This is a genomic window from Chitinophaga oryzae, from assembly GCF_012516375.2.
Lineage (GTDB): Bacteria > Bacteroidota > Bacteroidia > Chitinophagales > Chitinophagaceae > Chitinophaga > Chitinophaga oryzae.
Genome location: NZ_CP051204.2, coordinates 4,555,066 through 4,670,408, shown reverse-complemented (window position 1 = coordinate 4,670,408; position 115,343 = coordinate 4,555,066). Strand labels below are relative to the sequence as shown.

The window sequence follows — 115,343 nt, the reverse complement described above, 5'->3', positions numbered from 1 at the left end:
ACGCCGCCGCCTTACGGCCTGTATGCGTTGCCCAATAATGTGCTGGTGCTGCGCATCCTCGAGGCCGCCAAAGAGTCGGCCCGTACGGGAAAGAAAGTGCTATTTACGGTGCAGCGGTGAGTCAATATGTTCCCGTTCGGGATAACCGCTCTCCGGAAAGATGTTTCTGTCCCGGAGGTAAATAACGCTACGGACGCCCGCTCCGTTTCTTTGTAAAGATCCTTTTATTCAGGGACCGCATTCCCTTCCTGCGCAGGAGAGGGGTGCGGCCTCTGCCCTCAACCCTCAACTCTCTGCACTCGACCCTCAACCCTCAACCCTCAACTCTCTGCACTCGACCCTCAATCCTCGACCCTCAACCCTCAACCCTCGCCCCTCAGTCTTCAGCCCTCAACCCACAGCCCTTAGCAGGTCAATCCTCAACCCTTAGTCCTCAACCCTTAGTCCTCAACCCTCCACCCTCAACCCTCAACCCTCAACCCTCAACCCTCAACCCTCAACCCCGGCTCCCTCTGCAACGCGAGTCCCTTCTCCGGGAAATCGTCGGACGAAATCTCAATACACCTCCACCAGGGCTAAAATAAATTCCCCGTAAAAAGACAAAATATCAAATAAAAATATTAAATTATGTATGTTATGAAATCGATTGCATAATCCATACCGAAATCTGAATCCAAAAACCCTCAAACATGTATCACTTATGAAACTTCCTGAAAGCAAACCTTTGCATGATTTATGGAAACCTGCCCTCCTCACTATTGCCGGTTTATTTTGTTGCTCCGCCAGCCATGCGCAGGTAACATTGTCCGCCAACGGCCCTGGCAACACCTACGAGCTGATAGAGAGTGTGCTGGGCAGCGGCACTGCCAGCGAAGTGCCGGACTGTGCACATCCTTCGTTTGGCCGCCACATTACTGAAGAATTTGACGCGACCCTGAACAAGAATGTTTTTGTTTTTTTCCTGCACACCACGCCGGACAACGACCGTTGCGGTTCCAACACTGACCGGCAACGGAATGAGATCAAGACCTTCGGGCCTTCGCCGGCCAACGTAAAAGCCACGTACGGAGAGACGGTCACTTATCGGTGGAAATTCAAGATAGACGCCGGTTTTGTGCCGACTACCAGCTTCTGTCACCTGCATCAGATCAAAGCCGGCGATGGCGACGACGGCGCGCCGCTGATCACCCTGACACCGCGTGCCGGCTCCCCGCAGAAGCTGCAGGTCATCTACACGCCGGGCAGTGGTGAAACCGGCGGCGGAGAGAAAGCCAGCGCGCCACTGTCTTCCTTTAAAGGTACCTGGGTAGAGGTAGAGGAAAAAATCACCTATACTACGACCGGCTCCTATAAGGTCATTATTAAAAAGGTCAGCGATGGCACCACGCTGTTGAACTACAGCAATAACAACATTAATATGTGGCGTGACGGTACCACCTTCTGTCGTCCTAAATGGGGAATTTACCGCAAACTGGCCACCGGTATCCGGGATGAAGAGGTGCGGTTTGCAGACTTCTGTATCGCCGAAGGCAGCGCTACCTGCGGCAGCCCGCTGCTGGCGACTTCGGACACTCCGCCGGCGGCGACAGTCACCACTGCGCCCGAAAAAATTTCCTTCCAGGTATTTCCCAATCCTTTTCCACAGATCGCGTATATCGACCTGGACGTAAAAGAAGCGGGCAATACCACCGTAGAGGTGTTTGACACCCAACAGAAAAGGGTAGGGCTGTTGCTCAACAGCCCGCTGCAGCCGGGCAATCACCGCACGGCACTCGACACCAAAAACCTGCCTGCAGGCGCTTATGTCATCAAACTGACCCATAACGGGAAGGTATATACTAAGGTGGTAACCAAACAATAAGTCGGCGGAAGAATTACGGAAAGGGTTTCCTGATTCGTAATTCTTCCTTATTTTGTGCCAATGACAAAGTTGTTTTTTCCTTTTCTGTTAGGCTTGTTGATATCAGCCAGTAGCCTGCATGCGCAGGAGAAGGTCCGTTACGAGGATGATGTGCGGACCATCAAAAAGTATGACAAGATGTTTGCGCCCCCGGCAGATCCCATTTTATTTGTCGGCAGTTCTTCCATCCGTAAATGGGACGACCTGGAGCGCACATTCGCCAGCTACGTGGTGATGAACAGAGGCGTAGGCGGTGCGGTGCTCAACGACATTATCTATTTTGCACAGGACCTTATCTTCGACTATCATCCCCGCCAGGTGGTGATCTACGTGGGAGAAAACGACCTGCCGGAAGGAGCCACGGCCGATAGTGTATTCAGCCGCTTTCAGCGACTGTACAGCGTTGTCCGCTCGCGATTGCCCGAGGTGCCGATTGAATACATTTCCCTGAAACCCAGTCCGTCCCGCGTGCAATACATGAAAACGGCCGCAGAAGCCAACGCGCTCATCAAAGCCTTCCTGGCGAAGGAAAAGAACGCCCACTTCATCAACGTGTATCCGCTGATGCTCGATAAGAACGGGCAGCCCCGGCCGGAACTTTTTGTGGCAGACATGCTGCACATGAACCCGAAAGGCTATGCCATCTGGCGCAAAGCGATACAACCCTACCTGCTTAAAAGGTCCTCCAGATAACATTTTATTTTTTGGAACGCAGCCGGTAAAGCGGCTGCGTTCCTCTCATTGAACGTTTTCCCTATATGCGAACCATTGTTACCTACTTCCAACTGGCCGGCGAGTTTACCAACCCCTACAAGTTCGTCACCGGCGCCATTCTCTCTGGTCTGACTGCCTTTGCTGTTGCGCTCATCCTGGTATTGTTGCTGCGCAAATACATGCTGGTGCCCCGTTCCCACAAACTGCTGAAGTTCCTGGCTTATGCCTATTTTGTAGCGCTGCCATTGATCGCCGGATTCTTCGGGCTGAAATGGGGATTTTTCCATAGTCTGCGTAAAGATATCCGGGAGCATACCGATGTATATGCGGCCCACGTGCCGCCGCTTTTTAGCGAACAGGTGCCGGGCGCCGTGGACTCCCTGTTTGGCGGCCATGCCGGCGTTTCTTCTCTCAGCACGCACCAGCTCATTGATACCGCGGCGGTGGTGATTTATAACGTTTACGGCAGTACGCTGGAACAACAGCTGTCTGCAACACAGGGCGTTAAAGGCAAGCTGGCTTCGATGCTACTGCATATTTCCAAAAACAAAAACATCGCCGCCATGATGCATAAGGCGGTCTATAACTTATTGCATGATAAGTTGGGATTGTCGGACGGTGCGAGCAATGAGGTCGTACATGCCTCGTTACGGAAATTGCTGAACGGTAATCTTTTTGTCAATATTGCGGTTGTCCAGGTGGACCAGTTTCTGAAGGGGCTGCAGCGGGGCATTCTGTATACGTTCCTGCTGATACTGGCTGTTCCGCTGATCGAGGTAGGATATGCCCATTATCGTTACCGTCACCGCCGGCAGCCTGCAGTATAACTACTATGCAGAGTATTTACTTTTCTGTAATATTACAGTTATGAACTTAATCGGAAATATTATCTGGCTGATTTTTGGCGGATTGGCCGCTGCCCTGGGCTACTTTGTGTCGGGGTTTCTTTTTTGCATCACCATCATTGGTATCCCATTCGGGATACAGTGCATGAAAATCGGGCTGTTCACACTGATGCCTTTCGGGCGGGAGGTGCGTGACGGCGTGGGTTCTACAGGATGCCTGTCCACCTTGTTCAATATTATTTGGGTGTTTACCGGCGGGCTGTGGGTAGCTATCTGCCACTTCTTTTTCGGTGTATTGCTGACGATCACCGTTATCGGTGCGCCCTGGGGCCGGCAGCATTTTAAACTGATGAGCCTTACATTTGCGCCGTTTGGCAAGGAGATCTATTGATCAGGCTGATTCTTCGAAGATAATGGTGTTCTGGAACGGGTCTATTACTGTCATCAGCAGGACTTCAGGGTTCCAGTCGGCCCGTTCCAGTCCCGGGTTCATATACTTATAGTCCTTCTTGCCCAGCTTTGCATGGAAGGCTTTCAATCCTTTAAACTCCGTGATGCTGATCCGCGAACCGGGCGTACCGTCGCCATGGTGCTCGGAAAGGTCTATCTGGGTATCGCCTTTGGCAATACGCATGTACACCGGGGCGCCCTCAGGCTTATGCTCCCAGAGGATTTCAAATTCCAGCCAATCAACGTAGAACTGTATGGCCCGGGCATAATCAAACATGCGGAAAATAGGAATGATGCGTGACATAAGTATCTGATTGATACTTAAATATAACAAAATAATGTGGAGACCGGTGCTTTTACTTCCCGCATGATGGTTTTTCAGGTCGTCTGTGCCCGCAAGGTAAAAATCTGCAGATAATGCTGGATCAGCATGCCGATTTTTTTACGGAGCCAGTCGATCGTGACGGTGGACTTGTTTTCTGAAACGAACGCTGCAGCAGCCTCATCCAGCTTTTGATGAAAGTGGATCTGGTACTTTTGCTGCCATTGCCGGAAAAGGTTTTCCTGCTGATGTCTGTCGATGTTTTTGGTGCACAGCGAAAATTCTCCGTAGGTGCTTAACAGGATGTCGTAGGCAATTTCGTCAAAGAAGGTGATGAGCCTGTGATCTTCTCTAAGCATAACAGGATATTAAAAGGGTTATTCAGAATATGGCCTTACTGTCTGTTGTGTTATGTGCCGGCTCGAGGTATACTCAAAAGTGCGTTTCTAAAGATAAGAAATAAAAAGCGGATAGCGAATTTTTTCCGGGGGAAAAAGGAAAATTAACTGTACCTTGGACGAAATTTGAGGTTTATCGCTTCTGTAAGCTACCATTACTCTCGCCGGTCATTCTGTTTTACACCTGCATTCTTCTCAGATATTTTTCACTTTAAAATTTTAACTCCAATGAATCTATATGTGTCCAACCTGGGATTTAATTTCCAGACTGAGGAGCTGGCAATACTGTTTATGGAATACGGTGCAGTATCATCCGCAAAAGTCGTTGCGGACAAATTTACCAACAGAAGCAAAGGGTTTGGCTTTGTTGAAATGCCTGATCAGCACGAGGCTGAAAAGGCGATGAACGACCTTAACGGAAAAGAGATCGACGGTCGCGTGATCAGCGTCACAGAGGCACGGCCTCCGAAGGAAAGACCGAGATATTCCAATCGCTATTAATAGGATGTTTATAGTGGATGCAGACGATGTCTGTCTTGGTTCTCCGGGGCAGGCGTCTGTTTGTTTACGTTCCTTTCCCCATTACCTCCAACACCCCCTTCTTCAGTATCCTCACACTCTCCGCTGCTTCTTCCTGCGTAAAATGCCCGAATCCCAGCCGCATGGCGGTAAGGTCCCGGTGCTGGTACAACAGCGTTTTGGGAATAAAGAGATTATTCCGGGAGCAGGCTTTTCCCAGCTGCATCAGGTTGATAGGCCGTTTCCAGCGCGTCCATACGGCGAGACCGCCGGCCGGCTTCCGCAGCTCCATAAAATCCTGTAGCTCGTCCTGCAGCACGTCTACAATATGGTCCCGCCGTTCGCGGTATACTTTAAGCGATTTTTTGAGGTAACGATGGATTTCCCCCGACCCGATCATTTCCCCCAATACCTGCTCCATGAGCACATCGCCCTGCCGGTCGATGATGCCGAGGTGTTTGCGCATTTCTGTCATCAGGTTTTCCGGGGCGATGATAAAACCGGTACGAAAGCCGGGCGCGAGGGATTTCCCGAACGCGCCGGTATATACGACCATGCCGTTGGTATCGGCGCTGGCCAGGGGCAGCACGGGGCTGTTGTCATAGTGGAAGTCGTAGTCGTAATCATCTTCGAGGATGACGAAGCCGAATTCCGAGGCCAGGTGCAGCAGGGCGATACGGCGTTCCGCACTGAGGGTGACGGTGGTAGGGTAGTGGTGGTGCGGGGTAATGTACAACATACGGATACGCTGCCGCTCGCAGATGCGGCGTACGGCATCCACGTCGATACCGTCTTCGTCGATCGGGACGGAGAGTATCCGCGCGCCCGATTTCTGAAAGATCATGTTGACGGAAAAATAGCTCAGGGAGCCCACCAGTACGGTGTCACCGGGTGACAGCAGAATTTCGGAGGTAATATAAACGCTCATCTCGGTGCTGCGGGTGATGAGGATATTGTCTTTGGAGATATGCAGGCCGCGGGACTGGTTCAGGTAATTGGACAGGTGTTTTTTGAAGAACTCGCTGCCATCCTGGTTATAATACCCCAGCTTACGGTGATTGCTTTTGCGTTTGAGATGGCCGCTATAAAGGCTGGACAGGTGGCTGACCTGCGTCAGGCGGATGTCGGGGGTGCCGTCGTTGAACACATATTCACAGGTGGAATGTTCAAACGGGTTGTCGAGCAGGCTGGATTTCCGGAAATCGAAGCCGGTCTCTTTGGGGTACCGCGCCAGCGGCGTATCCGGCGTGGACCGGATTTTCTGCGGCCGGCCTTTCGTTTGCCCGATGATAAAAGTGCCTTTATTGGGCCGCGTTTCTATCCAGCCCTGGGTGTCCAGTTCTTCATATACCGCTACGATGGTGTTGCGGTTTACTTCCAGCAGTTCGCTGAACTGGCGGGTGCCGGGCAGTTTGGTGCCTGTCACCAGGTACCCCCGCTGAATGGCATTGATCAGCTGGTGGGCAATCTGCAGGTAGATGGCGGTGGCGGACTGCCGGTCAATCTGTACAAAACTCTTATAGGGGACCGGACTGCTCATGTCGGGTAAAATGTTTTAATTAAATAGTCCGGCAAGTTATCTTATTTCTACCTGAATCTATATAAATATTATTTTATTTAATATTTATGTTGTTGATATGTATGTTTTTGAATGATGAAAATGCCGTCTGATATACCCGATCATCCCCATAAACAATCATCCGGACCAGCTATTATATCAAAACTGGCCCAGTTGAGTCATCCGGTAAGCGGTTACTTTTGACCGGAAACGTATGATATATGCAAGATTTACTGCAACATATCGTTGGACACAACGACCTGCACGCCAAATGGCTGAACACGCTCTCTTTTATGGAGAATGCCGGCGCCCGTAAAATTTCAGCCTGTGAGCATCCCACGCTCGTGGATTTTATCCAGCTGAAACATGCAGCGGAAGAACACCGCCACGCTTATTACCTGAAAAAACAGATCGCCAAGGTAAGTCCGGACACTTGTAAAACATACCAGCTGCACGAGCTGCTGGCCCCGCATCAGACCAGGCATTACCTGCATCAGCTGGACATGCAGACCTGCCGCTACATCAAAAACACTTTTGGCCTGCAGGGCAGTCAGCTGAAGTATGCCGCGTATCTCTTCGTGACATATGCCATAGAAGTACGCGCCGATGAACTGTACCCGGTATATCAGGCTGCATTGGACAAAGCCGCCAGTAAAGTGATGGTACGCTCTATTATCATGGAAGAGGAAGGACACCTGGAAGAGATGATCAAACAGCTGCAGGACTTTGCGCCCGACTGGGAAACACATGCCCGGCATGTGCAGGAGCTGGAGCGGCAACTGTTTGGCAACTGGCTGGCAGCCATCGGGCAGCAACTCGCACAATACGCATAAAGACACTCACCATAACACCGTTAAATTTAATCAGGAAGCATGACATCAACAGCTATCAGAAACGACTGGACGCTGGAGGAAATCCAGGCCATTTACGACCAGCCCCTGCTGGACCTGGTTTATCAGGCAGCCACCATTCACCGCGAGTTTCATTCCGCCCGGGAGATACAGGTGTGCACCCTCTTGTCCATCAAAACAGGCGGATGCCCGGAAGACTGTTCCTATTGCGGACAGGCAGCCCGGTATCATACCGATATCAAGGTACAGGCTTTATTACCCACCGAAACCGTGATCGCCCATGCACAGAAAGCCAAAGACAACGGGTCCACCCGTTTCTGTATGGCCGCCGCCTGGCGCGAGGTAAGGGATAACCGAGACTTCGACCGTGTGATAGACATGGTAAAAGGCGTCAATGAACTGGGCATGGAAGTGTGCTGCACGCTCGGCATGCTCACGGAAGAACAGGCGGTCCGCCTGCAGGAAGCCGGTCTGCACGCCTATAACCACAACCTCGACACTTCCGAACAATACTATAAAGAAATCATTTCCACCCGCAATTTTGATAACCGTATCAATACGATCAACAATGTCCGCAAAGCCGGTATCACCGTGTGCTCCGGCGGTATTATCGGTTTGGGGGAAACGCACCGCGACCGTATCTCCATGCTGCTTACGCTGGCCACGATGCCCAAACATCCGGAGTCGGTGCCCATCAACGCGCTGGCCCGTGTGAAAGGCACGCCGCTGGAAGATAATCCCAAAGTGGACGCGTGGGACATGGTGCGCATGATCGCCACGGCACGTATCGTGATGCCTGCGTCTACCGTACGTCTTACCGCAGGCCGTATCGAGATGACGGAATCCGAACAGGCCTGGTGTTTCATGGCCGGCGCCAATTCCATCTTCACCGGCGAACGGCAAACACTGCTGGTAACTCCAAATCCCGGTGTGTCAGAGGATATGCAGATGCTGCAAAACCTCGGACTGCAGCCAATGCCCAATAAAAAAGAAATGTCCGCCTGTTAAACGGACAACGGATAAGCATTGCAGGAAGCCTGTGCATGAGCACAGGCTTCCTGCTTTATGCCTGTTCCCATAATTCGTATAGGCGTTTAGGATACCAGGCCTTTTTTGGAGGGCCACGAAATCCCAATGCGTTTATTTGATGCAGCGGGATTTTCTGGCTAGCTAATTATTGAAAAAATATGGGCATATAACTAAGATGTATAAACGTTATTTATTTAGTTTGAAAAAATGTTATATGATAAGGCAGTAGATAAGGTGGTGAGGTGTAGCTGATTTTTTTATATCCGTTGAAACCCTTTGTGGTAAAGGGGTACAGGGGAGAGTTTTTAAGGTTGATTCCGGTTTTGGCACAGGCTTTGCAAATAGCCTGCCTGTTCTAACAATGGTACCTTGGTTGTTAACGACTTTATGTTTGTTATACATGGAACAGATTATATAATTTAACCCAATTCTAAATTTTATGAGGATGTTTACGAAATTTGGGAAGTCTCTCATGATGACTTCATCTGTACTTGCATTGACTGGCGCTGCTGCAATGGCACAGGACCAGGACAGTACCCTGAAAACAAATCGTGTAGTTCCCTTCAATGGCGTAAAAGATTATCGTACATGGTCAGTTGGTGCATGGGGTGGCGGATCCGCTGCGTTTGGCCCATTTGGCGGTCCCTACTACTTCAATAACTTCGACTTTAAGAATGTTGGCATTGTATACGGTGCGTACGTGAAAAAGCAGATTTTTCACAACTTTGGCCTGCAGGCGGACTTCATGCGCGGACAGGTAAAAGGCGCCACCAAAGCATCGCAGACACTGACTGATATTAATGGTGCGCCGTTAGCAGGTGGTATCAAATCTTTCCAGACGGATATTGACTGGTCTGCCTCACTGAGTGGTGTGTTCAGCCTGGGTTCCATCAACTGGATCAACAAACAGAGCTTTGTTATTCCTTACGTGTCTGTAGGTGCGGGTGCGATAGGTTTTAAACCTACCGTTACCGCTGCGGACGGAACAGAAAAGGAAGTGCTGACTACCAGCGGTAAGTCCAGCCACCGCGAAATGTTCATCCCTGTTGGCGTGGGCGCTAAGTTTGTAGTAGCTCCCGGCGTGAACATCGATCTGGCGTACACGGCTAACTTTGTGAACAGCAAAGTATTCGATGGTGTGAACAGCGGTAACAAAGACAAATTCTCTACTGCCAAACTGGGTCTTGAATTTGCCATCGGTAAGAAAAGAAAACCACAGCTGGCGGTTGTAAATCCTGCTGCTCAACTGGCAGAAGATCTGTGGAGCAAAAACGCTGCACTGAAAACTTCTCTCGCAGAAAGCGATGCCCGCAACGAAGCTGCTATCGGTCAGCTGAAAGAGGAAATTGCCGGTATGAAAACCGACACCGACGGTGACGGCGTTCCTGATTACCTGGACAAATGCCCGAACACTCCTGCCGGTACTAAAGTAGACGGCGCTGGTTGCCCGCTGCCGGCTCCTGTGCAGGTGATAAAAGAAAAAGTTATCGTAACAGAAGCAGACAGGAAAGTGGTAAAAGACGCGATCGACAACCTGGAATTTGACCTGGGTAAAGCGACTATCCGTCCTAACTCTTTTGCCAGTCTCGATAAAGTAGCCAGCCTGCTGGTAGAGAAAAACTTCAGCCTGAAACTGGCCGGTCATACGGACAACACCGGTTCTGCCGCCACCAACATGCGTCTCTCCAAAGAACGTGCGGAAGCGATCAAAGCTTACCTGGTGTCCAAAGGCGCTAATCCTTCCCGGATTGAAGCTACCGGTTACGGTTCTACGCAGCCGATTGCTTCTAACAAAACCGCTGCCGGCCGTCAACAGAACAGAAGGGTAGAATTCACTTTATACTAATCTTCTTTAACATCCATTTTTAACTTGCCTTCAAATAAAAAAAGCTGTTCCATTTCCGGAACAGCTTTTTTTGTACCTTGGCCGAAATGAGATTCCCTCTATGAGTATTGCAAGAGATAAACAGGCTTACGCAGTGTTAACCTGTCTGCTGTTCCTGAATGTGGCGTTGGACCTGGGTGCAGGCTTTAGCATCCGTGGTTATTGGCCCGACCGGATATTGTTTTACCTCTGGCTTATCGGTACCGTGTATATTATTGTCCGTTACTATAAGGAGAAGTTTGTAAAAATATATACATGGGTGTTAGTCGCGTTGACCGTGCTATCTACCATTCCGATGATGATCCCTTTTCTCACCATTGTGGGGGCAGGGTTCGCGCGGGACACCCAGTTCCGTAAAGTGCTGCCCGGTAATTACCGGGTCCAGATGGGCGGTAAAAGCCCGATCGGTAATCGTATTTTTGAGGTGATCAAGGGCCTGGGCCCGGTGGAAAGGCTGGAAGGAACAGCGAATATGAACCGGTTGGAAAAAGATCTGGGGACCGCTAAACTGGAAGACATTCAATCTGTAAAAGTGCTGCAAATGTGGCGGGACAGCAGCCGGATCGAGTTACAGTTCCCGGACACCACAGTGCAGTTTCTCTTTGACAAAAAATAAAAAGGACAGGTATTTTGCAACACCTGCCCCTGAGGTATCAGGATAATGGACGAAGGCCGGCGGCAGTATCAGCGTGGATTTGACGGGCTTTGGAAATTCTTCTGCCCCGGAAAAACAGGTAGAGGTTCAGGAACAACATGATACCGAGATAAATGAAAAAGCCGCCCAGCTTGGTACTCAGTACTTCCATCAGTTCACGCGGCGTGTCGAGGTCCTGCCCGATTACCATGATCCGGAAAGCAAACCCGATATTCAGCAGGTAAAACCCCGTTTCAAAAAGTTTGTTGGTAGCCAATGCCAGTTCCTGCTTTCCGTGAAAAATGTCAATCATAAATACCTTGCTGTTTTTGAACAGTATCCAGGCTACGAGCCAGGTGACCACGATGACTACCGGCAGGTAAATCATGTAGGCGGAAAAGTTGAATGCGGGATGCATATGTTATGGTTTTATGGGATGAAGTAATTGTTTTTTTCTGCCGATGTAGTAAATCGCACTCATATTAAAACAGTGCAGCAACCCCAGGGTGAGGATAATTAACCCCGTACTCTCCGTTATTTGCGTCACCAGTTCCGTGACGGTATGAATCGTTTGCCAGAAGGAAATCATCACTGTGGCGTAACCGATGTTCACCAGGTAATAGCCCGTGAGCAGGATATTGTTGATGGCTTCGCACAACGCCGCATCCTGGGGTATCAGGCCGTGGATGAAGACCCTGCCGTTCCGGTAAAAACGAAGTCCTACATGTACCGTGATCAGATAAGTGATAACAAAGTAGATCAGATAGGCAAGGATGTTCATGGCTTGCAGGTTTGCTTTTCTGGTGTCAAAACTATTTAAACTTTCGGTATTTTCAAAAAATATTGAAAGTTTTTTTGAAGAAAAAACGGGGGTTTTACCGGATAAATGAGGGTTTTTACCGATGGTCGTATGTATTTCAACCGGAAAAAGCTTTATAATAGCCGGATCGGATGTACCTTTGTGACCCTGATAAAATAGGTGAACCCATGAGAAAACCATAACACAACGTATTTTTGTTCCCCGTTTTTCGAAAGACATTCCATTATTCGCAATTCACTACTATGCATACCACTTCCAAAAAAGCTGCGATTAGCTTTATTTTTATCACTTTGCTGATTGATGTGATGGGTTGGGGGCTGATCATTCCGGTGATGGCTGATCTGATTGCCCAACTGAAGCACATTCCGGTCAACGAAGCCAGTACCTACGGCGCCCTGTTATTATCTGTTTTTGCCATCACACAGTTTTTATTTGCCCCGGTAATCGGTAACCTGAGCGACCGCTATGGCCGCCGCCCGGTGTTGCTGCTGTCCCTGCTGGGCTTCGGTATCGACTACATCATCCTGGCACTGGCGCCTCACTACGGATGGTTGTTCATCGGCCGCGTGATAGCCGGTATTACCGGCGCCAGTTTTACCACCGCCACCGCGTACATCGCAGACGTGAGCACCGACGAAACGTCCAAAGCCAAAAACTTCGGGCTTATCGGCGCCGCTTTTGGTCTCGGGTTCGTGTTAGGACCGGCGCTGGGCGCGCTGCTGGCCACCTGGGGCATCCGCGCACCGTTTTACGCTGCTGCCGCGCTCTGTTTGCTCAACTGCCTCTATGGTTATTTCCTGCTGCCGGAATCGCTGGCCAAAGAAAACCGCCGGCCGTTTGAGTGGAAACGGGCCAACCCGTTTGGCTCCCTGAAGTTCCTGACCCATCACCCCGAAATCGGCGGACTGGCATTCAGCTTCTTCCTGATTTACCTTGGCAGCCAGGCGGTACAGGGTAACTGGAACTTCTTCACCATCTACCGTTTCAACTGGAGCGAGAAAATGGTAGGTATCTCCCTGGCCGTGGTAGGCGTGCTGGTAGGTGCCGTGCAGGCAGGGCTCACCCGCGTCATTAATCCGAAAATCGGCAATGAAAAGAGTATCTACCTGGGACTGTCATTATACGCCTTCGGCCTGTTGCTGTTTGCCTTTGCCACGCAGGGCTGGATGATGTTCGCCTTCCTGATACCTTACTGCCTTGGCGGTATCTGCGGACCTTCCCTTCAGTCAGTGATCTCGGGCCATGTGCCGCCCAACCAGCAGGGAGAACTACAGGGGGCGCTGACCAGCCTTATGAGCCTGACCACCGTGGTAGGCCCGCTGATCATGAACAGCACCTTTGCTTATTTCACCTCTGCCCGGGCGCCATTCTACTTCCCCGGCATGCACTTCCTGATCGGAGCAGTATGTATGATGCTCAGCGTCATCATCACGTACAAGGTGCTGACCCGCGAAAAAAGGGAGAACCCCGAACTGGCCAATGTGATCAAAGGTTCCGCTCCCATGGGTGAAACACCCATGCACTGATGGTAACATGATGCTATTCATACGAAGGGCCGCTTCCCGTACGGAAGCGGCCTTTTATTTTGAGAAAAGCAGGAGAGGGGCCAAAAGCTTAAAAGTTATTGTACTTTCGCAGTTCGAAATTTATATATATAATGAAACCGTTGTTACAGAATCACCCGCGTGACCTGAATTTTCCTGTCCGGCCCCAATGGCGCCAGTATGAAAAATACCGCAGGCAACAGCCTGTATTGTATGCCATCGCTACGCTGCTGGTCACTTTCGCCCTCCTTGATTTCTTTTTCCTGATTATGTTGGTACAAAAGCTGGTGAAAGACCCCGCGCCACTCACCGGCGCCCAGTGGACCGCCATTATCGGTTTTATAGCACTGGTCAGCCTTTTTTTCGTCGTGGCGCGGTACATCGGCACGCTGCCCCTGCGGGAACAACAACGTTATTACCAGGTGAACGGAATTACCTGGTTGAGTGAAGAGAAACGACAGGCTTTGCGGCTGGAGCTGGTAGACATCTATAAAGGCGGCTACTGGAGCGAAACGCTGGAATACTACCCCCTGGCGGCTTTACAAGGACCCGGTAAATACCATACCTTCACACCCGCCGACGCCAATCTCTATAAAAAAGACCTTGATCAGAGCTGGGGCATCCTCACTACGGACAACTACCGGAAGGTAGCTCAGCAACTGCTGACAAAAGGTTACCACGCAGAGCCCTTTGCCATGACCGTATCGCTGCGGAATGAAAGCCGCGAAGTCAGCACCCGCCTGGCGGCGCTGACCGGCCTGCCGGAATCCTACATATTTTCCTGTGTCGAACACAGACCTGGCGGCCGTCCGCCTAAGCTGATATGGGGGTATGAATGCTGGCGGCTGATTGTGATCTCCCGGGATGCCTATATGGCGGGACACATCACAGCGGAAGAGGCCTGGAAAAACATACTGCAGGCGGCAGACTACGTATATGAACTGTTTGACGACTTTACAGACTTCTGTAACAACTATCGCTTAGGAAACGCCTTTTGGAGCAATTCTTTTGAAGTGACCAACGAGCGGACGGTAGCCTATGAAAAATACCTGGCGCAATGCGACTGGCCGATGAAACACCTGCCATGGCCTGCTGCTAAAGGAATACAGCTGCCGGAAGCCATGGCCACCGGTTTTGCCACAGAACTGGCCATCGCCAAAAGCCTGCAACAGCAACCCGGCGGGCTCAACTGACGACGAGGGCATGGATTCCATTCCATGTCCTTCGTCTGCCCGTAAACAGCCGGTGAAACAAATACCAGCCACCGTTCGTGGGAATCAGGTATCTGCAATTTTAGCCGCCAGGAATTCCTGTTCCTGTTGCGCGGCAGTCAACAGGCGCGCTTGTTCGAAGCAAGTCACGGCTTTTTCTTTCTCGCCCATCCGTTTGTAGATCTCGCCCAATACGGCATGATAGAGGTAGTAGCGGTTCAGCTGGCGGTGCCCCTCCAGGGCTTCCAGCGATTGCAGCGCTGCCTGCGCGCCGGCATATTCCAACATGGCGACGCTGCGGTTGAGCAATATCACAGGGTCTTTGGTGAGCTGCAGCAGCGCATCGTAATAAGACAGGATCATTTTCCAGTTGGTGGCCGCATAGTCAGGCGCCATACAGTGCTCACAGGCTATGGCAGCCTCCAGGTGGAAAGGGGAGAAAGTGGTGCCTACAGCGGCCTTGTTGAGCCATTCGTTGCCGGCAGTGATCAGCTCTTTGTTCCACTGTTGCCGGTCCTGCTGCGACAGCGGGATAATGGTACCATCGGGGTGAAGCCTGCTGCTGCTGCGGGCGGCATGGAAACAGAACAGCGCCATGAGGGCAGCGGTGCGCGGCTGCCGCGTATGCGCATGATCGAGCAGGCACTGGCACAGGTACATGGCTTGCGTAATAATATCTTCCCGTATGAGTTGTTCGTGCTGCGTGGCGCTGTATCCTTCGTTGAACAACAGATAAAGACTGTTGAGCACCGCGTCCAGTCTGCCGGAGAGCTGCGCCGGCGGTGGAATATACGGTCTTATCCGGCTGGCCCGGAAGAACTCTTTGGTGCGGTACAGCCTTTTGGAAATGGTGTCTTCCGATGTCAGGAAAGCGCGCGCCACTTCCCGGGTACTGAAACCGCAGAGTGACTTCAGTATAAAAGTGACCTGGTTTTCCGGGGAGATATCAGGGTGACAACAAGCGAACATCATCCCCAGGAAATCATCTTTAATATGCGCTTCCTGCCAGTGCTGGTCCAGTGCATCGCTGGCGGATGGCGGCAGTTGTTCCGGATCGGAGAAGTCGGCGTTCGACTGGTGTTTTTTCCGGCGGATAATATCGATAGCTTTGTTCCTGGCCACCCGGAACAGCCAGGCTTCGGGGTTGTCGGGGATGCCGTTGAACTTCCATGTTTCCAGTCCGCTGAGCAGCGCGTCCTGCATCACATCTTCCGCGAGGGCGTAGTTTTCCGTACCGAATATTTTTACCAGTACAGCCACCATCTTTCCGGACGCCTGTCTGAAAAGATGGTTTACTGCCTGGTCGATGTTTTGGGAGGCGGTCATGGTTAATGTAACTGTCTGATGCCACGTATTTCCAGCGTACAGCCGAAAGGCAGGCCCGGACAGCCTTTGGCCAGTTCTGCTGCGGCAGCGGCGCTATCGGCCCGCAACACGAGGTAGCCTGCTACCAGTTCTTTGCCTTCTGCCAGCGGCCTGTCGGTAACCGTGGCGTTGCTGAGTACTGTCAGTCCCTGCGGTTCCAGGTTCTGACCGGCCACATAGTTGCCGGAGGCCATCAGTTCGCCCAGCCAGCGTTGCCAGTGTTGCAGATGTTCCTGCATTTCCTGCGCGGAGCCGAGGCCAGGGTCTTTTCCGCCCCGGATGATCACTAAAAATTCCTGCATCGTCCTTATATTTTTGCGGGTGCTTTCAATTGTACCACCAGTGTGGCGGGATTAAGTCGAATTTGCTACTATGACGCAGCCGGTTACCCGGATTTGGACACCTGGAAGAAAATATTTTTCAGACTTCCTGTAAGGTATTGATTTCCCTGCTTTTTGTCTCCAGGTCCAATTCCACATGGATGGTAGTGCCGGCGCCGGGCTGGCTGTCGAGCTCCAGTCTACCGTTGAGGTAGCGGGCGCGGTTTTCCATGCTGGTGAGGCCGATTCCGATACGTTGCGGACGCCGGGGATCAAAGCCTTTACCATCGTCTTCCACTGTGATAAAAAACGTGTGCCCGTTCTGGCTGCATTGCACGACAATGTTTTTGGCGTCAGCATACCGCAGGGCGTTGGAGAGAGCTTCCTGTACAATGCGGTAAATGGCCAGTTGGGCAGAAACAGGCATGTCTTTCCGGATATCGAAAGCTTCGAAATGAATGACGGTCTGTGGCGTCTGCAGCGAGTCGCACAGTTCCTGCAGGGCTGTCTCCACGCCAAAGCGGGCGAGGGTTTCCGGCATCATATTGTGGGCAATGCGGCGCACTTCGGACACAGCATTGTCTACCTGGTGAATGATTTTATCCAGCTCTTCGTCGGACCGCGACACACCGCTCAGTTTTATCCGGATGCCCGACAACAGGCCACCCAGGCCGTCATGCAGTTCCCGGGCCACCCGGCGGCGTTCGCGTTCGGCGCCTTCCAGCATGGCTTCTGTGGCCACCAACTGCTGCTGTTGCTGCATTTCTTTTACTTGCTGGCGGTGGTTGACTTCTTCCTGGGCAGACAGTTTTTTCTGGTTGCGGTAAAACAGCCAGGAGAAAGCGGCCAATATCAGCAGGATGAGCGCCACGGTGCTGAGCAGCCAGTTGAACAGCGCCTGGTTGCGGGCCCTGGCTGCGGCTTCCTTTTTTTCCGATTCCAGTACGGCTATTTTCTTTTCGTGCTCTGCATTACGGTATTGAATTTCCAGTTCTTCCACCTGTCTGCGCACCACCTGGTTGTTGACGCTGTCATTCTGCTCTTTGTGCGCCATCATCATCTCATAGGCGCCTTTATAGTCACCGAGGCTGGCCATGATCTCGGCCATTTCTTTTTTGAGCGTCAGCTGGTTTTTCTCGTGGCCGATGAAAGTTTGATCGGTGGAAAGCGTGACCAGTATTGCTTTGGCTTCCCGGTAGCGTTTCATGTCTTTCAGCAGGGAATATTTCTGGTACAGCAGGGCGCTGTAGCGATGGCCCTGGTTGAGATGTTGCGCCGCTTTCATGCCGGCGTCAATAGCCTGCAGCGCTGCGTCGAACTGTTTCATGCCGCCGTAATACTGTGCATAGGTGGTATAGTAGAGCGAGGTATAGGAACGCTCTTCTTTGGATTCGGGCATCGCCGACACGATGTCCAGGTTTTGTTTTGCCTTCGGCAGGTCCTTTTTATAGATATAGCAGGTAGCCATCCGGAGGTAGTTCCAGATGATGAAATCGTCTTTCTGTCCTTCTTCCTTATATCTGTCGATGGCTTTTTGCTGGTATTGAATGGCTTTGTCGTATTCACGTTCGTTCATAAAAGCCACCCCCACGGCGGAATAATACTGGGACAACAGCCCGTTTTCCTTTGACTTCTCTCCGTAGGGGATACAACGCTCCAGTATAATACGGAGAAATTCTTTGTCGTGTCCCTGACGTTGTTCGATAAAGGCGTAGTTGTACCAGAGGCGTGCCCGCTGGCCGTAAGCTTCAGGTGTCTCCTGTTTTTCAAAGATGCGTTCTGCCGCCATCAGCCGTTGCTGTCCTTTTTCGAAATCATCGACAAACACGCTGGCATTGGCGCGCACGGAAATCAGCAGGCCTTCGTAGTAAGGCTTGCCTTTGGCCAGGGGCTCAACTTTGTCTATGATGGCCATTGCTTTAACGGTATCGGTATACACCCAGTAGCTGGATATCAGCACCGCAGCGCGTATTTTTTCGCTGTCGGTACGCGCCCGGGCAAAAACGGATTCGAGGCTGTCGAGGTACCGCTTGTCGGTCGGGCTTTGCGCTTTCAGCACGGTGGTGAAAAAAACACAGCAAAGAAAAAGAAGGGTGGTTCGCATGGAATGGTTCATTCAGGGTATAAAAATAGGCAAAAAGCGATTTGTATGGCCGGTTGGTCGGGCAGGCAGGCCCATAAACCGGCAGATTTACTATCTTGTACAGCAAATGAACAACCCGAAAAGAATATGACGATCAGCAAAATTTGCGCAGCACTGGCCCTGGTACTGCAACTGGCGATGGCCGGCCAGGCCGGGGCACAAACGGCCACTCCGCCGGTATCGGACATGACCACCGGTCTGTTGACATGGGTCAAACACCTAAACAATGATGTTGACAAATATTACAAACCGGAAAAAGGCGAAGACCTGAGCCGGCACCTGGGCGACCTGAAAGAGGACCTGCAGGTATATATGAAAACACGGAAGAAGTTGTCTGACAGCCTGTTTCGCCATAATATCGCACCGGGTAAGAAAGACCCGGACCGCCTGGAAGACCTCAAGACCAAAATGAGCGCGGTGATGAATCATATGCGGGACGTGAGCGACCTGGTAAGCAATGATCTCCGCAAGGAAGGAGACAAGCTGAACGAGGAGATGTATGAAGCGCTGTACGGGCAGCAGCCCCGTTATCTTTCCTTCCTGGAGGCATTTCTCGACGGTGTGGAGGTCACCAAAAAAGACCTGGCTGTCGATGGCAGCGTTCACTACCAGCGGCTGGAAGAATGTATTGCGCAGATAGCTTCCCTGAAAGACAAGATCGATAGAAAAACGAAAAAGTAAGACCAGGATGCAAGCCTGGCAAGCCTGCCGACAGATACAACGTTTTGTTAATGTTTGCCGGGCGGTTTGCTTATGTATTGATCCTGTGTTAGATTGAGGCGGAAATGAGCACTTATAACCCGTTTAGATGGCTGATATTATTCCTGTTAATGCTCTTGTTGCAGTTGGCGGCAAGGGCGCAGGTACGTGTGAGCGGAACGATATACGACCGTTCCGGCCGTTTCGGGATGCCGGGGTAAGTGTAATGAGCACTTCGGGCGCGGGCACTGTGACGGATTCGATGGGGCGTTATGTGATCCGGCTTACGCTGGCAGACTCCCTGAGTTTTTCTTACCAGGGAAAGGCCACGATGAAGTTCCCTGTTAACGAGATCCATCCCAACCGCCCGTTTGATATGAAACTGCATGTGGATGTCACTACATTGCCCACGGTGGTGGTTTCCTCGAACCGGTTAAAAGACTATTCTGCCGACTCCGCGGCATTCCGTGACGAATACCGGAAAGTTTTTGATTATGCGCCCTCGTTACTCGGAGGCACCAGTGGTCCGGGTGGCGTGGGCATCAACCTGGATATGATCTTTAATGCGAAAAAAATAAAGCGCATGGAGGCTTTCCGGGAACTGCTCGAGCGGGATGAGCAGGAAAAATATGTGGACCATCGTTTTAATAAAGCGCTGGTGAAGAAGATTACCGGTCTTGAATCACCAGCGCTGGAAGCGTTCATGAAACAGTATCGCCCCACCTATGCCATGTTCAGTTATTTCCGCAATGACTACGAATATTACCTCTATATCCGGGACAACGGCCGTCACTTCGCCAGGGTGTGGGCCCTGGAACACCCTGCGGCGAAAGATCCTGCCGGTTTACAGATCATACCGGGGCATTAGTTACACCGCCTGCCTGATATCATCGATATCCATAGATCCCCTGAAATTATTGGGAACGCCGATAATGATGTCCTTTATTTCAAAATAGGGCGCCGCGAGTGTTTTGGACTCCCGGAGATAACCTATCAGGTAGCCGTATTGCTCCAGGTTAGCGGTTTCAATGATCATAAAATCAGAAACATGCGCATGGGTAAAGTCGCAGTCAAATAGCCGGATGCTGCACTGGCCGGCAAATTTGTCCAGAACGGCCCGGACTTCCGTTTGCACAAACTTGTCGCGCTGCAGCCGTGGGAGCGTCAGCCATTGCGGGGTAGCTTTCACCAAAAGAATAATCGTGTAGTTCATAGTATTGATATTGAAACACAAAACTATCCCCGGGGCTTTATAAATCCCTTGACATAGGTAAAGAAATCAGGTAACGGTGATTTTCCGGCGGATGCGGCTGAGGTGGGAAGGGGAGATGCCCAGCCAGGAGGCGATATGATATTGTGGTATCTGCTGTTCCACCTCGGGGAATGCTTTCCGGAAATTATGATACCGGCGGGCGGCGTCGAGGGATGCCAGTTCTATTTCCCGTTGTTCTTTCTGGACGAAAATTGCTTCTGCCCATTTGCGTGCAAAACGTTCGAGGTCAGGGCATGTTTCATAAAGCAGGGTAAACTGCCGGTAGTCGGCCACCCATATGCGGGCGTCTGTCAGCGCCTGCTGGGACACCAGTGCCGGTCTGCCGCAGATGAGCGATGCATAGTCACCGATGAAGGAGGGGGCGGAAAACAATACTTTGTTGAATTCTTCGCCATTGTCTTTTCTGTAGAAACCGCGTACAATCCCGCTTTCCAGGAAAGCCAGGTTTCTGGCGATTTCACCTTCACGGATGAAGAAGTGGTTTTTACGTAGTGTGGCGGGCGAGAACAAAGCAGTTGCCTGCCGCATGGTAGTGGCTTTCAGCGGGTGATGCTGAGCAAAGAAAGTGCGGAGCGATTGCATGAGGTAAATGTCTTGTTGTTGAAGACGAATGAGTAAAAAGTTTATTGTTTAAAATAATTACCTATCTTTGCGCTGCTGCTGACATCTCTGAAAGGGGCAGATGTTAACCAACGCCCCACGAACTAATCTTTTTTACCCAAATTAAAGAACATGCGATCTATTGCATTCTATTGTGATGCACATAGTGTTGAGCGCAACGCTATGGATCAGTTGCAGCAGTACTCCCAAAAACCGTTTGTAGACGGCATCAGCGCGTTTACGGATATTCACTATTGCGCCGAGAAGGCCCTGCCGGTAGGCGTGGCATTTAAAACCAGCGATTATTTCTACCCGTTGATCACCGGTAAGGATATCGGGTGCGGCGTGATGTATCTTAAAACCGATAAACAGCACTGGCTGCGGCCATTCGATAAAGATGCCCACTACCGGGCGTTTGCACAGGCCCACACCCAGATGACCGACGACGGTCTGGGTGGCGGTAACCATTTCCTCTCCATAGAGGAAGATAACGACGCCGTATATATTATATGCCATACCGGTACGCGGGACAGGGGCATTGCGCTGTATCAGCACTGTATACAGCTGACCCGCGATTTCTCGCAGGCATACGGCCGGGAGGTGGACTATGTGCATCGTGATTTTGTACAGCCGGATTTTTTCCGGTACTACCAGGACATCCTGCAATTCGGATACGAAAGGCGTAAAAATTTCTGTGTGAAGACTATGATCTTTTTACAGAACGCCAATTATCTGAAATGTAACAAGGGCGCTATCGACAAGGGCTACCTGCAGCGCAACTACAAAGACCTGGGCGACGAAGGCGTGTTGTATGGAACACCGTATCAACTGGAAGATTCCATTCACAATCACCTGCGGTTCTCCGACAAGGAGATCATGCACCGCAAAGGCAGCACAGAGCTGCAGCAGGGCAGGACCGTGGTGATCCCGCTGTCTATGTCCCGGGGCAGCCTGCTGGCCAAAGCCGGTTACCTGCCGGGTGCGGCCGAGGCGCTGTATTCCTGCTCCCATGGCGCAGGCAGACGGTTATCGCGTTTTGAAGCGATGAAATACTGGAAAACCGTTTTGAAGGAGAAACAACGCAGGGCTTATAAGGAGCAGTTCAGTGAGCTGCTCGACCGGTCAGGCAATTTTCCCTCCGGGTATATCCAGGAGTTTGATTTCGCTTACAAGGACGCGTCGGATGTTTTCCGCTACCAGCCTTACCTGCAAAAGGTGACACAAACAACACCGGTGGTGACGGTTAAATACACCGAGATTTAATAAGGGGGGTATCAAGATAATTTACCTGCGGGTACGTTTATTCATTGACGTAGTCCGAAGGTGTAGTTATTCTTGATGCCCCTTTATTTTTACCACAATTTCGTCAAAACACATCCATCAAAATAAAAATATACCGATTGGTATATAAATAGTAATTTTGTCTTCCAGATTAATTTAAAGTATATGGAAAATCAATATGACGTTGTGGTGATCGGCTCCGGCCCCGGTGGTTATGTAGCCGCTATCCGCGCCTCCCAGCTGGGCTACCGGGTGGCTATCGTAGAGAAATACAGCACCCTCGGCGGCACCTGCACCAATGTAGGCTGTATCCCCGCCAAATCATTGCTGGACAGCTCCGAGCACTACCATCAGGCGGAAGTGCAGTTTAAAGCGCATGGTATCAATACCGGCGGCATCAGTCTCGACTTCGGCCAGTTTATCCGCCGCAAGGGAGAGGTGGTAGCACAGAATACGGCGGGGCTGGTATACCTGATGAAAAAAAACAAGATACAGGTATACCACGGTGTAGGCAGCTTTACAGACGCCACGCACCTGAAAGTAACTGCTGCCGATAAGACGGAAGCTGTATTAACCAGCCGTTACTTTATCATCGCTACCGGTTCCAAACCTTCTACCATCCCGGGGGTAGCCATTGATAAAAAGAGAATCATCACTTCCACGGAAAGCCTGTCCCTGCCGGAGAAGCCAGCCTCCATGGTGATCATCGGCGGTGGCGTGATCGGTGTGGAACTGGCGTCCGTTTATGCACGTATAGGCACCAGCGTTACCATCATAGAATATACCGACAACCTGATACCCACCATGGACCGCGAGCTGGGCAAAGCGCTGCAGAAATCGCTTCGCCAGCTGAAGATCAACCTGCTGCTGGGCAGCAAGGTGCAATCGGCAGTCAATAACGGCGATACTGCTACGGTGAAATTCCTGGACCAGCAGGGCGCACCACAGGAGATCAAGGCCGACTATTGCCTTGTGGCGGTAGGCAGAAGGGCCTATACCGACGGGCTCAATTTACAGGCCGCCGGTATTCAGACCGCGAAAAACGGGAAGATCACCGTCAACGAAAAACTGCAGACCAATGTGCCCAACATCTACGCCATCGGCGATGTGATCGACGGGCCTATGCTGGCCCACAAAGCAGAAGAGGAGGGCGTTTTCGCCGCGGAAACGATACACGGCCTGCACCCGCATCTCAACTATGCCCTGGTGCCCGGCGTCGTATATACGTGGCCGGAAGTGGCGGCGGTCGGTGCTACGGAAGAACAACTGAAAGCGCAGAACGTGGAATACAAAGCCGGCAAATTCCCTTACATGGCCAGCGCCCGTGCCCGTGCTTCCATGGACACGGACGGTTTTGTGAAAGTGCTGGTATCGCCGAAATACGGAGAGATACTGGGCGTACATATCATCGGTCCCCGCGCGGCAGATGTGATAGCGCAATCCGTGCTGGCTATTGAACAGGAGATGACGGCGGAGGAAATGATCCGTTCCTGCTACGCACATCCCACTTATGCAGAAGCACTGAAAGATGCTTACCTCATCGCTACCGGTCAGGGTGCAATCAATATCTAATTTACTTAACTTGCCATTGCAAAAAATTCTGTACTGCAATGGCAATTGATGGTGTTAAGATTATTGACAGCGACACGGCCCACGATGTTTACGGAGGCTTCATGGACATGTACGACGGCGGGGAAGACCTCTCCGTCATCGAGACAACGTTTCCGCTGGAGAATGAAGAATACAGCGGAGATGCGCTGGACTACGAGCTGTATGTGACCGCCTGCGGGCTTGCCCTTTGGGAAACGGGCCTGATGGATGGAAACAAACTGGCATTCATCAGGTCTGTTATTGATAAAGGCGCTTTCATCAAAGCATGGGACCCTGATGGCCCCGATGGAAAAGCGCGGCAAAAAGAACTGGACCGCTACTGGAAAAAGATCAGTCAGCCTAACGCGAAAGTCAGGGCAAGAAAAAAATACCGGAAAGTCACCCGCTTCTATTTCCAGCCCTATGATCTGCTGGCTTTTCAACTGGACAACGGCTGCTATCTGGTGGCGCTTTGCGCAGAGATCTTCCAGCAGCGAGGTGTTTGCGAATATATGCTGGTGCCCACCACCTATTACAGTGAAACCATGCCCACCGTCGCCGATCTGCATTCCTGCCATCTTTTAGGCCGCACCATTGAATCTTTTTACGATACCGCTACGACCAAAAAAATGCAACCCAATATTGAACGGATATGGCAGCATCTCGGCGGCAACCCTAAATGTTTTTTCGGACTGAGTAAATACGGCCTGCTGCACCGTGACGTAGCTATCTGCCGGAGCCGGTTGGTTAAAATAGGCACCTTGCCGGTGGTGGAGGGACTGAATGACACGGCTATCCGCAGTACGCTGAACGGTTTTGATTCGCTCCGAAAACGTTTCTGCGATGCTGTCATCAGCCAGAGAGAAGGGACCAGCCAGATGCACCAAAGCTGGCCTGTGAACGTTGTTTGTAATATAGAATAGTATGGAACCACTGAAAGAGATGTTCAACCGCGAGTTCTACCGGCACTTTGCCGATGTTTTTGCGGCCGCACATAAGCAATTTGACCGGAACGGTTTTTATAAAGACGTAACCGACCGGCTGGAAACCCGTGAGCTGAACGCCCGGTTACGCCATACCGCGTTGATGCTGGGTAAACATCTTCCCGGGGACTATAAAAAGGCGGTGGCGGTTTTGCAGAAGGCAGCCCCGTCGCTGAAGACCGGCTATACCGCCCTGGTATTGCCGGATTTTGTGGCCCTGTATGGCAAGGATCATTTCGAACTTTCCATGGAGGCGCTGCAATACTTTACCACATTGGGCTCTGCGGAATTTGCCATCCGGGAATTCCTGAAAACGGATTTTGACCGCACGCTGACCGTCATGAAACAATGGGCCCGGCACGATGATCATCATGTGAGAAGGCTGGCCTCCGAAGGAAGCCGTCCCCGGCTGCCCTGGTCCTTTAAACTCGACGCCGTCATTAAAAATCCTTTCCTGACGCGGGATATCCTGGAGTCGCTCAAAACGGATGAAACACTGTATGTGCGGAAATCGGTCGCCAATCACCTGAATGATATTTCCAAAGACAACAGCGCCTATATGCTGCAGCTGGTAAAAGGGTGGGACGCGCAGCATCCGCACACCGGCTGGATCATCAAACATGCCAGCCGTACGCTCATCAAAAAAGGAGACAAAGACTCGCTCAGCGTATTCAATTTTGAAAAGCAGGTGAAGATTAAGCTGGCACAGTTTAAACTGAGTGCCGCTGCTATTCGTCTGGGCGATGCGCTGACCTTTACTTTTCAGCTGAAGAGCGAAAAGACGTCTCCCCAGAAGCTGGTAATAGACTACGTGGTCCACTATCCGAAGTCTTCCGGCGAGCTGTCGCAGAAAGTGTTCAAGCTGAAAGAGGTGGTGCTGCAGCCAGGGGAGTTGTTGTCATTTTCCAAAAAACAGGTATTTAAAGACATGACCACCCGGAAGCACTATGCAGGTAAGCATTTGATCAGCATCCAGGTGAACGGGAAGATATATGGAGAGCAGGCTTTTCAGTTAAACAAAACCCCCTGAAGTCAACAATCTGGCGAAAAAGTTGTTTCTTAGTAAAATGTAACCCAACATTTGAACCACTATGAAGTTAACTTTCAAAACCCTCGCCCTCACGATTATTGCCTCATTAGCAGCGATCGCTATCATTTACCCCGGACGTGCGTGCACCCGTGTAGTTTACAAAGGCCTGGACGGCTTGTATCTCACCGCCCGTTCCATGGACTGGAAGGAAGATACCCAGACAGACCTTTGGATATTCCCCCGTGGCATGGCCCGCAGCGGCGAAACCGGCGCCCAGACCGTTAAATGGAAATCCAAATACGGCAGCGTGGTAGCTGCTGCGTACAACATCTGCAGTACAGACGGCATGAATGAAAAAGGACTTGTGGCCAACCTGCTCTGGCTGGCAGAGTCCCAGTATCCGCAGTGGGACCGTCAGAAACCGGGCCTGAGCATCGCCGCCTGGGTACAGTATGTGCTCGATAATTTTGCCACTGTGAAAGAAGCTGTAGACGAGCTGAAACAGGAACGTTTCACCATCGTGTCCGACAATGTGCCTGGACAAGCGCGGCTGGCCACCCTGCATCTCTCCATTTCAGATCCCAGCGGCGATAATGCCATCTTTGAATATATTGAAGGTAAACTGGTAATCCATCACGATACGGCTTACCAGGTGATGACCAACTCACCGGTATATGAGAAGCAGTTAGCGCTGAATGAATACTGGAAAGAAATCGGCGGCACAACGATGCTGCCTGGCACCAACAGAGCGGCAGACCGTTTTGTGCGGGCATCTTTTTATACCACCGCTATTCCCAAAACAAAAGACTCCCGGCTGGCCGCCGCCAGTGTATTCAGCGTGATCCGCAACTGCTCCGTGCCTTATGGTATCAGCACGCCCGACCAGCCGAATATTTCTTCCACCCGCTGGAGGACAGTGTCTGACCAGAAGAACCTGGTGTACTACTTTGAGTCTGCCCTTACGCCCAATACTTTTTGGGTGGACCTGAAGGATGTGAACTTTTCACCCAAGGGAGGCGTAAAGAAATTGTCGCTGACCAAGGGAGAGATATATGCCGGCGATGTCTCCGGCTCCTTTAAAAGGACTAACCCGTTTAAATTCCTGGGCCCGCAATAGCAGGCCCTTTTTTTTACCCTGTTTTTTAATAAAATGTTATCAGGGACGTATATACGCAATTAAACCAGCCATTTTTACTAAATTGCCCGCTGATCAACCGTGTGGGGATGCCTGATATTTTACAGTTACAGTTGGGGAATGCAGCCGCTTTTGAATCCGTATACCGCGAATATCATACGCGCGTGTATGCGTTTATGTGGCGTTATACCCGGGAAGCGGATGTTTGTGAGGAACTGGTACAGGAAGTATTTGTGAAGCTGTGGACCAGCCGTAAGACCCTTAATCCCGCACTGGCGCTTACCACCCAGTTATTTCAGATAGCCAAGACCGTATTTATCGATTATCACCGCCGCACGAGCAGGCGTATCCGTTATATTAATATGACGGAGCACCTGGCGGAAGATGCCGCCATTGCGCCGGGCGTCAGGGACATCGCGTTGCTGCGGCAGGTTTCCACCGTTATAGACACGCTGCCGCCCGTACGCCGGGAGGTGTTCCTGCTGGGCAAGGTACAGGGACTGACCTATCCGGAAATAGCCAAAGAACTGTCGATATCCCCCAAGACAGTCGAAGGGCATATGTCCAAAGCCCTGAAATTCCTCCGTCATCGCCTGGGGGGCCTGCTGCACCTTGCTTTGCTGTGGTTTTGCCAACTCTGAAGACTTTTTCTGAAAAAAATTTTACGCAGAGCAGGGGTGTTTTGCCACTTCGTACGTATAACCTTATCAAATGCCCATTTCAACCGAACAGATCGCACGATACCTGGAAGGCCGTTGTGCACCGGCCGAACAGCGGGAGATCGCTGATTATCTGCATCGCCATCCTGAGGAACTGGAACAGTTCCTGGACCAACAGGGGTGGGGCGCAGAGATGACGCTGCCCGAAGAACAATCGGAGCGAATGCTGACAGCTATCCGTCGCCAGACCGTGCATACCCGCCGCCGACTGTTGTGGCCCGCCATCGGTACCGCTGCCGCTGCGGCCATCGCGGGATGGGTGTGGTGGAGCATGCCCGCTGCCGAGCGCCCGGTGCGCAAAACCATGCCGGTCGCAGCACATGCGCCCGCTGTCACAGTGCCTGTCATTACGGTGCTGCGGGTACATCAGGCCGCGGACAGCGTGGTACGGCTGCCGGACGGCACACAGGCCACCCTGCGGCCATCGGCGGAAGTACGTTATGATGCCGGTTATGGACGGCAGCATCGCGAACTGCAGCTGAGCGGCGAAGCCATTTTTGACGTGGCGGCAAGGGCGGCCCTGCCCTTTACGGTGCATAGCGGAGCGGTGAGCACCACCGCACTGGGCACCGTGTTTATGGTGAGCGCTCCGGAACATGCCCACCACGTAAAAGTGCGGTTGATGAGCGGAAAAATAGTGGTGAAAACGAAAGCCGGCAAAGGTACCTACCTGGCGCCGGGGCAGGAGCTGGCCTGGAATGAAGACAATAACAAACTGTCTGTATATGCGTGGAAGCAACCGGTAAAGCCGGTGACAACCGCTCCGGAAGCGGCGCCCGAAGCAACGGTGCTGATGCACGACGGGCAGATAGAGTTTGTCAAATGTGCGGTGGAAGAGGTGTTTAACGTATTACACCGGGAATATGGTATACAGATTACCGCAGACCCGGCAGACCTGAAAGGCTGTTTCTTCAGTGGAACGCTGACAGGACAACAGGAAGCCGATGATATTATTCACACGATAGCGACATTAAACCAACTAACATTGACAAAAGATAACACAGGTTATCACATCCGTAAATAGTCCGTCTTTTTAAAGTCACCTACAGATAACAGGTTATTCACGTAAGGCTGGATAGCGGGGCACTGCTATGCCATAAAATAAACGTTATGATGATCAGATTTACAAAACAGTCTCTCAAAAGAGGCAGCTGGCTTTTTATTTCCCTATGGCTGCTGGCACTAACGGCGCATGCACAGAGCGGTGGAGGCACCATCACCGGCGTCGTTAAAAACGAAAAAGGCGAAACGCTGCCCGGCGTGACCGTGGGCGTTATCAACGCCGACTCCTCTTTCCGCAAAGGGCAAGTCACCGATGCACAGGGCGTATTCCTCATTACCGGCATTCCTGCCGGCGGACCTTATGCCATTTCGTTTACTTCTATCGGTTATATTAAACAGCAGTCGCGCAACCACAAGCTGGCCGAGGGAGAGAAAGTATCACTGCTGATTAAACTGAAAGAATCCGCCACAGAGCTGAACCAGCTGGTGGTCATCGGTTACGGCACCCAGAAAAAAAGCGATGTGTCCACGTCTATCACCACCGTGAATACCGATTTCATCGGAAAGCAATCCATCCTCCGCGCAGAGCAGGCCTTACAGGGCAGCGCTCCCGGCGTACTGGTACTCACGCCTTCCGGTCAGCCCGGTGAAAAACCAATGATCCGTATCCGTGGCACAGGTACCAACAAAAACCCGGACCCGCTCTACATCGTAGACGGTTTCCCGGTAAACGACATCGAATACCTCAACCCTAATGATATTGAGCGCATGGACGTGCTGAAAGATGCTGCTTCTGCAGCCATCTACGGCGCCCGTGGCGCTAACGGCGTGGTGCTGATCACCACCAAAAGCGGTAAAAAAGGTCCTGCCCGCGTAGCGTATGACGGCTACTACGGCATCCAGAACGCCTGGCGCAAAGTGCCGGTGCTGAACGGGACCGAGTACGCCGAAATGATGAACGAAGGCGCCCGCAATGCCAACCAGGCAGCGCCTTTCGCCAACCCTGCACAATACGGGAAAGGTACCAACTGGCAGGATGCCACCTTCACCAAAAACGCGCCTATCACCAATCACAATGTGTCTGTGAGCGGCGGCAGCGAAAACTCCACCTACTTCACTTCGTTCTCCTATTTCGGGCAACAGGGCATCGTGGGCGGCGAGCGCTCCCAGTTTGAACGTTATACCATCCGCCTCAACGGCGACCAGAAAATAAAGGACTTTCTGCGTGTAGGCGTGAGCTTAAGTTATATGAACACCACCAGCCGCGGCATCAATGCCAACGCTGACTACGGCGGCGTGCTGAACAATGCCATCAACCTCGATCCGCTGACGCCCGTGTATGAAACAGATCCGGCCAAACTGAACAACCCGGTGCATTACCCTGTCAACGCCATCCGCAACGGCGATCAGATTTATGGTATCTCCACCATCATCACCGACGGACCTACCAACCCGCTGGCCGCCATGCAACTGGCCAACGGTAAAAACAAAAACGATAAGATCCTGGGTAACGCTTACGGCGAAGTCGACCTGATGAAAGGACTGAAGTTCCGTTCTTCACTGGGTATTGAAGTCAATAACTACAGCAGCAGCAGCTTTACCCCGCAGTATTATCTCAACAGCGCCTCCAAAACAGACGTAAGCCTGGTGGGCAAAGGATTCTCCCGCCGCTATACCTGGCAGGTGGAGAACGTGTTGTCTTACAACCGGAAATTCGGCAAACATAACGTGCAGGCGCTGTTAGGGCATACCGCCCTGAAATCCCGCTTCGAAAATATGAACGGCTCCCGGCCGGACCTGATCACCAGCGACCCGGATATGGCCTACATCGATCTGGCCACCAATGAAACACTGAATAAAGTGAGCGGCGGCGCCGATGTAAGAGCGCTGTTGTCTTACTTTGGCCGCGCGGCATATGACTACGACGGCAAGTACCTGTTGTCCGCCACGCTGCGCCGCGATGGCTCTTCCCGTTTCGGCCGCAACAACCCGTTTGCCACGTTCCCTTCCGTGTCCGGCGGATGGGTGCTGTCCAAAGAGAAATTCTATACCTCCAATACCGTTACCTTCCTGAAGCTGCGTGCTTCCTGGGGCCAGAACGGTAACGAAAATATCGGGGACAACTCCTTCCCCTGGGCTGCCGGCATGGTACTCGGTAACGGCTATACGTTTATCAAACCCACCGGCGAAGAGTATTACCTCAACGGGGTGGCCTCCGGCGCCGTGCCTAATCCCAATCTTAAATGGGAAACCTCCGAACAGACCAACTTCGGCGTAGACATGGAACTGTGGAAGGGCAGGCTGGCTGTTACGGCGGACTACTATATCAAAAACACCATCGGTCTGTTGTTCAACCCGCCGATCACCGCTATCGTGGGCAATCCTTCCCCTTATGTGAATGGCGGCTCCGTGTCCAACAAAGGCGTGGAACTGGGCATTACCTATAAACAACAGGTGAATAAAGACCTGAGTTTCAATGTGACCGTGAACGGCGCCTATAATAAAAATAACGTGACCGCCATCAACAATGCCGCCAAGGCAGTAGCCGGTACCGGGTTTATCGGCGCAGGCGCCGTTACCCGTATGCAGGTGGGATATCCTATCGGCTACCTGTGGGGGTACCGTACCGATGGTATCTTCCAGAATAAAAAAGAAGTGGACGACTACGTAGGCCCCGATGGCAGGAAGATACAGTCCAAAGCAGTGCCGGGCGACCTGAAGTTCATGGACCTCAACGGCGACGGCAAACTGGACAACAATGACAAAACTATCATCGGCGATCCTAACCCGGATGTCACCGCAGGCCTGAACCTTAACCTGACGTATAAACGTTTCGACTTCAGCATGTTTGCCGTAGGGATGTTCGGGCATCAGCTGCTGAACGGTTTGTACCGTTACGACATCAAGATGGCCAATATGCCGCGTGAGTACCTCAACAGATGGACAGAAGAGGGTTCCGGCGCCAAATACCCCCGCTTTACTTTTGCAGATAACAACGGCAACCACAATAACGTGTCCGACGTGTATATAGAGAACGCCAGCTTTGTGCGTATCAAGAATATCCAGGTAGGGTATACGCTGGCAGAAGAGCTGGTAAAGAAAGCGAAACTGAATAACCTGCGTGTGTACGTTGCCGTAGACAATCCGTTTACCTTTACCCGTTATACTGGTTTTGATCCTGAGATCGGCGCACGCGACGCGCTCAACCTGGGTGTGGACCGTGGCGTATACCCGCAGGCGAGAACTTTCCGTGCCGGCGTTAATGTTAACTTATAATTCCTCTTACAAGTATGAAAACAAGATTCCGTTATATAAAACACGTATGTGTGTCGCTGTTGCTGGTAGGTAGTGGTTGTTCCAAATCTTTCCTGGAGCTGGACCCGCCATCACAAATTGTCGAGAGCAATTTTTTCCGCAATGAAAAAGAAGCCGGCCAGGCGCTGGCCGGCGTGTACCATGTGCTGCAATGGAACCAGTGGATGGGATTCCATCCTACACACTGCTGGAGTGAGGCGGCATCCGATGATGCTTACTCCGGCGGCGGTAGCCAGAGCGATGGCGTAGGCATCAAAGGGCTGGACCAGTTCCGGACGGTTACCATCGGCGACCAGACTTACCGCGGCCTCTGGTCTATCTATTACGCCGGTATTGCCCGTGCTAACGTGTACCTCGAAAAAATAGGCAAAGTGACGGCTTCAGATGAGTTCAGGCGGACCACCATCGCGGAAGCCAAATTCCTGCGTGCTTACTTCTACTTTGAACTGGTGCGCTGGTATGAAAACGTGCCGCTGGTGACCGTACCGCTGGTAGACGCTGCGCAGTATAATCAGCCACAAGCCAAACCGGAGGCGGTTTTTAACCAGATCGCCAAAGACCTGGAAGAAGCGATGGCCGATCTTCCGAAAACAACGCAGCGCCAGGTAGGCGGCCATGCTACCTACTGGGGCGCCAAAGCCCTGATGGCCCGGGTGTATCTTTTCTACAAAGGCGTGTACAACCTGGATTTACAGGCAGGATCCAAAACGATCAACAAAACGGTGGCCCGTGACTACCTGGAAGATATCATCAGCAATGGCGGCTTCAAACTGGCAGAGGATTTTGCCGGTATCTGGCGCAAGGCCGGTGAATTTGGGCCTGAGTCTGTGTTCGAAGTTTCGCACAGTGGCCTGATCCCTGTCAGCAACGTGAACGATCAGCGTTTGGGGCAGGGTAACCTCAGCGTGCATATGTTTGCACCCAGGGGTATCAACGATCCGGTATATACCGCCGGCTGGAGCTACAGTACCATCACGCAGTCACTGTATGATGAATTTGAACCCAACGATCCGCGCCGCGACCAGACCATCCTGTATGGCCGTGATTTCAGCGCCATTGCGAAGAGCTGGCAGTACACCGGTTATTTCAATAAAAAATACGCCACCCATATTGAATACAAAGCGGGCGCCAACAGCGACGCCAACTGGGGCAACAACTACCGCTCCATCCGTTATGCCGATGTGTTGCTGATGGCAGCTGAACTGTGGCTGGGTGATAACCAGGGCAAAGCGGACGCCTATCTGAAACAGGTGCGTGACCGTGTGAAGATGCCGGAGGTGAAGGCCACGGTCGAGAGTATCCGTCATGAGCGCCGGGTGGAGTTTGCCGGAGAAGGTATCCGTTACTGGGACCTGCTGCGCTACGGTCTCGACTATGCGAAAAAAGCCATTGACGCCTCCGGCACAAGGGGAGCGGACTATGACGGAGACCAGAGCCGTTTCAATATGGACTGGGATGTTACCAAGCGGGGCAGGCTGCCTATCCCGCAGCAGGAAGTGGATATTGCCAACGGAGTGTTAAAACAGAATCCCGGGTATTAGTTGCCGGGTGTTGTATTGGATAAAGCTACCAGCGTTTGCTGGTAGCTTTTTTTTATCTTTATGGAAATACCATTTCCATGGATGACAAGACTGCCTTGGTCGTGGAACTGTTTGGCAAAAATGCCCGGCTCTACGAAGAAAAGTTTATGGACACGCAGCAGTACCACGATACGCTGGATGTGTTTTGCGCGAACATCCCGCGGCAACAGGCGAGCATCCTGGAGCTGGCCTGCGGTCCCGGTAATATTACGCAGTACCTGTTGCACCGGCGGCCGGATTTCCGGATACTGGGTACCGACCTGGCGCCCGCTATGCTGGAGCTGGCCCGTAAGAACAATCCCGGCGTCACGTTTCAGCTGCTGGACTGTGCCGACATCGCTTCGCTGCCGGAGCGGTATGATGGCATCATGGCGGGTTTCCTGCTGCCGTACCTCTCCCGGGACGCGCTTGCCAGGCTCGTCCGCGATGCCGCGGGCATATTGCGGCGGGGAGGCGTGTTGTACCTCAGTACCATGGAAGATGACTATACGAAATCAGGCTGGCGCAAGTCCAGTACCGGTGACGACTACTATCAGTATTTTCATGAGGGCGCCTGGTTGCGTCAGACCCTGGAATCACACGGCTTCCGTGTGATTCATGAGCAGCGGAAAGCTTCTGCCAACGGAGACGGTACCCCGGTGACGGATTTATTTATGGTAGCCGGCTTGTTGTGATGGAAGGATGTCTGGTATCAGTTGTAGTGTCAAAGGCGTATTCAGGTGAATCAGACGGCTGCGATCTTTCTGTCAGCCGGGCGGAAGTACCAGGATACTAAGGTGAGCACCAGCAGCAACAGAGAAGGGAAGGTGTCTTTCATGGCGTCGCCGGAGATGAGGTGTGAGCAGAACGCTCCCGACATCATAAAGAAAAAGCCGGCATAAGCCCATTCCTTCACCAGGGGGAATCTTGGTACCAGGATGGCGATCACCCCTAATATTTTCCAGACGCCCAGTATTTTCAGCGCATAGGCGGGGTACCCCAGGCGGGTCATGAAATCAGTTTCGGCTTTCATTTGCAACAGTTGTACAAGGGCGGTGGAGATCATACCCAGGGAGAGCCAGAGGGTGGCGATCCAGTAGATGATTTTGTTTCTCTTTGACATGATATATTATTTTTTGAATTTGATGGCTACTTTCTCAAGACGGTTGTGTGCTTGTCCCATGCCGCGGGCCATGCCGATCTTCAGATATTGTGTTCTTTCTTCCAGTGTTTTGTAGAGGATGTGCATCCGGAGTTTGCTCGTGTCTTCTGTGAGTTTTTCAAATTCCAGGAATTCCAGTTGTACGCCGAAACCGCTATTCTCCATTTCAAATGTCCGGACGATGCTGGTTTCGGGAACGAAGTCATGGATAGTGCCGCTGAAGCCGTGTTTGTTGCCCATAGGGTCGGTAGTCTCAAATTGCCAGCTGCCGTGCTTTTTATTTTCCAGTTTCAGCACTTTGGTCCCCATCCATTCTTCCACGATTTCCGGTTCCGTATAGGCTCTGAAAAGTAATTCCAGGGGCAGGTCAAATTCCCGTGTGACGATCAGTTCCTGTTTGCCTTCTTCGGCGTGAACTTTAGTTTTAAGTTCCATATTATGCTGTTATTTTTTGGTTTGATATTTTTTCATGACTGCTTCCAGCTTGTTAAATCTATCATCCCACATCTTACGAAAAGGTTCAATGAAGTCTGCTATCTCTTTCATTTTCTGAGGGTTTAGATGATAATAAATTTCTCTGCCGTTCTGTTCCTGCCGCAGCAGCTCACATTCGGTGAGTATTGCCAGGTGCTTGGAAACGGTTGGCCTGGCGGTGTCAAAATTGGCCGCAATGGCGCCGGCCGTCATGGCGTGGGTGGCTACCAATACGAGTATGGCTCTCCTTGTCGGGTCGGCGATGGCCTGGAATACATCTCTTCTTAAATTCATTGTGTAGCTATTTGACTACAAATATATGTGTAGTTATTTGACTACGCAATTTTTTTTCTGTTTTTTATTCTGAAAGGGTAAGAGGCGGGCGCATCCATAGTGACGGGTAGTTGATTATTTTATAATTTTACCCGCTGGCTAAGAACTGCCGCTAAAGCGACGTCAATAATGAACAGTAAGTGGGAAAAATTCCGCCATCATTTTAAACAGCAGGAAGTGCCTGCGAAGACAACTCTTTTAAGGGAAGGGCAGGTGTCGAGGACCATGTTCTTCATTGAAAAGGGGTGCCTGCGGACCTGGGTAAACAATGACGGTAAAGAGATTACCACGCAGTTCTTCTTTGAAGGCGACAGTGTTTCCTCGATCGAGAGTTTCCGGACGAACCGGCCGAGTTTATATAGTATTGAAAGCCTGGAGCCCTGCATTTTACAGACCATCTCTCAAAGAGATTTTCACGATACGATCGAAAACTCGCCTGAATTAAGGAGGGAACTGGAAGAGCATCTGTTCAGCAGACTACTTGACTCTCAGCTGCTTTTTTATTCTTACCTTAAAAACAGTCCCCAGGAACGCTACCGGGAGTTGATTATGCAGTACCCTCATATTGTACAGCGTGTTCCGCAACATTATATTGCTTCCTATCTGGGCATTACGTCCGTTTCACTAAGCAGGATACGCAACAGGCGGTAAATTCATTTCTTTACAATTGTTATCGTACGAAGGCCGGAGCGCGGCTCAATTTTGTATTGTCATTAAACAATATAAAATGAGAACAGTCATCGTATACAATCATCCCTACGAGGGAAGCTTCTGCAACGCCATTCTGAACGCGGTAACAAAAAGCCTGCAAAAAGCCCGTCATGAGGTGGACCTGATACATCTTGATAAAGACGGATTTAACCCCGTGATGTCGGAGGCCGATCTGAAGGCGTTTATCGCACACCGGCCCGTTGATCCGCAGGTAATCGACTACAGTGAAAGGGTGAAAAAAGCGGACCATCTGATTTTTATTTTCCCGATCTGGTGGGACATCATGCCGGCAACGACAAAAGGATTTATCGACCGGGTGTTGTCTCCGGGAGTGGTATATGATCATCATCCAAGAGGTTTTGGATTGGTGCCCCTCCTCAGCAGCCTGAAAAGCGTGACCATCATTACCACGATGAACAAGCCGAAAATACTGTATTCCCTGCTCATCGGTAATTTAATCCGCAAGGTAATGCTGAGGAGCGTTTTCAAAACAATGGGATACAAAAATCTTCACTGGATGAGTTTTACATCAGTGAAGTCCAGAAGTCACGAACAGCGGGTGAAATGGCTGCATGACATAGAAAACAACTTCTATAAAAGGTACGCACAAGGGAGAAGGGCGCTGCTATAAGGTTATTTAACCTGATAACGGCGCCCTTGTATAACCAATGGAGAAAAGCCGGGGGCGTTAGTGGAGAAAGGCAAACTTATCCTCGAACATTTTTCCTACTACCGGAATGGGTTTCTTTTGTTCATTAACAGCGTTAATAATGCCGAATATCCAGAGGATCAGCAGTACAAGCCCGATATAGGTAAGGAAACCAAGCGAAGGAACAATGCTCACCGTCACAGAAAGGATAACATTGATGAGCACAGACAGTATGAAGAAGCCCAGGCCCTGTTTAAGGTGATAAACGACCAGGTCGCTCCTGGGGGAGAGGTCTTTGCTTTTTACATAGGCGACGATCCAGCCGATAATCGTCACATAACTCAGGATAGAAATGGTTTTGTTGTTCATAGTTTGATCATTTGCTGTCAAAGGTAGCCATGGCAGCAAACGGGAGAGCTGCGGACGGATGTTTGGCAGCTTTGGCTTTGTATTTGTCATTATCCGTCTTTCATCAGTTTGAAGAACGCTTCTTTGTTGACCCGTGAAATGGGGACCTCGTTACCGTCTTCCATTTGTACCAGTCCTTCCCTGGAATAGCTGTTGATATAATTGGTGTTGATCAGGTGGGACTGGTGTATCCGGAAGAATTCCGGTGGCAGCAGGATGTCTTCATAATTTTTCAGTGGTTTGGAGACGATGATCTTTTTCCCCTGTATGAGGTGAAAGGTGGTGTAGGAGCCGGAGGTTTCACAACGGACGATCTGGTCTATTTTCACGACGTGCATGGCTTCCTGTGTGGGCAGTACCAGCCTTCGGGGTGTTTTTTCCAGGCTGCTGTCCAGTTCACTCAGCTGCTTTTCCGCCACGAACCGTCCCTGCAGGGCCGTTATCCGCTCCAGCACGGTCTTCAGTTCTTCCGCATCGATGGGCTTCAACAGGTAGTCGATAGCGCTGAACTTAAAGGCACGGATGGCATGTTCCTCATAGGCGGTGGTGAATACCAGGTGGAATGCCTTGTGGGTTACCTGGTGTAGTACGTCGAAGCCTGTTCCTTCTTTCAGCATGATGTCCATAAATACCAGATCGGGCTTGAGCCGGTCGATGAGTTTGACGGCTTCGTCGGTTCGTTCGGCGTAACCGACAACCTGCACCTGTTCCGGCGCCACCATTTCCAGTAGGATGGAGAGCGCCTCCCGCAGGTGGTATTCGTCTTCTATGATAACGGTCCTGTACATTATTTTATATTATAGGAATGTATAATGTTACGATAGTGCCTTGTCCGTCCGTCGCTGGCTGTTCCCTGACTTCCAGCCGGGTGTGCGGATTGTCTTTCAACATCAGCAACAGGCGTTCATCTGTAATTTTTGTCGATAGTGACTGATGTGAGTCATCGGTTTTACGACGCCTGGACTCCGTAAGCCCGATACCGTTATCGGTGATGGTGCACACGAGGATATGATCGTCGCTTTGTTCGTTGAACCGGACGGTCAATAGTCCGTACTGCGTATCTGCCAGTGGCTTTAGGCCGTGTTCAATGGCGTTTTCCACGAACGGTTGTATCAGTAAAGGAGGCAGTTGCAATGCCGTCGACGCTTGATTGTCGATATGGTAATCGAAGCTATTATTCAGTCGCAGTTGTTGTAATTCGATATAGTTTTTCAATGTTGCTATCTCGTCTTCCAATGTGATTTTTTCCATGCGGGAATGTTCGAGCATGCGCCTGCTCAGCCGGGCGAATTTGGAGAGATAGGACACTGCCAGCGCTGTGTCCTGCTTCAGGATCATTCCCTGGATATTTCCCAGCGCATTAAAGATAAAGTGGGGGTCCATCTGGGACTGGAGCAACCTTCTTTCGAGCGACAGCTTGTCGGCCAGGTTTTCCAGTGTTTCCTTTTCCATGAGCTGCATCCGGAGTTCGTTGTTGGCCTGCTGCTGCTGAAGGATGTCTTCCCTGTTCTGGAAGTAGCGTTGGCGGTAATAGTAGGAGCGGTACATAAACACCAGTCCTGTCAGCAATACAGCGGCGATACCATACCCCAGCAGTTTATTTTTTTTCTGGAGATGGTTTTCCTGTTCCAGTTGTGTGATCCGGGTTGCCTTTTTATCTGACTCAAACCTGGCATCCGCGTTTTGCAGCATTTGTTGCGTGGATTCGTCGTATTTCAGCTGATTATAGCGGAGAAAAGGAACATCATAAGCGTAATATGCCGCATAATCCTTTTCCCGGGCGGCCAGCTCTTTCAGGGACCCGTAGAAGGCTGCCAGCAGGTAGTTGTCTTTGTAGGGGAGTGCCTGCTGGTAGGCGATCCCCGTTTTGAACAGGTTTTCCGCGATCCGGTATTCTCCTTTTTCCAGGAAGAACTGTCCGCGCAGGCCGATAGCGCTCCTGTATACATTCTTCAGCTCATACCGCTGGCTGATGGCAGAGGCTTTCTCGAGGCAGGAAAGAAAGGCTTGTTCATCTGTTGGTTTGGGGCCATTCAGATAGAGTACGGCCAGGTTAATATAGGCGATACCGATATTGCTCTTGCTGATGATTTTTGTGTCTTCTTTTTCTGCCAGTTCGGTGGTTTCCCTGAAAAAGGTGACCGCTTCCTGCCACTGGCCACGATCGCCGGAAGCGGTACGGTCCAAGAGATAACTGCCCACAGCTAGTCTTGCGTGTAGTATGTTTTCCGGTTCACCTGATTTTTCTGCATAGGCCAGTGCGGCATCCGCATACTTTTTTACCTTTTCTTCCGATCCCGGGGAGAAGAGATAGGAGATATCGGCGCCGATTTTAGCGCATAAGTCATATGCTTCGAGCTGGGTGAACAGGCCGTAGGCCTCCAGCAGGTAGTCGAGAGCTTTGGATTTGTCATCTATATACGACCTGAGCGATCCCATGGCCCAGGCAGCATATGCTTTGGCCCTGTTGTCGGTAGTGGCGTCTGCCGCCAGGTGGGACAGCTCGGCGTAGCGGGTAAATTCTTTCAGGTGCAGCAGCCGCCGGTGCGTCATTGCCAGGTAGGCCCCGCAAATAGCCTGATCGGCTTTGTTCTTTTGTTCTTCCGCCAGGTGGAGGGCCTCCAGCTGTATCCGTATGCTGGCAGTAGAATCCGTGAACCGTTTGGCATAGCCTTCCCGGGCTGATTTTTCTGTTGCGGAGATTCCCTGTGCCCGGACCCCACCGGATATCAGCATACAAAACAGGATACTGCAGCCATATTTTTTTATGCGCCCTTTTACAACCATATAGATGAAATGACGGCTAAGATATTGATTGTTGCATGACTGGCAAAATATACTGAAAGTATTCTCCGTCCTTGCTGGCGGCCTGTTTTCCGGATGTTGGACATATGCTGCCAAATAACAACCGGAAGTGCGCAAACACCAATTACAACCGGTATGCCTGTGTGTAAATTTCTAATCTTGTTAAAGAAATATTTACATTATGAAAATGAAGTTTTGGTTTTTTGCATTGACTTTTCTTTATCTTTCCGTGGAAACAGTCCATGCACAGCAATCGGAAGAAAAACGCATCAGGATTGAACTGACGGTGAAAACGAACAACGGCCAGGTGGCCGCTCTGATCAGGTCTTTTACGGTTTCTTACAACAGGGCGTTGAACGCACCGCAGGACACTGTTAACGGCAAGCCGGCGCAGACCGAATCTCCCCGGGGCCACTACCTGTCGGCCGATTTTGAGAAGCAGAACATCCCGGTGTTGCAGGCTTTCATGAAAAACAAGAAAGGCCTGGACGGGGAGATAACGGTCACAGATGCTTTCGGAAAGCTCCCCGGCCGGAAGATCGTATTTAAATCTGCTGTACTGGAGACGATGAACGACCAGGTGACCGGCGATTATGGCAGCGCCTTTATGACGCTGAACTGTGAGGAGCTGGTGATCGACGATGTGAAACTTGAATATTAAACAAACATGAAAGAACCCACCGTGTTTAAGTTCCGTGAACCCGCGTCGCTGGGCGTGTTCAGCACCAAAGGCTTTGTGGAAGGACTGTTGCCTGTATTGCGCGTTGTGCATGAGCATGACGGGTACTGGCAGTTCCTGACCGCAGAGTTTATGAACGTAACGACGGAGGAGGAATTGGCACGTGCAGAAGAAGGGGCCGTGTTGCTTTGCCTGCGGGATGTGGTGGCATTGGACGACACGCTGAACGCACTGTTTGACCTTCCATGCGGAGAGTTTGCCGACAGGAAGTTTATCGGAGACGAATGGGTAAGGTCCGCATATGACGAAGAAGACGAATCAACAAGATAAAAATCTAAACATGGAGTTTTTACCTACTATCAGTAAGGACGTAATAGCCGTTGCCGGCAGCGACGATTGGGAGTTTATCTATGCGGTGCTTGAACCTTACCAGGACGCCATTGAGGAAGCGGAGGACGAAGAAACGGTCCTTGACCAGCTGACCGACGATCAGCATACTCTGCTGATCTACGATGCGCTATATGGACAGGTTACCAACGGCGGCTTTCTGCAGTTGATCCACAACGGCTACGGGCAGTTTGTCTTTGATGGCGCCTTTATAGAAGACCTTAGAAGATGGTCGATGAATGAGACAGCAGCCCTGCTGATAAAGGCTGAAGCCATTTATACGGAGCATAAAACGTTCCTGGAACAGGACCGCGAGCTCGAAGCGTTTTCCGCGCTTTATAAAGAGTTCACGGCATTTGAACCGCTCGATGAAGCTTTTTATGATATCATGGACGCAGAGGTGTCCCGCTTCAGACAGTATATTGAAAGGAACCTGGCTTCGTTTGCAACAGTGACAGCGTAATGTAATACCCTAATTATTAACCGTATGGACATTGAACAATACAAACAGCAATTTGACGAGCAGGACGCAGTAGGATGGGACTGTATCGACGGCGCCATGGAAAAGCTTTACCCGGGGCAGGAGCCCAGGCATTACGCCCCCGGTTTATATTATGCACTGGGTGGCGATAACCCGCTGGATGGTATCAGCGTTTATGAGAGCAGGCAACAGGCCGATCATCTGCATTTTGTGACCTACGGTTTTTCTGAGCTTTATTATGATGAAGAGGCTGCGGGCGGAGAGTTCAGTAAGTTCGGTTTTGAGCTCACGTTCAGGCTAAAGAAAGTCACAGAGACAGAAGATCCTGCCTGGGCCTGTAACTTACTGCAGAACATCGCCAAGTATGTATTCAGTTCCGGCAAGTGGTTTGAAGAGTTTCATTTTATCCCGGCCAATGGCCCTATCAGGCTGGAATACGAAACAGATATTACGGCCCTTGCTTTTATAAAAGATCCGGAGCTGGGAACGATCACCACGCCGCACGGCGAGGTCACTTTCCTGCAGATGGTGGGCATTACAACTAAAGAATACGAGTCGCTGATGCAAAACCCTACCATAGGAGAATGCGAAAAGCTGTTGCAGCGCCTGCGCGCCGATAATCCATTGCTGATTACAGATCTCGACAGGAAATAACGTAATTTTTTTTCTACGTACTACTACTGATGCCTTCCACAGCAGCACAGGGTAATTTTGCGCCGTCAATCAAATACCCCTGACGTTAATTGCTGCATATGAAACATTTTTGGAAGGTCGCTCTGTTGACCGTAGCCCTGGCTGGCTGCCGGGGAAAAGAGAAAATTGACCCGCAACCGGTTCCCGGTCCTATTACTGATAATAACGGCGTAGTGACACCCGTTGGCGTCATTGACGGAACGCCGGTCACTAAAGAGATCGGGGCCGCCGGCGGTACACTGACGACAGCAGACAACCGCATTTCTGTCAACATACCCGCCGGCGCCCTTCAGGTCGCAACCTCCTTCACCATACAACCCATCACCAATACCAATATCGCAGGATTGGGGAAGGCGTTCCGTATCACGCCGCATCAAACACTGGCCAGGCCGGCCACCATCACGATACATTATGACAACAGTGACCTGGAGCGAACTTTCGTGGAAGCGCTGGGTATTGCCTACCAGGACAGCCAGGGGAAGTGGAAGGCCATTGGCGGTGTGCAGCTGGACAAGGAAAAGAAAACGGTCACTGTGAAAACTACGCACTTCAGTGACTGGAGCTTCTTTGAAGCTGTTTTTATAGAACCGGGTTTACGGTTTACTGATCCGGGCAGTACCGTGAAACTGTCTGTCAAAAGCTATTTTAATGCTGACATGGACGACTTGTTGTACCCACTCACCAGGGAAGGCGAGGAGACTTATATCAGTACCCCTAAAAACGATCTGCCATTAAAATACATTGAAAAGTGGGAATTGGCGGGCCCTGGACAGTTACTGCCGGACGGCAGCCATGCGGTGTACCAGGCGCCGGCGGCGATCCCCGTAACGAATCCTTCTACCGCCAGCGTGCGGATCAGGTTGAAAAACGGTGGTATAGGCCTTGTGCTGGCCCACATATTCGTGATGCCGGAAGGTATCGCCCTGAAAGTGGACGGCGGCCCCTGGGAAGTGCTGGGCGCTGCTACAGGCAGCAGTACCAATGGGGTGAACCGTATCGGCGGCCTGCCGTGGGAAGGGTCTTATCCGGAATGCAGCGTTACCTGGCTGGGCGAGCAAGAGGGGCGCTGGCCCTGGTCAGACACCAGGTATTTCCAAATGCAGCGGACCGGTAGCCATGTTTTCCTGGGTTATTACCAGGTTGGCCAGACAACGCTGCCCAGCCCCGGTTATCTCGAAGTGAGCGGCGTCGGCGGCGTTGGGCAGTATATCACTGGTACGTTCCGTCTTGACAGGGCCAGCTCCCAAAAACCGGAAGGGGATCGGGTGATATACCGGGAACACAGGATAGACGGGATGTTCCGGGTAAAACGTCTTATTTGATTTTAAATATATCAGTGTGTGACCGGGCTGGCCTTCAGGGCCGGCTTTTTTTTGCGAAAAATTACGGAAGAGGTAAAACCTTTTCAAAAAGCATCCCGTATCTAATACCATCTGAGTGGATCACCGTATTGAAGGAGCTACCAACATATACCGAGCAAGAGCTGATTACTGCGTTGAAATCACGCAGGGAGGAGGCGTTTAACTACCTGTACGACCATTATGCCGCTGCATTGAACGGCGTCATCCGCAACATCATCCCGGAAGAACACACCGCAACGGACCTCTTACAGGAGGTGTTCATTAAAATATGGCGACAGATTGATCACTATGACCCGGCAAGGGGCAGGTTGTACACCTGGATGTTTACCATCGCAAGAACGGCGGCCATCGATCACGTGCGAAGCAAAAGCTGGCAAAACAGCCTGCGGAACAGCGAATTGACCGAAGGCAGTCAACAATTGGCAGACCATAGCATACTTCCTTCCGATGAGCTTGGCTTACGCAAAATTGTACATACACTTAAAGACGAACATAAGGCGGTATTGGAATTATCTTACTTCCAGGGTTATACGCAGGAAGAAATCGCCCGGTTGATCAACATCCCTGTAAACACCGTCAAAACAAGAATCCGGGCTGCTATTTTACAACTGAAAAAAAAGATAAAGCGATAACGTGGATATCAAGGCATACATAGAAAGCGGCATCATTGAGAGCTATGTCTTAGGCTTAGCTACTCCGCAGGAAGCGGATGAGCTGCAGCGTTTAAGCCAGACCTATCCTGAAATAGCGACAGCCGTTGCCGGTTGTGAGCAGTGGCTCCGCGAAACATCTGACCAGTATGCCATACCGGCCCCGGAGGCGCTGAAAGCCCGGCTGCTTGTCCGCCTGGAACATGAATTTCAACCGGCGAAACTGCCTGATGTACGTTATCGCCGGGAGAGCCTGTTTAAGTACGCCGCAGCAATATTATTACTGTTACTCGCCGCCAGCGGCCTGCTGAACGTATACCTGTACAGCAGTTATCGGAAAGCCAGCCGGGATTTCGTACAGCTTCAATCCGGCATCGACATGATGGCCGCAGACAACAAGGCCTTCCAGGCAAAGCTGGCCGTTCTTGAGCAGGACCTGCGGTTTATTACCGCACCCGGAACGTTAAAAGTGCCGCTGGACGGTGTCGCCGGCCGGGAAGACTATCAGGCAACACTCTACTGGAACACACAAACAAAACAAGTGTACCTGACTGCCGGCCGGCTGCCTGCACCGGCGCCGGGAAAACAATACCAGTTGTGGGCGATCGTCGATGGAAAACCAGTATCCGCCGGACTGTTGAACCAAAACTGCACCGGTCTGTGCATGCTCACCCCTGTTCAGCAGGCGCAGGCATTTGCGATTACCCTCGAAAAAGCCGGAGGAAATGCAGCTCCCACTTTAGATCAAATGGTAGTGCTGGGTAAAGTGAAAGCCTAAACGAAATTTTCTTTCAAAAAAAAATTACAAGTCAAACCTTTAATGGAAATATCCCGTATCTGAAAACGTGGTTATAGTTCTGATAGTTAGTCATCCTGATTAAGTGCTGTTTATTTCATAAAGCTTTCTAATTTTTTTCTTATGGAAAACTTACATCCGGTTTTGCCCCCTGAGGGCAATAATGACCGCCTATTGCCTGATAAGCTCGGCAGGAGGAAATTCCTGGCCTATGTTGGCCTGGCGGCGTCGGCAGCTACACTGGCAGCCTGCAAAAAAGATAAGGACGAAAACAACATGCCGCCCGCGGGTAGTATTGACCTTGGGACGGGAGATGTTGGCATTCTCAACTATGCCTTTGCATTGGAACAGCTGGAAGCCGCTTTTTACACACAGGTGGTGGCAAGCCCCTATTCAGGGATAACTGCCGGTGAACTTGCGCTGCTGACTGATATCCGGGACCATGAAGTTGCACACCGGGAGTTTTTTAAAGCAGCCCTGGGAGCTAAAGCCATCGTTAGTCTCGAAGTAAATTTCTCTACGGTCAATTTTGGAAGCAGGGACAGTGTACTGGGCACTGCCAAAGCGTTTGAAGATCTCGGTGTATCTGCCTATAACGGGGCCGGGCAGTTAATAACTGACCCGGCCTACCTGTTGCTGGCAGGTAAAATAGTGTCGGTGGAAGCCAGGCATGCTGCCCTCATCCGTGACCTGATCAGTAACGGGTCTTTTGCGGATAGTACCGTCGTTAATGCCAGTGGCCTGGACCTGGCCAGTAAACCTGCAGAGGTGCTGATGGCAGCGAAACCATTTTTGAAATCAGTGTTGTACGCAGGGAATTTACCTACGGTATAATGCCTGCTTTATCTCAAAAAAATAAAGTCATGAACATACAAAATATTATCTCGGAAATAGAACGGTTTGATCCTGAGGTTTACGACCGTTTTGACTCCCGCCGGGCTGCGATGCGGCAGTTTACCCGCTGGGGCGGCAGGCTGGCGCTGGCGGCGGTGCCTTTTGCGTTGGGCAGCATGTTTAATAAAGCATACGGCCAGTCTTCCGGAAGCGGTATAACAGCCGTACTCAATTACGCCCTCACCCTCGAATATCTCGAAGCGGAATTTTATACAAAAGGAGCGGCTTCAGGTGTGGTGCCTGCCGGAACGCCGGCGGTAGGCGCTATCAATACTATCCGCGATCATGAGAACGCTCATGTGGTTTTTCTTAAAAATACCCTCACCGCCATGGGCGCTACGCCGGTGTCCAAGCCTGTTTTCGACTTTACCGCCGGCGGAGCATTCGCGAACATATTTACCAACTACGACACCTTTCTGGCAGTGGCCCAGACATTTGAAGACACCGGCGTAAGGGCATATAAAGGAAGGGCCGCGGAGCTGATCAGCAATAACGCCGTGCTTACCGCTGCGTTGCAGATTCATTCCGTAGAGGCCAGGCATGCCTCCCACATCCGCCAGATGCGGAAGGCGAGAGGCGCTAACCTGAAACCATGGATCACCGGTAAAGACACGGGAGGAATAGGAGCGGCCGTGCAGGCCAGTTATAACGGCGAAGAACTGACGGACCAGGCGGGCGTCGATATTACCAAATTTGTAAGCGCCAATGCTGCCAGTGAAAGTTTTGACGAACCCCTCACTGCAGCGCAGGTATTGGCGATCGTAAAACCTTTTATCGTATAAACCATCATTTCTCACATTTATCTGAATAGTTATGAAAAAAGCATTTATCCTGTTGGCCGTATGTCTGCCAATATCGATGCAGTTCGCAGCAGGCATGACGTCCGTTTCACGGAGCGATATACATCCTGTGGTTGTGCGCGACTGGACCAAATCTGCCACCGCTACCTGGCCGGCGATGAAGGACGGTAAAACGCTCTGGTATAAGCTTGACAAAAAAGGTGGCCTCTGGTGGAGCGCGGACGGAAAAAAATGGGCAGCTGCCAGGGAGGGGGCCTGGACTGACAAAGAGGGCAAATGGCTCAAGATACACGAACATAAGCTGGTGTGGAGCACTGACGGCAACTCGTGGTCAGAAGTGCCTGAATGGAAATGGGAAGGATCCGATGGGAAGTGGTACAAATTCGACAACAACTGGACCCTGTGGGTGAATGAATAGACACAGGCCCGAAATTTTTTGACGGCGATCCATGGAAAAGGGCTGTACCAAAAGTTTACTTTTGGCCAGCCCTTTATAATTACATAGAGCGGCAGCGTGCCGTGGATGATGTGGATCACTGCTGACCTGCCTCTACGGAGCGCATTGGGGTAGCGATGCTTTTATTTCGACGTTGTTATTTTAATAACGGGCGTATAGTTGTAATATCCGGCAGGATTGTCCGCGCCGCCGATGCGGGCGGCAGCCCTGATATAATACACTGTACCGGCTTTGAGGCCGGTGAACGTTTTCTCGTACGTAGTGGCTTCCACGGTGGCATCGGGTATATTCTGCACATCCTGTATGTCATTCAGCGTATAGCTGTTGACGTCAATGCCTCCGGTCGTACCGATGATGGCCGCCAGCCTTGATATCTTCTGCGTATTGCCGTTGTGTTTAACGCTGTACTTTACCGTTACGCTGTTGTTGGTGACATTGCCGGTGGTTGCTGTGACTTTCAGGAACGGCGTCACCGGGATGTCTTTTTGGGTATTGGCGGCAATATCCACTACCAGTGTATCCCTGTAATAGAATGGCCCTTCTGCCACGATACGGTACTTCCCGGTAAAGAGCAGATTGTTGGCGTAAGAGCCGTCAGGGTGTACGGCAGTATTAACAGGATTAGGATTGCTGCTGCTGTACCCTACCTGGTAATAGCGGATCACGGCGCCGTTAAAAGCTTGCACGGGCACGGCTTCATTGGTTTTAACATCGGTGAGCCGGCCCTGAATGCCGGCGTCGGGCGCGGCGTAATTGTCTTTCCTGCAGCCGGTGAGCACTGTGCTGCCCAGCAGGAGTGCCATACAGCTGTTGATGATATGTTGTTTCATATATTGTTACTTTTGTTTTGGTTAGAAGCCCGGGTTTTGTACGAGGTTGCTGTTCTTATCGATCTCGCCGGTGGGGATACGCTGATAGTACATGCGGGAAAGGAAGGTGCGGGTGTTTTTAGGCGCCGGCACTATCTGGAAGGAGTATTTCATATCGGCGGGTGATTTCCCGTTTTCCCACATGAGCCAGGGATAGAGCGCATGGAACTGTGTATTGTTCAGCAGATCAGTAGCGATGCGCCAGCGGCAGATGTCCCACCATCTGTGATTTTCGAAGGCCATCTCTACCTGGCGTTCGTGGCGTACCTGGTCGCGGGTGACGCTGTTGAGCGTTTTGATGCCCGCACGGTCGCGCAGCTGGTTGACAGCGTTCAGCGCATCGGCTGTTTTGCCCAGCTCAATAGCGGCTTCGGCGTAGTTCAGCAGTACTTCGCCATAACGGAACACGATCCACGGTGTGGTAGAGCGCCCATCTGCCAGCCGGTTGACCGGGTCCATGAATTTTTTTACATAGAAGCCTGTTTTGGTTGGATCGCCACTGAGCAGCGGACCGTCTTTGCCAACGCGTGGTATGCTGTTAGCTCCGCTGCCATAGGTGTCTGTCAGGTTGGCGGCGGTGAACTGCACACCGTTGTCTGTTACGCCTCTTCTTAGTTCCACAACGCCGCCCTGCCAGGGTGCGCCCGGATACAGGATGCTGGCGAGGAAGCGGGGATCTTTATCTTTAAACAGGTCGGCGGTGTTATTATAAAGGATAGGGTTACCGGCGGCGTCATTTATTTTCAGTTTGCCCGGTGTGCCATCGGTGTATTCGAAGCTCTCTACCAGTTCCAGCGTGGGATTGGTAGCGCAGCCGTAATCAACTTTAAAACTCTGCGGCGCGTTGTAGAAGTCGAAGCCATGCGCCAGGTCGGGCGACTGGTACGTCTTCACAAAGATGACTTCTTTGTTTTTGTCCATGTCAGCGCCGGTTAAGAACAGTTGCTGGAAGTTGGCGGTTTTATCACCATTGCCGTTATACAGCTGGAATTTTCCGGAGCTGATGATTTTCTGTGCGGCGTCGTAGGCTTTCTGCCAATAGCCGTCGGCGTTAGCGGCGATGCCTACCACGCCGCCCAGTTGCACGGAGCCGTATTTCGCAATGGAGGCGGCATATAACATTGCCCGGCATTTTAAGGCGAGGGCAGCGTAGCGGGTGGCGCGGTAGAGGTTATCGGTGTTATGGGCTTCCGGCAGCTGGTCGGTGATGGCGTCCAGCTCGGAGGCGATAAAGTCATATACTTCCTGTTCCTTGTTACGCGGCACTTTCAGCGCTTCGATATTGCCGTTGTAGTGCTGTACGTTGGTGATCAGGGGTACGCCGCCGTAGCGTTTTACGAGGGAGAAATAGTAGAACGCCCTGACGAAGCGGGCTTCAGCGAGGAAGCCGGCTTTCTGTTCTCCGGAGATATTGGCGTTGGGGATTTTTTCGATGAAATCGTTGACGTTTCTTACGTAGTTGTACTGCCACCAGGCAAACATTTCATCGCCGAGGATGGGATCAAGGGTGGCGCCCCAGCTGTAGGAACGTACTGCTTCATCGCTGGCCTGGCTGGGGAACGCGGCCTGGTTTCCTTCCACCCAGTAGTCAAAGGCTTCGGTTTGCATCCTGCTGTAGAGGTTGGCGGTCAGCGCCTGTACGCCGGATACGGAACCATAGGCGGCATCATCGGAGATGATGTCCTGTGCTTTTCTTTCCAGGAAATCTTTGTTGCAGGAAGCTGACAGGGTAAGCAACAGCGCAAAGGATATATGTTGATGTATTTTTCTCATGACGAATAGTTAAGTGGATCAGAATTGCAGGTTCATGCCCAGGGTGAGTACACGTTGCTGCGGATAGTACTTGCCGTTACCGGCCGCATTCGTGTCGTCGTTGGTGGGCATTTCCGGGTCAATAAATTTCAGGTTGTCGAACGTGAGCAGGTTCTGTGCAGAGAAATAGAACCGCACCTGTTCGATACCGGCTTTAGACAGCATCGGTTTAGGCAGGGAGTAGCCCAGTTCCACGGTTTTTAACCGCAGGTAGGATGCGTCTTTCAGCCAGAAGGAGGATACGCCTTTGTTGTTGTCCAGGCCGTTGGTGACGGTAGAAGGGTATTTGCCCGGCACCCATTCGCTCTGCGGGTTGTACGGGTCTCTACGGTGCCAGCGGTCGGTGAAGTAAGCAAAAGCATTGGCGCCGTTGCTGAAAGGGTCTCTCATGGCGCCGTCTATCAGTATATTATAGTTGGCGGCGCCCTGGAACAGCATGGAGAGGCTGAAGCCTTTCCAGGTGGCGGCAAGATTGAGGCCGTAGAATAATTCCGGCGTGTTGCCGCGCCCGATTACCTTGCGGTCGTTGCCGTCGATGATGCCGTCGCCGTTGAGATCTTCATATTTGAGATCGCCTGGCTTGAGGGTGGTATTGCCTTTGCGGTCCTGGATAGCCCAGCCGGCAATTTCTTCCTGGCTCCGGAACTGCCCGATGGCGTTGTAACCCCAGATCATGTTGCTCCATCTGTCGTTGTTATTGTCTTTCCAGTTGGCGAATGCGTTGGTGGAGCTGGCGCGTTCCTGGTACAGATTACGTGTACGCGTCCAGGTGATATTGGGAGATACGTTAAGTACCACGTCACCGATTTTTTTATTGTAGCCCAGCACAAGCTCGAAACCCTGCGTACGGTCGCTGTTCAGGTTTTCAGCCGGGAGGCCGGCGCCGTAGGTGCCGGGGAGGGAAAGCACCCGCTGAGCAAACAGGCCGGTACGTTTGCGGGAGAAGAAGTCCAGTTCAACGGTGAACATGTTCTGCAGGAAGCCCGCTTCAAATCCGATATTGGCGGTGGTGGCGTTGAACCAGGTGATGAGCGGGTTAGGCAGGCCGGAAGGCGTGAGTCCGCCCACGATGTTTTTGCCGAAGATATAGCCGCCATCCGGATAGCGGTAGCCGGTGAGGTATTGGAAAGGATCGGCGGAACCGTCGTCGCCCATCTGGCCCCAGGAGCCTCTGATCTTGAGGTTGTTGACCAGGCGGGCCATATTGCGGAAGAATGTTTCATCGCTCATTCTCCATCCGGCGGACACGGTGGGGAAGAAACCCCACCTGTGGTCGGGCGCCAGTTTGTAGGAGCCGTCGTAGCGGAAGCCGAGTTCCAGCAGGTAGCGGTCTTTGTAGTCATAGTTTACCCTTCCTACATAACCCATGTAAGCGGCTTCGCTGGCTTTACCGTTGTTGTTTTTATTGGTATTGGCGCCGGCGAAGAGCTGGTCCAGTGCGTCGAGCATAAACTCGCGGTAGGCTTCAAACTGGCTGCCGATCGTTTGTCTTTGTTCAAACAGGAGCAGGCCTTTGAGGTGATGGTCGCGCGCTACCGTTTTGGTATAGTTAAGTGACAGCTGCATCAGGGTGTTTTCTTCCTGTACTTCATCCTGTCTCAGGTTGGTGGGTGCGTTGCCGATATAGCCCACATCGTATTTATTCGTAGCGGCGTTATAGTTATAGAGGCTGAATTGTTTCACCCATTTTTTGTTGTTGGCGGTACCAGACTGGTAGGAATAGAGCGCTTTTGCAGTCAGGCCGTCCACGAAGGGAACGTCGTAGGTAAGGGACGCGATGCCGCTCAGGTATTTGTATTGCTGTGCGGAATATCCTGAGTAGTCACTGTTCATGGAAGCCAGCACGTTATGGCTGAAGTTTGTCACAGCGTAATAGTCCGGGTTGCCGTTGGCATACAGCGGGTAGGTAGGATAGGCGCGTTGCACCTGGTCCATCAGCGTGACGCTTTCAGCGGCGGGGTAGTGGCGATTTTCGAGGCGGCCGCCGAGGTTGAGTTCTGCTGTGAGCCGTTTGTTGATTTTAGTGCTGATGTTGCTGCGGAAGTTGTAGCGGTTGAAACGGGTGTCGCCGCTTTTCCACATGCCCTGCTGGTTGAGGTACCCGAGGGAGAAGAAGTAGCGGGTAGATTCTGTGCCGCCGGTGACGTTTACGTTATGGTACTGTTGCGGTGTGTTTTTACGGATGGCGGCGTTGTACCAGTCGGTGCTTTCGTAGCCGGGCTGCCCTTCGCGGTATTTCTGCACTTTGTCGGCGCCGTATACCGGTGCGAGGCCCTGGTTGAGCTGCGATTCATCTGTCAGTTCCGCGAATTCGGCGGCGTTGACATAGCGGGGATAGCGCGTATTGCTCTGGAGGCCGAAGTAGGTGTTGTAAGTGATTTTCGACCTGGACATGTTTCCTCTTTTGGTGGTGACCAACACTACGCCGTTGGCGGCTTTGATGCCGTATACCGCTGCTGAGGCGTCTTTAAGGATGGAGATGCTTTCTATTTCAGAGGGGTCGAGTTGTTCGAAGGTGGAGGGTACACCGTCCACGATGACGAGGGCTGTGCCGAAGCCCCTGATATCGATGCGGGAGCCGTCTTTGCCGGGTTCGCCGCTGTTCTGTACCGCGCGGATACCGGGGAGCCTGCCGGCGAGAGCGTTGCTGACATTGGTGACGGGCGATTTGGCTATTTCCTGCCCTTTTACGGCGGCGACGGAGCCGGTGATGTTGACTTTCTTCTGGGTACCGTAGCCTACCACCACCACCTGGTTAAGGTCACTGATGGCCTGTGTGAGCGCTACCTGCAGGGTGGTTTGGTTGCCTGCGACGATTTCACGGGGTGTGTAGCCGACGAGGGAGAACACGAGTACGTCTGTTTCACGGACTTCCAGTGTAAAGGCCCCGTTTTCGTCGGTGTGCGCGCCCCGCTGCGTGCCTTTGATACCGACGCTGACATAGGCCAGCGGGTTCCCTTTTTCATCGGTCACGCGGCCGGTGATCTTGTTCGCCACGGCAGCCGGCTCGGGGTTGCCGGGCGTGACTTTACGGGTCACGATCACGGTGTTGTCGATGATCTCGTAGGAGAGAGGTTGCTGGCTGAGCGCCGCTTTCATCACCTGGTCGATAGTGCCGCGGGAGATGTCCAGGTTGACCGGTTTGGTACCTGCCAGCCATTCGTCGCGGTATACAAAGGTGTAGTGGCTTTGTTGCTCTATCAGCGCAAAGATGCTTTCGAGCGGTTTGTTTTTTACCGACACGGTGAGCTGTTGCGCAGATACGCCGGCAGATACATTGATGCAGAATAGTGTGAGCAGTAAGGTGGTTAGCTTCATAACCCTGATGACTTTATTACAGCGGCAACGGCCCTGAGGCGGTGCTGCCTGTCGCCTTCCGGGGCGACCGGTGAACAAAAACCGTGTTACGGGCACGGTTTTAACATAACAATCCAATTGCATAGATTTGCAGTGTTTGGGTTTAGAGATCAATAATCTTAGTCGGATATTGTTTTACGGTAACCCGGGCATTCAGCCAGGGGCGGGTCCAAGCGCTCCTGGTTTTTTATGGGCTACCTGTGGCGCGGTGTGCCGCGCATTTTTCATAACGTTGTTGACTTTGGTTAATAATGACTGGTCATACCGTAGTTTTTAAAGGTGAATAAATGCCGGCGATGGAGTTCAGGATGAGGGAAATACGAGGAGCCTGCCCGCTTCCTGTCTGCAGCGGATGCCGCTGAGTTCCAGGATGCGGATTACGCCTGACAGTTTCATGTTTCGTGGTACCTTGCCCGTTATATGTCCCTGGGGGATGCTTCCCTGGTAGACGATATCGATATTATACCAGCGGCCGATCTGGCGCAGTACCATAGGGATATTATTGCCTGAGAAGCGGAACTGGCCGTCTTTCCAGGCGGTGGCGAGGGCTGTTTCCGTTTCCCCGACGGAAATGCGGCCGTTTTCATTGTTCACTACCGCCTGCTGGCCAGGCGTGAGCATTTTTTCTGTTGTTCCCTGTTTTACTTTCACGGCGCCACTGAGGAGGGTGGTCTGTATGCCGGTTTCATCGGCATAGCCCATGATGTTGAAGCTGGTGCCCAGCACTGCGATCTGCGTGTTGCGTACTGTTACGCGGAAAGGGCTGGCCGCGCTGGCGGTCACTTCAAAATAACCTTCGCCGGTCAGTTCGACGCTTCTTTCCCGGTTGCTGAAAGCGACCGGATATTTCAGCGAGCTGGCAGCGTTTAGCCATACCCGTGAGCCATCCGGGAGGATAAGTTTGTATTGCCCGCCTTTGGGGACGGACATGATGTTGTACAAGGTGTCTGTAAGGGCGCCGGAATGCTCGTCTACGTATAGGATGGAGCCGTCTTCATTTTTGACGATGCGTACGCCGCCCTGTTGTGCCAGTGCGCCGTTGCCTGCACTGTCGAGCAGGATTTGGCGGCCGTTGCTGAGGGTGAGCACCGCTTTGTCCGACCCCGGCGCAGCGTCAGGTGCGTGAGTAGCCAGCTGCCGGGCCGGAAGCGTTTTGGTTTGCAGGTGATGCCAGCAGTAGCCGGCGGTAACAATGGCGGCTGTTACCGCGGCGGCAACCCACCAGCGGCGCCGGCGCGATGGGGCGACCGTTGCCGTATGACCCGGAAAGCCTGTCCGGGCAGTTATTTTATTCCATATCCTTTTTTCCTGTTCAGCCTCGCTCGCAGCAAAAGAGGCAGGGATGTCCACCGGCGCATCCTGACCGGCGTTGTACCACGCGGCATATTCCTGCGCTTCTTCCGGGGTGATGGTGCCTTTCAGCCATTTTTCCGCCAGTGCTTCATACCGGCTTTGTTCCTTTTCCTGGCTCATACAAAAGAGGTCTTTTATAATAAGTCAATCGGAAAGGACCAATCCCCATATGTTTATAAAAAAATTAAAAATTATCTGGAATTCAATAAAAAAAATTACTAAATGGGAAAATTGTATCAGGGGAGCGTGGAGAGCAGCAGCGCGGAGAGATGTTTAAGTCCGGTCTTCAGTGTTTTGACCGCCCGCGCGAGATTGTGTTCCACGGCCTTTTCGGAGATGTTCATTTGTTGCGCGATTTCCTTATGGGAAAGGCCCATTTCGCGGCTCAACCGGTAGGTAAGCCGGCAACGTTCGGGAAGAGCTGCTACCAGGCCAGAGAGCAGGTCTTTCAGGTCTTCAAAACGCAGCCATTGTTCGGTGGAATGATCTTCGGGCGACATATTTTCCAGGGCATAGGAAGAGTAAGCCCTGGCTCTTTTTTTCTTTGCCTGCAGGTTGATGACGCGGTACTTCATGGCTACGGCCAGGTAGGCAGGCAGCGGTCCTGTCAGCGTGAGGGTTTCGCGGCGGTCCCATATGTCCGAAAAAACATCCTGTACCAGTTCTTCCGCTTCCTCCAGGTTATCCAGCTTATTGGCTGCCACGGAAAAGAGCAGTTTCCAGTAACGCTTGTAGATCGTCGTGAAAGCATTTTCGTCTCCTGTACGGAGTAAGTGTAACAGTTGTATGTCAGCCAGTTCCTGCATATCGTCTCGGCTGCCAAGGAAAATAAATTTCGGGAAATAACCAAATACGCATGTTATTTTATCCGCCGGTATCTAAAGATACAGGCAGGCTGTCTCCATCAAAGCAGATAACCCCGGGCAGAGGCCCGGGGCAATGTTTACATGCAATCCTTAATTAATCCTGCAGCCCGATGGATGTATAGCGTTGCAGGCTGCCGATTGTTCAATACCGTCTTTTAACCGGTCATTACACCCGCACTGTCTGCAGGAATTCTCACCCTTGATATTGATGACACAAAATTTGTCTAATTTTGGATGATCATGGTAATCCAGTTTTAACTTAAATAGATGGTCCAGATGCTCAGACCCTGGAAAACGACACTGACGCTTGATTTTAACAACCCGCACCTGTCGGTGTACCGGCAGATAGCGGACGGTATTGTGGCGGAGATAAAGAAAGGAAGACTGAAACCCGGCACGCCGCTGCCGGGAACGCGCGTACTGGCGGCAGATCTTGGCGTGAACCGGAAAACAGTTGTGCTGGCATATGAAGAACTGACGGCGGAAGGCTGGTTGGAAACAGCAGATAAAAGCGGCACGTTTGTTTCCGCGGAGCTGCCTGACAGGAAAGCGCAGCCGGCGAAGAAAACAGCCGGCTTCACCTTTAACGATCATGAGCGGTTGAGCCCTATACCCCAGGAGGTGAATGCCAACCTGATCGTGTTTAATGACGGTTGGCCGGATGTGCGGTTAGCGCCGCTGGACGAACTGGCTAAAGCGTATAAGCGTATTTTCCAGCAGAAAGCGCGCTGGCGTATGCTGGGTTACGGCCATGAACAGGGTGACGAAAGACTCAGGATCGCCGTATCGGGCATGTTGTCTTTTAAAAGAGGGATGAACACCGATCCGCAGCAGATCTGCATCACCCGCGGCAGCCAGATGGCCCTATACCTGGCAGCCCAAACGCTGCTGCAGCCCGGGGACATCGTCGCCATTGAATCGCCGGGCTATCTGCCGGCGAGGCAGACGTTTGTGAACGCAGGCGCCCGTATGGTGCATATCCCGGTGGACGAGAAAGGCCTGATGACAGATGTGCTGGAAGAGGTATGCCGCACCACGCCATTGAAAGCGGTGTATGTAACGCCGCATCACCAGTTTCCTACTGCCGTCAGCATGAAAGTGGAGCGACGGCTTAAATTGCTGGAGCTGTCCAACCGCTACGGCTTTGCCATCATTGAAGATGACTATGATCATGAATTCCATTTCAGCGCCAGGAGCCTGCTGCCGCTGGCAAGCCATGAAGGGGCCGGCAACGTGATTTACATCAGCTCCCTGAGCAAACTGGTAGCACCGGCGGTGCGGATCGGTTATGTAACGGGGCCGCCTGCTTTTGTGGCAGCGTTGGCGCAGCTAAGAAGGCTGATAGACCGCCAGGGCGATCCAATCATGGAACTGGCGGTAGCCGGACTGATGGAAGACGGCATTATCAACCGTCATGCCCGAAGGGCATCTAATATCTATAAAGAAAGACGGGAGAAGATGGACCAGTTGTTACACCAGCATCTCGGCAAACAGGTGATCTTCCGGAAACCGGAGGGCGGGCTGGCCTTTTGGGTGAAATTCGTGAAACCGACCGATACCAGTCAACTGGCGGCGCGCCTGTTGAAGAGAGGCGTTTCCGTGATGGCCACAGAACTGTTCTGTTTTGATGGCAATCCGCTGAACGCGCTCCGGCTGGGGTATGCCTCGCTGACGCCGGCAGAACTGGAAGAGGGAGTTCGTATACTCGCTACCGTAGTAAAGTAACGGTTACCTTTTTAGCAGCCATTATTCCCGGATGATCCGTGACGCCATTTTCGCCCAGCGGAAAGAAACATACTTACGGGAACGATTGTGGCTGTCATCCGGTGGGCTGTAGTGGTGTATTTTCCTGGTATCGGTGTCCCCGATACAGATAAAGGGATGGAATCCTTTTGCGTTTGTCACACCCACGGCCAAAAATGTGTGATTGTCCACCCAGAAGGTTTCTTCGATCCAGGACGATGCGCCCATATAGGCGATGCCGGTACGTGTGTTGCCGGCGGAGCTGCCCAGCAGCAGGGACTGGTCTGCCTCATAAGACGCACGGTACCGGCCATCTGCGACAGGCTCCATTGACACCTGGTAGCTGAAGAAATCCAGCCATTGTTTTTTATCGGGTGAATAGCTGACAAGGGTACCGAAAGCATTGAAGTAAGTAGCGGCCTCCTTGCCGCGGAGCGTATCCCGCCAAACTTCGCCGAAGCCGGTGGTGTTCCGGAACGCAAAGACGTCCGGGTTGAAACCGGGGATGCTGCGCGCCCATCTGCGCAGGGCGGAATCCTGCTGAAAAGCAGCGCGATAGTCTGCCGGCCGGGGTTGTGCCTGGGTGATGTGATACAACAGCCCAAACAACGGAAGAAATATCCATTTCATATTGGTGACGAGTTACAGCTTTTTAAGGTACGATTTTTTGGTGTGAAGCGAATACCGGTTAATGTCTATATTTACGGGTATATCTATATCTAAGCTTATGCAATTTGTATTCCGCGTATTTCTCTTATTGTTACTGGCTGGAGCGCTGACAGCTGATGCAGCATCTCCCAAACCTGTCATGACAGGCGCTGAGCAGACCAGCTTGTATGTGCCTTATCTGAAAGGCAAAAAGGTGGGCATGGTCGTGAATCCCACTGCGGTGATCGGTGAACGTTTGCTGGTCGACAGCCTGTTGAAATCAGGGGTGAAGGTCACCCGTATTTTCGGGCCGGAGCATGGTTTCCGGGGCAATGCCAGCAACGGCGCACATGTGGCCGATGAAGTAGACGCTGAGACAGGTATCCCGGTGATCTCCCTGTATGGCGCCCGCAAAATGCCGCCCAGGCAGGATATGGACGCCATCGATGTGATGATTTACGACATACAGGATGTGGGTTGCCGTTTTTATACCAATATCAATACCCTGCGCGATATCATGGAAGCCTGCGTGGAAGCGGGGAAGGAGCTGGTGATACTGGACCGCCCCAACCCCAACGATTATGTGGACGGGCCTGTCCTGGATATGAAGCTGAAATCCGGTATCGGACAGTTTCCGATACCCATCACGCATGGTTTGACTGTCGGTGAGTTTGCCCGCATGATCAACGGCGAGGGCTGGCTGAAAAACAAGCGGAAATGTAAACTGAAGATCATCCCTGTAAAAAATTACAGGCACGGTATGGACTATACGTTGCCTGTAGGACCTTCTCCCAATCTGAATACACAGCAGTCGGTTTTATTATACCCTTCCCTGTGTTTGTTTGAAGGAACGATTATCAGCCAGGGCAGGGGCACTTACATGCCTTTCACTGTACTGGGCGCCCCGGCGCTGAAAGGGCAGTATGAATTTTCCTTCACGCCGGAAAGTATTCCGGGTAAGTCCGAGTCCCCGCTGCATATGGGACAAGCCTGCTATGGGCTGGACCTGCGCAAATTTGACACCGCTCCGTTGCGCAAGGCCGGTAAGATCAACCTCAGTTGGATGATTGAGATGTACAAAGCTTATCCGGAGAAAGAGCGGTTCTTTGATCAGTCTTACAGCAAGCAAATGGGCAGTATTGACAAGCTGGCCGGTACTACGGCTTTCCGCCAGCAGATCATTGCCGGGAAAACAGAAGCGGAAATCCGCCGCAGCTGGGAGCCGGGGCTGGGCCGGTATAAGAAGATGCGTGTCCGTTATTTGCTGTATCCCTGAGTTTTCATCCTGGATTGCAGGTACTGATGTATTTCCGTCTCCTCGGGAGAAGAGCCGGGCTTGTATAATTGCAGAAAGCGTTTGTAGTGTTTCATCGCTGTATGGCCGTTATGAAGCCCGGTTTCGTATATCCGTCCCATACTGTACTGCCGCAGCGGTTTTTGCGAAAGATACCATGATGTGTCCAGGCTGGCCAGTGCCGGCCTGAATTGCTGCATGTTCTCGTAGTTGATGGCCATGCTGCTGTAGTAGCTTTCCAGGCTGGATGATTTGGCGAAATCAATACATCGCAGCAGCAGCTCGTTGCTCTCCCTGTATTGCCGGAGGGCGGTACGGGCCAGCGCCGTGTAGAAGGTAATGTTTTCTGATGCGGCGTTGCGGTCCAGTAAATACTGATAGATACCGATACAAGCCTGATACCTCTTCAGGGTATAGTTGGCCGCTATAACGTAAACGAATGTATTCGGCGACACTACGTTGAGCCGTTGCAGTTGTTCCCCGATGCCGGCGGTACGCCGATAGTTCTTCACCATGTACGCCGTTTTGGCGGCGGTCATCAGCACAGCAGCTGCGGAGGAATCCTTTTCCAGGAAGGCGCGGGTGATGGAATCTGCCCGGGGATAGGTTTTCCGTTCCATCCATTCTTCAGCGGTACGTGCCGCTACGCGGGCGTCGGCGGGATTGAGCTGATAGGCCTGCTGCAGCCATACGAACCCGGAATCGGGCATCTGTGCGGAGAAAGCGGCGAAACTTAGTTGTTTCCAGGCTGCGGCGCTGGCGGGTTTCAGCTGTACGATGCGCTGATAGAGGGGGACTGCCTCTCCGTAACGTTCCTGCTGCGAGCGGATCGTTGCCAGGTATTGTAGCGCCGGTATCAGGGTACTGTCCAGCGTCAGCACTTTTTCATAGGTGCCGGCCGCATCGGCTATTTTGCCGCCCTGGTAATAGGTATAGCCCAGCAGCGCCATTTCCCGTGCGTCGTGTAGGTTGACTTTCGGCCGGAGGTAGGCAATGGCTTCGTCATATTGCTGGTCCTGCAGGTACTCCATCACCCTGTTCCTGTCTATTCCCTGCGCCCGGACAGTCCCCGATAAACAAAGCCACCCGATGATCCCGATAAAGTTTCGCATAGTGAAATCATTTTAATAAAACTAAGTATTTAGTTTTAAAACTAAAAATTTAGTTTTAGTATATTTCGGGAAACGGAACCGATAGCAATGACAACGATTTCATCCCTCAGCGGTCTAACGGCCATGGATATATTACAAATGGGCCACAACGGCTACACATCTTCACAGGCGTGGGTACCCGTGCAAGAGCAGGACGGAGCGGAGATGCGTTTTACTTTTCGACTGGAAACGTTGCCATCTCCCAAACAAAAGACCTGGCACACGAGTGAAACGGAGCTGGCTGAACTGAATGAGGTGATGCAACAGGGCCATTCTTATGCGGCCTACGACAACGGGAGGTTAACGGGGTTTATCATCGCGGAAAAAAGGGATTGGAACAACACCTTGTATGTGGCACAGTTAACGGTAGCAGCTTCCGAAAGAAGGAAGGGTATCGGCGTGCAGTTGATGAACACGCTTATAGCACATGCACGGCCGTTGAAAGTACGGTTACTGGAGCTGGAGACGCAGAACACCAACGTGCCGGCGGTGACCTTCTACCGGAAGCAGGGATTCCGGCTGTCGGGCGTTCACCTGAAATTGTATGATCCGGTATGGTGTCCCGGCGAAGTAGCTTTTTATATGACCTTTGAATTATAACCGATGCGTCCCGGGCTTCTGCCAGCGGAAGACGGAAGGCCCGTTTCCCGTTTCCACGGCCGAAGCGCGGGCCGCAGTATTACCGGCGTTGTTCGAGGACAGCCTTCAGCCTGGCCAGGTCTTTCAGGACCGTTGCCCTATCGGTTGCCAGCATATCATCCGTCATATCAGGCTGCCTGAACAGGGTGAACAGCACTTCGCTGCCTTCGCCATTGGCCACTACGCGCATGGGCACATATACTTCCTGCCCGTTGCCGGGATACACGTAGTGATCGGCGATGCGGAACGGATTGGACGGTGTGAAGCGCGCCGTGGCGCTGTTGCCGTTGGCCATTTTAAAACGCCAGGTATCCGGTGTGCCGGCCGGTTCCAGGTTGGAGCCGAAACCATTCGCCCAGACGCCGAAGTTGGAGGGCACTGACAGGAACGCATATACGTCATCTGCCGGACGGAGTACCGTGATGCTTAATGTTTGTGCGGGTAATGCCATTTTTGTCGTGTTTACGGTTTGCGCTTTTGTCTGTATAAAAAGCAGCAACAGCAGGCCGAAGCCCAAGCTAATGCATCTTCTTTTTTTCATGGTCTTTTGATACAAAGGTAGCAGGCAGACCCGCTTCGCACTTTGGAAAAAAACGACAAAATAAACCGGCTACAGGCTTGCCATACGAACGAGAAATCCTATTCAGTTTTCCGGCGCTGCGTATTGTACGATGTCGATGCCTACGCCGTTGGGGTCCATGATCGCAAAATGATGATCTCCCCACGGTTCTTCCCTTAAACTTATCTGAATAGGAACACCTTTGGCCCGCAGGTCGGCATAGATGGTTTTTACGTCTTCCACTTCTATGGTGAGATAAACGCCCTTGCCGCCAAATGCAGGCCGGAACAGCGGTTGCTGGCTGGCATGTTCCGGCAGCAGGAAGCTGATTTCTGCGGTGTGGCCTGGCGTATGCAGCAGCAGGTAAAAATCATTTTCGAAAGTTACCCCAAAGCCTAGCACTCTGGTATAAAAGTCTTTGCTCTCCTTTATTTTCTCTGTGATGATACCGGCATTCATTTTCATATTTTCTCTTTTTTGATGACAACACAAAGATGAAAGTATTTACCGGGACGGTATTGTAAAAAACGGACAAACTCAGGGCAACGCCAGGGTGGGAGGCAGGCCGTACATGGTTTTGAACTCTTTGATAAAATGCGCCTGGTCATAGTAACCGGCATCGAAAAAGTGTTTATGGGCCTTCAGGCTATCAGCAGTGGGCGTGGTGTGCAGCAGTTGCTGAAAGCGTACCACTTTGCTGAAGGTCTTGGGAGAATCGCCGATGTAAAAATCGAACAGCCGTCTGAGTTGCCGCGGGCTGACACCGCTATGGAGCTCTTTTTCCAGCCGGATATTACCGCCGGCGCGCAGGATCAGGTCTACCGCCTGCAACAGGCGATGATCGGCATCAGCAGTATGGCCTGTTGCTATTTTTTCAAAAAAACGGTCCAGCAGCGGTTGCAGTGCTGCCAGGTTATGCAGGCCGGTGGCCTGTTGGGTGAGACCGGCCGCCAGCCCGGGCGCAACGGCCCCGAGCGGTTCAAAGCGATTGGTAAGCGTAGCGGCATTGACGCCGAACAACAGCGGAAATGCTGCCGGCAGAAAGCGGATGCCGATGTAGTTAAACGGATGGTCGAGGGGGAACTCGGTGTAAGTGGTGGAGAACCCCATGACGTACACATCTTCCGGATGATCGGTATGAAAAAAAAGGTCTATACAGCCATCGGCTACCACGCGGTATACAAACGGTTCCGACAGCGAAGGGAGAGAAGTCAGCTGCCAGTAGCAATAGATATAGGACGTCAGCGCAGGCGACGGCAGACATTCCCGGTAGGAAGCGTGGTCGCGCCCCGGGCGGATGGCCGGTTGTATGGGCCTGAAAAGTTGGAAATCCGGATATTTTTTTATTTGATAATTGGATTTACGGATGTTGGAATGTTGATAGACAGACTACAGCACGAAGATCGGTAATATTTCACATGAGAGATCATAGAATCCGGGTTTCAAATTTATTAAAATTTCAAAATCCGTAAATTTCAAAATCCGTAAATCAATTTGCGCTATTTTAGCGGCCGTTTAACAACAGTACAGCATGAGCGGAACGCCAGCGATTAGTATCATTATTGCCACTTATAACACTGCAGAAGACATTGGCGGTTGCCTTGATGCCATCGCCGCACAATCGTTTAACGATCTCGAAGTGGTGATTGTGGACGGGGGGAGCACCGACCAGACCATGGAGCTTGTCAGATCTTATGCAGCGCACATTCCCCTGAAATGGTGCAGTGAAAAAGACAACGGTATTTATGATGCACTGAATAAAGGCGTGAAAATGGCCTCCGGCCGCTGGTTGTACTTTCTGGGTGCAGACGATCGTTTATTGCCGGGTTTCAGTGAACTGGCCGCTAAATTACAGGATGAACGTGCGTTGTATTACGGTATCACCAAAGAATATCACAGCGATGGCCGGGCGCCGGTAGGCCTGCTCACCGGGAAGTTCTCCAAATACAGGATGGCCAAAGGCGCTATCAACCATCAGGCGATCCTTTACCCGGCGGCGGTGTTTCAGTACTATGCCTATAACCTGCGTTACCGTGTGTATTCGGACTATGAGCTGAATATCAGGCTATGGGGCGATGCCCGTTTTAAAAAGCTGTTCTTTCCGATCCCCGTTGTGAGTTATAACATGACAGGGTTTTCTGCCAACAATCCTGATACGGTGTTCCTGGCGGAAAAGCCGGCCATTATCCGGGAAAGTCTCGGCTGGCTGGTATATGTGCGTTTTATGCTGAAAGAATGGAAACGCCGGCGTAAACAGTCCTGATCATCCGGTGATATAACTTCTTCTGAAAAATTCTCCCACCCGTCCTTTAAAATAATATTTGAGTTTGGTGCCGAAAGAGCGCCTGTAGCGGGGTATTTCCATCATTTCGTGGAATGTGCCCTGTAGTCCGGCGGCCTTCAGCTGCCTGTCTGCTTTTGCCAGCGCGTGGATGTAAGGTTTGTAGATAATTTTCAGTTGTTCATCGGTGATGGGATATTGCCCGAGGAAACAGCCTTTGGGGTAACAGTACTTATAGTCCTGGTAGTGATAAAACACCAGCCCGAATTGTTTGCCGGTAGCGATTTCGGTACCGGTGATATGCTGGCCCTGTTGGGAGAAGGTATACTGCTGTATGTTCCAGGGAGCCACGCCGCCGCCGAGGTGTTGCAGCTCATGTACGCCTTCAAAGCGGTCCATCCAGTAGTCGAGATATTTCTGGTCTCCGAACTTGCCGTCTTCAAAACGTTTGTAACACCAGGCGAAGCAGGATTCTTTCCAGTCTGTCAGCACCCGCCTGCCGTTTTCATCATTCCGGAAGAACATGAACTGTACACAGTATCTGCCGCTCAGGGCGGTTTGGTCGTATACCGGCGTATAGCGGTGATCGGTGATCAGCACAGACTTATTGCCCATTTCCTTTATCAGGATAGCCGGGTCGTCGAAGAACAGCAGGTCTGCATCGATATAGGTGCAGGAGGGAAGCCGGTAACGCTCCAGGCAATACTCGATGGTAGCCGGCGTGCAGGTCCAGCAATATTCTCCCGGTGTGCGTGTAGGCTTTATCGTTAGCAGCCGTTCGTCTTCAAATTCGGCCAGGGAAATAACGGTCGCTTTGGGCAGCCGCAGTGCCGTAAGGGTTTGTTGGCACAGGTCATCGAAGGCGAAGATATAAAGGTGGAAGTCCGGGCATTGCTGCTCCAGGGATTCGTACATCGCCAGCCCGCGTGTCAGGTATAATGAGTTGAAGAGAGTGCAAAAATTAAGCATGCTTGTTTGTTCAATATCAGAAAAGGTCAGGCGCCGGTCAGCAGGTATCTCAGCCAGCGTTTGAAGCGTTTCCGTTTACGTTTGAAATACGGGTACTTATGCAGGCCGAGGAAAAAATCCTTGAAGGCGCTGTAGCCCTGCCTGCTTTGTTTAACCGGGATATTGCCGACGGTCACCGGTTCCTGGCTCACGGACACGTCGTAGTCGCTGGTGTCGGTACAATGGGTGCCGGAGTTGTCCATGCCGTTGTCTCTTGCGAGCGATTGACCGGGGTAGAGGGTATACTGATCTTTCAGGAAAGCGGAGGCGTACCATCTAACGGCCCACGAATCGTTGCGGCCTTCGATCTGGTCTTTCAGCATGTTGGTGTAGGAGAAAGTATCGTCGAAGTCGAACTGAAAGGTCAGTTTACGCCGTATTACCTCGTCGAGCAATTTTTGCCCGTCTGCCTCGAAATGGTCCCATGCTCTTTTCCAGGTGGCCCAGATGGAGCAATCGGCGCCCCGGATAAAGAAAGTGGGCGGCACCGGTTTCCGAAGGGGATACAGCAGGGCGCAGATACAGGCTACTTTGGGTTCCTGTTCGTAATAGTCCAGCGCATCGTTCAGAAAGCGAAGGCAATGAGGGGATACCAGGATATCATCTTCTATCTGGATAATTTTACCATGTTTATTGACCACCATGGTAACGCCGGAAATAATGCTTTTAGACAGCCCCAGGTTGACCGGTTGTTCGATGATGGAGATACTTCCGAAGCCGGTTACGGTACGGAGGTAGTCCCTTACTTCCTGCACGCGCGGAACATCTTGCCCGTGGCGCGGCCCGTCGCTGAAGATGTAGAGGTCAGACGCGGCGGCTTCCGGATTCTGCAGCAGGTATTCGATGGTCTTTTGCGCTTTGTCGGCCCTGTTGAACACAAACAACGCAATAGGAGCTAAAGACATATTTCCTCCGGTAGTTTAGAAATTTCTGGCATAATCAATCGGCAAATATAATAAAATTCAACTAAATTACATGTGAAGTATTTCCTTAATAATACTGTATTTATGCGTTTATCCCTGCTGCAACTCCCGCTGGCGCTTCTGCTGGTATCCGGTGGTGCATATGCCCAACAAGACAGTCTCCTGGCCCGTGAAAAGGCTATTGCCGCCATCAAACTGATGGATGGAGGAGAACCGGACAAATCCATCCCCCTGCTGGAAGAGGCTGCCAAACTGGACCCTAAAAGCCTCGATTATCCGTATGAGATGGCGTATGCCCGCTACCTGATGAAAGATTACGGGAAAAGTGTGGACATCCTGAGAAAGCTGACCCGACGCGATGATGCCAACGACAGGGTGTACCAGTTGCTGGGCAACAGCTACGATATGGCGGGGCAAAAGGAGAAAGCCATCGAAACGTATGAGAAGGGGCTGAAGTTATTTCCTGCATCGGGCAATCTGTACCTGGAGCGGGGCGTGGTGGAGGTCATGAAGGAAGACTTTAACAAGGCGCTGGCATATTTTGAAGCCGGCATTGCGGCTGCGCCCATGTATCCATCCAATTATTACTGGGCGGCTAAAATATTCGGTAATTACACCCAGGAAGAAGTGTGGGGCATGATTTACGGGGAGATATTCCTGAACCTGGAGCGCAACACCCGCCGGACAGTGGAAATCAGTAAAATGCTGTACCTGACGTATAAGTCAGAAATCAAAATAGCGGGAGATTCTGCAAGTGTCAGCTTCAGTAAAAACAATGTGATCAATGTTAGTTACGATCCCAAAGGAGGGCCGGAGGCATTGGCGGCACAGTTGAAGAACCTGAAGATGCCTTATGGCGGAGCGGTCTACGAACCCAACCTGGCGATAGCGGTAGCCGGCGAGAAAATCATCGACCTGCAAACGCTCAACAATATCCGTTCAAGATTCCTGGAGCTGTATCAGCAGAAATTCCGCAGTATGACGAAAGTGCCGGTGGTGCTGTTCGATTATCAGCAGCAGGTCAAAGAGGCGGGTTTGCTGGAGCCCTACAACTACTGGATACTGGGCTACGGGCAGGAGCAGGACTTCACCGACTGGCGTGCGGCCAACGGGGAGCTGTTCAATCGCTTCCTGGAATGGGTAAAGGACCACCGGCTGGCGATCAGCGAAGAGACCCGGTTCTATCGTGCCCGTTATTGATCAGGGCAGCCTTGCCACCAGTCTTTCCGGCATGAGCCGCAGCACCTGGTAAATCATCTTCCATTTAAATCCCGGTACGATGGTGAAACGTTTACCCGCGTTCACTACGGCGCCGGCAATGAATGCCGGTTCCAGCATCAGCGGCTCCGGCAGGGGCAACCCTGCTGTCATCTTACTGCGGATGTAGCCCGCCACGATCACGTTGACGGTTATACGCTGTGCAAACAAATGTTGCCTTAATCCCGCCAGGTATTGGGTGAAAGCCGCTTTGGTGCTGCCATAGATAAAATTGCTTTTCCTGCCGCGAACGCCCGAAAGGGAGGAGAGCCCGATAATTCTTTCCAGCGACGTATTGGAGCTGTCTGTAACAATGATGTTCAGGATGGATACTGCTCCGCAATAATGTACCTGCATCATATTAAAAGAACCGTCCCAGTCCTGCATGGCTGCGGTATTGTCTTTCAGGTAACCGGCGGCGTAGAGTACGATCTGCGGTTTGGCGGGCAGGGTGTCATAGAATTTACGGTGACTGCTGAAGTCTGTCGCATCGAAATGGCGGATGGTCACCTGTTCAAGGGGAAGTTGTTGCTGCAATACAAATGTTTCCAGCGCAGCGGTGCTGCGGGAGGCGGCTACCACGTGATACCCGCGGCCGACGTACATTTTGAGCGCTTCTTTCGCCACATCGGAATTGGCGCCCAGTATAAGGACTTGTTTCATATAGAAAAAGATGACAGGATTTTTCGAAGGCGGGTTAAAACAGGCACGAAGTTCCTGTTTTTTGACGGTAAGTCAAAGCGCCGCTGAAAAATCCTGTCATCTTTTTATTGCCGGTTAGCGCTCATAGAAAGGCGCGGGCTCCAGTCCCAGCGAGCGGTAATAAACATATATCTGTCCGCGGTGGTGGATTTCATTATCGATAAAATAGAGCACGAGGTTGATCACCACGCCTTCGTACATACCAAAAGCTTTGTCGGTTTCGAGGAAACGTTCTTCCGTGATCATCGGCCAGTATTCGTTGATCAGCCGGGTATTTTTGTCCCAGAGATCGAGGATTTCCTGTTTGGTGGCGGGTTGTTCTCTTTTGGGAACGGTTTGCCAGTTGCGGGTGGCGGCGCCGGCTACGCCCATGCCGGAAACGTTGATCTGTTCCATGGCCAGTGCAGCTACAGAGCGCATGCCGCCGATGGAGTAGTCAAAGAAGCGGTCTTCCGGAAACCCTTCCAGCAGGCGGCGGGTAAGGCGGCGGTGGCCCTGGTAGTGTTCAAGCAAATCGGCGCTGGAGATGGCGGTCACTGGTGTTGCGATGGTGGTGTTTTCCATATATCTGTTTCTTTAGGTGTTGACTAATATTGATGGTCCAAAGATAACAGGGGGGTAGTGACAACCTTATGTCAGCAGGGTTTAAAAAAAATTAATCAGGGAAAGAGAGCACGGTGCGACCGGTATTGCGGCGGCCCTCTATGTCGCTGTGGGCGCGGATTACATCGGTGAACGGATAACTGTTGATCTGGCTTTGAAGCTGGCCGGCGGCGATCAGTTCCAGCAGTTCCTGGCTCCATTGCCGCCGTTGTTCCGGGAGGATGTTATAGACGGTGGAACCGATGATACGGGCGGACTTCATGATCAGTTCCTGTGGGTTGACGGCCGTAGGTTGCCCGGAGCTGTTGCCATAGACGATGAGGGTGCCGTTGACGGCGAGGGCTGACACCAGTTGCGCAGGCGTATCGCCGCCGGTGGCGTCCAGTACCAGGTCTGCGCCCTGCGGGCCGGTAATGGCTGTCAGTTGTTGCAGCCAGTCGGACTCACGGTAGTTGATGGCATGGGTTGCGCCGAGAGAACGTACATAGTTCTGTTTGGCAGCGCTGCCGGTGAGGGCAATGATCTGTGGCACGCCTTTGATTTTGGCCAGTTGTACCGCTTTGGAACCTACGCCGCCGGCTGCTGCCGTGATGACGAGGGAGCGGTATCCGCTGGTTTGTTCCAGCAGATGCCTGGCCGTCAGCGCGTGGGTGAGCAGTCCTGCCGCGGGGCTTACCTGGTCGGGCAGCACGGTGAGGGCTGCGGCGGGAATAGCGGCATAGGCTGCGTATCCGGCAGGAGCGTATCCCGTTACCCGTTGCCCTGCTTTCAGGTGCTGTACCCCGCTGCCGGTTTCGGTGATGATACCGCTCACTTCGCCGGGTAGTATGGCGGGAAACTGCGCAATAAAAGGGTATATGCCCTGACGGATAAGGAGGTCGGCGTAGTTGACGCCCACTGCCTGTACTTTTACGATCACTTCCTGCGGGGCAGGAACGGGCATGGGCTGGTCGGTCACTTCCAGCACTTCGGGAGCGCCGTAAGCATTAAGGGTGACTGCTTTCATATGATGTTGTTTAGACCGTACAAAGATGACGGATCGGGGGCGATCCAACACCATGTGTTACATCCATGAAAGTGACTTGTTTTTCCGTCAGATTTTCTTTAAGGCCCGCATTTTTCATTTTTCCGGGCGATGGTACAGGTTGTCGGGAAAGCCGTTAAATTCGTTGCAGGTATTTATTTTCCTATGAGAAAAATCCGCATATATAGTCTGGCCCTGGTGGCACTGTTGCTGGCGCGGGCGCTGTCCGCACAAAATAAGATCGTCGTGTTTCAGTCCGATTTCGGTTTGAAGGACGGTGCTGTTTCCGCCATGAAAGGGGTGGCTAACGGGGTATCCACTGATCTCAGGTTGTATGACCTGACCCATGAGATACCGGCTTACAACATATGGGAGGCTGCTTTCCGCCTGGAGCAGACAGTGCCTTACTGGCCGGTGGGGACCGTTTTTGTGTCGGTAGTGGACCCGGGAGTAGGCACCAGCCGCAAATCTGTCGTGCTAAAGACCCGCAAGGGGCACTTCCTCGTGACGCCGGATAACGGCACCCTCACGCTGATAGCGGCGTCGGAGGGAATTGCAGAGGTGCGGGAGATCGACGAGGCGGTGAACCGCCGCAAAGGCTCCGGTAAGTCCTATACTTTCCATGGCCGTGATGTATACGCCTATACCGGGGCGCGCCTCGCATCCGGCGCCATCACCTTCGACCAGGTGGGGCCGCTACTGCCGGCCACGGTAGTAAAGCTGCCGTTCCAGCAGGCCGTGCGTGAAGGGAAAACGCTCAGGGGGAATATCCCCATCCTGGATATTCAATATGGTAATGTATGGACCAACATCGGCGCAGCCCTGCTGGAGGAACTGCGGCCGCAGTTCGGCGATATGCTGGAAGTGACGTTTTATCACAGGCAGCAGCAGGTGGCCACCATACAGGCGCCCTACAGCGAAACATTCGGCGCCGTGGCGGAAGGGAAGCCGCTCGCATATCTCAACAGCCTGATGCAGCTGTCTTTCGCCCTGAATATGGGGAACTTCGCCGAGGCCTATCACATCGGCAGCGGCAGCGACTGGAGCGTGGCCGTTACCCTGTTGCCGCGGCAGAATTAAATCCTTTTAAGTAATTTGCGTCCCAGTTCAACAGTGATTATGGATATCAGTATCAATAAATATATCAGCGAGACAGGCTTCTGCAGCCGGCGGGAGGCAGACAAATACATAGAGCAGGGCCGTGTCACCATTAATGATAATATCGCTTCGAAAGGCAACCGCGTGAAGGCGGGCGACGTGGTGGAAGTAGACGGAGAGCCGCTGAAAAAGAAAAAGACGACCGTATATATTGCGCTCAACAAGCCTAAAGGCATTACCTGTACCACCGATCTGAAAGACAAAACCAATATCATCGACTTCATGAATTTCCCGTCGAGGATATTTCCTATCGGGCGGCTGGACAAGCTTTCCGAGGGACTGATCTTTCTGACCAACGACGGAGATATCGTGAACAAGATCCTCCGTGCCGGTAACCAGCACGAAAAAGAATATATCGTGTCCGTCGATAAACCCGTTACCCTGGAGTTTATCAAAGCTATGCGCAACGGTGTGAAGATACTGGGTACCGTTACCCAGAAGTGTTTTGTGCAGCAGGAGGGTACAGACAGGTTCCGTATAATCCTTACCCAGGGCCTCAACCGGCAGATACGCCGTATGTGCGAGGTGCTGGGGTATAAGGTAGTGACGCTGAAAAGAACGCGTATCATGAACATGACCCTGAAAGACCTGGCACCCGGGAAGTGGCGTTATTTTACCAAAGAGGAAATTTCCAGTATCAATACCATGGTCGCTTCCAGCAGTAAAACCGCTCCCGGTGACAACAGCGGAGGAATGGATGAATAACGTGTATGCTTTTGCGTTAGGGGAATTTTTTTTTAAAAAAATTTGGAAGTGAAAATTTAATTCCTATTTTTGCAGCCGCTTAACAGCAATACAGTAAAGGATTCCGTAGCTCAGTTGGTAGAGCAATACACTTTTAATGTATGGGCCCTGGGTTCGAGTCCCAGCGGGATCACTGGAAATTAAGAAACCTCGCTCCAGTCGCGGAGTTTTCGCTTTTTAGTTGAGTTCATTATGTATGAAATATAGAATTTTCTAAAGGGGAAATTTGAAGCCGAATGCTTATTAGGCTTTGTTCAAGTTTGCATATCGCGTGGTTCCTGGCCACATGGAATGCCTTTCTTTGCAACCTTCGCTACCAATCGGATTAACGGATACCGTTGTCTCGATCTTTGAAAAAAGTTGTAGCATATTTTGCAAAGCCTTTTGTTTGTAAAAGCTTATCACGTAGGGAATTTATTTTTTGAAAATCTTTAGATTTTGTCAAGACGCCAAATGCACAATGTCTGATATTTTCATCTTCCTCTTCGTTTTCAACAGTGTCCATACAATAGTCAATAACATCAGGAAAGTTGCTAAAATTCCAAGTCAGGGCATTGAAACCATATTCTTTAACCATGTCATCTGTTTCTACCTTTAACGCTTGTAAAATTCTGTTTTTTATATCCGTTATATCAAGACCGGTAAGATCTGCAATTTCAAGGATCTTGTAGACGTTCACTTTAACAAGATCATAAGCTTCCCTGTTTTCAATTAAAGTCAATAAAAAATCCCACTTGTTATTATCTGAGAGAAAATCAAAGTCAGCGCTGATAATTTCTGCTTTTTCGTCATCGTTAGTCGCCGCCTGGTATTTGTCTATAAGTTGCTCTAATAATGTCATAAATACGGTGTCTTTAAAGTTATAAGCTAATGCTCGATGGATTGTGTCATTAACCACAAAGCGTGAAGGCTTACCGCAATTTATCTTAAATGTACTATTTCCGCAAATTTTGCAAATCGGATATAAAAAGGTCCGGGTTTTGTACCATGAGGATCACGGATAATTCACAAAACCTGCGCTGGTTTATCAGCGGGATAAGTTGAAGAAATTCAAACTGCTAATTATTAATCCGCATACGGAACAAATGGGAATGGATCAAATCCGTTGAATAGAAGAAGACTATACTATTTGACGGAAAAGCAACAAAGAAAGTATAAAAAAATGCGCCTGCATTGCTGTATAGCACGGATGCTTCCTTATGCAAGTCTGGACCGCATTACGCCCTGCCATAGATTTATTCTTTTTCAGTCCGTTTTCGACGATCAATTAGAATATAAGACCGCTGAAGAAATCGACCTACTACGGTCAAGGCTGGTGGAAGTATTCAATGGAAGCCAGCCGGAGCCCGGCGAGACGGGCCTTTTCCGGCAGGCTTACAAGATTGGTGAGGAATTTCGTGCCTTTATGCCAACCGCATGGATGGAACGATTTATAGGTGCATTTCATCGTGTTACAAGATATGGCGTTGTGGATGACGCACCATTTAAGGAGAGTGAGAAAGCAATGCTGCTTGTTTATTATCTGCTAAATCGTGAGTATTCTATTCTCATGTATCCATACTTATATATGATAGATATTGAGACGGATTTCGTATTTCCAGATCTTCCTGATAAACATCCTGTAATACAACGGTTGAGGGCCCTGGCTTCAAGAATAATTGGATGGCAGAATGATATTCAGGGCCTTAGTAAAGAACTGACTTTGGAAACGGAAGTTACTAACTTGATTGTTGTTTTGCAGCACCAATATAACCTCTCTTTGAAAGATGCGCTCACAAAAGCTATGGATATCCATGATTCCGATCTTGCTGAATTCATTTCCTTGACAAAAGCCCTTCCAGACTTCGGCAGGTATCATCAGCAGGTTGATAGATTTATTCTGGGTTTAGGTCTTCAGATACAAGGTGTAAACAGCTTTTATATAAATGACACTATACGTTATTTACCAGATGGGTCGGGCTTTGCCTGGCCAGAGCTTAAATCAAATTTTTGCTAATATAGTTATTACTTGCTTTGGAAAGGCAGCAACCGTATTATTCCAATAACTTCGTAGGCGCATACCCGAAGTGCTTCTTAAACGCAAACGAAAAGTGGGACAGGTTCTCGAATCCTACTTCGTAGCATACGTCTACCGGCTTCTTTTTCTTCTCCCTGAGATGGTAATGCGCCAGCTCCAGTCTTTTTTGCGTTAGCCAGCGTTGCGGTGTATTGTTGAACGTCCTGCTGAAATCCCGTTTGAAAGTAGTGAGGCTCCTGCCTGTCAGGTAACCGAATTTTTCCAGCGGCATGTTGAACATGAAATTCTTCTCCATGAAATCTGCGAGGTCGATCTTTCCGGGTTCTTCGAAATTGGCCAGCACATCGTCTACGCTTTTATCGATCGTCCGCAGAATGCTAATAGCTTCCGTGATTTTCAAAGACGCGATATCCTCCGGTAAGTCTTTCATATCGAAATAAGGGATCAGGGATGACAGGCAGCTTTCCAGCAAGGGGTGATTACTGAAGCTGTAGATCTGCTGTGGTCGCATGGTTTGTGGTTTGGAGGGATGCGATGCATAAAAGCGCCGCAACCTCTCCACCGTTAAATGCATGACCACCGTTTTATGCGGTTGCCGGTCTTTAGGATAATTAATGATCGTTGCCAGTTGATTACGGGGTATGAGGAAAATGTCTCCCTTTCCGAAAAAGTAGGTGGCATCCGCCTGAACGATCTTGGTTTCGCCCGAAATGAACCAAACCAGCATGTGGTGCTCGAACATGATGTCAGATTTGAAGAACTTGTCTTCGTAGCATGACAATTTTATATCTTCTGTGATGTATTTTGCCTTGTATTCCATGTTTATGGGTTTTGCAGATCTGCTCATCTAAAAATAACAAGAATCCGTTGTTTTTTTGTCAGACCGACTGGCCACCGTCTACCAGGAAATTGGAACCTGTAATAAAGGCTGCGTTGTTGCCTGAGAGAAAGGAGATCATATCCGCCACCTCGTCGGGCTTCCCTAAGCGGGATAATGGGATGGAGCCGATCAGTTGTTCTTCCAGCTGGCTGTCCAGCCCGATTTTGCGCATTATCTCTGTGGCCACAGGCCCCGGGCTCACGGCGTTGACGCGGATCTTCCGGGGCGCCAGCTCCAGCGCCGCAATTTTCACAAGGGCATTGATAGCCGCTTTGCCGGCTGCGTATACCGACGCGCTTTGAGGGGAAATAGTGGCTGAAGTAGACGATAAAAACACGACGGAGGCATGATCATTCAGGATGGGAATGAATTTGCTTAACGTGAAATAGGCGCCTTTGAAATTCACGTCCATCATTTCATCGAAAAGCCCTTCCGACGTATGTTCTATCAGTGAAAATTTGGTGATGCCGGCATTAATGAGCAGGATATCGACCTTGCCGAAGTTCTCCGAAACCTCAGCCACGAGGCGGTTTATGTCTGAAAGGCTGGCCTGGTCTGCCAAGGCCCAATCCACGCCCAGTTCCGCCGCAGCGTTCTCCACCGCTTCTTTTCTCCGGCCGGTAATAATGACTTTAGCGCCGTTTTCGGAAAGTTTTTTTGCCGTGGCGTATCCGATTCCGCTGTTGCCGCCGGTAACAACGGCAATTTTTGATGTTAATGCTTTCATTTTTCAGGGATTGAAGGTTAGCAATTGAATTTGTGGCCGATCATTTCTTCGGTGAGCGTCCATAAGCGTTTGGCGCCGGATTCGTCGAGGGAGTAAGGCTTCACGCCTCCGGAGGCGAATTCGCCGGTTGCCAGTGCGGCGACGTCGGCATCCTCGCAATACACGCCGCCGATTTGGTTGAGCAGGGGTGAGGTGGCACACCAAACCGTGGTGGCAGCGCCCTGGGAAACGGTTTTCAGGGATGCCAGTACTTCCGGCAGCATGTTCCCGTCGGCATCGCAGAAGCCCATTTTCTGGAAAAGCTCGAGGGGCGCCTCCCGGCCGAGCTCTGTGCCGCCGATAGATCCGGGGTGGAGGGAATAAGCTCTGATATTGCTGGCTTTGGCCCGGTTGTCGAGTTCCATCGTGAAGAGGTTTACCGCGGTTTTCGACTGGCCATAGCTTTGCAGTGTTTCATAGTTGCGGCTCAGGAAGTTGGGATCTTCAAAATCGAACGGCGCAAACTGGTGGCCTTGCGACGAAACGTTGACCACCCTCGCGCCATTTGCCTTTTTGAGGGAAGGCCACAGCCTGGCCGTGAGCTGGAATTGCGCCAGGTAATTGGTGGCCAGTTGGGACTCGATGCCCCGGCTATCCCTGCGCAGGGGCACCCACATAATGCCGGCGTTGTTGATGAGCAGATGCAGCGGCCGGCCCGATGCCAGGAAGCTGTCGGCGAATTTGTCGATGGAAGCGGGGTCCATGAGGTCCATCGCCTCGATTTCCACATTCGGAATGCCCTGCAGATTCCGTTTCGCCTTTTCGACGTCTCTCGCCGGAACGATCACGGTAGCCCCGGCTGCCGCCAAAGTGCCGGTGGTTTCCAGCCCGATGCCGGTATTACCGCCGGTCACGATGGCGATTTTCCCGGTAAGGTCAATGCCCTTAATAACGTCTGCGGTTGTGGATGCGGCATTGAAGCCGGAATGTAAAGGGGTTTGCAATGCGCCCTGGTAATTGTTTTGTTTCATGTCGGTGATTTTTTAATTGTTGATGATGAAACAAAATTACGTTGCCGTAGAATGGGCGACTTTGTTCAGAAGTCCGAATATGCTTTGTTCAAAAGTCCGGTTTTTGAGGAAGGAAATCAAAGGGTAATGATGCGCTCCGGGCTGGCGATGCCTGTTTTACAGACTTGCCCTGCGGCGGGACTATGCCAAAATGTGAGTATTTTCCATATGGCAGATAATTTACGCAAATCATATCCGGAATAGCAGACGCCTACCAGGAAAAAAGTCGCTTTTATACTATTCGGGAAGATAGGCATGAGGTACTTTTGCCTTATCAGTATTTTTTAACCCGCTGAAGTTCAGGAACCCATGTAAAACCCATCCTACCTCCGGCATTTAGATATATAAACAAACCACCCTCATAATGAACTATACAAAGATGTTTAATCCGGTAATAGCCGGTGCCCTGGCATTGCTATGTGCACTCGGCTGTAAAAAATCCACCACAGAAGCACCTGTACGACCGGCAGCTGAAAAATCGCAAATTGACACTGAAGCAGAAGCCATACGGTCGTTTATCGTTAAAAAATACCAGCTAAACGATAGTGACGTAGGCTATGACAAGAAAAATGGTTTCTTTTCCATCTATCACATCAATGTGGTTAGCTACGATGATGCTTTAACTGACTACGAGGAAAATAAAAACTAAGGCCATGAAGAAACTTTTAATGTTTGCAGCAATTTGCATGATGGCTTTACATGTAAGAGCCTCGTTCTTTATACAAGTTTTTAGTATACCCGCCAATCAAAATAAAAACCTGGTAGTTGATCCTTCAAAGGCTACTGCCTTTAAGGCGACTTACAACCTGTCCTATGTATCAGATAACATGTTTAATACGATTGTTGTAGATGTGGTATATATTAGTTCGACAGAAACATTGGTGGTTGGACCGGCAAAAACATACACAGCAACTTCCTCTGCCGGAATTGCAGATTATATAGACGCTACATTGCCGGCAAATAAAATGACCGGAAGGATATCGCTAAGGATAAGGTCGTATTCACCACAGGCTATTACCAATTATAGCCTTAACAGTTATGGTGTTGAAAATGCGATAGTATCACCAGAGGAAATATTCAGACGGAAAATGCACGGGTACAGGTTATCTATCCTGCCCGGTGGTAACATGGAATTTATTGATCCGCCGGCGGCTTTTGCGAATACTTCATTGGCTCCCGTGTATATAACAATCACAGAAGACGGCAAGTTATATGATCTGTATGTCGACCCAACGCGTGCTCCCGGCCAGCCTTTGAATGATAAACAGGTAACCACCGGATATTATGGCCTTAGAAAAGAATTTTATGTTTTTACCCAGCAGCAAGCCGGAACGGTGCCTGTATACAGGTATGTGAAAAAGGCAAACAGAACTGCTGTACTTTTTTCTATGTATCCGCAGGATGAAACCACCTGGGAAAAAACAGGTACTGCTTTTTATGCATACAGCAAGCGGGTACGGGACACGCCAACCCCTCCGGCAGGAGTAAGAGCTGCTAGCCACGTTTTCTACGCTGATCCCAATATAGACCGTACTTTCTTTGCAATGTACTTCCCTGATGAAAATAATAAAAACTGGCTGCTTCCTTATATTATTGACCCGCAAGGACACAAGGTGTACCAGTCGGTTTTTTTTGCTGATTTCCAGGCATTCCCGGCGTATAAAATAAATCCCTGATAAGAGCGACATTATATTTCATGACAAAGCCCGCAACTACGCGGGCTTTATCATGAAATATCAGTTCATTGCACTACCTCGCTCACAAAAATGACAGGGGTTACATTTGTGTAGTTGGTAAAGTCTGCGCGGATCGCATCCCTGTTTGGTGCGATAGCTGCCTGGTATTCACTCAGGCTTTTTACATAAAATGAACCGATAGCCATAAATGGTAAAGGTTGGTCAGGAATGCCGCTGGAAAGCCCCTTTTCAATGGTGTATTTAACCAGGTTTGATCCTAGAAAGCCTGCCACCATGGGCATGTGTTTAGCCGCATAATACTCCATATTGAAGTTTTTACCTTCTGCATAGGGATACAGAATGGATATCTTAATCAAACCCTTTTCAGTGGCAGTGATGTTGTGTTTTGAGGACTTTTCAGGTTGCTTTTCCTGGCTAAGTGCAACAAAATAACTGCTTAAAAGCAATAACGATAAAATCAGTTTAAATTTCATGATTAGTTATCTTTTAGTTACAAAATAATTTAGCTGTCAATTGCTGCTGTTAGCAGCAGCGCGCTTGCAAATTATCCTAATGCTGCGACTGGTTTTTCATCTTCGTTACCAGGGTATTTCTCCGGTTGCAGGATTATTTTCTTCACTGAAAAACTTCCCTGTAGGACCATCATTGTCAATCAACGCATATTTTACGATCCGCGTTCCGGCATCTTTAACAGATCCCGGCCCACGATGGCCGTTGAAATCTGTTTTTGTATATCCCGGGCAAACAGCATTTATTTTGAAGCCGGTATTTTTCAATTCATACGCCAAAACCACCGTGTACATATTCAGGGCCGATTTTGAAGAAAGATATACTGCGCCTTTGTAGTCGTAGTACTTATATGCAGGATCGCTGTGCAGGGTGATGGAGCCCTGGCTTGAACTTACATTTACAATACGGGGCGCTGAAGATGCTTTTAATAAATCGATAAATGCCTGTGTAACCCGCACCACACCGTAAACATTTGTGTCGTAGGCAGCTTTAAACTGGTCGATAGCGGCGTCGAGCGCAGTTTGCGGATAACCCCCATAGACACCCGCATTATTAATAAGGATGTCCAATACTTTCGTTTTCTTACCTATTTCTTTACGGGCGTTAGCGACGGATTCATCATTTGTGACGTCAAGCCGGATAACTTCTGCATTGTTTAACCCCTTTGCTTTTAGTTTGTCAAGTGCTTCTTTACCATTTTCTACACTGCGGCTGCCGAGGTAAACATAGATTCCTTTTTGAGCGAGTTGCTGCGCGACTTCAAAGCCAATGCTTTTGTTGGCTCCTGTTACTAATGCAAATTTCATTTCTGTGAATTTTATAGCGCAAAAGTAGCGGGCCAAAAAGTAGCGGAAATGGACAATTCAATTTATTTCCCCGACAAATCCTGCCTGGGCAAAAAATCACTTGCGCTTTTCCCGGTACTTTTCTTAAAGAGCCTGGAAAAATAATCAGGATCATTAAAACCCAGTTCGTAAGCCAGCTCTTTGACAGAAGTATTGGAATAGCGCAATCTTCGCTGAGCTTCCGCCATCAAACGGTTAATAAAATAATCTTTGGGCGATGTTCCGGTGTACTCTTTAACAATCCGATATAAACTGTTGGCAGATAAAGCCAGCTTTTCTGCAATCGCGTTGATCGAAGGTTGCTCCGTAAGATGTGTTTCCACGACTAATTTGAACTCGGCAAACTTTGAAAGGTTATTGTTTAAAACACTGACGGGCTCTTTGCTTTTAAAATAGGCGCTGTTAAACTCTGACAGCAATAAGTTCAGATAAGCCAATATTATTTCAGTATCGGTCTCATGGTGCTCAGAGAGCAGCATCTGATCTAAAATGCCAAAAACGCTTATTACTCTTTCTTTTGCGATACTGTCAAGAATAATGGTTTGTGCGTTTGAAGGGTTAACTAAAAAGGGAAATTGTTGTGGCAATAATGCTAATGTGCTTTCATCAAACAGCAGCTTAAAATATTTAAGATTGCCTGTTTTGGCAGGGGGTATAAAAATCTGATTGGGCATCGCAAAAAGCAGGTGTCCGTCGGTAAGTGTAAAGTCCTGCAGGTCCAAATTGTACGTAATTGACCCGCTTTCAATTAATACAATAAAATAAGACGATAATTTGCGGGGCTGCAGGATTTTTTCCTGAATATCAGCTGAGGGATAAGGATTGTTGTTTGAGCGGACCATTATTCCCAGCTCATCATTTTGTAAGGCCTGATGTTTCCCTTTTTGCTCCTGCATATTGTTTGCTCAAAATTTTGTAGGGTGTCTCCATACAATGAATGCTAATTTATCGAATTTTTGTAAATTATAATATATTTCTGAGAATATAGGATCGAAATCTTTGTTCCTGCTGCATTACCAGGACGACAGCAGGCCGGCTGCCATCAATCTTTCCAGTTGTACCGGGTCAGCTGGTTGGTGAGGCGCCGGGGGACAACTTCCAGCGTACTGTCTCCATCCGGGCGATGGTCCAGGACCAGCATACACCCTTCCGGCAGGATGCCGCCGGGGCCAAACTCCAGCTCGCTGACTTTCATCGATTGCGTGATGCCGTTGACATCTGTTTCCTGCCGGAACGGTTCTCCCGTATGCCCGTAAAAGTGATAGCGTACGGGTACGTTGTCCAGCACATCGCGGATAGCCTTCATGCCATAACCACGTTGACTGCTGTCGTCTTTGTCGTGGGTAATAAGCACATCGATATGGCCGCTGCTCCTCAGCAGCTTCTTTACTTCACGCTGCTCGTATTCCTGGATGAAACGTGGGTCCGTTCTTCCTTTGGCATCGCCGATACGGCCGATGCCCGCCAGGTATACGACTTCCTGGCCCTTCCGGAGTTCCTGTCTCACGCCGGAACGGCACACGAATATCCGCTTATAAACATCTATCGGGAAACGAGGCAACGCCGGGTTTGCCTGCTCCAGCCGATCCAGGAAGTCATGGTCTTCATGATTGCCCCGCACACAGATCATATCTATATTAAGGCGCTCCAGTAATCGCCTGATATCTTTGTTCTCGTGGATAAAATTATCGTGAAATCCCAGCTCGTCGCGGTTTTCCCGGGCGTGTTTAATAGTGGCTTTGTCGAGCCGGTGTATATCCGGATAGGCGCCCATGTCACCACACTGCAGTATGAAGTCAATCGTTTGACCGGTTTGTTGCTGGTAGCAGTCTACCAGCTTAAAGGGTAACAACAGTTTGCCGTGAACGTCGGCGAATATGGCAAGTCTCATTGTGAAACGAACAAAAAATGAACCGCGAATATACAAAAACTGCGCGCTCAGCTCTTGCGCTTCATCAGACTGCTGCCTGCTTTTACGTTTTATGAAAATTGATTCCGCCACTTTCGGATGCCTCGGTTTCATCCAACAGCTTCGATGACTTAAAAATCCACTTCCCCTGAATTCCGGTGCATTCTTCTGTGCAGCAGGTATGGCACCTTTTTAGCGGAACGGTTTCCCGAAGGTGTCCAGGCAACACTTTTTATCTCATGCCTGTGCGGGTACAATTTTCAATTGACATTCAGTCGCTTTTTAATACCAGCGTGCGTTATGGGTTAACTAAATGAGAAATTTCCGATTTAATTTTTTTAATTCTAAACAAAAAACTAATTTTAGTGCCTAAGAAATAACCGTTGGATGTTTGTTAGCGAATAGTAAAATGCCAGTAGAGCCCCGTTTTAGTTTAGTTGGCTAGTCTGGAGACCTTAGGGTGCTTGTTTTGCCCAATACTTTTTATTATTCCTTCATAACTTGATGTTGTAACAAACAACATTTATTGATGTGTTTGTTACGGCGTCTTTGATTTTTTTTAACTCACTACAGAATATGTAAGTGAAAGTAGCGATAGCTCTGCCCTTTCGGGTTTAAGACTATGGCTGTTGTATGCTATGTGCCGGAGTACTGGTAGCTGCCAGTTGCGGGAGCGAACCGAATATGCCAAAATCAGCTTTAATACTGTTATCATATTTTCTGAAATATTTTCCATCTTCACGGCCTGGTGGAATATATTTTAATTAGTAATCCTAAACAAATTTAGTTGCCGCTGGTTATGTTATACCGCAGGGAACAGAGTATAAACTGCCGCACACTTGTTTTGCCATCATACCCCTTGATGAATAAGCATTGTAACACCGTTTACCCCACCAGAAACGTTGAGCATTTCAAATGACCATTTAAGTACCAAACGTTACCTCATAATAAACACAGCAGCACCTATGTCCCAGTTCACACCTTCTTGGTACCTGATCTATACCAGATCAAGGCAGGAAAAAAAAGTAGCTGAACAACTGTCCAGATGCAGTATCGAAAATTATCTGCCCCTTAAAAAAGAAAGGCATAAGTGGAAAGACCGGTTTAAAACGGTGGAACTTCCATTGTTTCCTTCTTATGTATTTGTATATCTGGAAGATCCTCTTCAGTATACGACCAGTATACAGGTGGAAGGGATATGCCACTACGTTAAGTTTAACAACCGGATTGCCTCAATTAGCCAGCAGGAAATAGATAATATACGTTTGCTCACTGTCGCCGGTACCGGGCTGGAAGTATGTTACGACTACATCAGACCCGGTGAAAAATATATCCTGCAGGAAGGCCCGCTCAACGGCCTCTCCTGCGAAATCGTTCACTTTAAGGGTCACCATAAATTCCTTGTAAGGGTAGAGATCCTGCAAAGGTCTATCCTGATGGATGTTCCCGCTATTTATATAGGAGAAGCGCTCGCACAATAACCGGGTAATTACCCGTTTTTTCCCCCACCGCATTTTTGAATCAGTAGTTGATATGGAAACAATCAAGAGAAAACTCATTGATAACTACTGGCAGGAAAAATTGAAAAACAGGACAGGGTCTAACCGCTTGCAGTTAGCATCCGTGGCCAGTTCCCGTATTACTGTCAGCACCAGTTCAATCTTTTATTTCAGGAAACTTACTTCCGGCAAGCCATTAGCGGAGTTTACTGTCTTGATGACGGTTTATGCTGTTTTATTGCGCAGGTATTTTGGAGAACAGCCTTTTATTTTCTCCAAAGGGTTGCCTCAGCATGAACAGGCCCCCTTATTATACGATATCGCCTGGAAGCCGCAAACGCTGCAACAACAGTTGCAAACGACAAAAGCATTGGTGCAGGAAGTGTTTCGCTACGCTGCCCATACCATCGCCCCCGGTACTTTTGAAAGTCATGCCAATGCCGGTTTCTTCTTCTGCAGGGAGAGCGAAGGGGAGGTATTTCCTTTTTCCCTGACAGTACTACAGGAAACACCGGAATCCTGGGGCCTGAAGGCTTCTTTCGATGAACACTTCTGTACGCCCGCCATCGCCACGCATTTCCTGTACTGTTTTCATTACTGGCTGCAACACCTGGAAAGTTATTTGCCCCTGCCCGTTACGGAGATACCGGTAATTAATGAACAGGACCGTGAGCTGTTATTACATACCTATACAGCGGGACATAACGCCTGGCAACATAACGGGTTGCTCATGTCCCAGCTGGAAGCGGCTGTACTGGCCCATCAGGACCGTGTTGCGGTTATCTGCGACAGCCGGCAGCTGACTTATGCCCAACTCAATGAAAACGCCAACCGGCTGGCATGGTGGCTCATGCAGCAGCATCATGCCGGCCCCGGAGACATCGTGGCGGTGAAACTTCCACGCAATGAAAACCTGTTGACAGCGATCATGGCGGTGTTAAAAACCGGGGCCGCATATGTTCCGGTAGATGTCAATTATCCTGAAGAAAGACAAGCCTATATACAACAGGACTCCCGCGCCAGACTGGTACTGGATACGGCGGTGCTGCAGCTGTTCATGCAGTCGCAGTATGAGATGCCGGCAGATAACCCTGGAACTGTCAGCCAGCCGGGAGATCTGGCTTATATCATCTACACTTCCGGGTCAACCGGTCAGCCCAAAGGGTGATGATCGCGCATAAAAATGCAGCTGCGTTCCTCGACTGGTGCCAATCTGAGTTTGCGCAATCGCGTTTTGATATCGTGTATGCCGCTACCTCTCATTGCTTCGACCTCTCCATCTTTGAGATGTTTTATACGCTTATTGCCGGCAGAAAGATCAGGATCTTGCAGAATGCGCTGGAAAGCGCGCAATACCTGCAAACGGATAACAATATCCTGCTCAATACAGTACCTTCGGTCATGCGCGCGCTATTGGATGAAGGCCAGGACCTGCGCAACGTATCAGTGATCAACCTGGCCGGAGAGCCTTTCCCGCCGGATGTTGCGAGGAAACTGGTGCAGCTCCCGGCAGAAGTGAGGAACCTGTATGGCCCTTCTGAAGATACTACCTACAGCACCTGCTATCGCCTGCAACAGCGGACCTACCGGAATGTGCCCATCGGAAAACCAATTGCGTATACACAGGTATATATCCTGGACGACGCCCTGCAATTGCTACCCCCGGGGCTTTACGGGAAAATCTATATCGCCGGCGACGGTTTGTGCCAGGGATATCTCCATAAACCCGCGCTCACCGCTGAGAAATTTGTTGTCAATCCCTTCCATGAGGGCGCGCTGATGTATGACACCGGGGATATTGGCCGCTGGCTTCCCGACGGCAACCTGGAATACTATGGCCGCAAAGACCAGCAGGTGAAGCTGAACGGCTTCCGGATTGAACTGGGAGAAATTGAACATGTTATCTTACAGTTTTCTCCGGACATACAACGGGCAGTGGCCGACGTAAGAGATGCCGGAAACGACAGGGTGTTGGTCGGTTATTATGTTGCGGGCCAGGCAATAGATGTGGTAGCGCTGAAACAATTCCTGGCAGGCAGATTACCGGCATATATGGTACCGGCGCAATTTATGGCGCTTACTGAAATCCCTTTAAATATAAACGGCAAGGTAGACAGGAAAGCACTGGCAGACCTGTCCTGGAACGATTTGCAGCGCCGCGTGTCCGTGGCGCCACGCACCGTTACGGAAATCCGGCTGGCGGCCCTGTGGCATAAACTGCTGAACAAGGACAAAGTCAGCGTGCTGGACAACTTTTTTGAACAGGGCGGACATAGCCTGAAATTATCCCGGCTGGCCGCACAGCTCCACCAGGAATTTGACGTACGCATACCGTTGCGGGACCTGTTCAACCACCCGGTACTGGAAGATCAGGCCAGGTTGATCGATAGCTTTGACAAGTCCGGCTATAAAGGCATACCATTGTTAGGCGTGCAGGAAGATTATGCGTTGTCATCGTCGCAACGCCGTATGTGGTTGTTAAGCCAACTGGAAGAACGCAGCGCGGCTTATCACATGTCTGCTTTTCTCTTGCTGGAAGGCAAGGTGGATACGGTATTGCTGGAAAACAGTTTTTTACAGCTTATCGCCAGGCATGAAATACTGCGGACGGTTTTTGTAGAAAATAATGCCGGTGAGGTGCGGCAGGTGATACGTCCGCCCCACGAACAGTTGTTCCGCCTGGCGATACGGCATACAGAACAGCTTGATGAAGCGCTGCAGCAAGAGCTGTCCGTCCCCTTTGATTTGTCGGCAGGGCCGTTGTTGCGGGCGGTCCTTTACCCTCAGGGCGCCGGCCGTTATGTACTCAGTTTTGTAATGCACCATATCATCAGTGACGGTTGGTCAATAGATATACTGGTCAGAGAAGTACTGGCGCATTACAACGGTCATTCGTCGCAGCTGCTGCCGCTCACAGTACAATACAAGGATTATGCGGCCTGGCAGCAACAGGAATTGCTGTCTGCCGATATGCTTGCCAGCAGAAACTATTGGATGGAACAGCTGTCTGGCGGGCTGCCCGTGCTGGAAATGCCGCTGGACGCGGTACGGCCTGCGGTGAAAACTTTCCGTGGCAACGCGGTAACGCTGGACCTTCCGGCGGCTGCTTTTAAACGTTTGTTGCAGCATCATGATGCCACGCTGTTCATGGGCGTATTATCGCTGGTGAAAATATTGTTGCACCGGTACAGCGGCCAGGAAGATATTATTGTGGGAAGCCCGGTGGCCGGCCGCGTACATGCAGACCTGGCCCACCAGATAGGTTTCTACGTAAACACGCTGGCATTGCGTACCAGCGTCAATGCCGGGCATAGCTTTGCACAGTTGCTGGCGCACGTGAAGTCCGTAGCCATGGGAGCGTATGAGCATCAGGCATACCCGTTTGACGAACTGGTGGAATCGCTGGACCTGCCCCGTGATCTCGGACGCAACGCGCTCTTCGATGTACTGGTGGTATTGCAGAATAACGATAGTGCGGTTATTGCCACTGATGAATTCTCTGCTGCTCCTTATGAAGGGGTCGAGAACACTATCAGTAAATTCGATCTCTCGTTTAATTTTACCGAACTGGCCGACGATATTATCCGTCTCCGGCTGGAATACAATACAGATCTGTATAAGCAGGATACCGCTCATCGCATGGCCCTCCACGTAAAAGGACTTCTGCAGGCCGTGGTCGCTGATGCCGGTGTTGCTGTGGGACAGTTGATGTATATGTCTGACGCTGAAAGGCAACTGCTGCTGGAGGACTTCAATGATACAGCGCAGCCGTTCCCCTTAGACAAAACGCTCACAGACCTGTGGTCTGCGCAGGTGAAACGTACGCCTGATCATACCGCGCTGGTATCCGGGGAAAATGTGCTCACTTATGAGGAGCTGGATGAAATTTCAAGCAGGTTCTCGCACTTCCTGCGGAAACAATATGACGTACAGGCCCGTTCCCTGATAGGATTGCAGCTGGAACGCAACGAGTGGATGATCATCACGCTGTTGGCCATCTGGAAAGCAGGTGCTGCTTATCTGCCTATAGATCCGGCCTATCCCGCCGAACGTATCCTTTACATCATAAAGGACAGCGGCTGTAAGCTGGTGGTAGATGCGGACATGGTGGCGACCTTCCGGCAGGACGAACATGACCACATGGCCCATGGCCCGGTAAATCACCATGAACCGGAAGATCTTGCCTACGTTATTTATACTTCCGGTTCTACCGGTCAGCCTAAAGGGGTGATGATCACGCATCGCAACCTGGTCAACTACATCTTTGCCATCAACCGGCACTACCAGGTGGATGACCAGGACCGCATTATCCAGGTTTCCAATATTGCATTTGATGCTTCTGCGGAACAGGTATTGCTGGGATTATTGTTCGGCGCTTCCCTGTACATCATCAGCAGGGAAGAAACACTGGATCCTGTGTTACTGAACCAATTCCTTAGAAAGCACCGCATTACGCATATACATACAGTGCCTGCATTGCTGGATGGGGTAGACACCGGCGGCGGCTTATGTTTAAAGAGAATGGTTTCTGCCGGAGAAGCTTGTCCCGCCTCACTGGCGGAGAGATGGTCGCACCGGCTGAAGTTCTATAACAAATACGGACCTACGGAGGCCACAATTTCCAGCAATATTTACCTGGTGTCCGGCCAGGAAGAAAGGACCATCCCTGTAGGGCGCCCGCTGGATAATACACAGATATACATCCTGGATGAACAGCAGCAATTGCAACCTATCGGGGTGAATGGAGAGCTGTGTATTGCAGGCGCAGGCCTTGCCCGCGGTTATCTGAACAATCCATCGCTCACCGCAGAACGTTTCATTGCGCATCCTTTCCGTGCGGATGAAAAACTGTACCGCACCGGGGACGTAGCCAGGTGGCTGCCAGATGGCACTATCGCGGTCTCCGGCCGTGCCGACGACCAGGTGAAAATACGCGGCTACCGGATAGAGCCTGGAGAGATTACACATTTTATCCTGGGCTATGAAGGTATACAACAGGCAGTAGTGATCGCTGCTGAAATACAGCCCGGCGAAAAAGACCTCGTAGCTTATATAGTAAGCGCCGCGGACGTTGATATTGCCGCGCTTCGTAGCTGGCTGTCAGAGCGGCTTCCGGGTTATATGGTACCGGCTTTCTTTGTAGCGTTGGAGAGTCTGCCGCTGACGGCCAACGGTAAGGTGGATAAACGCCGTCTGCCATTGCCTGCCGGTAACGGAGAAAGACATACGAACTATATCGCTCCGCGCAATGCCACAGAACAGCAGCTGGCAACCCTTTGGCAGCAGCTGCTTTCCCGCGAGGCCGGTGTAAAGGATAATTTCTTTGAGCTGGGCGGTCATAGCTTAAAGCTGTCCCGCCTGGCCGCCGCCATCCATCAACAGTTCTCGGTCCGCGTGCCATTGAAGGAACTTTTCCTGCGGCCCGTGCTGGAGGAACAAGCCGCCTGGATCGCTGCACAGGAGCAAAGCGCTTATCAGCGTATCCCCGTGCTGGATGTCCGGGAAGATTATGCCCTGTCATCATCACAGCGCCGTATGTGGCTGCTGAGCCAACTGGGTGATGCCAGCACAGCGTATCATATGCCGGCGGTACTGGAGCTAGAAGGCACGCTGGACAAGGACTTGCTGGAAGCGGGCTTCCGGGAGGTGATCCGCCGCCATGAGATATTAAGGACCGTTTTCCGGGAGAATAAAGCAGGAGAGGTAAGGCAGTTCATCATCCCGGCAGAAGAGATTGACTTTTCGCTGTTGCCGGGCGATGATCTCCATGCAGACCTGTCCGCACCGTTTGACTTGTCCGCCGGCCCGCTGCTGCGCGCCCGCCTGTATGAGATCAGCGAAGGACATTACCTGCTGGGCTTTGTGATGCATCACATCATCAGCGATGGCTGGTCCATAGATGTGCTGATAAAAGAAGTATTACACTACTATAACGGCAAAGGCAACACGCCGTTGCCCGCCCTTCCTTTACAATACAAGGATTATGCAGCCTGGCAGCAATCCTGTTTGCTGTCGCCTGAAATGGCCGCCAGCAAGGCTTACTGGCTGGACCAGTTCTCCGGGCCGCTGCCTGTGCTGGAGCTGCCCACTGACGGTATTCGCCCGGCAGTAAAAACCTACCAGGGCGATTTTGTAACGGTAGATGTGCCGTCCGCAGCGCTGAAGTCACTGCTGCTGGCGCAGGATGCTACCCTGTTCATGGGCTTGTTGTCGCTGGTGAATATCCTGCTGCACCGCTACAGTGGCCAGGATGATATTATCACCGGCAGCCCCGTTGCGGGCCGTGAGCATGCCGATCTGTCGGGCCAGCTGGGCTTCTACGTCAATACACTGGCTTTACGCACCCGGCTGGACAGGCAACACAGTTTCCTGCAGCTGCTGGAGCAGGTGAAGACAGTCGCCCTGGGCGCCTATGAACACCAGGCCTATCCGTTCGACGAGCTGGTGGATGCACTGGACCTGCCGCGTGATCTCAGCCGCAGCGCCCTGTTTGACGTGATGGTGGTATTGCAGAACAATGACCGCACCACCATCGACAGCGACGGTTTACAGGTGCAGCCCTATGCGGGAGCTGATGGTGGCATCAGTAAATTTGACCTGCTGTTCAACTTTACGGAACTGTCAGCCGATACGGTCCGCCTGCGGCTGGAATACAACACCGACCTGTATCAGCAGGATACCGCCGTTCGCATGGCCACCCACCTGGAAGGACTGTTGCTGGCGGTGGTGAACACGCCTGAAACGCCGTTGGGCCGTTTATCTTATCTGCCTGTGGCCGAACAGGAAACTTTATTACACACTTTTAACAATACAACCGTCGCTTATCCGAAGGATAAGCCGCTGGCCGCGCTGTTCGTGGAACAGGCGCGGCGCACGCCGGACAACACCGCCCTGGTATATGAGGAGGTGCGCCTAAGCTACCGGGAACTGGATCACCTGTCCAACCGCCTGGCGCATTACCTGCGGCAGCGCTGCCAGGTGCAGCGCGACGAGCTGGTAGGCATACAGCTGGAACGCAGCGAATGGCTGATCATCACGCTGATGGCTATCCTGAAATCCGGCGGCGCTTACCTGCCGCTGGACACCAGCTATCCGCAGGAACGTATCGACTACATGATAGCCGACAGCGGCTGCCGGCTGGTGATCGATGCCGCGGTATTGGAGGACTTCCGGGAACATGCCGCCGATTACAGCGAGCAGCTGCCGGAACAAGTCAATCAACCTACAGACCTGGCCTATGTAATGTATACCTCCGGTTCCACCGGCAAGCCCAAAGGGGTAATGATTGAACAACGCAGTGTGGTAAGGCTGGTAATGGGTTGTAACTATGTGCAACTGAAAGGAGAGGAGGTGTTGCTGTCAACAGGTGCGGTATCCTTCGACGCTACTACATTTGAATACTGGAGCATGTTATTGCACGGCGGCACACTGGTGATGAGCTCACTGGATGTACTGCTGGATGATGAACAATTATTACAGCTGGTCAACCGCGAGCAGGTAACGATGATGTGGTTTACCGCCGGATGGTTTCATCAGCTGATAGACAGGTCGCCGGTTGTCTTCCGCTCATTGCAAACGGTACTGGCAGGCGGTGACAAGCTATCTGCAACGCACGTACGTGTTTTGCAGGAGTCGTGTCCGCAGCTGACCATTATTAACGGTTACGGGCCCACGGAAAATACAACTTTCTCCCTGTGTCATGTGGTGGATGCATCGCAGACGGAAATCCCCATAGGAAGACCTGTCAGCAACAGCACTGCTTATGTGTTGGACAAGGAAGGACAACTTTGTCCGATAGGGGTGGCCGGCGAAATATGGGTAGGGGGAGACGGATTGGCCCGTGGTTATCTGAATAATCCTGCCCTGACAGCTGAGAAATTTGTCGTACATCCTTTTATTCCTGGTGAACGCCTGTATAAAACAGGTGACATAGGCAGATGGACTGCATCAGGCAATTTGTTGTTCTGCGGCCGTGCCGACGACCAGGTGAAAGTACGCGGCTACCGGATAGAGCCTGGAGAGATTACGCATGTCATCCAGGGCTATGAAGGTATACAACAGGCAGTAGTGATCGCTGCTGAAATACAGCCTGGCGAAAAAGACCTCGTAGCTTATATAGTAAGCGCTGCGGACGTTGATGTGGCCGCGCTTCGGAGCTGGCTGTCAGAGCGGCTGCCGGGCTATATGGTACCGGCTTTCTTTGTAGCGTTGGAGAGTCTGCCGCTGACGGCCAACGGTAAGGTGGATAAACGCCGCCTGCCATTGCCTGCCGGTAACGGAGGAAGACATACGAACTATATCGCTCCGCGCAATGCCACAGAACAGCAGCTGGCAACGCTCTGGCAGCAGTTGCTTTCCCGCGAAGCCGGTGTAAAGGATAATTTCTTTGAGCTGGGCGGTCATAGCTTAAAGCTGTCCCGCCTGGCCGCCGCCATCCATCAACAGTTCTCGGTCCGCGTGCCATTGAAGGAGCTTTTCCTGCGGCCCGTGCTGGAGGAACAAGCCGCCTGGATCGCCGCACAGGAGCAAAGCGCTTATCAGCGTATCCCCGTGCTGGATGTCCGGGAAGATTATGCCCTGTCATCGTCACAGCGCCGTATGTGGCTGCTGAGCCAATTGGGTGATGCCAGCACAGCGTATCATATGCCGGCGGTACTGGAGCTGAAAGGTACGCTGGACAAGGGCTTGCTGGAAGCGGGCTTCCGGGAGGTGATCCGCCGCCATGAGATATTAAGGACCGTTTTCCGGGAGAATAAAGCAGGAGAGGTAAGGCAGTACATCATCCCGGCAGAAGAGATTGACTTTTCGCTGTTGCCGGGCGATGATCTCCATGCAGACCTGTCCGCACCGTTTGACTTGTCCGCCGGCCCGCTGCTGCGCGCCCGCCTGTATGAGATCAGCGAAGGACATTACCTGCTGGGCTTTGTGATGCATCACATCATCAGCGATGGCTGGTCCATAGATGTGCTGATAAAAGAAGTACTACATTACTATAACGGCAAAGGCAACACGCCGTTGCCCGCCCTTCCTTTACAATACAAGGATTATGCAGCCTGGCAGCAATCCTGTTTGCTGTCGCCTGAAATGGCCGCCAGCAAGGCTTACTGGCTGGACCAGTTCTCCGGGCCGCTGCCTGTGCTGGAGCTGCCCACTGACGGTATTCGCCCGGCAGTAAAAACCTACCAGGGCGATTTTGTAACGGTAGATGTGCCGTCCGCAGCGCTGAAATCACTGCTGCTGGCGCAGGATGCTACCCTGTTCATGGGCTTGTTGTCGCTGGTGAATATCCTGCTGCACCGCTACAGTGGCCATGATGATATTATCACCGGTAGCCCCGTTGCGGGCCGTGAGCATGCCGACCTGTCGGGCCAGCTGGGCTTCTACGTCAATACGCTGGCTTTACGCACCCGGCTGGACAGGCAACACAGCTTCCTGCAGCTGCTGGACCAGGTGAAGACAGTCGCCCTGGGCGCCTATGAGCACCAGGCCTATCCCTTCGACGAGCTGGTGGATGCACTGGACCTGCCGCGTGATCTCAGCCGCAGCGCCCTGTTTGACGTGATGGTGGTATTGCAGAACAATGACCGTACCACCATCGACTGCGACGGTTTACAGGTGCAGCCCTATGCGGGAGCTGATGGTGGCATCAGTAAATTTGACCTGCTGTTCAACTTCACGGAACTGTCAGCCGATATGGTTCGCCTGCGGCTGGAATACAACACCGACCTGTATCAGCGGGATACCGCCGTTCGTATGGCCACCCACCTGGAAGGACTGTTGCTGGCGGTGGTGAACACGCCTGAAACGCCGTTGGGCCGTTTATCTTATCTGCCTGTGGCCGAACAGGAAACTTTATTACACACTTTTAACAATACAACCGTCGCTTATCCGAAGGATAAGCCGCTGGCCGCGCTGTTCGTGGAACAGGCGCAGCGCACACCGGACAATACCGCCCTGGTATATGAGGAGGTGCGCCTGAGCTACCAGGAGCTGGACCGCCTGTCCAACCGCCTGGCACATTACCTGCGGCAGCGCTGCCAGGTGCAGCGCGACGAGCTGGTAGGCATACAGCTGGACCGCAGCGAATGGCTGATCATCACGCTGATGGCTATCCTGAAATCCGGTAGCGCTTACCTGCCGCTGGACACCAGCTACCCGCAGGAACGTATCGGCTACATGATAGCCGACAGCGGCTGCCGGCTGGTGATCGATGCCGTGGTATTGGAGGACTTCCGGGAACATGCCGCCGACTACAGCGAGCAGCTGCCGGAAATTATTAATCAATCCACAGACCTGGCTTATGTGATCTACACCTCCGGTTCCACCGGCAAGCCCAAAGGGGTAATGATCGGGCAGCACAGTGTCGTGAACCTGATTGCCAGCCAGGGCAGGAGCTTCGGGGTGCAACCAACGGATAGGATATTGCAGTTCTCCGCGTTGAGTTTCGACGCATCTGTAGAGCAGATCTTCCTGGCCCTTCTTCATGGCGCGGCCCTGGTGGTAGCGCCCGAGGCCACCCGGCAGGACCCTGCGGCCATGATGCTGTTACTGTCAGCCGCAGCGATCACACATTTCCATGCCACGCCGAGTTACCTGGAGATGATCACACCGGGAGCCTATAACGGGCTGCAGCGGGTGGTTGCAGGAGGAGAGCCCTGTAAGCGGGAACTGGCAGAGTCCTGGCGTGGGCACGTGACTTTCTATAACGAATACGGACCAACGGAGACAACCGTAACGAATACACTTTTATCTTATGCCGGCCAGCTGAGTATTGGCCGTCCGCTGGATAATACGCAGATATATATCCTGGATGAACAGCAGCAATTGCAACCCATCGGGGTGAATGGAGAGCTGTGTATTGCCGGTGCAGGCCTTGCCCGCGGTTATCTGAACAATCCATCGCTCACCGCAGAACGTTTCATTGCGCATCCTTTCCGTACGGGCGAAAGACTGTACCGCACCGGGGATGTGGCCAGGTGGCTGCCAGACGGTACTATCGCCGTCTCCGGCCGTGCCGACGACCAGGTGAAAGTACGCGGCTACCGGATAGAGCCTGGAGAGATTACGTATGTTATCCAGGGTTATGAAGGTATACAACAGGCAGTAGTGATCGCTGCTGAAATACAGCCCGGCGAAAAAGACCTCGTAGCTTATATAGTAAGCGCTGCGGACGTTGATGTTGCCGCGCTTCGGAGCTGGCTGTCAGAGCGGCTTCCGGGCTATATGGTGCCGGCTTTCTTTGTAACGTTGGACAGCCTGCCGCTGACGGCCAACGGTAAAGTGGACAAGCGCCGCCTGCCATTGCCTGCCGATAACGGAGAAAGACATACGAACTATATCGCTCCGCGCAATGCCACAGAGCAGCAGCTGGCAACTCTCTGGCAGCAGTTGCTTTCCCGCGAGGCCGGTGTAAAGGATAATTTCTTTGAGCTGGGCGGTCATAGCTTAAAGCTGTCCCGCCTGGCCGCCGCCATCCATCAACAGTTCTCGGTCCGCGTGCCATTGAAGGAACTTTTCCTGCGGCCCGTGCTGGAGGAACAAGCCGCCTGGATCGCTGCACAGGAGCAAAGCGCTTATCAGCGTATCCCCGTGCTGGATGTCCGGGAAGATTATGCCCTGTCATCATCACAGCGCCGTATGTGGCTGCTGAGCCAACTGGGTGATGCCAGCACAGCGTATCATATGCCGGCGGTACTGGAGCTAGAAGGCACGCTGGACAAGGACTTGCTGGAAGCGGGCTTCCGGGAGGTGATCCGCCGCCATGAGATATTAAGGACCGTTTTCCGGAAGAATACAGCAGGAGAGGTAAGGCAGTTCATCATCCCGGCAGAAGAGATTGACTTTTCGCTGTTGCCGGGTGAGGATCTCCACGCAGACCTGTCCGCACCGTTTGACTTGTCCGCCGGCCCGCTGCTGCGCGCCCGCCTGTATGAGATCAGCGAAGGACATTACCTGCTGGGCTTTGTGATGCATCACATCATCAGCGATGGCTGGTCCATAGATGTGCTGATAAAAGAAGTGCTACATTACTATAACGGCAAAGGCAACAGGCCGTTGCCTGCCCTTCCTTTACAATACAAGGATTACGCAGCCTGGCAGCAATCCTGTTTGCTGTCGCCTGAAATGGCCGCCAGCAAGGCTTACTGGCTGGATCAGTTCTCCGGGCCGCTGCCTGTGCTGGAGCTGCCCACTGACGGTATTCGCCCGGCAGTAAAAACCTATCAGGGCGATTTTGTAACGATAGATGTGCCGTCAGCAGCGCTGAAGTCACTGCTGCTGGCGCAGGACGCTACCCTGTTCATGGGCTTGTTGTCACTGGTGAATATCCTGCTGCACCGCTACAGTGGCCAGGATGATATTATCACCGGTAGCCCTGTTGCAGGCCGTGAGCATGCCGATCTGTCGGGCCAGCTGGGCTTCTACGTCAATACGCTGGCTTTACGCACCCGGCTGGACAGGCAACACAGTTTCCTGCAGCTGCTGGACCAGGTGAAGACAGTCGCCCTGGGCGCCTATGAGCACCAGGCCTATCCCTTCGACGAGCTGGTGGATGCACTGGACCTGCCGCGTGATCTCAGCCGCAGCGCCCTGTTTGACGTGATGGTGGTATTGCAGAACAATGACCGCACCACCATCGACTGCGACGGTTTACAGGCGCAGCCCTATGCGGGAGCTGATGGTGGCATCAGTAAATTTGACCTCCTGTTCAACTTCACGGAACTGTCAGCCGATATGGTTCGCCTGCGGCTGGAATACAACACCGACCTGTATCAGCGGGATACCGCCGTTCGTATGGCCACCCACCTGGAAGGACTGTTGCTGGCGGTGGTGAACACGCCTGAAACGCCGTTGGGCCGTTTATCTTATCTGCCTGTGGCCGAACAGGAAACTTTATTACACACTTTTAACAATACAACCGTCGCTTATCCGAAGGATAAGCCGCTGGCCGCGCTGTTCGTGGAACAGGCGCAGCGCACACCGGACAACACCGCCCTGGTATACGAGGAGGTGCGCCTGAGCTACCGGGAACTGGACCGCCTGTCCAACCGCCTGGCACATTACCTGCGGCAGCGCTGCCAGGTGCAGCGCGACGAGCTGGTAGGCATACAGCTGGAACGCAGCGAATGGCTGATCATCACGCTGATGGCTATCCTGAAATCCGGCGGCGCTTACCTGCCGCTGGACACCAGCTACCCGCAGGAACGTATCGGCTACATGATAGCCGACAGCGGCTGCCGGCTGGTGATCGATGCCGCGGTATTGGAGGACTTCCGGGAACATGCCGCCGATTACAGCGAGCAGCTGCCGGAAATTATTAATCAATCCACAGACCTGGCTTATGTGATCTACACCTCCGGTTCCACCGGCAAGCCCAAAGGGGTAATGATCGGGCAGCACAGCGTCGTAAACCTGATTGCCAGCCAGGGCAGGAGCTTCGGGGTGCAACCAACGGATAGGATATTGCAGTTCTCCGCGTTGAGTTTCGACGCATCTGTAGAGCAGATCTTCCTGGCCCTGCTTCATGGCGCGGCCCTGGTGGTAGCGCCCGAGGCCACCCGGCAGGACCCTGCGGCCATGATGTTGTTACTGTCAGCCGCAGCGATCACACATTTCCATGCCACGCCGAGTTACCTGGAGATGATCACACCGGGAGACTATAACGGGCTGCAACGGGTGGTTGCAGGAGGAGAGCCCTGTAAGCGGGAACTGGCAGAGTCCTGGCGCGGGTATGTGACTTTCTATAACGAATACGGACCAACGGAGACAACCGTAACGAATACACTTTTATCTTATGCCGGCCAGCTGAGTATTGGCCGTCCACTGGATAATACGCAGATATATATCCTGGATGAACAGCAGCAATTGCAACCCATCGGGGTGAATGGAGAGCTGTGTATTGCCGGTGCAGGCCTTGCCCGCGGTTATCTGAACAATCCATCGCTCACCGCAGAGCGTTTCATTGCGCATCCTTTCCGTGCGGGCGAAAGACTGTACCGCACCGGGGATGTGGCCAGGTGGCTGCCGGATGGTACTATTGCCGTCTCCGGCCGTGCCGACGACCAGGTGAAAGTACGCGGCTACCGGATAGAGCTGGGAGAAATAGAACAGGCTATTTTGAGGCAGCCGGCCGTAAAACAGGTAGCGGTAGTGGTACAGGAACTGGATGGCGACAAAGTAATCGCTGCTTTTATGGTATCGTCACCGGCGATTGATAAACAACAACTGAAGGATAGCCTGTCACAGGTATTACCTGCCTATATGGTGCCTTCTCATTATGTGGACCTTGCGCATATTCCACTCAGTTCCAACGGCAAGACGGATAAACGCCTGCTGCCTGCGGTGACACCAGCAGATATTATCAGGAATGAATACTGTCCGCCTACGAATGAAACGGAATCGCGGCTGGCAGAAATATGGCAGGAGGTGCTGGGCATCGACCGGATCGGCATAAGGGACAACTTTTTTGAACTGGGAGGACATAGCCTCAAGGCCACCGCCATGCTGTCGCGCGTGTTCAGGGAATTTGATGTGTCGCTCGATCTGCAGTTGCTTTTCCGTCAACCTACCATTATGTATCTCGCTGAAAATATAAACAATGCACAATGGCTGCGTCAACAGGATGCAGACAGATTTGCTGATAAGATAATTATTTGATCCATGGAAATCGTATCTGTTATTAAAGCAATCAGGGAAAAAGGGATTGCTGTCCGATTGGTAAACGGTCAGCTGGAGGCAGACATTCCTTTGTCCCATCGTAACGAGGAAACAATCGGCCTGCTGAAAAATAACAAGCCGGAAATTATTGCTTACCTGGAAGCACTGGCCGGTAAGGAAAAGTATGCGCCGATTCCCCGGGTGCCGGACGCCGCCTGTTACCCTGTATCCGGCGCGCAATTAAGGCTTTGGCTGGAATCGCAGCAGGAGCAGGCTTCGCGCGCCTACTACACCGGCTTCCAACTGCTGTTGCCGCAGGGAACGCCGGACATGCTGGAGAAAGCTGTCTGCCATATCGCACACCGCCATGAAATTCTCCGCACTGTATTTATCGCTGACGAGCATCAGGATATTTTTCAGCGCGTAGTAGCGCCGGAGGATTTTAAAGTAGCGCTCCGTATCGTGGATTACAGCGGTCAAACGCATTTCCAGGAAGATATAAAAGCGCAGATCAGGGACGACGCACAGCAGTTGTTTGACCTGCAACACGGCCCGCTGTTCCGGGGGATCGTGTTTCTTTTACCGCAAAATCAGCTGCTGTTGCATTGGGCCATGCACCACATTATTTCGGATGCCTGGTCTCTGCCGGTGCTGCAAGAGGAAATCACTAAAGCTTTCACCGCATATCAGGCCGGTACAGACCCTGCGTTGCCACCGTTGAAGATACAATACCGCGATTACACCGCCTGGGCGCTTCAGCAACTGGAAGGCGGACAGCTGGCCTCGCAGCGGCGATACTGGCTGCAGCAACTGGAAGGTGAGCTGCCCGTACTGTCCTTCCCCCTGAAAGGTGTCCGCCCACCAGTGAAAACCTACCAGGGAGAAACCATTACCACACGTTTGCCGGAGCAGGTGAGCAGGATGATGTCACAATATGCGCTCAGCCACAACAGCACGCTCTTTACTGTAGCGCTGACATCGCTGCATATTATCCTGAACAAATATACCGGTGCTTCCGATATCATTATTGGCAGCCCTTTTGCCGCGAGGGAGCACCCTGACCTGAAAGAACAGGTAGGGTTTTATACCAACACGGTGGCATTGCGCAATGAAATAAAAGCCACGGATACTTTCCATACTTTTTTTAGCCAGGTAAAACAAACAGTGGAAGCCGCACATAAACACCAGCAATATCCTTTTGAAGAAGTGGTGAAATCCCTGCGGCTGAAAAAAGATGCTTCCCGGAATCCCGTTTTTGATGTGATGCTGGTCGTGTTGCCTGATAACAACCCCGGTACAGCGTTATCTGATGACTATGACCTGAAGGAAAATACCGGCAGTAAGTTCGATCTGCTTGTCAGCATCACCGGCAACAAAGACGCACTGTCGCTGAGTCTGGAATATAACACAGACCTGTACGACAGGCAGCTGGTCCTGCAATTCATGAAACACTTCCGGCAGCTGCTGACAGCGGTTTTTGACCATCCTGAAAAGCCCCTGGCGGAAATCAGCTATTTGCCTGCAGCGGACTATGCGTTCGCCGCCGGTGAAATCAAACCGTCCTATGTGTCAGAAAGTGTGATATCCCTGATGGAATCCCAGGTAGAGAAAACACCTGACGGGATCGCTGTCGTGTTTAAAGACGAGCAGCTCACTTTCCGGCAGCTCAACGACCAGGCCAATCAGCTGGCCGATTATCTGCGGAAAATGCACGGCGCCGGGCCGGGAGTCAACATAGGGGTGATGCTCGAACGCTCCCACCTCAGTGTGCTGGCTATGATCGCCGTCATTAAATCAGGCGCTTGTTACGTACCCATAGATCATAAGTACCAGAAAGAACGTATCCGCTATATTATGCAGGATGCTGATCTTTCCCTGGTATTGAGCAGCAGGGATATCGCGGAGGGGACAGTGCCCGACGGGACCGCGTTCACAGACCTCCACGATTTCAATTACGCAGACTGGAGCAGCCGGAATCCCGCGCTGGTCAACCAGCCATCAGATCCTTCTTTCCTGATCTATACTTCCGGCTCCACCGGTAAGCCCAAAGGCGTGGTCCAGACGCATAGCATGCTCAATAATCTCATCCACTGGAATATCTGTGAGTCTGGTATTGACACTGGTTTGAGGTTCCTGCAATACAACTCTTTCAGTTTTGATGTGTCGGTACAGGATAGTTGGTTTGTATGCAGCAGCGGCGGTACTATTTACATCACGCCCGAAGAGATGAAGGCGGATTTCCAGGCCTTGTCGGCTTATATCGTTGAGCATGAAATTGAAACACTCTGTTTCCCTTTCTCTGCGCTGTCTAATTTCTTTGACAGGCTGGAACCGTCATTCATAGAACAACAGCGGATCAGACATATTTTATGTGCGGGTGAACAGCTGACGGTGAACAAGACGCTGGAGAATTTTCTGCACCAGTATCCATCGCTGCGCCTGCATAATCATTATGGCCCTTCAGAAACCCATGTGGTCACCAGCTATACCATGAGTGCGGCATTAGAGAACTACCAGGCATATGTACCTATCGGTAAACCGTTGCCCAATACAGATGTGTACCTGCTGGATGCTCACCGTCAACCGGTGCCGTTATACGTTACCGGTGAAGTGTACATCGGCGGGGCCAATGTGGCCGCCGGTTATCAGCACCTTCCGGAGCTGACGGCGGAGCGGTTCCTCCATTTGCCCTGGGCCGGCACTGTAGTTTACAAAACCGGCGACCTTGCCTACCTGGACCGCGATGGTCAGCTCGTATACCTGGGCAGAAATGACAACCAGGTGAAGATCCGCGGGTACAGGATTGAGCCCGGAGAGATCAAAAGCCATCTGCTGGCGTCCGACAGGATACTCCAGGCCCACGTAGATGTAGTGGTGAAAAATGGAGAGAAGCAGCTCGCCGCTTATGTGGTCCCTGATGGAGAGGTAACTGCCACAGATATACGCCGCCAGCTGGCCAGCGTGCTGCCGGACTATATGGTGCCGGCCCATGTGGTCATCATGGAGGCATTGCCGGTAACCCTGAATGGTAAAATAGATAAATCTTCCTTACCGGATGTTAGTCAATATACCACCCTGCAGACTACCTACGCAGCACCGGAAACGGCTGTGGAAAAGCGACTGGCCGCTCTGTGGATGCAGGTGCTTTCTTTGGATAAAGTAGGGACAACAGACAATTTCTTTGAACTGGGCGGGCATAGCCTCAGCATGTACAAAATGCTGAATCTCGTCAAAAAAGAATACAACATTGATTTCAGGTTGGAGCTGTTCATCACAGATCCTTGTATTTCCTCCTTTGCGCTTCACGTAGAACAGCTCCTGTTCCAGCAACAGCAGCCACAGGTATCCGTAAACCAGAAAAAAATCCTCATCTAAGTATGAATGTTCCATTTTTGTTGAAACAGCTTCGGGAGCAGGGTATTTTGGTCACCCTTTCCGGAGCCAACCTCGAATTGTCTTTTGAGAAGGAAGATATTCCGGAATCCCTGCTGACCTCCATCAGGGAACATAAACAGGATATCATCGATTACCTGTCGTCGCTCGGGCTGGGAAATGCAACGGCGCATATCCCCGTAGCAGCGCCCGCGGCCACCTATCCTGTTACCACCGCGCAATGGCGGTTCTGGATATTGTGCCAGATGGATGAAATCAACAGTGCCTATAACCTGCCGGTAATACTGCAGCTCGAAGGCGACCTCCAGGTGGCTGCCTTACAGCAGGCATTGGCAAAACTCGTTGCAAGACATGAAATACTCCGCACTCATTTTATGGAAGGAGAGGATGGCATGGTTGTACAGCGTATACTGGAGCCTGCTGCCAGCGTCCCCGATATTCGCCTGATCGTGCTGGATGATGAAGAGGCGGTAAAAGAAGTGGTAGCTACCTTTAGCAATACGCCCTTCCTGCTCAGGGATAATTTCCTGTGGCGGGTTTGCCTGATCCGCCAGTCGGCAACGCAACATGTGCTGGGCCTGAATATTCATCATATCATCGCGGATGGCGCCTCGCTGGAAATTATTGTGCAGGAATTGATGCAGTACTACAACGCCATCGTGAGTGGCGCCGATGCGGTACTGCCTGCACTGAACATCCAGTTTAAGGATTATGCTGTATGGGAAACTTCCAGGAATGACCGCGCCGGGGAGGAACAATACTGGTTGTCGCGCTTCGAAGGCGAACTGCCGATACTCAATTTACCCGCCTATCAAACACGTCCCGCGCTTAAAACATATGCGGGGGCGGCATTTGTACATCGATACCCGGCAGAACTGGTAAAAAAGCTGAAGGCTTTTTCGAGGGAGCAGAAAGGCACCACTTTCACTACCCTGATGGCTGCGCTGAATGCTTTGCTGTACCGCTACACAGGACAAACAGATATCGTGCTGGGTACGCCTGTTTCGGGCAGAAATTCACCCGACCTGCAAGGGCAGGTAGGCTTGTATATCAATACGCTGCCGGTACGGCTGCAGTTCCAGGCGACAGACAGTTTCCGGAGAGTATATGAGTTGCAGAAGTCGGTACTGGACGGAGCGTATGCCCATGCCGGTTACTCTTTCGGGGAGCTGGTCAATAAACTGAACATCGCCAGGGACGTAAGCCGCTCGCCCTTGTTCGATGTGCTGGCGGCACATCAGTGGAATGCCGCCGGCAGTGCTGTCAGCAGTGGTTTTCAGGGGCTGAAGACATCTTTCTACCATGACCTCGCGGCCACCCTGAGTAAATATGACCTGACGTTCACCTTCTCTGAAGATGATGAACATCTGTCTGCCGTGATCGACTACAACACCGACCTTTTCCAGCCGGAGTTTGTAGCGCAGCTGGCCGCCAATTTTGAATGTTTCCTTCGTGAAGCGATAACGGCGCCAGAAACGGAAGTACAGCGGATCGCTTACCTGGATGCCGCCCAGATCGAAAAGCTGGTGTCCGGCTTCAATAATACGCAGCACGCTTACGATACTGCCACTACGTTTGTGCAGCTGTTCGAAGAGCAGGCTGCGGCAACACCGGAAGCCATCGCGCTGATCTGTGAAGACCAGGTGCTTACTTATGCGGCGTTAAATGAGCAATCCGCCGCCCTCGCTGCATACCTGGCTAATGCGGGCATTGGCCCCGGCGAGTGCGCAGGCATATGCATGGGAAGGTCTGCCGACCTGCTGGTGGCCATCATCGCGGTGCTCCGGACCGGCGCTGCTTATCTGCCCATTGACCCGTTCTATCCGCTGGACCGCATCGACTACGTGGCTGCTTACAGCCGCACGAAATTTATGCTGGCAGATAAAGATACCAGCGCTGTCATCGCTGCCGGGTTTACCGTCATCGATGTTTCCAACCGTGCGCTGTGGGAAGATACCGCCGTTGTACCGCTGTCATACCCGGACAGCGCGTCGGCTGCTTATGTGATATTCACATCGGGATCTTCCGGAAAGCCCAAAGGCGTGCAGGTTTCACACCGCAACCTGGTGAATTTCATGGAAGGAATGGCATTGCATTTCCCGCGGGGACAACGCCCGGCCAGCTGGCTGGCAGTAACCAGTATCAGCTTCGATATCTCCATACTGGAACTTTTGTGGACGATAACAAGGGGTGATAAGGTGGTGTTGCAGCTGGAAATGCCTGTCGCCGTACAGCCAAGGCCCCATCTGGATTTCAGCCTATTCTATTTCCCTACCGGCTCACAATCAGAAAAAGATAAATACCGCTTGTTGCTGGAGGGCGCCACCTTCGCAGATCAGAACGGATTTAAAGCGATCTGGGTGCCGGAGCGCCACTTTCATAATTTCGGCGACCAGTTCCCTAACCCGTCTGTCGCCGCGGCAGCTGTGTCCACTATCACCCGTAACATTACCATCCGTTCGGGCAGCGTGGTACTCCCGCTGCACGATGAGGTGAGAGTGGCCGAAGAATGGTCCATGATCGACAATTTATCCAACGGCAGGGTGGAACTATCCATTGCTTCCGGGTGGCATCCGAATGACTTTGTGCTGGCGCCTGCCGAATATCAGAACAGGCATCAGTCAATGCGCGATAAAATAGCGACCCTTACGGACTTCTGGGAAGGCAAGCCGCTCACACGTAAAAATGGCGTAGGAAAAGATTTTGAATTCCGGCTGCACCCCAAGCCGGTGCAGGAGAAGCTGCAGCTGTGGATCACTGCTGCCGGCAGCCCCGAAACTTTCCGTTACGCCGGTACCATCGGCGCTAATGTATTGACCCACCTGCTTGGCCAAAGCATCGAAGACCTCGCAGAGAAAGTGCGCATCTACCAGGAGGCACTGAAAGAAAACGGCTTTAACCCGGCACAGGGAAAAGTAGCGCTGATGGTACACACCTTTGTAGATGCCGACGCAGCAGCCATCAGGTCAACAGTAGAGGCGCCGTTTAAAAACTATCTCCGTAACTCGCTCGGTCTGCTGAAGCCCATCGCAGAGGAGAACGGCCTGGATGTGGAGCAGGACATGGATACCCTGCTGGATATGGGATTCCTGCGTTTTTACAGCACGAGCGGCCTTTTCGGCACACCGGAAGACTGCCTGGATATCATTAACAGGATATATGCGTCCGGCGTCAGCGAGATTGCCTGCCTGATCGACTTCGGTATCCCCGACGACCAGGTGCTCAACAGCCTGCAGCACCTGCACCGGCTGAAAGAGCTGGTGGCGCGGAAAAAAGCACAGGCAGACCTGGTGGTGCGGCGGATGGAAAAGCTGACGGGAGACCAGGAGACCGCTTCCCTGATAAAACGGTACGAGGTCACACATATGCAGTCAACCCCTTCGCTGTATGAAGAGCTGTTGCTGAATCCCCACAGCCATGAAGCCTTACAGCAGATCAATACCCTGCTGGTAGGAGGAGAGGAGCTGAAGAGATCACTGGCTGAAAAGCTCTCCACGCATACCGGGCGGAGTATTTTCAATATGTACGGTCCTACCGAAACCACGATCTGGTCTTGTGTTAAAGAGCTGAACGCCACCGGCGCCGTTACCATAGGCAAGCCTATTGCCAATACCAATATATACGTGCTGGACCATCTGCAGCAGCTTTGCCCTGTGGGCGTAGCCGGAGAGCTGTGCATCGGTGGCGATGGCGTGGCTATGGGTTACCTCTTTAACCAGGAGTTGTCCGACAGCCGCTTTCTTCCCGATCCGTTCAGGCCGGGTGAGCGCATCTACAGGACCGGCGATCTGGGCCGCTGGCTGCCCAACGGAGAATTGGAATGTCTCGGCCGGCTGGACAGGCAGGTTAAGCTGAACGGTTACCGGATAGAACTGGAGGAGATAGAAAGTGTGTTGTTATCGCACCCGGCAGTTGCGCAATGCGTGGTAACAGCCGTGAAGGTAAAGGATAAGCTTGTGCTGGTGGCTTATTTCCGTGGCGATGCAGCAGCAGATGTCAATGCCCTTACAGCGTTCGTGAAACAACAGTTGCCCGCATTCATGGTGCCTGCATTTATGGTGAAAATGCAGGAATTCCCGCATACCGCCAATGGCAAGATCGATCACAAGCGCCTGCCAATGCCCGATAGCAGCGGCGTAACAGCCAGGGTGGCGGCGCCGCCCCGGACCCCGCTGCAAAAACAGCTGGTGGCGCTCTGGAGTGATTATCTCAAAACAGAAGACCTGGGTATCGAAGATAACTTCTTTGAAATCGGCGGCAATTCCATGAAAGCATTCCAGCTTTTATCCCTCATGAACAACGCGCTGCAACGGGAACTAAAGATCATCGTATTGTTCCAGTACCCTACGGTGCGCGCACTTTCGGATTATCTGGAACAACATAAGGCAGAAAAACCACAGGTACAGGAAAATGAATTGGAAGATGTGGATGACCTGCTGGATTTTATGAATAATGTTTAATACCCTCATTTAAATATGAAGAAAGATATTGCCATCATCGGCATGTCCGGCAGGTTCCCGAAATCAGCCTCCGTCCGGGAGCTGTGGGATAACCTGTACGGCGGCAGGGAACTGATCCACTTCTTCTCAGAGAAGGAACTGGAAGAGAAGGGCGTACCGCAGAGCGACCGTCAGCATCCTGATTTCGTACGTGCCGGATCGTTTGTCTCCGATACCGACAAATTTGATTATCCTTTGTTCCGCTACACCGTACATGAAGCGGGCATTATGGACCCTCAAACCAGGCTGATGCACCAGCTGGTGTGGGAAGCGCTGGAAGATGCCGGCTGTACGCCGGAGACCTATCACAAGAAAACAGGCATCTTCATGGGCGCCAATAAAAACCTGGCCTGGAGTGTGTACGCAACCGTTACCCCTGTGGCGCATGTGGACGACATGACTAAAAGGAAGCTTTCCAATCCTAACTTCATGGCCTCCCTGATCGCCTATAAATTCAATTTCAAAGGGCCTTGTTATTTTATCGATACCGCCTGCTCTACCTCCCTTAGCACTGCGCACCTGGCTTGCAGAAGCCTGCTGCTGAACGAGTGTGGGATCGCCGTAGTGGGCGGGGCGCGTCTTTCCAGTGATGAAGAGAAAGGTTACCTGCACCAGGAAGGGGTATTACTTCCCGTGATGGCCACAATAAAACCTTCGACAGCACTTCTTCCGGCACTATTGCCTGCGATGCCGCCGGCGTTGTGGTCCTGAAGCGCCTGGAAGATGCATTGCAGGATGGTGATGATATCTATGCCGTCATCAAAGGTTCCGCCATGAACAACGACGGCAGTGAGAAAGGCGGATACACCATGCCCAGCATACAGGGGCAGGCGGAGTGCATCCGGCTGGCGCATAAGATCGCCGGCGTATCGCCGGCAGATATTACCTACGTGGAGGCCCACGGTACCGCCACAAGGATCGGCGACCCCATCGAAGTAGAGGCGCTCAATATTGCCTTCAATCATGACACTACGCACAAATGTGCGTTGAGCACGATCAAGTCCAACATGGGGCATGCCGATGAAGCCGCCGGCGTGTCAGGACTGATCAAAACCACACTGGCTATCCATCACCGCACCATACCGGCAAGCCTGCATTTTAACCAGGCTAACCCCGCTGTCAACTTCGCGGGCGGACCGTTTTATGTCAACGCCGCTACCGCTCCCTGGAGCGGCCGCGAGGGAAGCCCACTTACCGCAGGCGTTAGTTCATTTGGTATCGGCGGAACAAATGTGCATATGGTGTTGCAGGAAGCCCCGGTGGTGAACCGCCATACGCAGGACAGTGGCCACCAGGTTTTTCGTATATCCGCCGCTTCGCCGGAGGCACTGGAGCGATATGAAAAACGCCTGCAGGATTTCCTGCGGGAAAACCCTGCGGCAGATGTTAACAGTATCGCCTATACCCTGCAAACAGGCCGTCGCTCGCTGGACTATCGCAAATACCTGGTGGCGTCCTCTGTAGAGGGGTTGACGAAGCAGTTGCCGTCCGGTGCAAAAACACATGCGGTTACGCCTGGTCATCATATGGTGTTCATGTTCTCCGGGCAGGGAGCGCAATATGTAAATATGGGCAGGGAGCTGTATGATAAATACCCGGCATTCCGGGAACAACTGGACAAGGGCCTGGACCTGCTGCACCAGTATAACAATATTGATTACAAGGCTGTACTCTTTCATGACCTGGATGACAAGCGGCTTCACGACACGCTGTATACCCAGCCGTTGTTGTTTGTGCTGGAACATGCGCTGGCAAAGTGGCTGATGCAGCTGGGCGTCCGGCCGGATTATATGATAGGCCACAGCCTGGGCGAATATGTAGCGGCCACCATCAGCGGTGTTTTTGGTTTTGAAGATGCTGTCAGGCTTATCTGCGCGCGCGCCGCATTGATGTCTGCCGCCGAAGCCGGAGAGATGCTCAGCGTAGCAGCGCCTCTCAGCCGCCTGGAAAAGGACTTGCTGGCAACGGTAGCAGTGGCCGCGGTAAATACACAGGATTCCTGTGTGCTGAGCGGCACCCGCGAGAACATAGCGGTTGTAAAGGAAAAGCTGGCGCAGACTGGCATTTCAGCCATCAGCTTACAAACCTCCCATGCTTTTCACTCGCCGATGATGGAGCCGGTGATTGTTCCTTTCAAAGCAGCCCTGGCGCAGGTGAAAATGAATACGCCGGAAATACCCTTTGTTTCCAATGTCAGCGGAAAAATCATTACCGCTGAACAGGCCGTATCCCCGGATTACTGGTGCGAACACCTGTTGTCCACCGTTTATTTTGAAAGAGGGTTGCAGACCCTGCTGGAACTGGACCGTCCCGTGTTCGTGGAGATCGGCCCCGGTCGCACGCTGGCTTCCTTCCTCAACAGGGCGAAAGGCCCCGCCGGCGAGGCAGCTGTTCTCACCACTATCCGCCACCAAAAGGACCAGGTAGCCGATACGCAGCATTTTGCCGGTTTCCTGGGCAATTTATGGGTGAACGGATATGATATTGACTGGAATATTTTTTATGGCGATAACAGGCCGCTGAAGCTGCATCTGCCCACCTATGCCTTCGAGCCATTGGTGGTAACTTCCAAGGTAACGCTGTCGGACACCTTATTACAGCATCAGAGCCCGGCCGCAAAAACGCTGTCGGACGCATTTTACATGCCGGCATGGAAGCATGTTCCGATGCCGGCCACCAAAGGCGCAGAAGAGCACATCCTGTTTTTTAACGATGGCTCCCTTGCCGCCAGCCAGCTGTTGAAGTCCCTGGTAGCCGCCGGCCACGAGGTAACAGCAGTGCTGAAATCTACCAGTTTCGATACAAGCATACCGGGCTACATATTTATTGATACCGCTTCAGAAGGTTGTATGGACCATCTCCTGGAGCACCTGCCGCCACAAACGGCGGAAACGGTAAACATCGTATATGCCTGGCCGTTGTCACTGCATGCGGGCCATCGGGAGGACTATCAACTGCTGCTGGAATTACTGAAAGTGTGCCGGGATGTGAATGCCCGTTTCACCTTCCTCAGCGACCGGAATTTCCAGGTAAGCGGGAACGAGGCCGCCGGCAACCTTCAACAGCATACAGCCGCCCTGCTGCAGGTCGCCGCACAGGAGAACCCCGCCTTTAGTGCCACGGTGATCGACATAGATACCACCACACTAACGGAAAAGGACATACAACTTATTCAGCTGGAAATAGCCCGCGTTCCCGCAGCAGAGAAGGTCGCCATCCGTTATGGCAGGAGATGGGAACTACGTTTCGAAGCCCTCGCAAAGGCCGCCGATATGCCGGCAATACTGCCGCAGCAAGGCGTGTGTGTGATCGCCGGCAACCTGGACGAGCTGGTCTATTCCCTGGCGGAGATATTACAAACGGATTATGCTGCTAAAGTGGTGATCTGTACAGACAGCCATACCAGCGTGCCGAAATCATATGACCAACTCAAACGATTGCCCGGTGTTGCGCAGATCAGGCAATTTGATCTTACCGATACCGATAGCTGGCTGGCGGCGGTCGCCGCGATAGAAAATGAGTTTGGCAGCATTAACGGCCTTATTCATGCCGCAAGATATAACGGCGATATTACGCTGGTAAATGATATAACGCTTACCGGCATGGTGCACCACTTTGAGGCGCGGGTAGACGTACTGCAAACATTGCTGCGCGTGTTCCGGAACAGGCAACTGGATTTTATCCGCGTATTCTCGACACTGTCTGCTTTCGCAGGTGGTATTTCCTACGGCCTGTATGCTTCAGCCGCCGCATTAATGGATGCACTGGCCCTGCAGGAACACCCGGGGGTGCCGCAACCGGTGGTCATCAACCCGGACCGTCTTCATAAGGATGCGCCCTGGATACAATACGCTGATCTGCGGGAGATACTGCATATCTCTTTTGTTTACCCGGAACTGCGTCAGGTAGTAGTGTCAAAAAGGGAGGTGAACCGCCTGGCGTCGAGACCGGAGGAAGAGGAAAAGCCCAAAAACCACGCCGCCATCAACCGTCGTCACCTGGATACCGGCTTCAAAGCGCCGCAGTCGCCCACGGAAATAAAGATCGCCGGCATGATGGAAGATATCTTTGGCGCAACAGGAATAGGAGCGGACGATGACTTTTTCGAGATGGGGGGCGACAGCCTCAAAGCGCTGATGCTTATCAATCGTATCCGCAGGGAGACCGGGGCCGACATTGCCATCCAGGAAATGTTTGAAAATAAAACTACCGCCAGCCTGGCATCGCTCACCGACGAACGCCTCCGGCTGTCGCAGGAAGGGAATGCTGTAGCGGCCACAACGCAGGATACGCTGATACCGGTGTTGCCACCCGGCGATGCAGGCTATCCGTTGTCCAGTTCGCAGTACCGCCTCTGGATGCTGGACCAGCTGGAAAACGGGCTGGCTGCCTATAACATCCACCGGCAGGTGGAGCTGAATGGCGACTACGACGTGAAGGCATTTACCCGTGCCGTTTACGCACTGCTGGACAGGCATGAGATCCTGCGTACGTCCTTCCGCAAAGATGCCGCTCACCAGGTACGGCAATGGATAACGCCAACGGAAGAACTGGATTTTCATATCACCACCGTGGACCTCCGAGGGGAAAATGATCCGATGGTCGCCGCCAGAGAGCTGATCGCGGCCGATGTGAACCAGCCTTTCGACCTGGAAAATGCGCCGCTGCTGAGGGCCGCATTGCTACAGGTGGAAGATCACCGTTACATTTTTCATTACAACATGCATCATATCATCAGCGACGGCTGGTCGCTGGGCGTGATCGCGAATGACGTCATTACTTTCTACCAGGCGTTCGTGCAGGGCGCGGACCCGGCGCTGGAGCCCCTGCGGGTCCAATACCGTGATTATGCCTCCTGGCAGCTCGCGGAGCTGAACAGCGGGAAGGCCGCCACATCACAACAATACTGGAAAAACCTGCTGCAGGGGGAACTGCCGCTGGTGGATTTTCCCTCAACGCTTGCAAGGCCGGCCATCAAAACACAGCGCGGGCATACCATAGAATGTTATCTCCCTGCTGACCTTACCCGGCAACTGAAATCCTTTGCCAGGGAACATGACGGCAGCCTGTTTATAGTATTGCTGGCCTTATGGGAAACGCTGGTATACCGCTACACAGGCCTGGAAGATGTGGTCACCGGATCGGCCGTCTCCGGCCGTAACCACGCGGACATGGAAAACCAGATCGGTTTCTTCGTCAATACCATCGTATTCAGGAACCAGCCGGACCCGCGTGCCGGCTTCCTGCAACACTTCAGGCAGGTGAAGTCGCAGGCGCTTCAGAGCTATGCGCACCAGTCATATCCGTTTGACAGGGTGGTGGAAGATCTCAACCCTAAAAGACAGCTGAACAGAAATGCCCTCTTCGATATACTGCTCGTGTTGCAGAATACCGGAAAGAAGCAGGAGCTGACCCAATTTACACCTGATACAACACAGTTTTATGACCGTGGCAATACGCCCGCTAAGCTGGATATGGAATTGAATTTCGGGGAGATAGGAGATTATCTTTCTTTCAGCATCAACTATCATCCGGAGGTATATGATGCCGCATTGATACAAAGCATCATGCGTCACTTCAGTACCCTTGCATCGGCCTGCATGCAGACGCCGGAAATGCCGCTGGGGCAGCTGCCGCTGATCGCGCCCGCAGAAATGGCATTGCTGGAACGTTTCAACGATACCGCCGTCGTTTATCCGCAGGCAGGGTCGGTAGTAGACCTTTTCCTGCAACAGGTACAACAACTCCCGGAGAATATTGCCGTCCGATTTAAGGACAGTGCGCTCACTTACCGGGAGCTGGACCAGGCCAGTAACCGCTTTGCTGGTTATCTGCAGCAATACTTCCAGGTGCAGGCCGGCGCGCTGGTGGGGCTCTGTCTCTACAGAAGCGAGTGGATGCTGGTCGCCATTATGGGCATATTAAAAGCAGGCGCCGCCTATGTGCCTTTTGACCCGGACCAGCCGGAAGAGAGACTGGCATTCCTGAAACAGGACAGCGGTATCCGGGTATGCATCGATCAGCAACAGCTGGAGCATTTCCTGCATTTGCTGCACGATCTGCCTACCACGGCGGTGCATATACGTACCGGAGATCACGATAACGCCTATGCGATCTATACTTCCGGATCTACCGGACAGCCTAAGGGCGTGCTTAACCACCACGCCGGTCTCCGTAACCGCCTGATATGGATGCAGGAATACCTGCGGCTGTCGCCTGCGGATGTTGTCCTTCAGAAAACGCCTTATACCTTCGATGTTTCTGTGTGGGAACTGCTGCTGCCTGTTATTTCCGGGGCCACGCTGGTGTTTGCCCTGCCGGATGGTCATAAAGATCCATACTATCTGCAGGAGGTGATCGCGCAATACGGCATCACGGTGCTGCATTTTGTGCCATCGATGCTGCATCTGTTTATCGCCAGCCTCGGCGCCCGCCCGCTTTCTTCCGTTAAACATGTCGTGTGCAGCGGAGAAGCCCTGCCCGGCAAAGTAGTCAGTGAGTTCAGGAAGAAGATGCCTGCGCGCATATATAACCTGTACGGGCCTACGGAGGCGGCTATCGATGTAACAGCGACAGACCTTACGGATGCGGATACTACCCACCAGGTGTCCATCGGTTTCCCGATCGCCAATACCAGGATCTACATTGTGAATGACGCCATGCAGCTGCAACCGCCGGGTATCGCCGGAGAGCTGCTGATAGGCGGCATACAGGTGGCCAAAGGCTATCTCAACAGGCCGGAACTGACGGCTGCCAGATTTATTGACGACCCGTTTGTGCCGGGAGGACGCTTATACAAAACCGGCGATATCGCCCGCTGGAACAGTGATGGCAGCATCGCCTACCTTGGCCGCGCAGACGGACAGGTAAAGATCCGTGGCAACCGTATTGAGCTGGGGGAGATCACCGCGCAGCTGCTGGCTAATCCATCTGTCACCGATGCTGTTGTGAGCGTATACACGAAAGACGGGCTCGAGAAAGAACTCGTGGCCTATGTGGTGTCGGCCGAAGAACAGAACGCCACCGCATTGCGGAAATACCTGCAGTCGAAATTACCGGAATATGAAATTCCCGCCTGGTTCATACAGCTCGATGCGCTGCCTTTGTCTGCCAACGGAAAGATCGATTTTAAGCAACTGCCGCCACCTGTTCATGCGTTAAAGACAGCCACTGCTTATGTCGCACCAGAGAATGACACCGAAAGCCGCCTGGCGGAAATATTTGCAGTAGTGCTGGACCGGCCGGCCGGCGAAATCGGCACGCACGACAACTTCTTCGATCTCGGCGCCAATTCCATGAAATTGATTCGCGTCCTTGAACTTATCCGGCAGGAACTGGGAGTGGACATCAAACCGGTATATCTCTTTCAATATACGACCATCCACGACCTGGCGACCTGTCTTTTCCAGCAAACAAAACCGGAGGGAGAAATGGAAGATACGCTGATCTCCGATGAGATAGACAGCATAATAGACCTCATGTAAAATAAAAGGCTTTGGATATGATGCAGGTATTTATGTTACATTTTGCAGGAGGCAACTGCTACTCCTACGATTTTCTAAAACGCTTGCTGCCTGTGGGGTTTCAGGGTATTTCCCTGGAACTCCCCGGCAGGGGACGGCGGATCAATGAAGGGCTGCTTCACTCAAGAGCTGCCGCAATAGCCGATTACAGCCGTCAGATCGCTGCGCTCAGAGATCCGGGGTGCAGCTATATCATCTACGGCCACAGCATGGGCGCAAGCCTGGGGCTCTATTTAGCGCGGGACTTCGAACAACAGAACGATCCGCCGGCCGCGCTGGTGGTGACCGGCAATGCCGGCCCGGGAATCTCTGATGACGAGCCCGGATCGCCTCAACGGTATTTGCTGGGCTATGAAGAATTTAAAGATGAGTTGCGGCGGTTGGGAGGCGTTTCCGAAGAACTGCTGGCCAACAAAGAACTGTATGATTTCTTTGAACCCATTATCAGAGCAGATTTCCGGATCGTGGATGAAGAAGACGTTGACGAAGCGCCGAGCGTTCATGTGCCGGTAATCGCCGCCATGGGCAGTGAAGAGAAAAATTCCGACCAGATCAACAACTGGAAGAACTACGCCCGCAGTTATTTCAACAGTAAAATCCTGCCGGGCAATCATTTCTTTATTTACGATTACGCGCAGGAACTGAAAAACACCATTGTTAACTCCAGGAAACTTTTACTCCACGGCTTTTAAATTATATCAAGGACTATGTTGCAACTAAAAACAAGAAATGCCCTGTTTCTTTTGATGTACGCTGTTCCCAATACCATCCTGAGTTTTGGGATTGTATACATCATCAACAATGCCCTGGCGGGAAAGGAAGGGTTGCTGGGAGCGGATACCGGATGGCTGTTCCTCGGGCTGGTCATCTGTACCTATGCGCTGAATATTTTCTTTCAACGGCAGCTGAACCGGTATTCTTTCCATTTATTATATGAAAATGAGAAGCATGTGTTTGGAAAGATCCTGCGAAGCTCCCTTCCCAGGCTGGAGAAATTTGGGTCCAAACGCTTTTTTACAGCGGTGGAGGACCTGCGGACGTTCTCCTTTTTGCCATACGCCGTAACGCATACGGTCAATTCGCTGCTGATGCTCGTGTTGTGTATCATCTATATGTTTTCGTTGTCAGTGATCGCCGCCCTGGTGATTATGCTGATGATCGCTGTATTAGCGGGTGTTTACCTGTATGTGGTCCGGGCCATGTCTAAAAAAGTGCGTACGCTGCGTAGCTACAATGAACAGTATTTCCAGTATGTAGATGATGTCATGAAAGGGTTCAAGGAATTGAAACTGAGTTTTTTCAGAAGAGAAAACCTGATGAACAAATTCCTGGTGCCTAACCGTAATAATGCGCGGGACCTGGACTTCAGGATCAATTACATCTTTCTGTCTATCGGCCTGGTGAGCCAGTACGGACTGTACTTTGTGGTGGGATTGGTGCTGTTTGTGCTGCCGTTTACCGGATGGTTGTCCACGGCGGATATCATTGCGTATGTTGTCATGATCCTGTTTATATCCGGTCCTGTCAATAACCTGATCAACCTGCAGCAGATATTCACCCGTTTTCGTGTAGCCAACGGAAGGATCAAAAAATTCATGAGCGATTTTGAGATGCTTGAAGATGTGCCCGAACAGGCGCCTGAAATAAGTGCCGGGTTCAATGACCTGGTGTTTAAAAATATCCATTTCAATTACGACAACGATGCGGGCGAAACGATGTTTTCCCTAGGCCCCGTTGATCTCCAGGTCAATAACAATGAAACCATCTTTATCATCGGCGGCAATGGCTCGGGAAAGAGCACATTTATCAATCTGCTGACAGGTCTTTACAAGCCCTCTGCGGGCCAGATTGTGCTCAATGGTGAGGATGGACCCTATTGCCGAGAGAAATTACAAAGCCTGATAGCGGCGGTGTTTACAGACAATCACCTGTTCTCGCAGAATTATGAAACATTCAGTCTCGATGGCAACCCGGAGTACGGCCGCCTGTTACAGCTTATGCAGCTGGATAAGGTAGTGGGAGAAGATTCGGAAGCAGCAGCCCGGCGCAAGTTTTCCAAGGGACAAAGCAAGCGCATGTCACTGATTTTCGCATTGCTGGAACAGAAGCCGGTCATTGTACTGGACGAATGGGCGGCCGACCAGGACCCGCATTTTAGAAAATACTTCTACGAGATACTGTTGCCGCAGCTGAAGCAGCAAGGGAAAACCGTTATCGCTGTCACCCATGATGACGCTTATTTCCACCTGGCCGACAGGATCGTAAAGTTTGATAAAGGTATTATTGTGAAGGATGTACGGGTGAAAACAGATGTGCTGCACAGTGAAGCCATCTGGTCGTGATTTATAAAGTGGTCAGCATGACCGGTAAATGATTTTTTCCATGATGAAATTAACCCTTCCTCAACAGGATATATACTACGAACAATTGTTGTTTCCTGACCTGCCCGTCAATAATATCGGTGCGAGGATCCGCATACAGGGAGCTATCCGGCTGTCTGTGCTGAATGCGGCGCTTACAGCAATGATCAATGGCTCGGATGCCTGCCGTTCTGTTGTGGCAGATAGTGCTGAGGGCCCGCTGATGAAGGTACTGCCCGAACAGGCGCATACCGTGGATTTTGTGGACCTGTCGCAGGAAGCCGACGCAGCGCAGGAGGCAGAGCGGTACATGCAGGCTGCCTTTGCAGCGCCCTTTGATCTTGCCGGCGGCAAA

General features: G+C 51.7%; 94 protein-coding genes, 1 tRNA gene and 1 pseudogene (2 of these 96 only partly in view). 57 read left to right on the top strand and 39 right to left on the bottom strand.

Features of this window, described 5'->3' with window-relative positions:
* The 5 genes from HF324_RS19085 to HF324_RS19065 form a co-directional block, all read left to right on the top strand.
* On the top strand, positions 1 to 120 hold the final stretch of the coding sequence (locus tag HF324_RS19085) for a Gfo/Idh/MocA family protein (RefSeq protein ID WP_168860544.1). It extends 978 nt beyond the left edge of the window; only the last 120 of its 1,098 coding nucleotides appear in the window; the start codon falls outside the window, past its left edge; it ends in the stop codon at positions 118 to 120.
* A 580-nt stretch (positions 121 to 700) separates the two neighbouring features.
* Positions 701 to 1,861, top strand: coding sequence for a T9SS type A sorting domain-containing protein (locus HF324_RS19080; protein WP_168804005.1), 1,161 nt, complete (start codon positions 701 to 703; stop codon positions 1,859 to 1,861).
* 60 nt (positions 1,862 to 1,921) lie between these two features.
* Positions 1,922 to 2,593, top strand: coding sequence for a GDSL-type esterase/lipase family protein (locus HF324_RS19075; RefSeq protein WP_168804004.1), 672 nt, complete (start codon positions 1,922 to 1,924; stop codon positions 2,591 to 2,593).
* Positions 2,594 to 2,658: 65 nt separating this feature from the next.
* A complete protein-coding gene (locus HF324_RS19070; RefSeq protein WP_168860543.1) occupies positions 2,659 to 3,441 on the top strand; it encodes a hypothetical protein in 783 nt (260 codons plus the stop codon).
* 40 nt (positions 3,442 to 3,481) lie between these two features.
* Positions 3,482 to 3,850 carry a YccF domain-containing protein gene (locus HF324_RS19065; RefSeq protein ID WP_078671797.1) on the top strand — a complete coding sequence of 123 codons (369 nt, stop codon included), beginning with the start codon at positions 3,482 to 3,484 and terminating at the stop codon, positions 3,848 to 3,850.
* Here the strand turns inward: HF324_RS19065 and HF324_RS19060 are convergent, their stop codons facing one another.
* Together HF324_RS19060 and HF324_RS19055 are read right to left on the bottom strand one after the other, a co-directional pair.
* The gene (locus HF324_RS19060) at positions 3,851 to 4,213 is read right to left on the bottom strand and encodes a glyoxalase superfamily protein (RefSeq protein ID WP_168804002.1); all 363 of its coding nucleotides are present in this window, start codon (positions 4,211 to 4,213) and stop codon (positions 3,851 to 3,853) included. It lies immediately after the preceding gene.
* Positions 4,214 to 4,287: 74 nt separating this feature from the next.
* Positions 4,288 to 4,590 carry a hypothetical protein gene (locus tag HF324_RS19055; RefSeq protein ID WP_168804001.1) on the bottom strand — a complete coding sequence of 101 codons (303 nt, stop codon included), beginning with the start codon at positions 4,588 to 4,590 and terminating at the stop codon, positions 4,288 to 4,290.
* Positions 4,591 to 4,857: 267 nt separating this feature from the next.
* Here HF324_RS19055 and rbp point away from each other — a divergent pair, with 267 nt between their 5' ends.
* Positions 4,858 to 5,130 carry an RNA-binding regulator gene (rbp, locus tag HF324_RS19050; protein ID WP_168804000.1) on the top strand — a complete coding sequence of 91 codons (273 nt, stop codon included), beginning with the start codon at positions 4,858 to 4,860 and terminating at the stop codon, positions 5,128 to 5,130.
* A 64-nt stretch (positions 5,131 to 5,194) separates the two neighbouring features.
* Here rbp and HF324_RS19045 read toward each other — a convergent pair whose 3' ends face one another.
* Positions 5,195 to 6,688 carry an aminotransferase-like domain-containing protein gene (locus HF324_RS19045; RefSeq protein ID WP_168803999.1) on the bottom strand — a complete coding sequence of 498 codons (1,494 nt, stop codon included), beginning with the start codon at positions 6,686 to 6,688 and terminating at the stop codon, positions 5,195 to 5,197.
* Positions 6,689 to 6,927: 239 nt separating this feature from the next.
* On the opposite strand from HF324_RS19045, the gene HF324_RS19040 reads away from it, so the two are divergent.
* The 4 genes from HF324_RS19040 (at position 6,928) to HF324_RS19025 (ending at position 11,087) form a co-directional block, all read left to right on the top strand.
* Positions 6,928 to 7,539 (top strand): hypothetical protein, encoded by a 612-nt coding sequence (locus HF324_RS19040; protein ID WP_168803998.1) that lies wholly within the window; start codon positions 6,928 to 6,930, stop codon positions 7,537 to 7,539.
* A 39-nt stretch (positions 7,540 to 7,578) separates the two neighbouring features.
* Positions 7,579 to 8,565: a biotin synthase BioB gene (gene bioB, locus HF324_RS19035; RefSeq protein ID WP_168803997.1), complete on the top strand. Its 987-nt coding sequence runs from the start codon at positions 7,579 to 7,581 to the stop codon at positions 8,563 to 8,565.
* 466 nt (positions 8,566 to 9,031) lie between these two features.
* Positions 9,032 to 10,432: an OmpA family protein gene (locus HF324_RS19030; RefSeq protein ID WP_168860542.1), complete on the top strand. Its 1,401-nt coding sequence runs from the start codon at positions 9,032 to 9,034 to the stop codon at positions 10,430 to 10,432.
* A 100-nt stretch (positions 10,433 to 10,532) separates the two neighbouring features.
* Positions 10,533 to 11,087: a hypothetical protein gene (locus HF324_RS19025; RefSeq protein WP_168803995.1), complete on the top strand. Its 555-nt coding sequence runs from the start codon at positions 10,533 to 10,535 to the stop codon at positions 11,085 to 11,087.
* 37 nt (positions 11,088 to 11,124) lie between these two features.
* Here the strand turns inward: HF324_RS19025 and HF324_RS19020 are convergent, their stop codons facing one another.
* Together HF324_RS19020 and HF324_RS19015 are read right to left on the bottom strand one after the other, a co-directional pair.
* On the bottom strand, positions 11,125 to 11,523 hold the full coding sequence (locus HF324_RS19020) for a hypothetical protein (protein WP_168803994.1): 399 nt from the start codon (positions 11,521 to 11,523) through the stop codon (positions 11,125 to 11,127).
* A gap of 3 nt (positions 11,524 to 11,526) precedes the next feature.
* Positions 11,527 to 11,886, bottom strand: a complete 360-nt coding sequence (locus HF324_RS19015; RefSeq protein WP_168860541.1) for a hypothetical protein — start codon at positions 11,884 to 11,886, stop codon at positions 11,527 to 11,529.
* A 281-nt stretch (positions 11,887 to 12,167) separates the two neighbouring features.
* Between HF324_RS19015 and HF324_RS19010 the strand changes: the two genes are divergently transcribed.
* On the top strand, positions 12,168 to 13,451 hold the full coding sequence (locus tag HF324_RS19010; protein ID WP_168803992.1) for a TCR/Tet family MFS transporter: 1,284 nt from the start codon (positions 12,168 to 12,170) through the stop codon (positions 13,449 to 13,451).
* A gap of 131 nt (positions 13,452 to 13,582) precedes the next feature.
* Positions 13,583 to 14,662, top strand: coding sequence for a DUF1266 domain-containing protein (locus HF324_RS19005; protein ID WP_168860540.1), 1,080 nt, complete (start codon positions 13,583 to 13,585; stop codon positions 14,660 to 14,662).
* A gap of 84 nt (positions 14,663 to 14,746) precedes the next feature.
* Here HF324_RS19005 and HF324_RS19000 read toward each other — a convergent pair whose 3' ends face one another.
* From HF324_RS19000 to HF324_RS18990, 3 genes are all read right to left on the bottom strand, one after another.
* Positions 14,747 to 16,006 (bottom strand): RNA polymerase sigma factor, encoded by a 1,260-nt coding sequence (locus tag HF324_RS19000; protein ID WP_168860539.1) that lies wholly within the window; start codon positions 16,004 to 16,006, stop codon positions 14,747 to 14,749.
* 2 nt (positions 16,007 to 16,008) lie between these two features.
* Positions 16,009 to 16,347: a YciI family protein gene (locus HF324_RS18995; RefSeq protein ID WP_168860538.1), complete on the bottom strand. Its 339-nt coding sequence runs from the start codon at positions 16,345 to 16,347 to the stop codon at positions 16,009 to 16,011.
* A 118-nt stretch (positions 16,348 to 16,465) separates the two neighbouring features.
* Positions 16,466 to 18,469, bottom strand: a complete 2,004-nt coding sequence (locus HF324_RS18990; protein WP_168860537.1) for a tetratricopeptide repeat-containing sensor histidine kinase — start codon at positions 18,467 to 18,469, stop codon at positions 16,466 to 16,468.
* A gap of 126 nt (positions 18,470 to 18,595) precedes the next feature.
* On the opposite strand from HF324_RS18990, the gene HF324_RS18985 reads away from it, so the two are divergent.
* The gene (locus tag HF324_RS18985) at positions 18,596 to 19,189 is read left to right on the top strand and encodes a hypothetical protein (protein ID WP_168860536.1); all 594 of its coding nucleotides are present in this window, start codon (positions 18,596 to 18,598) and stop codon (positions 19,187 to 19,189) included.
* A 127-nt stretch (positions 19,190 to 19,316) separates the two neighbouring features.
* On the top strand, positions 19,317 to 20,075 hold the full coding sequence (locus HF324_RS18980) for a peptidase associated/transthyretin-like domain-containing protein (protein ID WP_168860535.1): 759 nt from the start codon (positions 19,317 to 19,319) through the stop codon (positions 20,073 to 20,075).
* Here HF324_RS18980 and HF324_RS18975 read toward each other — a convergent pair whose 3' ends face one another.
* Both HF324_RS18975 and HF324_RS18970 read right to left on the bottom strand, forming a co-directional pair.
* The gene (locus HF324_RS18975; protein WP_168803985.1) at positions 20,076 to 20,420 is read right to left on the bottom strand and encodes a darcynin family protein; all 345 of its coding nucleotides are present in this window, start codon (positions 20,418 to 20,420) and stop codon (positions 20,076 to 20,078) included.
* A 66-nt stretch (positions 20,421 to 20,486) separates the two neighbouring features.
* On the bottom strand, positions 20,487 to 21,062 hold the full coding sequence (locus tag HF324_RS18970) for a Crp/Fnr family transcriptional regulator (RefSeq protein ID WP_168860534.1): 576 nt from the start codon (positions 21,060 to 21,062) through the stop codon (positions 20,487 to 20,489).
* Positions 21,063 to 21,212: 150 nt separating this feature from the next.
* On the opposite strand from HF324_RS18970, the gene HF324_RS18965 reads away from it, so the two are divergent.
* From HF324_RS18965 to HF324_RS18920, 10 genes are all read left to right on the top strand, one after another.
* Positions 21,213 to 22,343, top strand: a complete 1,131-nt coding sequence (locus HF324_RS18965; protein WP_168803983.1) for an RtcB family protein — start codon at positions 21,213 to 21,215, stop codon at positions 22,341 to 22,343.
* A gap of 183 nt (positions 22,344 to 22,526) precedes the next feature.
* Positions 22,527 to 23,933, top strand: a complete 1,407-nt coding sequence (gene lpdA, locus HF324_RS18960; RefSeq protein ID WP_168803982.1) for a dihydrolipoyl dehydrogenase — start codon at positions 22,527 to 22,529, stop codon at positions 23,931 to 23,933.
* A gap of 38 nt (positions 23,934 to 23,971) precedes the next feature.
* Positions 23,972 to 24,874, top strand: a complete 903-nt coding sequence (locus tag HF324_RS18955; RefSeq protein WP_168860533.1) for a hypothetical protein — start codon at positions 23,972 to 23,974, stop codon at positions 24,872 to 24,874.
* Between the two features lies 1 nt (position 24,875).
* Positions 24,876 to 25,964 (top strand): DNA alkylation repair protein, encoded by a 1,089-nt coding sequence (locus HF324_RS18950; RefSeq protein WP_168860532.1) that lies wholly within the window; start codon positions 24,876 to 24,878, stop codon positions 25,962 to 25,964.
* 61 nt (positions 25,965 to 26,025) lie between these two features.
* Positions 26,026 to 27,081, top strand: a complete 1,056-nt coding sequence (locus tag HF324_RS18945; protein ID WP_168860531.1) for a linear amide C-N hydrolase — start codon at positions 26,026 to 26,028, stop codon at positions 27,079 to 27,081.
* A gap of 107 nt (positions 27,082 to 27,188) precedes the next feature.
* Positions 27,189 to 27,740, top strand: coding sequence for an RNA polymerase sigma-70 factor (locus HF324_RS18940; RefSeq protein WP_168860530.1), 552 nt, complete (start codon positions 27,189 to 27,191; stop codon positions 27,738 to 27,740).
* Between the two features lie 70 nt (positions 27,741 to 27,810).
* Positions 27,811 to 28,842, top strand: a complete 1,032-nt coding sequence (locus HF324_RS18935; RefSeq protein ID WP_168860529.1) for a FecR family protein — start codon at positions 27,811 to 27,813, stop codon at positions 28,840 to 28,842.
* 86 nt (positions 28,843 to 28,928) lie between these two features.
* A complete protein-coding gene (locus tag HF324_RS18930) occupies positions 28,929 to 32,096 on the top strand; it encodes a SusC/RagA family TonB-linked outer membrane protein (RefSeq protein WP_168803976.1) in 3,168 nt (1,055 codons plus the stop codon).
* Between the two features lie 14 nt (positions 32,097 to 32,110).
* Positions 32,111 to 33,676, top strand: a complete 1,566-nt coding sequence (locus tag HF324_RS18925) for a RagB/SusD family nutrient uptake outer membrane protein (protein ID WP_168860528.1) — start codon at positions 32,111 to 32,113, stop codon at positions 33,674 to 33,676.
* 77 nt (positions 33,677 to 33,753) lie between these two features.
* On the top strand, positions 33,754 to 34,389 hold the full coding sequence (locus tag HF324_RS18920) for a class I SAM-dependent DNA methyltransferase (protein ID WP_168860527.1): 636 nt from the start codon (positions 33,754 to 33,756) through the stop codon (positions 34,387 to 34,389).
* Between the two features lie 50 nt (positions 34,390 to 34,439).
* On the opposite strand, the gene HF324_RS18915 is transcribed toward HF324_RS18920, so the two are convergent.
* From HF324_RS18915 to HF324_RS18905, 3 genes are read right to left on the bottom strand one after another with little or no spacing between them, the layout of a single operon-like run.
* Entirely contained in the window at positions 34,440 to 34,817 is a 378-nt protein-coding gene (locus HF324_RS18915; RefSeq protein WP_168860526.1) for a DoxX family protein, read from the bottom strand.
* A 6-nt stretch (positions 34,818 to 34,823) separates the two neighbouring features.
* A complete protein-coding gene (locus HF324_RS18910; RefSeq protein WP_168860525.1) occupies positions 34,824 to 35,291 on the bottom strand; it encodes an SRPBCC domain-containing protein in 468 nt (155 codons plus the stop codon).
* A gap of 9 nt (positions 35,292 to 35,300) precedes the next feature.
* Positions 35,301 to 35,624: an ArsR/SmtB family transcription factor gene (locus tag HF324_RS18905; protein WP_168803971.1), complete on the bottom strand. Its 324-nt coding sequence runs from the start codon at positions 35,622 to 35,624 to the stop codon at positions 35,301 to 35,303.
* A gap of 168 nt (positions 35,625 to 35,792) precedes the next feature.
* On the opposite strand from HF324_RS18905, the gene HF324_RS18900 reads away from it, so the two are divergent.
* Together HF324_RS18900 and HF324_RS18895 are read left to right on the top strand one after the other, a co-directional pair.
* Positions 35,793 to 36,314: a Crp/Fnr family transcriptional regulator gene (locus HF324_RS18900; RefSeq protein WP_168803970.1), complete on the top strand. Its 522-nt coding sequence runs from the start codon at positions 35,793 to 35,795 to the stop codon at positions 36,312 to 36,314.
* Positions 36,315 to 36,390: 76 nt separating this feature from the next.
* A complete protein-coding gene (locus tag HF324_RS18895; protein ID WP_168803969.1) occupies positions 36,391 to 37,005 on the top strand; it encodes an NAD(P)H-dependent oxidoreductase in 615 nt (204 codons plus the stop codon).
* A 57-nt stretch (positions 37,006 to 37,062) separates the two neighbouring features.
* Here HF324_RS18895 and HF324_RS18890 read toward each other — a convergent pair whose 3' ends face one another.
* From HF324_RS18890 to HF324_RS18880, 3 genes are all read right to left on the bottom strand, one after another.
* Complete coding sequence (locus HF324_RS18890) at positions 37,063 to 37,392, bottom strand: DUF4870 domain-containing protein (protein ID WP_168803968.1); 330 nt, start codon at positions 37,390 to 37,392, stop codon at positions 37,063 to 37,065.
* Between the two features lie 89 nt (positions 37,393 to 37,481).
* Positions 37,482 to 38,219, bottom strand: a complete 738-nt coding sequence (locus HF324_RS18885) for a LytR/AlgR family response regulator transcription factor (protein WP_168803967.1) — start codon at positions 38,217 to 38,219, stop codon at positions 37,482 to 37,484.
* Positions 38,220 to 38,223: 4 nt separating this feature from the next.
* Complete coding sequence (locus tag HF324_RS18880) at positions 38,224 to 40,167, bottom strand: sensor histidine kinase (protein WP_220100773.1); 1,944 nt, start codon at positions 40,165 to 40,167, stop codon at positions 38,224 to 38,226.
* 250 nt (positions 40,168 to 40,417) lie between these two features.
* Here HF324_RS18880 and HF324_RS18875 point away from each other — a divergent pair, with 250 nt between their 5' ends.
* The 10 genes from HF324_RS18875 (at position 40,418) to HF324_RS18830 (ending at position 47,395) form a co-directional block, all read left to right on the top strand.
* Positions 40,418 to 40,897 carry a hypothetical protein gene (locus tag HF324_RS18875; protein ID WP_168803965.1) on the top strand — a complete coding sequence of 160 codons (480 nt, stop codon included), beginning with the start codon at positions 40,418 to 40,420 and terminating at the stop codon, positions 40,895 to 40,897.
* Positions 40,898 to 40,903: 6 nt separating this feature from the next.
* The gene (locus HF324_RS18870) at positions 40,904 to 41,245 is read left to right on the top strand and encodes a hypothetical protein (protein ID WP_168803964.1); all 342 of its coding nucleotides are present in this window, start codon (positions 40,904 to 40,906) and stop codon (positions 41,243 to 41,245) included.
* 10 nt (positions 41,246 to 41,255) lie between these two features.
* On the top strand, positions 41,256 to 41,765 hold the full coding sequence (locus HF324_RS18865) for a DMP19 family protein (RefSeq protein ID WP_168860523.1): 510 nt from the start codon (positions 41,256 to 41,258) through the stop codon (positions 41,763 to 41,765).
* A gap of 24 nt (positions 41,766 to 41,789) precedes the next feature.
* Complete coding sequence (locus HF324_RS18860) at positions 41,790 to 42,437, top strand: suppressor of fused domain protein (protein WP_168803962.1); 648 nt, start codon at positions 41,790 to 41,792, stop codon at positions 42,435 to 42,437.
* 98 nt (positions 42,438 to 42,535) lie between these two features.
* Positions 42,536 to 43,798 carry a hypothetical protein gene (locus HF324_RS18855; RefSeq protein WP_168860522.1) on the top strand — a complete coding sequence of 421 codons (1,263 nt, stop codon included), beginning with the start codon at positions 42,536 to 42,538 and terminating at the stop codon, positions 43,796 to 43,798.
* Between the two features lie 173 nt (positions 43,799 to 43,971).
* The gene (locus HF324_RS18850; RefSeq protein WP_168803960.1) at positions 43,972 to 44,469 is read left to right on the top strand and encodes an RNA polymerase sigma factor; all 498 of its coding nucleotides are present in this window, start codon (positions 43,972 to 43,974) and stop codon (positions 44,467 to 44,469) included.
* 1 nt (position 44,470) lies between these two features.
* Complete coding sequence (locus tag HF324_RS18845; protein WP_168860521.1) at positions 44,471 to 45,265, top strand: anti-sigma factor; 795 nt, start codon at positions 44,471 to 44,473, stop codon at positions 45,263 to 45,265.
* Between the two features lie 141 nt (positions 45,266 to 45,406).
* The gene (locus HF324_RS18840; protein ID WP_168803958.1) at positions 45,407 to 46,117 is read left to right on the top strand and encodes a ferritin-like domain-containing protein; all 711 of its coding nucleotides are present in this window, start codon (positions 45,407 to 45,409) and stop codon (positions 46,115 to 46,117) included.
* Positions 46,118 to 46,146: 29 nt separating this feature from the next.
* A complete protein-coding gene (locus tag HF324_RS18835; RefSeq protein ID WP_168803957.1) occupies positions 46,147 to 46,959 on the top strand; it encodes a ferritin-like domain-containing protein in 813 nt (270 codons plus the stop codon).
* A 31-nt stretch (positions 46,960 to 46,990) separates the two neighbouring features.
* A complete protein-coding gene (locus HF324_RS18830; protein WP_168860520.1) occupies positions 46,991 to 47,395 on the top strand; it encodes a hypothetical protein in 405 nt (134 codons plus the stop codon).
* 161 nt (positions 47,396 to 47,556) lie between these two features.
* On the opposite strand, the gene HF324_RS18825 is transcribed toward HF324_RS18830, so the two are convergent.
* The 5 genes from HF324_RS18825 to HF324_RS18805 all read right to left on the bottom strand — a co-directional run bounded on the left by HF324_RS18825 (position 47,557) and on the right by HF324_RS18805 (position 55,631).
* Positions 47,557 to 48,264, bottom strand: a complete 708-nt coding sequence (locus HF324_RS18825; protein ID WP_168803955.1) for a DUF3823 domain-containing protein — start codon at positions 48,262 to 48,264, stop codon at positions 47,557 to 47,559.
* Between the two features lie 21 nt (positions 48,265 to 48,285).
* Positions 48,286 to 50,076 (bottom strand): RagB/SusD family nutrient uptake outer membrane protein, encoded by a 1,791-nt coding sequence (locus HF324_RS18820; RefSeq protein ID WP_168860519.1) that lies wholly within the window; start codon positions 50,074 to 50,076, stop codon positions 48,286 to 48,288.
* A gap of 18 nt (positions 50,077 to 50,094) precedes the next feature.
* Positions 50,095 to 53,433 (bottom strand): TonB-dependent receptor, encoded by a 3,339-nt coding sequence (locus HF324_RS18815; RefSeq protein ID WP_168860518.1) that lies wholly within the window; start codon positions 53,431 to 53,433, stop codon positions 50,095 to 50,097.
* 342 nt (positions 53,434 to 53,775) lie between these two features.
* Positions 53,776 to 54,945: a FecR family protein gene (locus HF324_RS18810; RefSeq protein ID WP_168860517.1), complete on the bottom strand. Its 1,170-nt coding sequence runs from the start codon at positions 54,943 to 54,945 to the stop codon at positions 53,776 to 53,778.
* A 116-nt stretch (positions 54,946 to 55,061) separates the two neighbouring features.
* Complete coding sequence (locus HF324_RS18805; RefSeq protein ID WP_168803951.1) at positions 55,062 to 55,631, bottom strand: RNA polymerase sigma factor; 570 nt, start codon at positions 55,629 to 55,631, stop codon at positions 55,062 to 55,064.
* A 336-nt stretch (positions 55,632 to 55,967) separates the two neighbouring features.
* Here HF324_RS18805 and pdxR point away from each other — a divergent pair, with 336 nt between their 5' ends.
* A complete protein-coding gene (pdxR, locus tag HF324_RS18800) occupies positions 55,968 to 57,416 on the top strand; it encodes a MocR-like pyridoxine biosynthesis transcription factor PdxR (RefSeq protein WP_220101199.1) in 1,449 nt (482 codons plus the stop codon).
* Positions 57,417 to 57,437: 21 nt separating this feature from the next.
* On the opposite strand, the gene HF324_RS18795 is transcribed toward pdxR, so the two are convergent.
* Entirely contained in the window at positions 57,438 to 58,064 is a 627-nt protein-coding gene (locus HF324_RS18795) for a hypothetical protein (protein WP_168860516.1), read from the bottom strand.
* Positions 58,065 to 58,161: 97 nt separating this feature from the next.
* Here HF324_RS18795 and HF324_RS18790 point away from each other — a divergent pair, with 97 nt between their 5' ends.
* Entirely contained in the window at positions 58,162 to 59,358 is a 1,197-nt protein-coding gene (locus HF324_RS18790) for an exo-beta-N-acetylmuramidase NamZ family protein (RefSeq protein ID WP_168803948.1), read from the top strand.
* Here HF324_RS18790 and HF324_RS18785 read toward each other — a convergent pair.
* Entirely contained in the window at positions 59,340 to 60,488 is a 1,149-nt protein-coding gene (locus tag HF324_RS18785) for a tetratricopeptide repeat protein (RefSeq protein WP_168860515.1), read from the bottom strand. The two genes, HF324_RS18790 and HF324_RS18785, sit on opposite strands and share 19 nt — an antisense overlap.
* A gap of 87 nt (positions 60,489 to 60,575) precedes the next feature.
* Here HF324_RS18785 and HF324_RS18780 point away from each other — a divergent pair, with 87 nt between their 5' ends.
* The gene (locus HF324_RS18780; RefSeq protein WP_168803946.1) at positions 60,576 to 61,127 is read left to right on the top strand and encodes a GNAT family N-acetyltransferase; all 552 of its coding nucleotides are present in this window, start codon (positions 60,576 to 60,578) and stop codon (positions 61,125 to 61,127) included.
* A gap of 79 nt (positions 61,128 to 61,206) precedes the next feature.
* Here the strand turns inward: HF324_RS18780 and HF324_RS18775 are convergent, their stop codons facing one another.
* The 3 genes from HF324_RS18775 to HF324_RS18765 form a co-directional block, all read right to left on the bottom strand.
* Positions 61,207 to 61,707, bottom strand: coding sequence for an SRPBCC family protein (locus HF324_RS18775; RefSeq protein ID WP_168803945.1), 501 nt, complete (start codon positions 61,705 to 61,707; stop codon positions 61,207 to 61,209).
* Between the two features lie 102 nt (positions 61,708 to 61,809).
* Complete coding sequence (locus tag HF324_RS18770) at positions 61,810 to 62,190, bottom strand: VOC family protein (RefSeq protein WP_168860514.1); 381 nt, start codon at positions 62,188 to 62,190, stop codon at positions 61,810 to 61,812.
* A 72-nt stretch (positions 62,191 to 62,262) separates the two neighbouring features.
* Complete coding sequence (locus HF324_RS18765) at positions 62,263 to 62,940, bottom strand: DUF6597 domain-containing transcriptional factor (RefSeq protein WP_309475681.1); 678 nt, start codon at positions 62,938 to 62,940, stop codon at positions 62,263 to 62,265.
* A gap of 316 nt (positions 62,941 to 63,256) precedes the next feature.
* Here HF324_RS18765 and HF324_RS18760 point away from each other — a divergent pair, with 316 nt between their 5' ends.
* Entirely contained in the window at positions 63,257 to 63,988 is a 732-nt protein-coding gene (locus tag HF324_RS18760; protein WP_168803943.1) for a glycosyltransferase family 2 protein, read from the top strand.
* Here the strand turns inward: HF324_RS18760 and HF324_RS18755 are convergent, their stop codons facing one another.
* Together HF324_RS18755 and HF324_RS18750 are read right to left on the bottom strand one after the other, a co-directional pair.
* Entirely contained in the window at positions 63,989 to 64,975 is a 987-nt protein-coding gene (locus tag HF324_RS18755) for a glycosyl transferase (protein WP_168803942.1), read from the bottom strand.
* Between the two features lie 26 nt (positions 64,976 to 65,001).
* Entirely contained in the window at positions 65,002 to 65,919 is a 918-nt protein-coding gene (locus HF324_RS18750; RefSeq protein ID WP_168803941.1) for a glycosyltransferase family 2 protein, read from the bottom strand.
* Positions 65,920 to 66,021: 102 nt separating this feature from the next.
* On the opposite strand from HF324_RS18750, the gene HF324_RS18745 reads away from it, so the two are divergent.
* Positions 66,022 to 67,137 (top strand): tetratricopeptide repeat protein, encoded by a 1,116-nt coding sequence (locus HF324_RS18745; RefSeq protein WP_168860513.1) that lies wholly within the window; start codon positions 66,022 to 66,024, stop codon positions 67,135 to 67,137.
* Here the strand turns inward: HF324_RS18745 and HF324_RS18740 are convergent, their stop codons facing one another.
* The 3 genes from HF324_RS18740 to HF324_RS18730 form a co-directional block, all read right to left on the bottom strand.
* On the bottom strand, positions 67,138 to 67,857 hold the full coding sequence (locus HF324_RS18740) for an SDR family NAD(P)-dependent oxidoreductase (RefSeq protein ID WP_168860512.1): 720 nt from the start codon (positions 67,855 to 67,857) through the stop codon (positions 67,138 to 67,140).
* A gap of 114 nt (positions 67,858 to 67,971) precedes the next feature.
* Complete coding sequence (locus tag HF324_RS18735; protein ID WP_168803938.1) at positions 67,972 to 68,460, bottom strand: DinB family protein; 489 nt, start codon at positions 68,458 to 68,460, stop codon at positions 67,972 to 67,974.
* A gap of 91 nt (positions 68,461 to 68,551) precedes the next feature.
* Positions 68,552 to 69,505: a quinone oxidoreductase family protein gene (locus tag HF324_RS18730; RefSeq protein ID WP_168860511.1), complete on the bottom strand. Its 954-nt coding sequence runs from the start codon at positions 69,503 to 69,505 to the stop codon at positions 68,552 to 68,554.
* Between the two features lie 183 nt (positions 69,506 to 69,688).
* On the opposite strand from HF324_RS18730, the gene HF324_RS18725 reads away from it, so the two are divergent.
* From HF324_RS18725 to HF324_RS18715, 3 genes are all read left to right on the top strand, one after another.
* Positions 69,689 to 70,603 (top strand): SAM hydrolase/SAM-dependent halogenase family protein, encoded by a 915-nt coding sequence (locus HF324_RS18725; RefSeq protein WP_168860510.1) that lies wholly within the window; start codon positions 69,689 to 69,691, stop codon positions 70,601 to 70,603.
* A gap of 39 nt (positions 70,604 to 70,642) precedes the next feature.
* A complete protein-coding gene (gene rluF, locus HF324_RS18720; RefSeq protein WP_078673300.1) occupies positions 70,643 to 71,386 on the top strand; it encodes a 23S rRNA pseudouridine(2604) synthase RluF in 744 nt (247 codons plus the stop codon).
* Between the two features lie 99 nt (positions 71,387 to 71,485).
* Positions 71,486 to 71,558 (top strand) — tRNA-Lys (locus tag HF324_RS18715).
* Between the two features lie 192 nt (positions 71,559 to 71,750).
* On the opposite strand, the gene HF324_RS18710 is transcribed toward HF324_RS18715, so the two are convergent.
* The gene (locus tag HF324_RS18710; RefSeq protein WP_168860509.1) at positions 71,751 to 72,266 is read right to left on the bottom strand and encodes a hypothetical protein; all 516 of its coding nucleotides are present in this window, start codon (positions 72,264 to 72,266) and stop codon (positions 71,751 to 71,753) included.
* A gap of 288 nt (positions 72,267 to 72,554) precedes the next feature.
* On the opposite strand from HF324_RS18710, the gene HF324_RS18705 reads away from it, so the two are divergent.
* Complete coding sequence (locus HF324_RS18705) at positions 72,555 to 73,421, top strand: terpene synthase family protein (protein ID WP_168860508.1); 867 nt, start codon at positions 72,555 to 72,557, stop codon at positions 73,419 to 73,421.
* Positions 73,422 to 73,458: 37 nt separating this feature from the next.
* On the opposite strand, the gene HF324_RS18700 is transcribed toward HF324_RS18705, so the two are convergent.
* From HF324_RS18700 to HF324_RS18690, 3 genes are read right to left on the bottom strand one after another with little or no spacing between them, the layout of a single operon-like run.
* Entirely contained in the window at positions 73,459 to 74,262 is an 804-nt protein-coding gene (locus HF324_RS18700; protein WP_168860507.1) for an AraC family transcriptional regulator, read from the bottom strand.
* Between the two features lie 58 nt (positions 74,263 to 74,320).
* A complete protein-coding gene (locus HF324_RS18695) occupies positions 74,321 to 75,049 on the bottom strand; it encodes an SDR family NAD(P)-dependent oxidoreductase (RefSeq protein ID WP_168803931.1) in 729 nt (242 codons plus the stop codon).
* A 17-nt stretch (positions 75,050 to 75,066) separates the two neighbouring features.
* Positions 75,067 to 76,059 (bottom strand): SDR family NAD(P)-dependent oxidoreductase, encoded by a 993-nt coding sequence (locus HF324_RS18690; protein WP_168860506.1) that lies wholly within the window; start codon positions 76,057 to 76,059, stop codon positions 75,067 to 75,069.
* Between the two features lie 403 nt (positions 76,060 to 76,462).
* Between HF324_RS18690 and HF324_RS18685 the strand changes: the two genes are divergently transcribed.
* Positions 76,463 to 76,747 carry a hypothetical protein gene (locus tag HF324_RS18685; RefSeq protein ID WP_168860505.1) on the top strand — a complete coding sequence of 95 codons (285 nt, stop codon included), beginning with the start codon at positions 76,463 to 76,465 and terminating at the stop codon, positions 76,745 to 76,747.
* 4 nt (positions 76,748 to 76,751) lie between these two features.
* Positions 76,752 to 77,774 carry a hypothetical protein gene (locus HF324_RS18680; RefSeq protein WP_168803928.1) on the top strand — a complete coding sequence of 341 codons (1,023 nt, stop codon included), beginning with the start codon at positions 76,752 to 76,754 and terminating at the stop codon, positions 77,772 to 77,774.
* Positions 77,775 to 77,839: 65 nt separating this feature from the next.
* On the opposite strand, the gene HF324_RS18675 is transcribed toward HF324_RS18680, so the two are convergent.
* From HF324_RS18675 to HF324_RS18660, 4 genes are all read right to left on the bottom strand, one after another.
* Positions 77,840 to 78,268: an EthD family reductase gene (locus tag HF324_RS18675; RefSeq protein ID WP_168803927.1), complete on the bottom strand. Its 429-nt coding sequence runs from the start codon at positions 78,266 to 78,268 to the stop codon at positions 77,840 to 77,842.
* A 105-nt stretch (positions 78,269 to 78,373) separates the two neighbouring features.
* Positions 78,374 to 79,111 carry an SDR family oxidoreductase gene (locus HF324_RS18670; RefSeq protein WP_168803926.1) on the bottom strand — a complete coding sequence of 246 codons (738 nt, stop codon included), beginning with the start codon at positions 79,109 to 79,111 and terminating at the stop codon, positions 78,374 to 78,376.
* 62 nt (positions 79,112 to 79,173) lie between these two features.
* Positions 79,174 to 80,046 carry a helix-turn-helix domain-containing protein gene (locus HF324_RS18665; protein WP_168803925.1) on the bottom strand — a complete coding sequence of 291 codons (873 nt, stop codon included), beginning with the start codon at positions 80,044 to 80,046 and terminating at the stop codon, positions 79,174 to 79,176.
* Between the two features lie 146 nt (positions 80,047 to 80,192).
* Complete coding sequence (locus HF324_RS18660; protein ID WP_168803924.1) at positions 80,193 to 81,041, bottom strand: metallophosphoesterase family protein; 849 nt, start codon at positions 81,039 to 81,041, stop codon at positions 80,193 to 80,195.
* Between the two features lie 983 nt (positions 81,042 to 82,024).
* Between HF324_RS18660 and HF324_RS18655 the strand changes: the two genes are divergently transcribed.
* The 10 genes and pseudogenes from HF324_RS18655 to HF324_RS18610 form a co-directional block, all read left to right on the top strand.
* Entirely contained in the window at positions 82,025 to 82,540 is a 516-nt protein-coding gene (locus tag HF324_RS18655; protein WP_168803923.1) for a UpxY family transcription antiterminator, read from the top strand.
* Positions 82,541 to 82,592: 52 nt separating this feature from the next.
* Positions 82,593 to 84,628, top strand: a pseudogene (locus HF324_RS33650) (amino acid adenylation domain-containing protein); the annotation flags it as partial.
* Positions 84,611 to 97,213 (top strand): non-ribosomal peptide synthetase, encoded by a 12,603-nt coding sequence (locus tag HF324_RS18645; protein WP_309475680.1) that lies wholly within the window; start codon positions 84,611 to 84,613, stop codon positions 97,211 to 97,213. The pseudogene HF324_RS33650 and the gene HF324_RS18645, both read left to right, overlap by 18 nt.
* Before the next feature lie 3 nt (positions 97,214 to 97,216).
* The gene (locus HF324_RS18640; protein WP_168860502.1) at positions 97,217 to 100,588 is read left to right on the top strand and encodes a non-ribosomal peptide synthetase; all 3,372 of its coding nucleotides are present in this window, start codon (positions 97,217 to 97,219) and stop codon (positions 100,586 to 100,588) included.
* Between the two features lie 2 nt (positions 100,589 to 100,590).
* Positions 100,591 to 105,066, top strand: coding sequence for a MupA/Atu3671 family FMN-dependent luciferase-like monooxygenase (locus tag HF324_RS18635; protein ID WP_168860501.1), 4,476 nt, complete (start codon positions 100,591 to 100,593; stop codon positions 105,064 to 105,066).
* A 15-nt stretch (positions 105,067 to 105,081) separates the two neighbouring features.
* Positions 105,082 to 105,816 (top strand): beta-ketoacyl synthase N-terminal-like domain-containing protein, encoded by a 735-nt coding sequence (locus HF324_RS18630; protein WP_168860500.1) that lies wholly within the window; start codon positions 105,082 to 105,084, stop codon positions 105,814 to 105,816.
* Positions 105,807 to 112,589, top strand: coding sequence for a type I polyketide synthase (locus HF324_RS18625; protein WP_168860499.1), 6,783 nt, complete (start codon positions 105,807 to 105,809; stop codon positions 112,587 to 112,589). Before HF324_RS18630 ends, HF324_RS18625 begins: the two co-directional genes overlap by 10 nt.
* A gap of 17 nt (positions 112,590 to 112,606) precedes the next feature.
* On the top strand, positions 112,607 to 113,320 hold the full coding sequence (locus tag HF324_RS18620; RefSeq protein WP_168860498.1) for a thioesterase II family protein: 714 nt from the start codon (positions 112,607 to 112,609) through the stop codon (positions 113,318 to 113,320).
* Between the two features lie 15 nt (positions 113,321 to 113,335).
* Positions 113,336 to 114,970, top strand: a complete 1,635-nt coding sequence (locus HF324_RS18615) for a cyclic peptide export ABC transporter (RefSeq protein ID WP_168803917.1) — start codon at positions 113,336 to 113,338, stop codon at positions 114,968 to 114,970.
* Between the two features lie 40 nt (positions 114,971 to 115,010).
* Positions 115,011 to 115,343: the 5' end (the start) of a non-ribosomal peptide synthetase gene (locus tag HF324_RS18610; protein ID WP_168860497.1), read on the top strand. 4,050 nt of this gene lie beyond the right edge of the window; only the first 333 of its 4,383 coding nucleotides appear in the window; the start codon lies at positions 115,011 to 115,013; its stop codon lies off the right edge, out of view.

Bases quoted from the DNA above. Each gene is read 5' to 3' on its own strand.
- HF324_RS19080 (WP_168804005.1), top strand. From the start codon at position 701: ATGAAACTTCCTGAAAGCAAACCTTTGCATGATTTATGGAAACCTGCC.
- HF324_RS19075 (WP_168804004.1), top strand. From the start codon at position 1,922: ATGACAAAGTTGTTTTTTCCTTTTCTGTTAGGCTTGTTGATATCAGCC.
- HF324_RS19070 (WP_168860543.1), top strand. From the start codon at position 2,659: ATGCGAACCATTGTTACCTACTTCCAACTGGCCGGCGAGTTTACCAAC.
- HF324_RS19065 (WP_078671797.1), top strand. From the start codon at position 3,482: ATGAACTTAATCGGAAATATTATCTGGCTGATTTTTGGCGGATTGGCC.
- HF324_RS19060 (WP_168804002.1), bottom strand. From the start codon at position 4,213: ATGTCACGCATCATTCCTATTTTCCGCATGTTTGATTATGCCCGGGCC.
- HF324_RS19055 (WP_168804001.1), bottom strand. From the start codon at position 4,590: ATGCTTAGAGAAGATCACAGGCTCATCACCTTCTTTGACGAAATTGCC.
- rbp (WP_168804000.1), top strand. From the start codon at position 4,858: ATGAATCTATATGTGTCCAACCTGGGATTTAATTTCCAGACTGAGGAG.
- HF324_RS19045 (WP_168803999.1), bottom strand. From the start codon at position 6,688: ATGAGCAGTCCGGTCCCCTATAAGAGTTTTGTACAGATTGACCGGCAG.
- HF324_RS19040 (WP_168803998.1), top strand. From the start codon at position 6,928: ATGCAAGATTTACTGCAACATATCGTTGGACACAACGACCTGCACGCC.
- bioB (WP_168803997.1), top strand. From the start codon at position 7,579: ATGACATCAACAGCTATCAGAAACGACTGGACGCTGGAGGAAATCCAG.
- HF324_RS19030 (WP_168860542.1), top strand. From the start codon at position 9,032: ATGTTTACGAAATTTGGGAAGTCTCTCATGATGACTTCATCTGTACTT.
- HF324_RS19025 (WP_168803995.1), top strand. From the start codon at position 10,533: ATGAGTATTGCAAGAGATAAACAGGCTTACGCAGTGTTAACCTGTCTG.
- HF324_RS19020 (WP_168803994.1), bottom strand. From the start codon at position 11,523: ATGCATCCCGCATTCAACTTTTCCGCCTACATGATTTACCTGCCGGTA.
- HF324_RS19015 (WP_168860541.1), bottom strand. From the start codon at position 11,886: ATGAACATCCTTGCCTATCTGATCTACTTTGTTATCACTTATCTGATC.
- HF324_RS19010 (WP_168803992.1), top strand. From the start codon at position 12,168: ATGCATACCACTTCCAAAAAAGCTGCGATTAGCTTTATTTTTATCACT.
- HF324_RS19005 (WP_168860540.1), top strand. From the start codon at position 13,583: ATGAAACCGTTGTTACAGAATCACCCGCGTGACCTGAATTTTCCTGTC.
- HF324_RS19000 (WP_168860539.1), bottom strand. From the start codon at position 16,006: ATGACCGCCTCCCAAAACATCGACCAGGCAGTAAACCATCTTTTCAGA.
- HF324_RS18995 (WP_168860538.1), bottom strand. From the start codon at position 16,347: ATGCAGGAATTTTTAGTGATCATCCGGGGCGGAAAAGACCCTGGCCTC.
- HF324_RS18990 (WP_168860537.1), bottom strand. From the start codon at position 18,469: ATGCGAACCACCCTTCTTTTTCTTTGCTGTGTTTTTTTCACCACCGTG.
- HF324_RS18985 (WP_168860536.1), top strand. From the start codon at position 18,596: ATGACGATCAGCAAAATTTGCGCAGCACTGGCCCTGGTACTGCAACTG.
- HF324_RS18980 (WP_168860535.1), top strand. From the start codon at position 19,317: ATGGCTGATATTATTCCTGTTAATGCTCTTGTTGCAGTTGGCGGCAAG.
- HF324_RS18975 (WP_168803985.1), bottom strand. From the start codon at position 20,420: ATGAACTACACGATTATTCTTTTGGTGAAAGCTACCCCGCAATGGCTG.
- HF324_RS18970 (WP_168860534.1), bottom strand. From the start codon at position 21,062: ATGCAATCGCTCCGCACTTTCTTTGCTCAGCATCACCCGCTGAAAGCC.
- HF324_RS18965 (WP_168803983.1), top strand. From the start codon at position 21,213: ATGCGATCTATTGCATTCTATTGTGATGCACATAGTGTTGAGCGCAAC.
- lpdA (WP_168803982.1), top strand. From the start codon at position 22,527: ATGGAAAATCAATATGACGTTGTGGTGATCGGCTCCGGCCCCGGTGGT.
- HF324_RS18955 (WP_168860533.1), top strand. From the start codon at position 23,972: ATGGCAATTGATGGTGTTAAGATTATTGACAGCGACACGGCCCACGAT.
- HF324_RS18950 (WP_168860532.1), top strand. From the start codon at position 24,876: ATGGAACCACTGAAAGAGATGTTCAACCGCGAGTTCTACCGGCACTTT.
- HF324_RS18945 (WP_168860531.1), top strand. From the start codon at position 26,026: ATGAAGTTAACTTTCAAAACCCTCGCCCTCACGATTATTGCCTCATTA.
- HF324_RS18940 (WP_168860530.1), top strand. From the start codon at position 27,189: ATGCCTGATATTTTACAGTTACAGTTGGGGAATGCAGCCGCTTTTGAA.
- HF324_RS18935 (WP_168860529.1), top strand. From the start codon at position 27,811: ATGCCCATTTCAACCGAACAGATCGCACGATACCTGGAAGGCCGTTGT.
- HF324_RS18930 (WP_168803976.1), top strand. From the start codon at position 28,929: ATGATGATCAGATTTACAAAACAGTCTCTCAAAAGAGGCAGCTGGCTT.
- HF324_RS18925 (WP_168860528.1), top strand. From the start codon at position 32,111: ATGAAAACAAGATTCCGTTATATAAAACACGTATGTGTGTCGCTGTTG.
- HF324_RS18920 (WP_168860527.1), top strand. From the start codon at position 33,754: ATGGATGACAAGACTGCCTTGGTCGTGGAACTGTTTGGCAAAAATGCC.
- HF324_RS18915 (WP_168860526.1), bottom strand. From the start codon at position 34,817: ATGTCAAAGAGAAACAAAATCATCTACTGGATCGCCACCCTCTGGCTC.
- HF324_RS18910 (WP_168860525.1), bottom strand. From the start codon at position 35,291: ATGGAACTTAAAACTAAAGTTCACGCCGAAGAAGGCAAACAGGAACTG.
- HF324_RS18905 (WP_168803971.1), bottom strand. From the start codon at position 35,624: ATGAATTTAAGAAGAGATGTATTCCAGGCCATCGCCGACCCGACAAGG.
- HF324_RS18900 (WP_168803970.1), top strand. From the start codon at position 35,793: ATGAACAGTAAGTGGGAAAAATTCCGCCATCATTTTAAACAGCAGGAA.
- HF324_RS18895 (WP_168803969.1), top strand. From the start codon at position 36,391: ATGAGAACAGTCATCGTATACAATCATCCCTACGAGGGAAGCTTCTGC.
- HF324_RS18890 (WP_168803968.1), bottom strand. From the start codon at position 37,392: ATGAACAACAAAACCATTTCTATCCTGAGTTATGTGACGATTATCGGC.
- HF324_RS18885 (WP_168803967.1), bottom strand. From the start codon at position 38,219: ATGTACAGGACCGTTATCATAGAAGACGAATACCACCTGCGGGAGGCG.
- HF324_RS18880 (WP_220100773.1), bottom strand. From the start codon at position 40,167: ATGCTGATATCCGGTGGGGTCCGGGCACAGGGAATCTCCGCAACAGAA.
- HF324_RS18875 (WP_168803965.1), top strand. From the start codon at position 40,418: ATGAAAATGAAGTTTTGGTTTTTTGCATTGACTTTTCTTTATCTTTCC.
- HF324_RS18870 (WP_168803964.1), top strand. From the start codon at position 40,904: ATGAAAGAACCCACCGTGTTTAAGTTCCGTGAACCCGCGTCGCTGGGC.
- HF324_RS18865 (WP_168860523.1), top strand. From the start codon at position 41,256: ATGGAGTTTTTACCTACTATCAGTAAGGACGTAATAGCCGTTGCCGGC.
- HF324_RS18860 (WP_168803962.1), top strand. From the start codon at position 41,790: ATGGACATTGAACAATACAAACAGCAATTTGACGAGCAGGACGCAGTA.
- HF324_RS18855 (WP_168860522.1), top strand. From the start codon at position 42,536: ATGAAACATTTTTGGAAGGTCGCTCTGTTGACCGTAGCCCTGGCTGGC.
- HF324_RS18840 (WP_168803958.1), top strand. From the start codon at position 45,407: ATGGAAAACTTACATCCGGTTTTGCCCCCTGAGGGCAATAATGACCGC.
- HF324_RS18835 (WP_168803957.1), top strand. From the start codon at position 46,147: ATGAACATACAAAATATTATCTCGGAAATAGAACGGTTTGATCCTGAG.
- HF324_RS18830 (WP_168860520.1), top strand. From the start codon at position 46,991: ATGAAAAAAGCATTTATCCTGTTGGCCGTATGTCTGCCAATATCGATG.
- HF324_RS18825 (WP_168803955.1), bottom strand. From the start codon at position 48,264: ATGAAACAACATATCATCAACAGCTGTATGGCACTCCTGCTGGGCAGC.
- HF324_RS18820 (WP_168860519.1), bottom strand. From the start codon at position 50,076: ATGAGAAAAATACATCAACATATATCCTTTGCGCTGTTGCTTACCCTG.
- HF324_RS18815 (WP_168860518.1), bottom strand. From the start codon at position 53,433: ATGAAGCTAACCACCTTACTGCTCACACTATTCTGCATCAATGTATCT.
- HF324_RS18810 (WP_168860517.1), bottom strand. From the start codon at position 54,945: ATGAGCCAGGAAAAGGAACAAAGCCGGTATGAAGCACTGGCGGAAAAA.
- HF324_RS18805 (WP_168803951.1), bottom strand. From the start codon at position 55,631: ATGCAGGAACTGGCTGACATACAACTGTTACACTTACTCCGTACAGGA.
- pdxR (WP_220101199.1), top strand. From the start codon at position 55,968: ATGCTCAGACCCTGGAAAACGACACTGACGCTTGATTTTAACAACCCG.
- HF324_RS18795 (WP_168860516.1), bottom strand. From the start codon at position 58,064: ATGAAATGGATATTTCTTCCGTTGTTTGGGCTGTTGTATCACATCACC.
- HF324_RS18790 (WP_168803948.1), top strand. From the start codon at position 58,162: ATGCAATTTGTATTCCGCGTATTTCTCTTATTGTTACTGGCTGGAGCG.
- HF324_RS18785 (WP_168860515.1), bottom strand. From the start codon at position 60,488: ATGCGAAACTTTATCGGGATCATCGGGTGGCTTTGTTTATCGGGGACT.
- HF324_RS18780 (WP_168803946.1), top strand. From the start codon at position 60,576: ATGACAACGATTTCATCCCTCAGCGGTCTAACGGCCATGGATATATTA.
- HF324_RS18775 (WP_168803945.1), bottom strand. From the start codon at position 61,707: ATGAAAAAAAGAAGATGCATTAGCTTGGGCTTCGGCCTGCTGTTGCTG.
- HF324_RS18770 (WP_168860514.1), bottom strand. From the start codon at position 62,190: ATGAAAATGAATGCCGGTATCATCACAGAGAAAATAAAGGAGAGCAAA.
- HF324_RS18760 (WP_168803943.1), top strand. From the start codon at position 63,257: ATGAGCGGAACGCCAGCGATTAGTATCATTATTGCCACTTATAACACT.
- HF324_RS18755 (WP_168803942.1), bottom strand. From the start codon at position 64,975: ATGCTTAATTTTTGCACTCTCTTCAACTCATTATACCTGACACGCGGG.
- HF324_RS18750 (WP_168803941.1), bottom strand. From the start codon at position 65,919: ATGTCTTTAGCTCCTATTGCGTTGTTTGTGTTCAACAGGGCCGACAAA.
- HF324_RS18745 (WP_168860513.1), top strand. From the start codon at position 66,022: ATGCGTTTATCCCTGCTGCAACTCCCGCTGGCGCTTCTGCTGGTATCC.
- HF324_RS18740 (WP_168860512.1), bottom strand. From the start codon at position 67,857: ATGAAACAAGTCCTTATACTGGGCGCCAATTCCGATGTGGCGAAAGAA.
- HF324_RS18735 (WP_168803938.1), bottom strand. From the start codon at position 68,460: ATGGAAAACACCACCATCGCAACACCAGTGACCGCCATCTCCAGCGCC.
- HF324_RS18730 (WP_168860511.1), bottom strand. From the start codon at position 69,505: ATGAAAGCAGTCACCCTTAATGCTTACGGCGCTCCCGAAGTGCTGGAA.
- HF324_RS18725 (WP_168860510.1), top strand. From the start codon at position 69,689: ATGAGAAAAATCCGCATATATAGTCTGGCCCTGGTGGCACTGTTGCTG.
- rluF (WP_078673300.1), top strand. From the start codon at position 70,643: ATGGATATCAGTATCAATAAATATATCAGCGAGACAGGCTTCTGCAGC.
- HF324_RS18710 (WP_168860509.1), bottom strand. From the start codon at position 72,266: ATGACATTATTAGAGCAACTTATAGACAAATACCAGGCGGCGACTAAC.
- HF324_RS18700 (WP_168860507.1), bottom strand. From the start codon at position 74,262: ATGGAATACAAGGCAAAATACATCACAGAAGATATAAAATTGTCATGC.
- HF324_RS18695 (WP_168803931.1), bottom strand. From the start codon at position 75,049: ATGAAAGCATTAACATCAAAAATTGCCGTTGTTACCGGCGGCAACAGC.
- HF324_RS18690 (WP_168860506.1), bottom strand. From the start codon at position 76,059: ATGAAACAAAACAATTACCAGGGCGCATTGCAAACCCCTTTACATTCC.
- HF324_RS18685 (WP_168860505.1), top strand. From the start codon at position 76,463: ATGAACTATACAAAGATGTTTAATCCGGTAATAGCCGGTGCCCTGGCA.
- HF324_RS18680 (WP_168803928.1), top strand. From the start codon at position 76,752: ATGAAGAAACTTTTAATGTTTGCAGCAATTTGCATGATGGCTTTACAT.
- HF324_RS18675 (WP_168803927.1), bottom strand. From the start codon at position 78,268: ATGAAATTTAAACTGATTTTATCGTTATTGCTTTTAAGCAGTTATTTT.
- HF324_RS18670 (WP_168803926.1), bottom strand. From the start codon at position 79,111: ATGAAATTTGCATTAGTAACAGGAGCCAACAAAAGCATTGGCTTTGAA.
- HF324_RS18665 (WP_168803925.1), bottom strand. From the start codon at position 80,046: ATGCAGGAGCAAAAAGGGAAACATCAGGCCTTACAAAATGATGAGCTG.
- HF324_RS18660 (WP_168803924.1), bottom strand. From the start codon at position 81,041: ATGAGACTTGCCATATTCGCCGACGTTCACGGCAAACTGTTGTTACCC.
- HF324_RS18655 (WP_168803923.1), top strand. From the start codon at position 82,025: ATGTCCCAGTTCACACCTTCTTGGTACCTGATCTATACCAGATCAAGG.
- HF324_RS18645 (WP_309475680.1), top strand. From the start codon at position 84,611: ATGGTACCGGCGCAATTTATGGCGCTTACTGAAATCCCTTTAAATATA.
- HF324_RS18640 (WP_168860502.1), top strand. From the start codon at position 97,217: ATGGAAATCGTATCTGTTATTAAAGCAATCAGGGAAAAAGGGATTGCT.
- HF324_RS18635 (WP_168860501.1), top strand. From the start codon at position 100,591: ATGAATGTTCCATTTTTGTTGAAACAGCTTCGGGAGCAGGGTATTTTG.
- HF324_RS18630 (WP_168860500.1), top strand. From the start codon at position 105,082: ATGAAGAAAGATATTGCCATCATCGGCATGTCCGGCAGGTTCCCGAAA.
- HF324_RS18620 (WP_168860498.1), top strand. From the start codon at position 112,607: ATGATGCAGGTATTTATGTTACATTTTGCAGGAGGCAACTGCTACTCC.
- HF324_RS18615 (WP_168803917.1), top strand. From the start codon at position 113,336: ATGTTGCAACTAAAAACAAGAAATGCCCTGTTTCTTTTGATGTACGCT.